Origin of the sequence: Candidatus Palauibacter scopulicola (genome assembly GCF_947581915.1) — a bacterium.
GTDB lineage: Bacteria > Gemmatimonadota > Gemmatimonadetes > Palauibacterales > Palauibacteraceae > Palauibacter > Palauibacter scopulicola.
Genome location: NZ_CANPWG010000047.1, coordinates 1 through 86,558, shown reverse-complemented (window position 1 = coordinate 86,558; position 86,558 = coordinate 1). Strand labels below are relative to the sequence as shown.

General features: G+C 68.9%; 77 protein-coding genes, 1 tRNA gene, 2 rRNA genes and 1 pseudogene. 52 read left to right on the top strand and 29 right to left on the bottom strand.

The window, feature by feature from the left end; genetic code table 11:
• The first annotated feature begins 184 nt into the window (after window positions 1-184).
• A complete protein-coding gene (locus RN743_RS09300; protein WP_310779316.1) occupies window positions 185-1,633 on the top strand; it encodes a carboxypeptidase-like regulatory domain-containing protein in 1,449 nt (482 codons plus the stop codon).
• A gap of 11 nt (window positions 1,634-1,644) precedes the next feature.
• Here the strand turns inward: RN743_RS09300 and RN743_RS09295 are convergent, their stop codons facing one another.
• Window positions 1,645-1,986 (bottom strand): SPW repeat protein, encoded by a 342-nt coding sequence (locus tag RN743_RS09295; protein ID WP_310779313.1) that lies wholly within the window; start codon window positions 1,984-1,986, stop codon window positions 1,645-1,647.
• Window positions 1,987-2,066: 80 nt separating this feature from the next.
• Window positions 2,067-4,415 carry a heavy metal translocating P-type ATPase gene (locus RN743_RS09290; protein ID WP_310779308.1) on the bottom strand — a complete coding sequence of 783 codons (2,349 nt, stop codon included), beginning with the start codon at window positions 4,413-4,415 and terminating at the stop codon, window positions 2,067-2,069.
• A gap of 123 nt (window positions 4,416-4,538) precedes the next feature.
• Here RN743_RS09290 and RN743_RS09285 point away from each other — a divergent pair, with 123 nt between their 5' ends.
• Complete coding sequence (locus RN743_RS09285; RefSeq protein ID WP_310779305.1) at window positions 4,539-5,207, top strand: hypothetical protein; 669 nt, start codon at window positions 4,539-4,541, stop codon at window positions 5,205-5,207.
• Between the two features lie 3 nt (window positions 5,208-5,210).
• Window positions 5,211-6,710 (top strand): sodium:solute symporter family protein, encoded by a 1,500-nt coding sequence (locus RN743_RS09280; protein WP_310779302.1) that lies wholly within the window; start codon window positions 5,211-5,213, stop codon window positions 6,708-6,710.
• A gap of 21 nt (window positions 6,711-6,731) precedes the next feature.
• Here RN743_RS09280 and RN743_RS09275 read toward each other — a convergent pair whose 3' ends face one another.
• The gene (locus tag RN743_RS09275; protein WP_310779299.1) at window positions 6,732-7,796 is read right to left on the bottom strand and encodes a potassium channel protein; all 1,065 of its coding nucleotides are present in this window, start codon (window positions 7,794-7,796) and stop codon (window positions 6,732-6,734) included.
• Window positions 7,793-9,403 carry a DbpA RNA binding domain-containing protein gene (locus tag RN743_RS09270; protein ID WP_310779296.1) on the bottom strand — a complete coding sequence of 537 codons (1,611 nt, stop codon included), beginning with the start codon at window positions 9,401-9,403 and terminating at the stop codon, window positions 7,793-7,795. Before RN743_RS09270 ends, RN743_RS09275 begins: the two co-directional genes overlap by 4 nt.
• 234 nt (window positions 9,404-9,637) lie before the next feature.
• Between RN743_RS09270 and RN743_RS09265 the strand changes: the two genes are divergently transcribed.
• Window positions 9,638-11,008 (top strand): sodium:alanine symporter family protein, encoded by a 1,371-nt coding sequence (locus RN743_RS09265; protein WP_310779292.1) that lies wholly within the window; start codon window positions 9,638-9,640, stop codon window positions 11,006-11,008.
• 24 nt (window positions 11,009-11,032) lie between these two features.
• Here RN743_RS09265 and serA read toward each other — a convergent pair whose 3' ends face one another.
• Window positions 11,033-12,643 carry a phosphoglycerate dehydrogenase gene (gene serA / locus RN743_RS09260; RefSeq protein ID WP_310779289.1) on the bottom strand — a complete coding sequence of 537 codons (1,611 nt, stop codon included), beginning with the start codon at window positions 12,641-12,643 and terminating at the stop codon, window positions 11,033-11,035.
• 27 nt (window positions 12,644-12,670) lie between these two features.
• Window positions 12,671-13,771: an alanine--glyoxylate aminotransferase family protein gene (locus tag RN743_RS09255; RefSeq protein WP_310779286.1), complete on the bottom strand. Its 1,101-nt coding sequence runs from the start codon at window positions 13,769-13,771 to the stop codon at window positions 12,671-12,673.
• Between the two features lie 122 nt (window positions 13,772-13,893).
• On the opposite strand from RN743_RS09255, the gene RN743_RS09250 reads away from it, so the two are divergent.
• A complete protein-coding gene (locus tag RN743_RS09250) occupies window positions 13,894-14,157 on the top strand; it encodes a hypothetical protein (protein WP_310779283.1) in 264 nt (87 codons plus the stop codon).
• Window positions 14,158-14,159: 2 nt separating this feature from the next.
• Window positions 14,160-14,435 (top strand): hypothetical protein, encoded by a 276-nt coding sequence (locus RN743_RS09245; protein WP_310779281.1) that lies wholly within the window; start codon window positions 14,160-14,162, stop codon window positions 14,433-14,435.
• A gap of 278 nt (window positions 14,436-14,713) precedes the next feature.
• On the opposite strand, the gene RN743_RS09240 is transcribed toward RN743_RS09245, so the two are convergent.
• The 6 genes from RN743_RS09240 to tdh all read right to left on the bottom strand — a co-directional run bounded on the left by RN743_RS09240 (window position 14,714) and on the right by tdh (window position 20,555).
• Window positions 14,714-15,631 (bottom strand): cobalamin-binding protein, encoded by a 918-nt coding sequence (locus RN743_RS09240; protein ID WP_310779280.1) that lies wholly within the window; start codon window positions 15,629-15,631, stop codon window positions 14,714-14,716.
• The gene (gene moeB / locus RN743_RS09235; protein ID WP_310779278.1) at window positions 15,631-16,818 is read right to left on the bottom strand and encodes a molybdopterin-synthase adenylyltransferase MoeB; all 1,188 of its coding nucleotides are present in this window, start codon (window positions 16,816-16,818) and stop codon (window positions 15,631-15,633) included. Before moeB ends, RN743_RS09240 begins: the two co-directional genes overlap by 1 nt.
• A 7-nt stretch (window positions 16,819-16,825) precedes the next feature.
• The gene (gene rpe, locus RN743_RS09230) at window positions 16,826-17,491 is read right to left on the bottom strand and encodes a ribulose-phosphate 3-epimerase (RefSeq protein ID WP_343219013.1); all 666 of its coding nucleotides are present in this window, start codon (window positions 17,489-17,491) and stop codon (window positions 16,826-16,828) included.
• A 96-nt stretch (window positions 17,492-17,587) separates the two neighbouring features.
• Window positions 17,588-18,814: a glycine C-acetyltransferase gene (locus RN743_RS09225; RefSeq protein ID WP_310779274.1), complete on the bottom strand. Its 1,227-nt coding sequence runs from the start codon at window positions 18,812-18,814 to the stop codon at window positions 17,588-17,590.
• 33 nt (window positions 18,815-18,847) lie between these two features.
• Window positions 18,848-19,510, bottom strand: coding sequence for a hypothetical protein (locus tag RN743_RS09220; RefSeq protein ID WP_310779271.1), 663 nt, complete (start codon window positions 19,508-19,510; stop codon window positions 18,848-18,850).
• A 13-nt stretch (window positions 19,511-19,523) separates the two neighbouring features.
• Window positions 19,524-20,555, bottom strand: coding sequence for an L-threonine 3-dehydrogenase (gene tdh / locus RN743_RS09215; protein ID WP_310779268.1), 1,032 nt, complete (start codon window positions 20,553-20,555; stop codon window positions 19,524-19,526).
• Between the two features lie 190 nt (window positions 20,556-20,745).
• Here tdh and RN743_RS09210 point away from each other — a divergent pair, with 190 nt between their 5' ends.
• The 24 genes from RN743_RS09210 to RN743_RS09095 all read left to right on the top strand — a co-directional run bounded on the left by RN743_RS09210 (window position 20,746) and on the right by RN743_RS09095 (window position 44,800).
• Window positions 20,746-21,426, top strand: a complete 681-nt coding sequence (locus RN743_RS09210; RefSeq protein WP_310779265.1) for an energy transducer TonB — start codon at window positions 20,746-20,748, stop codon at window positions 21,424-21,426.
• Between the two features lie 128 nt (window positions 21,427-21,554).
• Window positions 21,555-22,253 (top strand): helix-hairpin-helix domain-containing protein, encoded by a 699-nt coding sequence (locus tag RN743_RS09205; RefSeq protein ID WP_310779263.1) that lies wholly within the window; start codon window positions 21,555-21,557, stop codon window positions 22,251-22,253.
• Window positions 22,235-23,761, top strand: a complete 1,527-nt coding sequence (locus RN743_RS09200; protein ID WP_310779260.1) for an ATPase, T2SS/T4P/T4SS family — start codon at window positions 22,235-22,237, stop codon at window positions 23,759-23,761. The genes RN743_RS09205 and RN743_RS09200 overlap by 19 nt, the downstream gene beginning before the upstream one ends.
• A 25-nt stretch (window positions 23,762-23,786) precedes the next feature.
• On the top strand, window positions 23,787-24,860 hold the full coding sequence (locus tag RN743_RS09195; RefSeq protein WP_310779257.1) for a type IV pilus twitching motility protein PilT: 1,074 nt from the start codon (window positions 23,787-23,789) through the stop codon (window positions 24,858-24,860).
• 106 nt (window positions 24,861-24,966) lie between these two features.
• A complete protein-coding gene (locus tag RN743_RS09190) occupies window positions 24,967-26,064 on the top strand; it encodes a type II secretion system F family protein (protein WP_310779254.1) in 1,098 nt (365 codons plus the stop codon).
• 97 nt (window positions 26,065-26,161) lie between these two features.
• Window positions 26,162-26,596 (top strand): hypothetical protein, encoded by a 435-nt coding sequence (locus RN743_RS09185; protein ID WP_310779251.1) that lies wholly within the window; start codon window positions 26,162-26,164, stop codon window positions 26,594-26,596.
• Window positions 26,597-26,705: 109 nt separating this feature from the next.
• Window positions 26,706-27,131, top strand: coding sequence for a prepilin-type N-terminal cleavage/methylation domain-containing protein (locus RN743_RS09180; protein ID WP_310779248.1), 426 nt, complete (start codon window positions 26,706-26,708; stop codon window positions 27,129-27,131).
• Window positions 27,132-27,283: 152 nt separating this feature from the next.
• Window positions 27,284-27,688, top strand: a complete 405-nt coding sequence (locus RN743_RS09175) for a hypothetical protein (RefSeq protein WP_310779245.1) — start codon at window positions 27,284-27,286, stop codon at window positions 27,686-27,688.
• The gene (locus RN743_RS09170) at window positions 27,685-28,053 is read left to right on the top strand and encodes a prepilin-type N-terminal cleavage/methylation domain-containing protein (protein ID WP_310779242.1); all 369 of its coding nucleotides are present in this window, start codon (window positions 27,685-27,687) and stop codon (window positions 28,051-28,053) included. Before RN743_RS09175 ends, RN743_RS09170 begins: the two co-directional genes overlap by 4 nt.
• Window positions 28,050-28,874: a prepilin-type N-terminal cleavage/methylation domain-containing protein gene (locus RN743_RS09165; protein WP_310779239.1), complete on the top strand. Its 825-nt coding sequence runs from the start codon at window positions 28,050-28,052 to the stop codon at window positions 28,872-28,874. The genes RN743_RS09170 and RN743_RS09165 overlap by 4 nt, the downstream gene beginning before the upstream one ends.
• A 3-nt stretch (window positions 28,875-28,877) precedes the next feature.
• The gene (gene pilM / locus RN743_RS09160) at window positions 28,878-29,837 is read left to right on the top strand and encodes a type IV pilus assembly protein PilM (RefSeq protein ID WP_310779237.1); all 960 of its coding nucleotides are present in this window, start codon (window positions 28,878-28,880) and stop codon (window positions 29,835-29,837) included.
• A gap of 22 nt (window positions 29,838-29,859) precedes the next feature.
• Entirely contained in the window at window positions 29,860-30,480 is a 621-nt protein-coding gene (locus RN743_RS09155; RefSeq protein ID WP_310779234.1) for a PilN domain-containing protein, read from the top strand.
• A 2-nt stretch (window positions 30,481-30,482) separates the two neighbouring features.
• Entirely contained in the window at window positions 30,483-31,067 is a 585-nt protein-coding gene (gene pilO, locus RN743_RS09150) for a type 4a pilus biogenesis protein PilO (RefSeq protein ID WP_310779322.1), read from the top strand.
• On the top strand, window positions 31,064-31,468 hold the full coding sequence (locus RN743_RS09145) for a hypothetical protein (RefSeq protein WP_310779231.1): 405 nt from the start codon (window positions 31,064-31,066) through the stop codon (window positions 31,466-31,468). Before pilO ends, RN743_RS09145 begins: the two co-directional genes overlap by 4 nt.
• Window positions 31,465-33,228, top strand: coding sequence for a secretin N-terminal domain-containing protein (locus RN743_RS09140; RefSeq protein ID WP_310779228.1), 1,764 nt, complete (start codon window positions 31,465-31,467; stop codon window positions 33,226-33,228). The genes RN743_RS09145 and RN743_RS09140 overlap by 4 nt, the downstream gene beginning before the upstream one ends.
• A 117-nt stretch (window positions 33,229-33,345) precedes the next feature.
• Window positions 33,346-34,539 (top strand): chorismate synthase, encoded by a 1,194-nt coding sequence (aroC, locus tag RN743_RS09135; RefSeq protein WP_310779225.1) that lies wholly within the window; start codon window positions 33,346-33,348, stop codon window positions 34,537-34,539.
• Between the two features lies 1 nt (window position 34,540).
• Window positions 34,541-35,128, top strand: coding sequence for a shikimate kinase (locus tag RN743_RS09130; protein WP_310779222.1), 588 nt, complete (start codon window positions 34,541-34,543; stop codon window positions 35,126-35,128).
• Window positions 35,129-35,138: 10 nt separating this feature from the next.
• A complete protein-coding gene (topA, locus tag RN743_RS09125; protein WP_310779220.1) occupies window positions 35,139-37,694 on the top strand; it encodes a type I DNA topoisomerase in 2,556 nt (851 codons plus the stop codon).
• Window positions 37,691-38,635 carry a tyrosine recombinase XerC gene (locus RN743_RS09120; RefSeq protein WP_310779217.1) on the top strand — a complete coding sequence of 315 codons (945 nt, stop codon included), beginning with the start codon at window positions 37,691-37,693 and terminating at the stop codon, window positions 38,633-38,635. Before topA ends, RN743_RS09120 begins: the two co-directional genes overlap by 4 nt.
• Window positions 38,636-38,651: 16 nt before the next feature.
• Window positions 38,652-39,209, top strand: a complete 558-nt coding sequence (gene hslV / locus RN743_RS09115; protein ID WP_343219011.1) for an ATP-dependent protease subunit HslV — start codon at window positions 38,652-38,654, stop codon at window positions 39,207-39,209.
• A complete protein-coding gene (hslU, locus tag RN743_RS09110) occupies window positions 39,206-40,660 on the top strand; it encodes an ATP-dependent protease ATPase subunit HslU (protein WP_310779211.1) in 1,455 nt (484 codons plus the stop codon). Before hslV ends, hslU begins: the two co-directional genes overlap by 4 nt.
• A gap of 20 nt (window positions 40,661-40,680) precedes the next feature.
• A complete protein-coding gene (gene argF / locus RN743_RS09105) occupies window positions 40,681-41,598 on the top strand; it encodes an ornithine carbamoyltransferase (protein WP_310779208.1) in 918 nt (305 codons plus the stop codon).
• Window positions 41,595-43,181 carry a glycine cleavage system aminomethyltransferase GcvT gene (gcvT, locus tag RN743_RS09100; RefSeq protein ID WP_310779205.1) on the top strand — a complete coding sequence of 529 codons (1,587 nt, stop codon included), beginning with the start codon at window positions 41,595-41,597 and terminating at the stop codon, window positions 43,179-43,181. The genes argF and gcvT overlap by 4 nt, the downstream gene beginning before the upstream one ends.
• A complete protein-coding gene (locus RN743_RS09095) occupies window positions 43,181-44,800 on the top strand; it encodes a sigma-54 dependent transcriptional regulator (protein WP_310779202.1) in 1,620 nt (539 codons plus the stop codon). The genes gcvT and RN743_RS09095 overlap by 1 nt, the downstream gene beginning before the upstream one ends.
• Before the next feature lie 4 nt (window positions 44,801-44,804).
• Here RN743_RS09095 and RN743_RS09090 read toward each other — a convergent pair whose 3' ends face one another.
• The 11 genes from RN743_RS09090 to dnaK form a co-directional block, all read right to left on the bottom strand.
• A complete protein-coding gene (locus RN743_RS09090; RefSeq protein WP_310779199.1) occupies window positions 44,805-45,254 on the bottom strand; it encodes an SRPBCC domain-containing protein in 450 nt (149 codons plus the stop codon).
• 23 nt (window positions 45,255-45,277) lie between these two features.
• A complete protein-coding gene (locus tag RN743_RS09085; protein WP_310779196.1) occupies window positions 45,278-46,300 on the bottom strand; it encodes an SDR family NAD(P)-dependent oxidoreductase in 1,023 nt (340 codons plus the stop codon).
• Complete coding sequence (locus RN743_RS09080; protein WP_310779193.1) at window positions 46,297-47,550, bottom strand: sulfotransferase; 1,254 nt, start codon at window positions 47,548-47,550, stop codon at window positions 46,297-46,299. The genes RN743_RS09085 and RN743_RS09080 overlap by 4 nt, the downstream gene beginning before the upstream one ends.
• Window positions 47,551-47,571: 21 nt before the next feature.
• Entirely contained in the window at window positions 47,572-48,768 is a 1,197-nt protein-coding gene (locus tag RN743_RS09075; protein ID WP_310779190.1) for a DUF1214 domain-containing protein, read from the bottom strand.
• Window positions 48,769-48,849: 81 nt separating this feature from the next.
• Window positions 48,850-49,467, bottom strand: a complete 618-nt coding sequence (gene yihA, locus RN743_RS09070) for a ribosome biogenesis GTP-binding protein YihA/YsxC (protein WP_310779187.1) — start codon at window positions 49,465-49,467, stop codon at window positions 48,850-48,852.
• 7 nt (window positions 49,468-49,474) lie between these two features.
• The gene (clpX, locus tag RN743_RS09065; protein WP_310779184.1) at window positions 49,475-50,722 is read right to left on the bottom strand and encodes an ATP-dependent Clp protease ATP-binding subunit ClpX; all 1,248 of its coding nucleotides are present in this window, start codon (window positions 50,720-50,722) and stop codon (window positions 49,475-49,477) included.
• A gap of 36 nt (window positions 50,723-50,758) precedes the next feature.
• Window positions 50,759-51,394, bottom strand: a complete 636-nt coding sequence (locus tag RN743_RS09060; protein WP_343219010.1) for an ATP-dependent Clp protease proteolytic subunit — start codon at window positions 51,392-51,394, stop codon at window positions 50,759-50,761.
• A 30-nt stretch (window positions 51,395-51,424) separates the two neighbouring features.
• Entirely contained in the window at window positions 51,425-52,696 is a 1,272-nt protein-coding gene (gene tig / locus RN743_RS09055) for a trigger factor (RefSeq protein WP_310779181.1), read from the bottom strand.
• A 67-nt stretch (window positions 52,697-52,763) separates the two neighbouring features.
• A tRNA-Leu gene (locus RN743_RS09050) sits at window positions 52,764-52,846 on the bottom strand.
• Window positions 52,847-52,950: 104 nt separating this feature from the next.
• Window positions 52,951-54,564 carry a trypsin-like peptidase domain-containing protein gene (locus RN743_RS09045; RefSeq protein WP_310779178.1) on the bottom strand — a complete coding sequence of 538 codons (1,614 nt, stop codon included), beginning with the start codon at window positions 54,562-54,564 and terminating at the stop codon, window positions 52,951-52,953.
• 153 nt (window positions 54,565-54,717) lie between these two features.
• Window positions 54,718-56,664, bottom strand: coding sequence for a molecular chaperone DnaK (gene dnaK / locus RN743_RS09040; protein WP_310779175.1), 1,947 nt, complete (start codon window positions 56,662-56,664; stop codon window positions 54,718-54,720).
• Between the two features lie 301 nt (window positions 56,665-56,965).
• On the opposite strand from dnaK, the gene RN743_RS09035 reads away from it, so the two are divergent.
• The 6 genes from RN743_RS09035 (at window position 56,966) to RN743_RS09010 (ending at window position 64,434) form a co-directional block, all read left to right on the top strand.
• A complete protein-coding gene (locus RN743_RS09035; protein WP_310779172.1) occupies window positions 56,966-58,417 on the top strand; it encodes a nucleoside transporter C-terminal domain-containing protein in 1,452 nt (483 codons plus the stop codon).
• Window positions 58,414-59,259: a purine-nucleoside phosphorylase gene (locus RN743_RS09030; protein WP_310779169.1), complete on the top strand. Its 846-nt coding sequence runs from the start codon at window positions 58,414-58,416 to the stop codon at window positions 59,257-59,259. Before RN743_RS09035 ends, RN743_RS09030 begins: the two co-directional genes overlap by 4 nt.
• A 165-nt stretch (window positions 59,260-59,424) precedes the next feature.
• On the top strand, window positions 59,425-60,429 hold the full coding sequence (locus tag RN743_RS09025; RefSeq protein ID WP_310779166.1) for a hypothetical protein: 1,005 nt from the start codon (window positions 59,425-59,427) through the stop codon (window positions 60,427-60,429).
• A 501-nt stretch (window positions 60,430-60,930) separates the two neighbouring features.
• Entirely contained in the window at window positions 60,931-61,647 is a 717-nt protein-coding gene (locus tag RN743_RS09020) for a hypothetical protein (RefSeq protein WP_310779163.1), read from the top strand.
• A gap of 113 nt (window positions 61,648-61,760) precedes the next feature.
• Window positions 61,761-62,783, top strand: coding sequence for a hypothetical protein (locus RN743_RS09015; RefSeq protein WP_310779160.1), 1,023 nt, complete (start codon window positions 61,761-61,763; stop codon window positions 62,781-62,783).
• Window positions 62,784-63,333: 550 nt separating this feature from the next.
• Window positions 63,334-64,434: a hypothetical protein gene (locus tag RN743_RS09010; protein ID WP_310779158.1), complete on the top strand. Its 1,101-nt coding sequence runs from the start codon at window positions 63,334-63,336 to the stop codon at window positions 64,432-64,434.
• A gap of 24 nt (window positions 64,435-64,458) precedes the next feature.
• On the opposite strand, the gene RN743_RS09005 is transcribed toward RN743_RS09010, so the two are convergent.
• The 4 genes and pseudogenes from RN743_RS09005 to RN743_RS08990 all read right to left on the bottom strand — a co-directional run.
• On the bottom strand, window positions 64,459-64,644 hold the full coding sequence (locus RN743_RS09005; protein ID WP_310779155.1) for a hypothetical protein: 186 nt from the start codon (window positions 64,642-64,644) through the stop codon (window positions 64,459-64,461).
• A 125-nt stretch (window positions 64,645-64,769) separates the two neighbouring features.
• Window positions 64,770-65,105 carry a hypothetical protein gene (locus RN743_RS09000; RefSeq protein ID WP_310779152.1) on the bottom strand — a complete coding sequence of 112 codons (336 nt, stop codon included), beginning with the start codon at window positions 65,103-65,105 and terminating at the stop codon, window positions 64,770-64,772.
• A gap of 130 nt (window positions 65,106-65,235) precedes the next feature.
• A complete protein-coding gene (gene katG / locus RN743_RS08995) occupies window positions 65,236-67,359 on the bottom strand; it encodes a catalase/peroxidase HPI (protein ID WP_310779149.1) in 2,124 nt (707 codons plus the stop codon).
• 107 nt (window positions 67,360-67,466) lie between these two features.
• A pseudogene (locus tag RN743_RS08990) lies at window positions 67,467-67,793 on the bottom strand (HigA family addiction module antitoxin); the annotation flags it as partial.
• 294 nt (window positions 67,794-68,087) lie between these two features.
• Between RN743_RS08990 and deoC the strand changes: the two are divergent.
• Both deoC and RN743_RS08980 read left to right on the top strand, forming a co-directional pair.
• Window positions 68,088-69,038 (top strand): deoxyribose-phosphate aldolase, encoded by a 951-nt coding sequence (gene deoC / locus RN743_RS08985; RefSeq protein ID WP_310779145.1) that lies wholly within the window; start codon window positions 68,088-68,090, stop codon window positions 69,036-69,038.
• 34 nt (window positions 69,039-69,072) lie between these two features.
• Entirely contained in the window at window positions 69,073-71,502 is a 2,430-nt protein-coding gene (locus RN743_RS08980) for an aldehyde dehydrogenase family protein (RefSeq protein ID WP_310779142.1), read from the top strand.
• Window positions 71,503-71,529: 27 nt separating this feature from the next.
• On the opposite strand, the gene thiD is transcribed toward RN743_RS08980, so the two are convergent.
• On the bottom strand, window positions 71,530-72,348 hold the full coding sequence (gene thiD / locus RN743_RS08975; RefSeq protein ID WP_310779139.1) for a bifunctional hydroxymethylpyrimidine kinase/phosphomethylpyrimidine kinase: 819 nt from the start codon (window positions 72,346-72,348) through the stop codon (window positions 71,530-71,532).
• A gap of 106 nt (window positions 72,349-72,454) precedes the next feature.
• Between thiD and RN743_RS08970 the strand changes: the two genes are divergently transcribed.
• Both RN743_RS08970 and RN743_RS08965 read left to right on the top strand, forming a co-directional pair.
• A complete protein-coding gene (locus RN743_RS08970; RefSeq protein WP_310779136.1) occupies window positions 72,455-73,225 on the top strand; it encodes an RNA methyltransferase in 771 nt (256 codons plus the stop codon).
• Window positions 73,218-73,988 carry an A24 family peptidase gene (locus RN743_RS08965; RefSeq protein WP_310779133.1) on the top strand — a complete coding sequence of 257 codons (771 nt, stop codon included), beginning with the start codon at window positions 73,218-73,220 and terminating at the stop codon, window positions 73,986-73,988. The genes RN743_RS08970 and RN743_RS08965 overlap by 8 nt, the downstream gene beginning before the upstream one ends.
• Before the next feature lie 27 nt (window positions 73,989-74,015).
• Here the strand turns inward: RN743_RS08965 and RN743_RS08960 are convergent, their stop codons facing one another.
• Window positions 74,016-75,026 carry a MoxR family ATPase gene (locus RN743_RS08960; RefSeq protein ID WP_310779130.1) on the bottom strand — a complete coding sequence of 337 codons (1,011 nt, stop codon included), beginning with the start codon at window positions 75,024-75,026 and terminating at the stop codon, window positions 74,016-74,018.
• Between the two features lie 232 nt (window positions 75,027-75,258).
• On the opposite strand from RN743_RS08960, the gene RN743_RS08955 reads away from it, so the two are divergent.
• The 12 genes from RN743_RS08955 (at window position 75,259) to rrf (ending at window position 86,149) form a co-directional block, all read left to right on the top strand.
• Window positions 75,259-75,573 (top strand): AtpZ/AtpI family protein, encoded by a 315-nt coding sequence (locus tag RN743_RS08955; protein ID WP_310779127.1) that lies wholly within the window; start codon window positions 75,259-75,261, stop codon window positions 75,571-75,573.
• A 7-nt stretch (window positions 75,574-75,580) separates the two neighbouring features.
• A complete protein-coding gene (locus RN743_RS08950) occupies window positions 75,581-75,985 on the top strand; it encodes a hypothetical protein (protein WP_310779125.1) in 405 nt (134 codons plus the stop codon).
• Window positions 75,986-75,990: 5 nt separating this feature from the next.
• Window positions 75,991-76,980 (top strand): F0F1 ATP synthase subunit A, encoded by a 990-nt coding sequence (gene atpB / locus RN743_RS08945; protein WP_310779122.1) that lies wholly within the window; start codon window positions 75,991-75,993, stop codon window positions 76,978-76,980.
• A gap of 99 nt (window positions 76,981-77,079) precedes the next feature.
• On the top strand, window positions 77,080-77,343 hold the full coding sequence (locus tag RN743_RS08940) for an ATP synthase F0 subunit C (RefSeq protein WP_310779119.1): 264 nt from the start codon (window positions 77,080-77,082) through the stop codon (window positions 77,341-77,343).
• On the top strand, window positions 77,343-77,894 hold the full coding sequence (gene atpF / locus RN743_RS08935) for a F0F1 ATP synthase subunit B (RefSeq protein WP_310779117.1): 552 nt from the start codon (window positions 77,343-77,345) through the stop codon (window positions 77,892-77,894). The genes RN743_RS08940 and atpF overlap by 1 nt, the downstream gene beginning before the upstream one ends.
• A gap of 18 nt (window positions 77,895-77,912) precedes the next feature.
• On the top strand, window positions 77,913-78,446 hold the full coding sequence (atpH, locus tag RN743_RS08930) for an ATP synthase F1 subunit delta (RefSeq protein ID WP_310779114.1): 534 nt from the start codon (window positions 77,913-77,915) through the stop codon (window positions 78,444-78,446).
• Between the two features lie 48 nt (window positions 78,447-78,494).
• Entirely contained in the window at window positions 78,495-80,108 is a 1,614-nt protein-coding gene (gene atpA, locus RN743_RS08925; protein ID WP_310779111.1) for a F0F1 ATP synthase subunit alpha, read from the top strand.
• On the top strand, window positions 80,105-80,971 hold the full coding sequence (gene atpG / locus RN743_RS08920) for an ATP synthase F1 subunit gamma (protein WP_310779108.1): 867 nt from the start codon (window positions 80,105-80,107) through the stop codon (window positions 80,969-80,971). Before atpA ends, atpG begins: the two co-directional genes overlap by 4 nt.
• A 60-nt stretch (window positions 80,972-81,031) precedes the next feature.
• Complete coding sequence (gene atpD, locus RN743_RS08915; protein WP_310779105.1) at window positions 81,032-82,468, top strand: F0F1 ATP synthase subunit beta; 1,437 nt, start codon at window positions 81,032-81,034, stop codon at window positions 82,466-82,468.
• Window positions 82,465-82,752 (top strand): F0F1 ATP synthase subunit epsilon, encoded by a 288-nt coding sequence (locus RN743_RS08910; RefSeq protein WP_310779102.1) that lies wholly within the window; start codon window positions 82,465-82,467, stop codon window positions 82,750-82,752. Before atpD ends, RN743_RS08910 begins: the two co-directional genes overlap by 4 nt.
• Window positions 82,753-82,930: 178 nt before the next feature.
• Window positions 82,931-85,955: ribosomal RNA gene (locus RN743_RS08905) — 23S ribosomal RNA — on the top strand.
• A gap of 77 nt (window positions 85,956-86,032) precedes the next feature.
• Window positions 86,033-86,149 (top strand): 5S ribosomal RNA (gene rrf, locus RN743_RS08900).
• Window positions 86,150-86,558: the final 409 nt, after the last annotated feature.

Sequence of the window (86,558 nt, the reverse complement as noted above, 5' to 3'; positions counted from 1 at the left end):
GTGATACATCTAACAATACATCAACAACTTGCGAGTTTGCGGACGAGAACTAGCTAGGAGACGTTCCCGCGGGAACGTGAGGTCCGGCGGTGCTACTCGCACCCGCCGCCCGCAGGTGTCAGATTTCGATCCGGAGCAGGGGAGGAAGGGGAAGTTCGGGGCAACTCGAGAGGGAGGTTGAACGATGGGCGCCAGTGCGACAGGCATCGCGCGGTCGTGCGGGCGAGGCGTGACGCGGCGGTTGGCGTTCATGGCGTTCGCGCTGACCGCCGGGTGGCCGATGGCGGCCGCGGGGCAGGAAGCGGGCCGGGTGGCGGGCGTGGTCCGCGCCGAGGACACCGGCGTGCCCGTCGAGGGCGCCGCCGTTCGGCTGGCGGGAGGGGACGTCGCAGTGGCTGAAACCGTTACGGGCGCGAGCGGCGCCTTCTCCTTCGACGGCATCGCGCCGGGTGAGTATGTGCTCGGCGTGCGGCGCATCGGGTTCGCCGCGTACAGCGTGCCGCTGGAAGTGGGGCCTGACGAGCCGGCCCCGCTCGATGTGCGGCTATCGCTGGACCCGGTCGCGATGGAACCGCTGGAAGTGGATGTCGAGGGCCGGCCGCTCCGCTTGGTCGAGACGGGCTTCTACGATCGGCTGGAGGAGGGCTGGGGCACGTACTTCGAGCCGGAGTGGATCAGAACCCAAAGCGCGGGCTTCACCCGGTTGCCGCACTTCCTGTCAAACCTGCAGCAGCGTGCGCCCCTGTCCCGCTGTCCCACGGTGCAGGTCTGGTACGACCGGAAGTTCATCGGCGAAGTGTCTGGCTGGGGGACCAGCAAGCCGGCGTCGATCAATCCGGCCGGCACGTACCAGTCCCCTGTGGGGCCGGCCGCGTACCTGTTGGACGAACTGTCCGTGACGGATCTGGGTGCCGCCGAATTCTACCAGCCTTCGTCGCCGATCCCGCTCTTCGCGCTCAACGACATCACGATCTACTGCGGCGTCATCATCCTGTGGTCCAACTGGATGGCGCAGTTGGGGGGACACGTGCCGCAGATCGACGTAAGGCTCTGCGAGCCGGTCGGCGGTGTCGGTGCAGTGACGCTGGACGGGATCGTCGAGGACCGGCTCACCGAGGTGCGGCTGCCGGCGGCCCGCGTACGGGCGTCGTTCGCGCGGGCCGACCAGGCGGGGTCACTCCCCGAAACCGAAGTGCGGTCCGACTCGACCGGCCGCTTCCGGCTCTGCGATCTCCCGTCGGGCACTGATGTCACACTGGTGCCCTCGTACGGTCCCCAACCGGGCGAGGTCGCCACTCTCCGCGCCGAACCCGGCGCCGCGGCGCGCCTGGTCGTCCCCGTCACGATGCCGGGATCGGTCGCCGGGCGGGTCGTGAACGGGAACACGGGGCGGGGGTTCCCGGCCGTGCCCGTCATACTGGTCGGCACCGACATCCGAGTCGTGACCGATGCTGCCGGCCGCTTCGCGATGGAGGACCTGCCGCCCGGCTCGTACCAGGTGCGGGCCGACTGCGGCGGCTTCGGGTCGCCGACGCCGCGGGTCGTCGTCTCGGAGGCCGGGCAGGCCCGCGTCCTCCTCGTCCTCGAGCCCGAAGACCGCTCCGGCCGGGACTTACGCCGCTGCGACAACTGACACCGCCGGGGTCAGGCGGTGCTGGGGACCTCGTCGGAGTGTTCGATGCCCGCTCCGCCCATCGCGGTGCCCGTGCCTACGGTGATGACGCCGAAGATGAGGTCGTTGAACAGGGCCTGGGCGTTGGCGAGATATCCGTGGATGAAGGGCGACAGCATGCTGTAGGCGCCGAGGGCGATGAGTCCCCATCCGCTGATCCGGTTGATGCCGAGGTTGAAGGTGATGGTGACGACGAGGATGGAACCGCCGAGTACCACGCTGTGCCACCACAGGAAACCGAACGGGTATCCCCAGATGAACGGGGCGCCCAGGAACCAGAGTCCCAGCGCGAGACCGACCCAGCGTGACGCCATCGAACCTCTCTCGGAAGAAACCGGATGAACCGTCGAACCGGCGCCTATGATGCGCGCCGGAAGGGGCAAAGGCAACGTCGCTACAGGCGGGTGCGGCGGAGGCGGTTCGCGTTCGTGACGACGGAGATCGAACTCAGGGCCATGGCGGCCTCCGCGAGCACGGGGTGGAGAAGGCCGAGGAAGGCGACGGGGATCGCGACGACGTTGTAGACGTAGGCCCAGAAGAGGTTCTCGCGGATCTTGCGGAAGGTGGCGCGGGAGAGCTTCGTCGCGCGCAGCACGGAGCGCAGGTCGCCCTGCACGAGGGTGATGTCCGCGGCTTCGATCGCGATGTCGGTGCCGGTGCCCACGGCGATGCCGACGTCGGCCGCCTTGAGCGCCGGGGCGTCATTGATCCCGTCGCCGACGAAGGCCACGGTGCGCCCCTCGGCGCGGAGTTGCCGCACGGCCTCGACCTTGTCGGCGGGGAGCAGCCCGGCCCGGAAGTCGTCGATGCCGAGATGCTCGGCGACGGCGGCCGCCACGGCTTCATGATCGCCGGTGAGCATCACGGTCCGGAAGCCGCGGCGGCTCAGCTCGAGGAGGGTTTCCCGTGCGTCGTCCTTCACCGGGTCGGCGATCGCGATCGCGCCGAGCAGCCGCCCGCCGGCGGCCACCCAGGCGATCGTGCGCGCGGCGTCGCGGAAACGCCGCTCCACCTCGGCGATGTCCTCCTCCGCGATGCCCTCCTCGCGCAGCAGCCGCGCGCTCCCCACGGAGACACGCTGGCCATCGACCTCGCCCACGATGCCCATCCCGACCCGGGCCTCCACGCCGCTGGCACGGGAGAAGGGGATGCCGCGGCCGCGCGCCTCGTCGACGACGGCGCGGGCGAGCGGATGTTCCGAGGCGTCTTCCACTGCGGCGGCGAGCTCGAGCAGCCGGGCCTCGGCATCAGCCGCGCTCGCATCGGCCGGACTCCCGTCGTCGATCGCCGCGCGCGCCGGATCCACCGCCGGACCGGCGTGCACGAGAACGTCGACCACGCGGGGGGCGCCGCGGGTGAGGGTGCCGGTCTTGTCGAAGACGAGGGTGTCCGCCCGGTCCAGCGTCTGGACGGCGGCTCCGTCGCGGATGAGGACGCCGCGCGTGGCCCCGAGGCCGGTGCCCACCATGAGCGCCGTGGGGGTGGCGAGTCCGAGCGCGCAGGGGCAGGCGATGACGAGCACCGCGACCGCCGCGTAGAGCGCGAGCGAGAGGCGGCCCAACTCGGGGTTCACCCACGGGATGAATCCCGACGCCCAGCGCGCGGCGTCCGTGAAGATTCCGGGCACGACGAACCAGCCCGCGAAGGCCGCCAGCGCGACGACGAGGATGACGGGCACGAAGATGGCGGTCACCCGGTCCGCGAACTCCTGGATCGGGACCTTGCTCGCCTGCGCCTCCTCCACGAGGCGGATGACATTGGACAGGAAGGTGTCCTCGCCCACGCCCGTCGCCCGCACGCGCAGCGCCCCGGAGTGATTGACGGTCGAACCGAGGACGGAGGACCCCGGTTCCTTCTCGACCGGAATCGACTCTCCCGTCGCGAGCGACTCATCGACCGCGCTCCTCCCATCGAGGACGACGCCATCCGTGGGGATCTTCTCGCCCGGGCGGATGATCATCACGTCGCCCACCGCGACGTCGCGGGTCGGGATCTCGAGTTGGGCGCCCTCCCGCTCCACGCGGGCCATCGGCGCCTCGAGCGACAGCAGCGCCTGGATCGCCGACGAGGACCGCCCGCGCGCCTTTGCCTCCACGTAGCGGCCCGTGAGGTGGATGGCGGCGATCATCGCGCCCACCGGCGCGAAGTTCATGATCATCGGGGCGAACCCGAGCACGTGGAGGACCGCCCACGCCCCCGTGAGTACGGAGACGCCGGCCCCGAGCGCGATGAGGACATCCATGTTCGGCGTGCGGCCCCGCGCCGAACGCCACGCGCTGCGCAACGTCGGTCCCCCCGGCCCGGCGAGGACGGCGGCCCCGAGCAGCGTGACGCCCAGGTCGAAGACGAGGGGCGATGGCCAGCGCAGGCCCGCGAACATCTCCGGCAGCATCCACACCATGGCCGGGACGGTGAGCGCCCACGCGGTCCACATGGTTTTCCGCGCCTCGCGCGAGCGGGCTTCCGCCTCCGCGAGGCGCGAGCGCTCCGCCTCTCCGCGGTCCACGTCCGCGATGGGTTCGATCTCGTAGCCGGCCCCTTCGACGGCCGCGGCGAGTTCCTCGAAGCCCACGTCCCGGGTGAGCGTCAGCGTCGCGGATTCGGCGGGCAGGCTCACCGCAGCCTCCACGCCGTCGACCGCGTTGAGGCTCCTCTCAACGGAGCCGACGCAACCGGCACAGTGCATGCCGGAGATCCGATAGGTCCTCCGCTCAGGGGTCGGTGTGGCGGTCGATCCGTCCATCGTCATCCTTCCGCCGCTAACGGCGTGAGATCCCTTCCCCGGCGGTGGCGGCGTTTTGCCGGGGGCTGCTAGTGTACTGTCGCACAAACCCAGGAGTCACCGAGCTACACTAGACGCGGGGCCATGTTCAGAAAACTCAGGCAGATGGTCGACGAGGCGCTCGACCGGATGGAGGCGAAGCAGCCCGGGGCGTCCGAGGACGACATCGACCGCGTCATCCGCGCCATGCGCCAGGAACTCGTCGATACGCGGGCGCGGATCTCCGAACTCGAGGGGCTGCTGGAGTCGCAGGTGCGCCAGGCCGACAAGGAAGGGGAGGCGGCCCGCGTCGCCGAGCGGCGCGCGGCGAAGGCCGCGGAGATCGGGGATGCCGAGACGGTGGAGGTCGCGAACCGGTTCGCGGCGCGGCACCGCCAGCGGCTCGAGGTGCTCGTTCTCAAGGCCGAGGGGACGCAAGCCGAACTCCAGCAGCAGAAGGCCGAAGCGGCGCAGGGCGCGGAACAGTTGAAGAGCGCCATGGCGCGGCGGGATTCGCTCAGCGTGCAGCAACGGCGCGCGCAGGCGATCCAGCACTCCTCCGACCGGCTCGACTCGGTGGATGCGTTCGACCGCATGGCCGAGAAGATGGAGGGAAAGAGCGACCTCGACGACGCGCGCCGCCAGGTGGACGAGGCGCTCGATCCGATGGCCGGCGCGCCGCAGCGGGACTTCGTGGCCGAGCGCGAACTGCGGGAGGCGCGGGCGGACGCGATGCTCGAGGAGTTGAAGCGTCGCATGTCGAAAGGGGAGTAGCGGATGGACCTGCTGACGATCGCCGTCTTCGGCTACCCGCTCATCCTCATCGGGATCGGCGTGTGGCGCTCCCGGCAGATCAAGAGTCACGCGGACTTCATGGTGGCGGGCCGGAACGTGCCGGTGGCGCTCCTCGTGGGGACGCTCATCTGCACCTGGATCGGCTCGGGGTCGCTCTTCGGCGGGGCCGGGCTGGCCTACCGCACGGGGATCGCGGAGCTGTGGTTCTCCTTCGGCGCCTGGGTCGGGCTCCTCGTCGCCTTCTACCTGGCGCCCCGCGTGCGCTCGATCGCGAAGTACACCGTCCCGGACCTGCTCGAACAGCGCTACAACGCGGCGGCGCGTATCCTCGGCACGGTCGCGATCATCCTCGCCTACGTCACGATCGCCGCCTACCAGTTCCGGGGCGGCGGCTGGATCCTGAGCATCGTCACCGACGGCGCGATCTCGCCCACGACCGGGATGATCATCACCTGCGTCACGATCGTGGCGTTCACGGCGCTCGCCGGGATGGTGTCCATCGTCTCCGTCGATCTCCTGAACGGGATCATCATCACCCTCGGCATCGTCATCGGCCTCCCCTATCTCGTGTTCTCGAACGGCGGGGTCGGGGAGATCGCGGCCGCACTGCCGGAGCAGCATCTCACGATCCTCGGGGGACACAACGTGCTCTGGGTCATCGGCGTCGCGATGCCCACCTTCCTGCTCATCCTCGGCGAGAGCGGGATGTACCAGAAGTTCTTCTCGGCAAAGGACGCCGGGTCGGCCAAGAAGGCCGTGGTCGGCATGTTCCTCGGGGTCGTCTTCATCGAGACGACGCTGGCGCTGATCGCGATCGTGGGCCGGGCGGTCTTCCCGGAACTCGCGGACCCGGAGCAGGTGTCTCTGGTCGGCCGCGCCGCGTCGGAGACGATCATCCTTCACATCGCCGCCAACGGGCTGCCGATCGTCGGGGGCGCGATTCTCCTCGCCGCGGCGGTCGCGATCGTGCTCTCGACGGGCAACACCTTCCTGCTCGTGCCCTCGACGAACGTGAGCCGGGACCTCTACGAACGCTTCGTGGATCCGGACGCGAGCGAAGGGCGGAAGCTGGCGCTGCAGCGCCTGTGCGTCGTCCTGTTCGGCGGGCTGGGGCTCGTGCTGCTGACGCAGTTCGACACCGTGCTCGCGATGGCGCTCTACGCGTATTCCCTCGTCGGGGCGAGTCTCACGCCTGCGCTCCTCGCCGCCTTCCTGTGGCGCCGCGTGACGCCGCAGGGTGGCGTGGCGTGTATCGCGGGTGGACTCGGAAGCATCGTGGGGATCGCGCTCCTGTCGCGGTTCGGTGTGGACTTCACCGCCACGATCGGGGGGACCGCGTTCGACTTCGCTTCCAGCGACTACATCGTGATCCCCGGCGTCCTCATCTCGCTCGGACTCCTGATCGTCGTGAGCCTCCTCACGCCGCCCTCGCCCGAGGAGAAGTGGCGGCCCTTCTTCCAGGAGAATCCCGAGAAGCTCTGAGCGGCGGCTTTGCTTCGGAGGTCAGCTCAGGAAATCGCGCAGTTCGTCGAAGCTTGACGGAGGTCCGAGCACCACGAGATCGTCGCCGGCTCGCACCTTCACCTCCGGGCCCGGGTTGTAGACGAAGCCCTCGGCGTCGCCGCCCGCTCCGCTTCCGCGCCGGATCGCGACGACGAGCAGGCCCGTTCTGGCGTGGATCTCCGCCTCGGCCAGGGTGAGTCCGGCGACCTCGGACGACTCGCGCACGGACACCTGCTCCAGAAGGAGTCCCATGCCGCCGGCGTCGCCGGGGGTGTCGAAGTCGACGAAGAGCGTGAGGTCGGGTCGCAGGACGAGCGAGGCCATCTGGATGCCGCCGGTCGAGTTCGGGGTGACGACGCGGTCGGCGCCGGCTTTCCTGAGCTTGCTCACCGCGTCCTCGGAGCGCGCCCGCCCCACGATCGTGAGATCCGGGTTCAGTTCGCGCGCCGCCAGACACACGAACGCGTTGTCGGTGTCCGCGCTCAGCGAGGCGATGAGCCCGCGCGCCCGCTCGATCCCCGCCGCAACGAGGGCGTCGTCATCGGTCGCATCCCCCTCGATGACCAGCGCGTCGGCGTCGATCCGGCGTACCTCCTCGATCTGCGCGGGGTCGCGTTCGATCGCGACGTAGGGGGTCCCGCGCGTGACGAGCCGGTTCAGCGCGGCCAGGCCGGTGCGGCCCGCCCCGCACAGGATCACATGGTCCCTGCGGCGGTCGATCCTCTTCATCGTTCTTCGCCTCTTGAAGGACTGGGTCAGGTTCATCTCGAGGAGGGTGGCGGTGATGAGGGCGAACCAGATCGCGAGCGTGATGATGCCGCCCGCGATCATGAGACTCGCGAAGATGCGGCCGCCATCCGTGAGCGCCCGGATTTCGCCGTACCCGACCGCCGAGACCGTGATCACGGTCATGAAGAATGCGTCGGACAGGTCGTACTGGGGCATGAGGGCGAAGCCGGTCGTTCCGATGAGCGTGAGGCTCACGGTGAAGAGGACGGCCCCGAAGAGGCGGCCTTCGAACCGGCTGAAATCGAACAGGCGCCGCGTGAGGCCCCTCCGCCTCATCGCGCCCCGCGGTCCAGGCGGGCCACGACCTGGCGACCCTTGATCCGGCTGCCGTCGAGGCCGCGGACCACCGCATCGGCGGCCAGCGAGTCGATGTCGACGAGGGTGAAGTTCTGCCGGATGTCGATGCGCCCGATCTGTCCGCCCGCAACGGAGGTCTCGCCGGTGATCGCGCCGACGAGGTCGCCGGGACCCGCGCCGTCGCGCTTGCCGACGCCGACGAAGACCTTGGTCCACGTGGGGCGAGTCGCGCGCCGGGCGCTCCTGTCGGGCGGCGCGGTCGCGGCGTCGCCGGGCGGTGCGTCGGCGGGCGCGGCTTCGCGCGCCCCGGTGGCCGGCCGGTCCGCCGCGCGGAGGAGTCCGGCGAGAGCGGCGGCCACGCGCGCGGCGCCGTGCTCGCGGATGAGAGGGGCGAGGAGGAGCGCGCCGCTCGCGAGGTCCTGCTGCTCCAGCGCGTCGGCGACGCGGGCCCGGAAGGCGGCAACGTCGTCCATGAGCGCGGGGTCGGCGGACTCGGCCAGGGGGGCGACCCGCAGCCCGGCCCGCAACGCCGTCAGCTCGAGCTGCCGTTCGTGCAGCGAGTCGACGATGGCGAAGCAGCGCTCGGCGGCGGCCGCCGTGCGGGCGAGGGACTCCGGCGTCGGCGGCAGCTCGAACGCGACGGCATTGGCGGCGGGGTCGGCCTCGCCCCACGCCCCGACCCGCACCGCCGCGCCGCCGTCGGTCTCGGCCACGTCGCCGTCGGTTTCGGCCGCGCCGTCGTTGCTTTCGGCGGCGCCGTCATCCGTTTCGGCCGCGCCGGCTCCGTCGGACCCGGTGACGCGCAGCCCGGCCAGCGAGAGCGCGGCGCACACATCGGCGACGGCGTCGGGGGCCGTCTCGACGCTGACGGCGGCCGCCGCGCCGTCCCCAGTGAGGTCGCGGAGCAACTCGGCCAAGCGCGCCAACCGGCCCTCGCGCGTCGCCCGGCTCGCGACGGCGACCGGAGTGCCCGCCGCCCCGCCCGCCTCCGGCCTCCCGGCCCGCGGTTCGGCGAACAGTTCGTTCGGCCACCGGCGCGCGCGCGGCAGCCAGCGCTCGACCAGCTCGTCGAACGCCGCATCCCGGGCATGGGTCGTCGCGATCCGCCGAGCCCTGTCGCCCGAGGCCTGCACCACGGCCTCGACGGCGGCCCGCGCCGGCTCGAGCGCACGCACGTCATCGAGGACCAGGGTGCACAGCACCGCGGCCGGGATGTCGCCCCTGCGCACGCCCTCCAGCAGCACCGCCGGTGGCCCGACCAGGATCGGCGCCCGCGCCACCGCCCCGCCCGCGGCGCCCGGCACGACCACGACCTCGTGCCCGGCCGCCCGCGCGGCGGCGTGCATGCCCAGCGCGCAGCGCCGCGCGCGGTCAACGGTCGCGGTAAGCACGAACGCGCGCCCCCCCGCCTCGCCGGCGGCGAGGTCCCGCACGGCGGCGGCCGCGTAGAGCGGGGCGAGGCCCGCTCCCTCGGCGGCGATGAGCGCGAGGTGGCGCCCCCGCTCGATCGCGCCCGAGAGGGTCTCGAGCGCCTCCGCCTGCGGTGGGACCGTTCCCGCCGCGGGCTCCGACTGGTCATGGTTCAAGCGCGAAATCCCGGGAAACGAAGTGGACAAGGGGTCGTGCGCGGGCCTTCGCCCGGCGGCAGGAAGGTACGCAAGCCGTCCGTCCGTCCAAAGTGCGGGCCCACCGGCGGGAACCCCGCGCAGGTCCCGTTACGTTGACGGCGGCTCGGCCGCGCGTCTAACGTCACGGTCCGCCCGCCGTGGTTGCCCGGCGCGACCGTCCGGCGCGCTCTCCCCGATGACCTCCAGTACGAGGTGACAGCGATTTCCGCAGCTGACGCGGGGTTCTTCCACGGAATGCTGGAGGCGATTCAGGCCTGGGTGTGGGGCGTCCCCCTCATCATCCTCCTCCTCACCACCGGCCTCGTCTACACGCTGCTGCTGCGGGGCCTCCAGTTCCGCCGGCTGGGGCACGCGCTCTGGCTCGCGCTCGTCAAGCGCCGCGAACCGGGGGGCGAGGGCGACATCTCGCACTTCCAGGCGCTCATGACCGCCCTGGCCGCCACGGTCGGCACGGGGAACATCGTGGGCGTCGCGACGGCCATCGGCGCGGGCGGCCCGGGGGCGCTCTTCTGGATGTGGGTCACGGGACTCCTCGGGATGGCGACGAAGTACGCGGAAGCGGTGCTCGGCGTCCGCTTCCGGGAGACGGACGCCCGGGGGGAGAAGGCGGGCGGCCCCATGTACTACCTCGAGCACGGCCTCGGACGGGGCAGCATCGGCCGGGGCCTCGCGATCGCCTTCGCGCTCTTCGCGACCCTCGCGGCCTTCGGCATCGGCAACGGCGTCCAGTCGCAGGCCGTGGCGGACGCGATGAACGAGTCGTTTCACGTGCCGCACTGGGTCATGGGACTCGTCACGGCGTCGGCCGTCGGCCTCGTCATCGTCGGGGGGATCCGGTCCATCGGACGGGTGGCCAGCGTCATCGTGCCCGCGATGATCGTCCTCTACATGGGCGTCGCCGCGATCGTCCTCATATCCAACGCGGCACAGATCCCGGCGGCCTTCCGGCTCGTGTTCGAGCACGCGTTCGGGGGGCAGGCGGTGGCCGGCGGGGCGCTCGGCTACACCGTGCTCCAGGCGATGCGCTTCGGCGTCGCGCGCGGGATCTTCTCGAACGAATCCGGACTGGGCACGGGCGCGATCGCCGCCGCCGCGGCGCAGACGCGCGAGCCGGTGCGGCAGGCCCTCGTCTCCATGACGCAGACGTTCATCGACACCATCGTCGTCTGCACCCTGACGGGCCTCGCGATCCTGACCTCGGGTGCGTGGCAGTCGGGGGCCGAGGGCGCGAACATGACGCAACTCGCCTTCGACACGAGCCTGCTCGCGGGCGCCGGGGACATGGTCGTCGCGCTCGGCCTCGCGACCTTCGCCTTCAGCACGATGCTCGGGTGGTCCTACTACGGAGAGCGAAGCTTCGCCTACCTGTTCGGCGAACGCGTGATCCGTCCCTACCGGCTCGTGTTCGTGCTCGTAGTGGGTTTCGCCGCGGTCGTCGAACTGGATGTCGTGTGGCTCATCTCCGACATCCTCAACGGCCTCATGGCGGCCCCGAACCTGGTGGGACTCCTCCTCCTCTCCGGCGTCGTATGGCGGGAGACGCGGAGCTACTTCAGCCGCTAAGCGGCTTTTCCACGGTCTGCCAGGTCAGTCGAAGTGGATCTGGCGGACTTCGTCGATCCCGTCGAGTTCGCTCAGGCCGCGCAGCACTTCGGGAGGAACTTCTCCGTCGATCCGCACGACGCCGAGGGAGCGCCCCCCGCCGCGACGGCGCGCCAGGTGGTATTCGGCGATATTCGCGTTCGCTTCGCCGAGCACGGTGCCCACGGCGCCGATCACGCCCGGCCGGTCGCGATTGCGGATGAAGAGGCAGGTGCCGCGCGGCTGCGTGTCGACGCGAAACGTCCCCACGCGCACGATCCGCGGTTCCATCCGCGTACCCATCAGCGCCCCGCCCACGACCTCCGTCTCCCGCCGGCCGTACCGCACGCCGAGTTCGACGTAGTTCGTGTAGTCCCCCACGGCCTGCGTGCGGACGCGCACGATCTCCAGACCGCGCTCGCCCGCGATCGAAAGCGCGTTCACGACGTTGAGCGGCGGGTCGACCCGGCGTTCCAGAAACCCCACCGCCACGCTCGCCGCGAGGGGCCCGAGGACGCCATCGCGCGGCCCGCCGTAGCGGACCTCGATGCGACTCGGGGCCGCGTCGTCGAGTCCGGCCAGCAGGCGGCCCAGGCAGCGGCCCAGGTACATGATGGGTCCCGCTCCGTCACGGTCCTCGGCCTCGAACGGGGCGTTGAGCGCGGCGCTGAAGTCGTCCTCGATCAGCGCGTTGCGCACGGAGATGGCGATCTGCCGGGAGACCTGCCGCTGGGCTTCGAAGGTCGAAGCCCCGAGGTGGGGACTGAGCACGAGTTGCGGCAGGTCCCGCAGCGGACTGTCGGCGGGGAGCGGCTCCGTCTCGAACACATCGAGCCCGGCCGCGCCCAGATGGCCGCTCCGCAGCGCGTCGGCCAGCGCGGCCTCGTCGACGAGCCCGCCCCGCGCCGCGTTGATCAGGATCGTGCCCGGCCGCATGGCCGCAATCTCCCGGCGACCGATGAACCCGCGATTCTCGGCCGAGAGCGGGACGTGGACGGTGATCGCGTGGCACGCGGGCAGCAGCGATTCGAGGTCCGCGAGTTCGACCCCCAGGTCGCTCGCCCGCTCGGCGCTCACGAACGGATCGTGGGCGATCACGCGCATCCCGAACGCTCGCGCCCGCCACACGACTTCCGCCCCGATCCGACCGAGCCCGATCACTCCCAGCGTCTTGCCGCTGAGCTGGATGCCGCGCAGTTCCTTGCGCCTCCATTCCCCCGCGCGGATGCTCGCGTCCGCCTCCGGAATCCGGCGGGCCGCCGCCAGGAGAAGCGCGAACGCCAACTCGGCGGTCGACTGGGTATTCGCGGCCGGGGCGTTCAGCACCGCGATCCCGCGGCGGGTTGCGGCGGGGATGTCGATGTTGTCCACCCCGACGCCCGCGCGACCGATGACCCGGAGCGAATCGCCCGCCTCAATGAGCTCCGTATCCACCTTCGTGCGGCTGCGCACGATCAGTCCCGACGCGCCCGGCAGCGCGCCCAGCAGCGTTTCGCGGTCCCCCTCGCTGAGGTCTTCGACGGCGAGTCCCGGAGCGGCACGCAACGTCTCGAGCCCCTCCGGGCGAAGGGGGTCCGCGATGAGAAGGCGCTGGGTATCCCCGGCCGATTCGCTCACGGCGTCTCGCTCACTATTGGGGCTATATCACAGAACTTCGTCGAGGACGGCCAGGAGCGCCTCCAGCTCGTCGAGCGTGTGTTCGCCCATGTGTCCGATCCGGAACGACGGCTGTTTCAGGGGCCCGTAGCCCGCCGCCACCGTGTACCCGTGCGCCAGCGTACGGGAGACGACCTCGGGACCCGTCAGACCGTCCGGAAGCATGATGACCGTTACGCAGGGCGAACGGTAGCCTTCCGGCGCGAGCACGCGCCACGGCCGGCCCGTGCGCGCGGCCGTCCGGTCCACCCATTCGTACGTCCGGCGGGCCATCGCGGCGTGACGCTCCCAGCGCGCCTCCAGCCCTTCCTCCATCATCCGGTTCAACTGCCGATCGAGGGCGAAGAAGAGGGAGACCGCGGGCGTGTTCGGTGTCTGCCAGCGCTCGAGGTTCTTCTCGAACTTGAGGATGTCGAAGTAGAAGCCCCGGTGTTCGACCTCCCTCGCGCGGGCAAGCGCCCTCTTGGACGCGACGGCCAGCGCGAGGCCCGGGGGCAGCGCCACTGCCTTCTGCGACCCCGTGAGAACGAAGTCCAGTCCCCACTCGTCGGTTTCCACCGGCGCCCCGGCCAGGGATGAGACCGTATCGACGGCGATCAGCACGTCGTCGAACTCGTGGACGACGGCGGCGAGTTCCTGCAGGGGATTGAGGACGCCGGTCGAACTCTCCGAGTGGACGACCGTCACGAGGTCGTACCGGCCAGGCGCCGCGCCGAGCGCGTCGTGCAGCCGCTCCGGCAGGTTCGGCTCGCCCCACTCCGCCTCGAGCGCGTCCGCGGGGCGCCCCGTCGCTTCGGCGATCGCGTGGAACCGCTTGCTGAACGACCCGTTCGTGAGACAGAGGACGCGGCGGCGCGTGAGGTTCGTGATCGCCGCCTCCATCATGCCGGTGGCGGACGAGGTCGACAGATACACCGGGCGCGACGTCCGGAAGAGCCGCGACGCGGACGGCTGCATGGCTTCGACCAGGCCCGAGACCTCGGCGCTCCGGTGCCCGACGACGGGTCGCCGCATGGCGTCGAACAGATCCGGGGGGACTTCGGTCGGGCCGGGCAGAAAGAAGCGGCCGAACGAGATGGGCGGGTTCATGGCGGGAGATGGTATCGCTCCCGGAGGCCTGTCGCCAATCGTTCGCGCGAGGCTCGCGCCGCCCTCGGTTGACGCGCCGCCGGGGGGGCAAGATTATCCGGCCCGACCAGGGGGTTCTCCACATGCGATACGTCACGATCACCGACCTGTCCCCGGAAGATGTGCTCGACCGTGCGAAGCGCTTCTTCGGGGAGCACTCCAGGCTTGAGGTTCACGAGGAGACCGATGCATCCGTGACCTTCGCCGGAGAGATCGGCCTCGCCCGTTTCGCCGTCGACCGTGCGGGCGGCCACACGAACGTCCGCGTGGAGACGGATCGCGTCGTAGGCCTCGACGTGACCGACCTCGCGAAGCGTTTCCTCTACACCCTCCGCAACGTCCACTGAAAATGAACGCCATCACGGTTCGCCTCATCATGCCCGACCGCTGGCTTGAGCACGTGGCCGACCTGCCGGCCGACACGACCGTCGCCGACGCGAAGGCCTTCGGCATCCGCGCGATGCTCCAGCGTTCCTTGGACGACCCCGGCGACTTCTACACCGAGTTCGCCGAGCGCCGCATCCGCGATGAGACGCGCACCCTCGCCGATGTGGGCATCGGGTCGCGCGGCGTCCTCTCGATCCGCGCCTACGACCTCGGCCACTACCCCCCCTTCCGCGGCTAGCGTCGCGGCACCGGGCTAACAGCTGGCCCCACGTTCCGAGGTCATTCGCGCCCCTGAGCCACTTCCACCATCATGTAGCATGACTTCCATGCATGATTCTGCCGGCGAACCACAACTTTCGGACCCGGATCGCCACCCCGCGCTCGCGGCCGTCGGACTCTTCCGCGGTACGCCTCCGCGGGAGGGGGAGCCTGCCTCCGATGTGGCGCGCGCCCATGACGAGTTCCTCGCCGATGCAGAAATCGCCTCGTGGTCTTCCGATCAAAGCGATGCAGCCGTCAGGCGGGAGGACTCCACGCGGCGGCGACCGCCGGATCGGGGGCGGGGAGGCGGTCGGGGTGGAGCAGGCCGCCGAGGATCTCGACGCCGGTGACGAAGCGGGGGCCGGAGCGGTTGAAGTAGGAGGAGGCGTCAACGACCCAGGCGCGGCCCTCGCCGACCGCGCGCGGAGCGACGCGTGCCAGTTGCTTCGCATGGGCGTCGGCATCAGCCCGCGCTGCCTCCAGGCCGTAACCGCAGGGCATGAGGAGAACCGCGTCGGGATCGAGGTCTCCGATCTCCCCCCACGACACCTCGCGGGAAGGCTGCCCCGCTTCGCCCGCCAGGTTCCGGCCGCCTGCGAGTTCGACCATCTCGGGCACCCAGTGGCCGGGCGCGAACGGCGGATCGAACCACTCGATCCCGAGCACCCTCGGCGGGTCGGCGTCCACCACGGCCGCCTGCACCGCGTCGAGCCGCCTCCGGAGCGATCCCCCCGCGTCCCGGGCGACGTCCGGATCGCCCGCGGCGCGCGCCACCTGCGTGATCGAGGCGAGGATGTCCTCGATCGTATGGGCGTCGAGCGAGACGACCTCGGCCTCGATCCCGCGCCCCCCGAGCGCCTCCTGCACCTCGTCGGTCGGCACGGCGCACACGTCGCACACGGCTTGAGTGAGGATGACGTCTGGATCGAGCCCTTCGAGGACGGCCCCGTCGATCTCGTACACGCTGCCGTGTTCGACCATGGCCTGTCGCACGGCGGCGTCGATCTCCCCGCTCGTGAGGCCCTCCGGGTCGAAGCGGGGGCGGCTGACGCGGGGACGGTCGAGCAGGTGCGGCGGGTGGTCGCACTCGTGCGAGATGCCGACGAGGCTCTCGCCGAGGCCGAGTGCGTCGACGATCTCGGTGCCGGACGCGAGGAGCGAGACGATGCGCATCAGTATTGCGGCATCGCGGGATCAATCTCCTCGGCCCAGGCGAGGATCCCCCCCGCGAGGTTCACGGCGCGGTCGAAGCCCACCGCGCGCAGGTACTCGACGGCGCGGTCGCCGCGGGGGCCCGAGCGGCAGTGGATGATGAGGGGTTCCGACGCGTCCAGGCTCTCCACCGCCTCCGGGAGCGTGGCGAGCGGCACGAGCCGCGCCCCCGCCTCCTCCAGGTTGCAGATCGCCCACTCGTAGTCTTCGCGTACGTCGATGAGCTGGAAACGCTCGCCGGCGTCGACCCGGCGCTTCAGTTCGTGTACATCGATGTCGAAGTCGTCCATCGCACTCTCCGATTCCGCGGCGCCGTCCGCCCCGCCGTCCGCCGCCGCGTCCGCCGTCCCGCCGCAGAAGCGCTCGTAGTCGATGAGTTCCGTCACCGTCGGCTCGGGGCCGCAGACCACGCACTCGGGGTCGCGGGCGATGTCCAGCGAGCGGAACTCCATGCGGAGCGCGTCGATGAGGAGCAGGCGCCCGGCGAGCGTGTCGCCGATTCCCGCCAGCCACTTGATCGCCTCATTCGCCTGTATCGACCCCACGATGCCGGGCAGGACCCCGAGGACCCCGGCTTCCGCGCAATTCGGCACGAGATCCGGCGGCGGAGGATCCCGGAACAGGCAGCGATAGCACGGGCCATCCGGCGCCGCGAACACCGACGCCTGGCCCTCGAAGCGGAGGATGGCCCCGTACGCGAACGGTATCCCCAGCATCACGCAGGCATCGTTCACGAGGTACCGGGTCGGGAAGTTGTCGCTCCCGTCGATGACGAAATCCCATCCCTCGAGGATCTCGAACGCGTTCCCCGATTCCAGCCGCGTATCGAAGGTCTCGACGGCGATGTCCGGGTTCAGTCCCGCGAGCCGGGTCCGGGCGGAGGCGAGCTTCGGCGTCCCGACCGCATCCGTGTCGTAGAGCACCTGGCGCTGCAGGTTGGAAAGGTCCACGCGGTCGTGGTCCACGAGGCCGAGCCGCCCCACCCCCGCCGCGGCCAGGTACAGCGCGGCCGGCGATCCCAACCCGCCTGCGCCCACGATGAGCACGCTCGAAGCCAGCAGGCGCCGCTGTCCCTCCACCCCCACCTCCGGGATGCTGACGTGCCGTCCGTAGCGGACGAGTTCGTCGCGGGAGAGGCCGCCGTTCATCCCGTCCTCAGCCGTGGGGCGCGAGCGCGTCGCGCAGCGCCGCCATGTTCGCGGCGATGCCGGGCGCCCAGCGGAAGACCGAGGAACCGGCCACGAACACCGACGCCCCCGCCGCGGCGCACACGGGCGCGGACGCGGGATCGATCCCCCCGTCCACCTGGATGGCCGGCGGAGCCAGCCCGCGATCCGCGGCCATTCGAAGCACCGTGGAAATCTTCGGCACCGCCTCGGCGATGAACTTCTGTCCTCCAAACCCCGGGTTCACCGTCATCACGAGGACGAGGTCCACGTATCCCAGGACTTCCGACAGCGTCTCCGCGGGCGTGGCCGGGTTGAGCGCGACGCCGGCGTAGCAGCCAAGCTCCCGGATCCGGTGCAGGTCGCCGTGCAGGTGGGCCGACACCTCCTGGTGGACCGTGAGCATGTCGGCCCCGGCCGCCGCGAACGGCTCGAGGAACTCGCCCGGGTTGTCGATCATCAGGTGCACGTCGAGGAAGGAGTCGGACACGGCGCGCAACGACTCCAGCACCGGCAGCCCGATCGTGAGGTTGGGCACGAAGTGCCCGTCCATGACGTCGAGCTGGAACCACTCCACGCCCGCCGCCTCCGCCTCGGCCACCTCCGCCCCCAGCCGCGCGTAGTCGGCGGCGAGGATGGATGGGGCGATGACCATCCCCCCCGGCATGTCCCGATTCAGTCCGCGCTCAGTCAAGATCCCATGCTCCCTCGCGATCCCATGCTCCCCGCAGCCTCCGTGGCGCCAAGGGCGTCAGATCAGGTGGAGCCGCTCTCCCACCTTCTTCAGGGCGGCGAGGGCGGCGTCGATGTGTCCGCGCTCGTGCGCGGCGGACAGCTGACAGCGGATCCGGGCCTCCCCGCGCGGGACCACGGGATACCCGAACCCGATGACGAACACGCCCTCGCGCAGCAGTTCGCGGCTGAGCCGGATCGCGTCCGCCGTCTTTCCGATGATGACGGGGACGATGGGCGTGCCGCCGGGAATCGGCTTGTATCCGAGTTCGATCAATCCCTCGCGGTAATACTCCGTGTTGTCGCGGAGCCGGGCCACGAGTTCCGGATGCCCCTCCAGGTGCTCGATCGCGGCCATGGCCCCGGCCGCCGAATGGCAGGGCAGGGCGTTGGTGAACAACTGGGTGCGCGACGCCTGAACGAGATAGTCGATGACGGCTTCGGAACTGGCCGTGAAGCCGCCCGCCATGCCCCCGAGCGCCTTGCCGAGCGTCGACGTGACGATGTCGACCTCGCCGTGCATCCCGAAGTGCTCGGGCGTCCCCCGTCCCGTGTCGCCCAGCACCCCCGTCGAGTGCGAGTCGTCCACGGCCATGATCGCGTCGTAGCGGTCGCACAGTTCCCGGATCTCCGGGAGCGGCGCGATCTCCCCTTCCATCGAGAAGATGCCGTCGGTGATGACGAGCCGGTGGCGCGCGTCGCGGCTCGCCTCGAGGGCATCGCGCAGCGAGTCCATGTCCATATGGTCGTAGATGAAGCGGCGCGCCTTGCAGAGGCGGATCCCGTCGATGATGCAGGCGTGGTTGAGCCGGTCCGAGATCAGGGCGTCATCCGCGCCCAGGAGCGGCGCGAAGAGACCCTCGTTCGCGTTCCACGCGGAGGTGTAGGTGAGCGAGGCCGGCGTCTCGAGGAAGTCCGCGATCTTCGCCTCGAGTTCGCGGTGGATGTCGAACGTCCCGCAGATGAAGCGCACCGAGGACGTCCCCGCCCCGTACTCGTCCACCCCGTCCTTCACCGCCTGCATCACGGAGGGTTCGTCGCACAGGCCCAGGTAGTTGTTGGAGCACATGTTGATGGTCTCGCCCAGACCATCGATGTCCACGACCGGAGCCTGCCGCCCCATGATGTGCAGCAGTTCCTTGTGAACCCCGTTCTCCCTCATCTCTCCTAGTTCGGAGACGAGGCGGTGCTCGAGGCCCCGGTTCACGTTCGACGTCATCCCATCCCGCTCCTCATACAGTGTCATGATCGCGTCTTCCCGCCCTCGCGTCGCTCAGGCTCAGCGGTAGAGATCGCCGACCCGCTTGTCGGTGGCCCACGCGGTGTCCACACGGATTCTGGGGCGCGACCCCCAGTTGCCGCACGAGATGAAGCCTCGCAGCCGCCCGCGGACATGGAGGATGCGATCGGTCCCCGCCTCGCGAAGCTCGGGGCTGAGGCCGTCGAGCGCGAATACCCGCTGGCTCCCGATCCACCCCGGCCCGAACAGCCAGCACCCGGCCGCCTCGCGGATCGTCCCCTCGCCCCAGGTGCGGATGCCGGAGAATCCTCCGCTGTCCGTCGCGACGAGCGTGCCGAGATCGATGTCCGTCGCGGTGCGGATGCGGTAGCGCCCGGGCGTCTCGAGCGTGATGGGCCGCGCCTCATAGAAGCTGACGTGCTGGGGCGCGCACATGGTGCGGAAGGTGCTCCGCCGCGCCGCGAGGTCGATCGAGGAGTCGGTGACCGCGAGCGTAGCCGTGTCCAGCCGCCCGCACTGGTCCTCGGACACGGGCCCGCCGAACTCGAACGAGAACGGCGCGCCCACCTCGACCGTCTCGGGATACGCGACCCAGGTGACGAGCGCCTCGCTGGGGGCGCCTTCTCCGATCCGCCAGCACCCGGCCGCCAGCAGCGCGGCGGCGGCGAAGGCCGGGACGACGGGGGCGGCGGCGCGCGCCACGGGGGCCGAAGGGCTAGTCCAGCGTGAGGACGACCTTCGCCGCCTCGCCGGAATACATGGAGTCGAACCCCTCCTCGAAGCGGTCGAACGGGAGCCGGTGGGTGATCACGGGCTCGACATCGAGACGTCCCGATGCCAGGAAGTCCCGCATCTCGATCCACGTCCGGTACATGAGCCGCCCCACTACGCCGTACAGGTGGAGACCCTTGAAGATGACGTCGCGGGCGAGGTCGACCTCCACCGGATCCTTCGGCAACCCCAGCAGCCGGACGTGGCCGCCGTTGCGGCACATGCGGAAGGCGGAGCGCACGCCCTCGGGGTGTCCGCTCATCTCGCACACCACGTGCGCCCCGTAGCCGTGCGTGAGGTCGACGATCCGCGCCTCCACGTCGCCGTCCGCCGGGTCGAGGCAGTCGTGCGCGCCCATGCGCGCCGCGAGTTTCCGCCGCCCCTCGTGCGGCTCGACCGCGATGACCCTGGAGGCTCCCGCCGCGCGCGCGATCCCGACCGCGAACAGGCCGATCGGGCCGCAGCCGACCACGGCGACGACCCGCCCCGCCACGTCCGTGTGCAAAACCGTGTGGAAAGCGTTTCCGAGCGGGTCGAACACCGCCGCCAGGTCGTCGCCGATGGAGTCGGGGACGTGGATGATGTTCGCCGCGGGGATGGAGACGTACTCCGCGAACGCGCCGTCCCGGTCGATGCCGATGATCCGCGTGTCCCGGCACACGTGCGCCTGCTCGGTGCCGCAGTACTCGCAGTGTCCGCAGACCAGGTGCCCTTCCGCCGAGACGCGGTCGCCGACCTCGATGTTCCGGACCAGGCGGCCGGTCTCGACGACCTCTCCCATGAATTCGTGGCCGAGCGTGACGGGCGGATTCACGCGATGCCGCGACCAGCGGTCCCACTGGTGGATGTGCAGGTCCGTGCCGCAGATCCCTGCCCGCCGCACCTTGACCAGCACGTCGCGGGAGCGAATCTCGGGCACCGGCGCGTCGCACAGCTCGAGGCCGGGGGCCGGCCCGGGTTTGCGGATCGCTTTCATGGCGACGGAAGATGGCTCCTGGATGGAGACGTGTCGGGTGGCGCACAATGTGCCGGAGGGCCTGACCGGGCGGCAAGCGCCGGGAACCCGCGGGGGCGGCCTTCCGTACGATGCTTCAGCGGGGGACTGCTGACCGCCGCGTGACGCCGTCCCGACGGCCTCGCGACCATTCTGGAGTCGGATCGGACCTGTGCGCACGACGACAAGGAAACGGCCGGACTGGCGATACAGGGTCGCCTCATCGCGTTCCCGCGACCGGGAGCGGGCCGTGTGGTGGGGCGGGATGCTCGCCTCCACCCTCCTGCACGCGTTCCTGCTCCTCCTGTGGGTGCGCCCGGCGCCCGAGTTCGAGCCGGCGGCCCGGCCCGGGGTGGATCCCGATCTCCCCGCCGGCGGGGGCGGCCTGAGGGCGGTCAGGGTGTCCATGCCGCGCAGGATCGAGATCCCCCCTCCGCCGCGGCCCGTCCTCGCCGTCGACATGCCCGAGATCGAGGTCCGCGAGGCGGAGATCGACGTGGCCTCCGAGCTGCTCCCCGTCGGCGCGCCGGCGCCGGCGCCCGGGCTCGGGGCGGGGGTCGGGGCCGGGGACGAGGGGGCGGGCGGGGGCGAGGGCGACGGCTACGTGTCGCCCGTGCCGAGGTCCGTCGTGCCGCACTGGGATCCCCCGAGCGCCGTCCGCGGCATGGAGGTGACGGTGCGCGTCTTCGTCGACGCGACCGGGCGTCCCAGCCTGGTTGAACTCGATCCCCCGACCCCGGATGAGGACTTCAACCGCGACATCATGCGCCAGGTGCGGGCGTGGGAATACCGCCCCGCGCTGCGCCACGGGACCCCCGTCGACGGCTGGGCCGAGATCGTCTTCATCTTCTGACGCCTTCCGACGCCTTCCGACGTCCTCCGACGCCCTCCGACACGCCCGCGGATGACCGTTTGACGACGGGTTGATCCCCGCCCCGATCCTCGGGTGGACATCGGTTTTCATCGAGGGGGAGGTGCGGGGTGTGGGATCTGAATCGCGCGGAACGCAAGGCCATGGGCGCCGCGCTCGTGCTCGTGGGCGTGAGTCTCGTGACGCGCACCCTCCTCGCGCCTGACCCGGGCCGGCTTGAAGGTCTCGACACGATCGACCCCGCGACGGATCTGGCGGGCATCGAGGGCGAGGTCGTCGCCGCGCTGACCCGCGAGCAGCGGGCGCAGACCCCGCTCGCCGATGGGGAACAGATCGATGTGAACCGCGCCCCGGCCGACGAGTTGCGCCGGCTGCCCGGCGTCGGTCCGAGCTTGGCGGAAGCTCTCATCGAGGAGCGGCAACGCGCTCCGTTCCGCGAACCCGCCGATCTGGAACGGGTCGGTGGAGTGGGAGAGGTCACCGCGCGCCGCCTCGCGCCGCATATCCGTTTCGACCCCGGGGCGCCCCGCCCGGGCCCCGGCCCCGGGGCGCGCCGCCCGGCCCCCGCCCCCGCCGCGGCAATGGTGATGGGTTGTCCGCCCGGCGGCGCACGGATCGATCTCAATCGGGCCGACCGCGCGCAACTCGAGAGCCTGACCGGCATTGGCCCCGCTCTCGCGGCCCGCATCATCGATGACCGAAGCGAGAACGGGCGATTCGAGACGCCCGAGGCCGTGACCCGCGTCCGGGGCATCGGCGCACGCACGCTCGCCCGCTTCCGGGAACAGGTATGCGCGGGGGCGCGGTGACTCCCTCCCGGGCCGCGGACACCCCGGCCCCGAAGCGGAAGCGACCGGCGTCGGATCCGAAGGTCCTTCGTCTCATCCCGGCGGAGTTTGCAAGCCGGCATCTCGTGCTCCCGCTGCGGCGCACCGGCCGGACGCTCTCCGTCGCGATGGCGGACCCGTCCGATGCGGCGCTCATCGACGACCTGCAGTTCCTCACCCAGTTCGAGATCGACGCCGTTGGAGTGGGAGAACACACGCTCCGCCAACGGATCGACCGGAGTTATGAAGCTGCCACGACACGCGGGGGCGGGCGGGCGGAGGACGTGACCGTGGCACCGCCGGCCGACGCCGATTCGGCCGAAGCGAGCGAGGAACCGGCCGTGAGGCTCATCGACGACCTCCTCGCCGATGCGGTACGACGCGGCGCCTCGGACATTCACTTCGAGCCGTACGAGAGTGAACTGCGGGTCCGCTATCGCCTGGATGGGAGACTGCGTGAGATCCTGCGGCCGCCCTTCCAGCTGGCGGCGGCCCTGACGTCTCGCCTCAAGATCCTGGCGGACCTGAACATCGCGGAGCGCCGGATTCCCCAGGACGGCCGGATCCGGATGCCGGTCGCCGACCGGGTCATCGACTTCCGGGTTTCGACGCTTCCCACGCTGTTCGGCGAGAAGGTCGTCCTCCGAATCCTCGACAGGGAGCGGCAGGCCTTCGACCTCGAATCCTTCGGAATGGAGACGCGCGCGGAGCGGGAGTTGCTCGCGGCAATCGCTCAGACGTCCGGCATGGTTCTGGTCACCGGCCCCACCGGATCCGGCAAGACCACGACGCTCTACAGCGCACTCGCGAGACTCAACACGCCCGAGGCGAACATCATGACCGCCGAGGATCCGGTCGAGTACAGCATCGAAGGCATCAACCAGGTCCAGATCCGTCCGAAGATCGGTCTCACCTTCGCCACGACGCTTCGCGCCTTCCTGCGGCAGGACCCCAACATCCTCATGGTGGGCGAGATCCGCGACCGCGAGACGGGTGGCATCGCCGTGAAGGCGGCGCTCACCGGACATCTCGTGCTCTCCACGCTTCACACCAATGATGCCGCTTCGACCGCGACGCGACTCGTGGACATGGGGATCGAAGCGTTCAACGTGGCCGTTGCCGTCAAGGTCATCACCGCCCAGCGGCTCGTCCCCCGGATCTGTCCCGACTGCCGCGTCGAGGCGAGCTACGCCCCCGAGATTCTGCGTTCGGTCGGGTTGCAAGCGGGCGGACGCGGCCAGGACGCCTTCTACCGCGGCGCGGGCTGCGATTCGTGCGATGGGTCGGGGTATTCGGGCCGTCAGGGCCTGTATGAAGTCCTTCCGATGTCTCCCGCGATCCGCCGGCTCGTCCTGGCGGGGGCATCGTCGGAGGAGATCGAGCGCCGCGCCGCCAAGGAGGGGATGATCACCCTGCGTCAGGACGGGTTTGCCAAGGCAAGAAGGGGGATCGCGACGCTCGAAGACGTCCTCAGGGAGACGCCGGCGTAGGCCGGGCCCGATGGACGCACGTCTGGTGGCACTGCTGACCGAGATGGTCGAACGGGGAGCGTCCGACCTGCACCTTACGGTGGGCGAACGCCCGAAGCTGCGGATCGACGGCAACCTCACGGACAGTCGCGCGGCGGGCGCGCTGGATCCGGACGATACCGAAACTCTCGGTCGTTCGATGCTCTCGAAGGAACAGCGTGAGGGCTTCGCGTGCGAGCCCGACTTCGATTTCGGCTTCGCGATCCCGGGTCTCTCCCGCTTTCGCGCGAACCTGTTCCGGCAGCAAGGGAGCGTGGCCTGCGCCATCCGCCGCGTCCCGGTCGAAATCCCGAGCCTGCGCGAACTCGGCGTACCCTCGGTCGTCGGCCGGCTGGCGGACAAACCGCGCGGGCTCGTGCTGGTAACGGGGCCCACCGGCTCGGGGAAATCGACGACGCTGGCGGCGATGGTGGACCGCATCAACGCGGCCCGTGCGGGCCACATCGTGACGATCGAGGATCCGATCGAATTCGTACATCCGCACAAACGATGCATCGTGAACCAGCGCGAAATCGGGCAGGACACGCCCGACTTTGCCAGCGCCCTCCGCTACGCCCTGCGCCAGGACCCGGACGTGATTCTCATTGGCGAGTTGCGGGATCCGGAGACGATTCAAGCCGCGCTCACGGTCGCGGAAACCGGACACCTCGCCCTCGGCACGCTGCATACACGTTCGGCCGCGGAGTCCATCCACCGGATCATCGATGCCTTCCCTTCCCACCGGCAGGAGCAGGTGCGCGCGCAGTTCGCCCACGTCTTCGAGGGCGTCATCACCCAGACACTGCTTCGCCGCGCGCAGGGCGGCGGTCGGGTCGTCGCCTGCGAGATCCTGGTCGCGACGCCCGCGGTCCGGGCTTTGATCCGGGAGGCGAAGGTCCATCAGATCCACTCCGCGATGCAGGCCGCGCGCAGGTTCGGGATGCGGACGCTCAACGATGCGCTCCACCGGCTCCATGCCCGGGGCCAGGTGGATTTCGAGGAGTGCCTTCGGATCACCTCGGATCCCGCCGAGTTCCGTCGCATGACGAGTACGGCCATGCCGGACGGATCCGCGCGGTGAAGGGCATCGACCCACGGAGAGCGGGTGCGACCGGCCGCCGGCGATGGCGCGGGGTGGATGATGTGGGGGCTGGCGGTCGGTCCACCTCTCTCACGGTCGGGAGCCTGTGACGTCCGCGGCCGCGGACCTGATCCGGCGCGTGAAGCGCCGGATCGTCGCTCCGCCGGCACGGGTGAAGACGCGTGATCTCGTGCTCTTCACGCGGCAGTTCTCCGTGATGACCAGTGCCGGGTTGCCGCTCACCCGGACACTGGAGACCCTCGCGCTCCAGGCGGAGAACCCGGTGCTTCGGCAGGTGGCCCGCGACACGCTGCGAGATGTGGAGGCCGGAAACACGCTCGCCGGCGCGCTCGGCAGACACCCACGCGCTTTCACGCAGCTGTACGTGAACATGGTCCATGCGGGCGAATCCGGGAGCAGACTGGACGGGATTCTCGACCGCCTCGCCACCTTCCTCGAAAAGAGCGAACAGATCCGTCGAAAAGTGAAGGGCGCCATGTTATATCCGGCCGTCGTGCTCGCGGTGGCCATCTCGGTCATCGCGACGCTCCTTCTCTTCGTGATCCCGACGTTTGAGACCGTCTTCGCGAGCTTCGATGCGATGCTCCCCCTCCCGACACGCGCGGTCATCGGTCTTTCGGGGATCGTCCAGAACTGGTGGTGGGCACTGCTCGCCGCGGCGGGGGGCGCCGCCCTTATGCTGCGCCGCTGGATCGCCACGGACGCGGGCCGGCTTCACTTCGACCGTATGCTGCTGCAACTGCCGGTACTGGGCCCGCTGATTCAGAAGGCCGCGGTGTCCCGCGTCACGCGGACCCTGGGGACGTTGCTCTCGTCGGGCGTGCCGATTCTCGAGGGGCTCGAGATCACGGCGCGGACGGCGGGGAACCGCGTGATCGAAGACGCGATACAGGCAAGTCGGGTCGCGATCCGCCGTGGTGACTCCATCGCGCGGCCCCTGCGCGAGACCCGGGCCTTCCCACCCATGGTGGCCCGAATGATCCACGTCGGAGAAGAGACCGGCGATCTCGATGGGATGCTGTCCCGGATCGCCGATTTCTACGACGACGAAGTCGATGCCGGCGCCGAGAGTCTACTGAGGATACTGGAGCCCGCTCTGATCGTGATCCTTGGAGGTCTCGTCGGCGGGATGATCATCGCCATGTACCTCCCCATCTTCGAACTCATCAACGCGATCCAATAACGTCCCGTCGACCTCGTGAGACGCGGATCCCTGCGCTTGCGGGGCTTCCCCCCGTTCCTCTTCTTGCCGCATGTCCGCGAGCACAAACGAAGGAGACATGATCCGCCGCGGGTCGGCTCCCTGCGTGCGGGATCTCCTCCGCCAGTCGGTTGACGTGGCCTTCGAACGGTACGGATGCGTGGCGGCGGACCGACGGTCCGGCGACGACCGGTGGCTGCGCTTCGAGGCTCCGAACTGGACATTGCGCCTGCGAGCCAGGCCGGACCGGATCGGTGGTCCGGCACGGATCCGGTCGTGGACGGCCGCCTTCGCGGAGGGGTTCGCCACCGTGCCGGAGGCGTTGCAAGCCCTGGGGTTGCCGCCTCCCGAACCGTCGGCGGGGACGAAGGATGTTCGTCTGCCGCTGCGTGACGGCGCCGGGAGGGTGCATTCGCTGACCCTGTCGGTGCGGCATGGCCGAATCCGCGCCGCCACCGGCTTCGATGAACCGCCGGACTGGGACGTTGAGACTCCGTTGCTGGACGATGCCTAAGTATGGGGTAACCGTCCGCGGTCGCCGGCGCTCCGCCGGAGCCGCGGCCCGCGCAGCCCCACCGGGGGTGCTGCCGAGAATCCAACCTGGGGCGGAAGTGAGGAGAGGGATGAGAAGAGCGACGAGGAGTGGTACGGAGGGGTTCACGCTGATCGAACTGCTGATCGTGGTCGTCATCATCGGCATTCTCGCGGCCATCGCGATTCCACAGTTCACCAGCACGAAGGAGAAGGCGTTCGATGCCGCCGCGCAGAGCGACATTCGCAACATGATGACGGCTGAGGAGGCGCACTTTTTCAACAACCAGGCGTACGCGGCGGTCAGCGTGGCCGCCGGCGGAGGGGCGGACCTGGACGGCGACGGAACTCGCGACTTCCAGGCCAGCACGAACATCGCGCTGTCGGTGACCGCCTATACGGACGGCTACCAGATCACGGCGAAACACGCATCCTCGCCGAACACCTGGTGCGTCAATTCGTCGTCGGCGAACGCCGAGGGAGCCGTAGGACAGATCGTCGAGGACACCAGCTGCTAGCCGGACGCCGGCGGTTGATACGCCGTTGAAGCGGGGGACGATGCTTAGGGAGAGGATCGGAAACGCTCATTCGAGGAAGGGAGCACCCCGTGCAGCATGGCGAATCACCTGGACCCCCTGGATCGCGATCGGGGCGGAGCGGGTTCAGTCTGGTGGAGGTCGCGGTCGCGCTGGCGGTCGCCGGATTGGCCGCGACCTTCATCATCTCGCGCGAACCCCTCGATCGGTTCAGTCTGACGCGAGCCGCCCGGTTGGCGGAGTCGCAACTCACGCTGGCACGCCTCCACGCCGTAGCGACCCATGCACCGACCGCAGTGACTCTCGCGGAGACGCGGCTCGAAGTATCGGGGAGGGGAGGGTCGCTGCTGTCTCGCGTCGACCTCGGGGGGCGGGCTCTCGGCCGGCTCGACTCGGTGCGGCTGCAGCCCTCCACACTCCGCTTCAACGCCCGGGGACACGGATCTTCGGGTAGCGTCTACCTGTATCGCGGAGAGGGCGGCATTCGGCTCGTGTCGAACTTCGTGGGCCGGGTTCGCGCGGAGCCGTTTCAACATTGAAGACCGCGGGCTTCAGTCTGGTCGAGGTCCTGCTGGCCATCGTCGTGACGTCCGTCGGGGTTCTCGGAGCGGCGGGCGTTGTGCTCGGGATCGGTGCCCAGGCGCTCCGGGCGGCGCGGGGGACGGAGCGTACGCTCGCGGGGCGAAACGCCGTGGAGTCCCTCGTCCGGGCCGGACACGCCGTGGCGATCTCCCACACGAGCACCGTCGACATCGGCGGACGTCGATTCGACGTCTCGCACGACGTGACCGAACACCCGCCGCGGCTCAAGCATGCCCGCGTGACGGTGTCCCGGCCGCCGGCCCCGGCGGCGGAACTCGACATCGTCCTCGCGCGGCCCCGTCCGCTGCCTGCTGCGCCATGAGCGCCCCGCGCCGCCGCCAGGGAGGGTTCACGCTCGCCGAGATGCTCGTCGCGCTGACAGCCGCCGGCCTGCTCATCGCCTTGCTCATCGGCCTGCTGGGAAGCCAGAGCGCCTTCCACCTGCGCAACGAGGACACGATCCAGGCCTCGCAGATCACGCGCGCCCTGTCCGACGGGCCGGGGGCGGAGATTCGCGGCGCCGGGCCGGGCGACCTGCTCGTCGCGACGCACGACACGGTGTCCATCCGTGTCGACATGTTGAGGGCGGTCGTTTGCCGCAGCGGGAGCGGTTCGATCGATCTCTTCGTCTACGATTCCATCGCCGCGAACCCTCAGCCCCGGTGGCGTGGCACGGCGTTTTCCGGGCCGTACTCGGCGACCTGGGCCTACGCGGACGGACTCACGCTCGTCTCCGGCGTCTCGGCGGCGGCGGAGACCGCCTGCCGGGCGGCCGGAGCGGATCGTGCGAATCGGATGCCGACCCGATGGTTCCGCCGCGCGGGCGGCTGGGGCCGAGGCCTCGCCCCGATGCCCGTGCCCGGCTCACTCGCCCGCGTCTACGGACGGGTCACCTACGCCATCCATCCATCGGATTCCGAGCCGCGGACCGTGTCCATCCGGCGCAACGGCCAGGAGTTCGCGTCACCGCTCGAGCCCGGCGCGGCGTTTGAGTACCGGTTGTCGAGCGGCGCGATCCAGGCCGACGTAGCGCCCGGGGACCTTCCCCGAGTGCGCGAGGTCCGGCTGACCGGCACGGCCATCGGCCGAAACGGGCGCGCAGTGGGCCGGCAGGTCGTTTACGCGATTTCGCTCCGCAACTGAGACATGAGGCCATTCGGATTGCGGCGCCGGAAGACGACAGTCGGAGTCGATATCGGCAGTGGCTTCAGCAAAGCCGCGGTGCTCGAGCATGGCGAGAACGGGCCGCGCCTGAAAGCGCTTGCGACCGCCCGGAACGAGGCGGACGCCGTGCGCGGTGGGACGATCCGGGACCCGGAGCGCGTAGCCGACACGCTTTCCTCGATGTTCAGGCGGGAGCGAATCAAGCCCCGCGATGTCGTCATCGGCATCGGCGGGCGCGATGTCCTGAGCAAGGTGATCGAAATCGACCGGATGGATGAGGCGGAGGCCCGTGCCGTGATGCCGTGGGAAGCGGAGCAGCACGTCCCCTTCGACATGAAGAACGTGGAACTGGACTTCGCGATCATCGATCCGGACGGCGAAGGCTCCACGATGACCGTGTTGTTGGCGGCGGCGAAGCGAGACGTCGTCGAGACGCGGGTCGCACTCGCGCGGCGAGCGGACCTGAACCCCACCACGGTCGACGTAGAGGCCCTGGCCCTTCGCAACGCGTTCGAGGCGAACCATCCGAACGCCATGAAGGATGTGACCGTACTCGTCGACATCGGGGCCCATTCGACCACCATGCACCTGCTCCGGGACGGACTCCCCCTGCTGACGCGGGAACTGGCCATCGGCGCTCCGACCGCGGACGAACTGGACGAGTGTGCCCGCCGGATCGCGCGCGGCATTACCCGGACGGGGGCGTTCGTGGAGACGGGACCGGGGATCGCGGGCGTATACCTGTGCGGAGGAGGAGCCACGGCGGCCGGACTGATAGAGGTTCTCGCAGAGACGACCGGCGTTGAAACGCGCCTCGCGAGTGCGTTCGAGCGCATCGAGGTCGCGCCGGACGTCGCGGACCGGACAGATTTGGGCGCGGTGGCGCCGCTGCTCATGCTCTCGGTCGGACTGGCTCTCCGGTCCCCGGTCCGGGGCGGCTGAGCGCGAGTGCGCGGGTAAGGCCGTGATCGAGATCAACCTCCTGCCCGAGTCTCAGCGTGCGCGGCAAGGGCTCGCGACCGACGGGAACGCCGGAGCCGGTCTGCGCATCGACGTTTGGGGTGTCGCACTACTGATTTCGGCGCTGACGATCCCGCCCGGCACGGCCGCGTTGTGGTGGGTGCACCGGACCGAAGCCCTTGAACTCGGCGCGCGGCTCGACGCGGTTCTGGCGGACTCGGCGCGGCTCGCGGAACTGCGGGCCGCAAGCGACAGCCTGGCGGCCAGATCTCGGGAAATCCGTGAGCGCGTCGCCCTGGTTGAACAATTGGACCGAGACCGGTTCGCGTGGCCGCACCTGATGGACGAAATCAGCCGTGCGCTCCCGCCCCCGGCCTGGCTGACTTCTCTGCGTCAACTGTCGCCGCCGCCCGACCTCTCGGTCGAGCTCCACGGGGTTGCGGGCCATCCGCTCGCGATCACGGAGTTCGTCCGTGCCCTGGGGATGTCGGACCACATCACCGATGTGAAGATCGTCGGGAGCCAGCAGCAGAGGTCCGAGCCCGATCAGGTCTCCCGGCAGGCCTTCACTCTCGTTCTTCGGCTCGGCCATGCCCCCGCCGAGCGGCGGGTCGGGCCCACTTGACCGTGCTGTCCGGGGATTTCCGCGCCCGGTACCGGGTGCTCGGGCTCGTGCTCCTGCTGGGCCTCGGGACGGCCTTCCAGCTGCGCTTCTGGAACCCACGCAAGGTGGAACTGGCCGCGCTGGCTGAGCGGGTCGAGCGGGCCGAGCGCGCCAACGCGCTCGCCGGGCCGGGTGACGGCAGCCTCGCCGCGATGCGCGAGGATCTCGTGCTCGGTGAACGACAACTCGCCGAGTTGAAGCGGCTCGTCCCGCGAGAGGGTGACGTTGAGGCCATCTATGAAGCCATTGCGGCCGAGACAGAGTCGCTCGGTCTCGAACTCGTCCACGCCCTGCCCGCCGATCCCGTGGCCGACTCCACCGAGTACTTCCTGCGGCAACGGTGGGCGCTCCAGGTCGAGGGGGCGTACCACGATGTCGGGACGCTCCTGACGCGAATCGCCGGCTTCGCCCGTCTTGTACGGCCCGAGGTCGACGAAATCCTGCCCTCCCGGATCGCCGACTCCGGTCGGCAACTCGTTCACGCCCGCTTCAGCCTCGAGACCTTCGTGCTTCCACCCGAGGACTACGTTTCGCCGGAGGAAAGATGATTCGGCTGCTTTTCGCCGTCGTGCTTGCCGCGATGTTCCGGACCGGGCCATCGGAGGCCGCGGCACAGACACGGCCGCCGGTCTACGAGCGGGAGGTCTTCACCTACCCCGCCTTCGACCGACGCGACCCGTTCCAGCCGCTTCACCTCGACACGCGGACGGGGCCCCGTTTCGGCGACCTTACGCTGGTCGGCGTGCTGTACACCCCGCAACTCGGAAGCGTGGCGATTCTGACCGATCGCACGACCGGCCGGCGATACCGCGCCCGCGAACGCGACAACATCGGCGCGGCCCGCGTCGTACAAATCCGACCGGAGGAGGTGGATTTCGTGATCACGAGTTTCGGGGTCAGCCGTCGGGAGACGCTGCGCGTGCGCCGCGAACGGGGGACGGGAGCATGATCTCGCGGATCATTCTCCCCTTCGCCGCAGCGCTTGCGGCGGCGCCCGCAGCCGAAATGCGGGAAGTGAGGATCGCGTCCCAGGGGACGGAGACCGAGATCACGGTGGTCCTCGGCGAAACTGCCACGTACCGCCACATGGTGCTCACCCATCCTCCGCGGCTGCTCCTGGACATACAGGCGGGGAACGCGGGACTGGCGCAGCGCCGCTACGAGGGGATCAACCGCGGCGGAGTTCTCGGCATGCGTTCAACCCAGTTCCGGCCCGAGACGGTGCGGCTCGTATTCGACCTCGATCGGGAAATCGCCTACCGCGTCACTGCGGACTCCGGGGCGATTCGAGTGACCTTCCGGAACCCCGGGCCGCCTTTCGTGGCCTGGTCCACGACGGAGGTTCAGGACGCTTCCGTGGCGGACATGGGAGGACCTGCCGGGCCGCCGCCCGTCGTGCAGGCGACCGAGCCGCGCATCTCCGTGGTGTACGACAGCGCCAGCATGCTCGACGTACTCGCCGGTTTCTCCGAGTTTGCGGACATCTCCGTCGTCCCGAACGGGGATGTCGCCTCCGTCGTCGTCCGAGGCATCGACATCCGCGACCAGCCATGGGACGTGGCGCTCAACGCGATCCTGTCCGCCCAGAACCTCGGCTGGCACCGGACCGAGAGCGGGATCATCGTCGTGGACTGGCTGGAGAACCTCCAGGCGCGGGATCAACTGCTCAGCGAAACGCGCGTAATCCGGGTCAACTACGCGCGGGCGGATTCGGTGGCCGAGACGCTCCGGCACCTGGCCACGCCCAACCGCGGCCAGGTCGTGTCGTTCTCGGGCAGCAACACCGTCATTGTGACCGACGCACCGTCCGTCGTCGCGCGGATGGACACGATCGTCGCGGCGCTGGACCGGCGGCTCCCCCAGGTCGCGATCGAAGCGAAGATCGTGTTCGTCGATCGGACGGACGTACAGCAACTGGGAATCGTGTACGACCTCAAGGAGCGGAGCGGCGGCGCCGTGGAGCAGGGCCTCAACGACTTCATTGCGGTGCCCGACCCCAACGCGCCGCCCCAGCTCGTCGATGTGGACGGCGATGGCACCGTGGATCAGGGCTTCGTCCGGCGGACGAACGAAACGCTCGTGAGCCTGGGGGGTTCGGCGGTCGCGGCGCTGGCGAACGCGAATGATCGTCCGATCGGGCCCGCCCTCCAGATCCTGACGGCCGTGGCCTTCGGCGATTTCTCCCTCTTCTCGTTCCTCGAAGCGCTTGAGTCCCACCAGTTGTCGGACGTACAGGCGGCGCCGTCGATCCGGGTCGTGGACCACGCGCACGCGAGGATACAGGTGGGCGAACGCACCCCGATCCGGGTCCTGGAGCCGGGAGCCCAGACCGAGTCCGCGCGGGTCAACGTCGACTTCGAGGACACGGGGATCATTCTGGATGTCGTTCCGCACGTGACGAACAACAACCAGATCCGGCTGGAACTGATGGCCGAACGGTCCGGCCTGAAGCTCGGACTCTCGGATGTGGGCTTCGTGTTCGAGAAACAGATCGGTGAGACGACGCTGTTGCTCGATGACGGCGAGACGGCTGTGATCGGCGGACTCACGCTGAGCGAGGTGAGCCGGAGCCAAAGCGGGATTCCCGGGTTGATGAACCTTCCGCTGATCGGAAATCTGTTCCGGAGCACCAAGGAGAACGAGGTGAAGCAGGACCTCATCATCCTCGTCACACCTCACATCATCCACCGCCGCCCCGAGGGACGATAGGGGGACGGCAGGTTGCGGCTCCCGCCCTCGGCGCATCCTTTTCCCGCCGTTGGAAGGGCCGTTCGATGAGGAGCGATCCACACGATGTTCACGCAGAGTTCGCAGGATGAGGACTGAATGCTGAGGTGTCTGAGGCTGACCACGGCAGGCGAGACGCACGGCCCCGCCGTGGTCGCCGTGCTGGAGGGGATCCCCGCCGGGCTGGCGCTTGCGCCTGAGGATATCGCGCGGGAGCTGGCGCGCCGGCAGGGCGGGCACGGCCGTGGGGGCCGCATGAAGATCGAGAAGGATGTGGGCGAGATCTTCGGCGGCGTGCGCCTCGGCGAGACGCTCGGGGCTCCGGTCGCGGTCCGGATCCCCAACCGCGACTTCAGGAACTGGGGCGCGGCGATGGCGGTCGAAGCGCCGGAGGTGGACGACGACGAACGCCTGCGCCGGGTGTACCTGCCGCGGCCGGGGCACGCCGATCTCGCGGGGATGCTCAAGTACGGGCGGACGGACGCCCGCGACATCCTCGAGCGGGCGAGTGCGCGGGAGACCGCCGCCCGCGTCGCCGCCGGGGCCGTGGCCAAGCGGCTGCTGGGGGAGTTCGGCGTGCGCGTCGAGAGTCACGTGGTGTCGATCGGTCCGGTGGAAGCGTCGCGCGGGTTGCCGCTGCCGGAGGATCTGATCGCCGTGGCCGACGCGTCGGTCGTGCGCTGCATCGACCCCGATGCGACCATCGCCATGGTCGACGCGATCGACGCGGCCCGCCGTGCCGGCGATTCGCTGGGAGGCGTATTCGAGGTCGTCGCGCGCGGTGTGCCCGTGGGCCTCGGCAGCCACGTCACCTGGGAGACCCGCCTCGGCGGCCGGATCGGCGGAGCTATGATGTCGATCCACGCGATGAAGGGGGTCGAGATCGGGATGGGCTTCGAAGCCGCGCGTCACCGCGGGTCCGACGTCCACGACGAGATCGAACGGGATCCGGCGCTTCGCGGGAGCGGAGGCTACAGGCGGCGGCGGAACAACGCGGGAGGCCTGGAAGGCGGGATGACGACGGGAGGCGATATCGTCGCCCGTGTGGCGATGAAGCCGCTCAGTTCGCTGCGCCGCCCCCTGGACAGCGTGGACACACGGACCGGTGAGCCCGCCAAGGCGGTCCTCGAGCGCAGCGACGTGTGCGCGGTGCCGGCCGCCGGGATCGTGGGGGAGGCGATGATGGCGCTGGTGCTGGCGGACGCGTGGATCGAGAAGTTCGGCGGCGACAGCCTCGCGGAGATGCGCTCCAACGTGGTCAGTTACCTCGCCCGACTCGAGGACGCGGGGTGACGTGGCGGGCGTACCCGGAAAGATCTGGCTCGTCGGTCTCTCCGGATCGGGGAAGAGCACCATGGGCCCGATCCTCGCGCGGCGTCTGGGCTACCGGTTCGTCGACCTGGACCGCGAGATCGAGGCGCGAGCCGGCGAATCGATCTCGCGCGTATTCCGCCGCCGCGGGGAAGGCGAGTTCCGGCGGCTCGAGGCCGCCGCCGCCGCCCGCGTGGCCCGGGAAAAAGACGTGGTCGTCGCGACCGGGGGCGGGTGGATGGCGCGCCGGGACATCGACCGTTCCTCCGACGGCCGGGTACGCGTCTGGTTGCGCGTGCGCCCCGAGACCGCGATCCATCGCCTCTCCCAGGAGGGCGCCGAGGTCCGGCCTCTGCTGGCCGGGCCCGACCCCGAAGCCGCGCTCGCCGCGCTGCTCGCGGCGCGGGAGGCCGCCTACGCGGAGGCCGAGGTCGTACTGGAGACGGATGGCCGGGAACCGGAAGATGTCGTGGAGGTAGCGCTGAGGAGTCTGCGGCATTTCGCCGCCGGCCGGCAGGGAGGCAGGGAAGGACCGACGGAAGGACCAACGGAAGGACAACAGGAGAGTTGAGAGACAGCCCGTGAATCTCGTCATCGTGGAGTCGCCGGCGAAGGCCCGCACCCTGGAGTCGTATCTCGGGGCCGGATTCAGCGTGCAGGCATCCGTCGGACACGTCCGGGACCTCCCCAGAAGCGGCCTCGGCGTCGACGTCGATAAGGGGTTCGAGCCGGAGTACGTCACGATCGAGGGGAAGGAACCCGTCCTCCGCAAGCTGCGCGCGGCGGCGGCGAAGGCGGATTCCATCCTTCTCGCCACGGACCCCGACCGGGAGGGCGAGGCGATCGCCTATCACATCGTCGAGGCCCTGACCCAGCGGAAGCGGTCGCTCCGGGAGCGGTTCCACCGCATCACGTTCAACGAGATCACGAAGAGCGCCGTGCTCGAGGCGCTCAAGGAGCCGGGCGAGATCGACCTCCCCCGCATCGAGGCCCAGCAGGCGCGCAGGATTCTGGATCGTCTCGTCGGGTACAGGGTCTCCCCGCTCCTGTGGAAGAAGATCAAGCCGGGGCTCTCGGCGGGCCGCGTGCAGTCGGTCGCCGTACGCCTGCTCGTGGAGCGCGAACGGGAGCGGCGCGCCTTCCGGAGCGGCGCCTGGTGGCGCCTGCGCGCGCACCTCGCCGCGGACGGGGGAGTCTTCACGGCCGACCTCGCCGCCCTCGACGGGGTGGCGATCGCGACGGGCCGGGATTTCGACGAGCGCACCGGCGCCCTCAAGCCCGGCCGCAAGGTCGTCCTGCTGGACCGGGAACGCGCCGAGGCGCTCCGCGCGCGGTTGGCCGACGCCGCCTTCACGGTCGTCAGCCTGCGGGAGAAGCGGTCGAAGCGGAGCCCGTATCCTCCCTTCACGACGGCGACCCTCCAGCAGGAGGCCAACCGCAAGCTGAACCTCGGGGCCCGGGAGACGATGCGGACCGCCCAGGCGCTCTACGAGGCCGGCCGCATCACCTACATGAGGACCGATTCCGTCACACTCTCCGAAGCCGCGATCACGGCGATCCGGAGCCGCGTGGCGGCCCGATACGGGAAGGAGTACCTGAGCCCGGCCCCACGGCGCTACAAGACGAAGTCCCGCTCGGCGCAGGAGGCCCACGAGGCGATTCGTCCGGCCGGCACCGACATGCGGACCGCGGATGAACTCGGACTCACCGGCCGGCAGAAGGCGCTCTACGAGCTGATCTGGCGACGCGCGGTCGCGACGCAGATGGCCGATGCCCGGCTGCGGCACCTGACCGTGCAGGTGGATGCGGAGGAGGCGCGCTTCCGGGCCGCGGGGAAGGTCATCGAATTCCCCGGCTTCTTCCGCGCCTACGTCGAAGGCTCCGACGATCCGGACGCGGCGCTGGAGAACCAGGAGACGGTCCTCCCGGACTTGCGCGAGGGTCAGACGCTCGAGAAGCGCAAGCTGGAGAGCCGGAAGCACGAGACGAAGCCGCCCCCCCGCTTCACGGACGCGGCGCTCGTGAAGGAACTGGAGGCGGACGGCATCGGGCGTCCCTCCACGTACGCTGCCATTATCTCTACCGTCGTCGATCGAGGGTACGCCGTACGACAGAACAAGCAACTCGTCCCCACGTTCATCGCCTTCGCGGTAACCGGCCTCCTCGAGGATCACTTCCCGAACCTCGTCGACACCGGGTTCACCTCCGAGATGGAGGATGCGCTGGACGAGATCGCTCGCGGCAACGTGGACTGGCGCGCCTACCTCGGGGATTTCTACAGCGGCGGAGACGGTCTCGAAGCGCGACTCGTCGAGCGCGAAGCGGCCATCGACCCGCGCGAAGCCTCGACCGTGCGGCTCCAGGACCTCACTCCCCGCGTGCGGATCGGCCGCTACGGGCCCTTCCTCGAACTCGAGAAGAACGGCGACCGGCTCACCGCGTCCCTCCCCGACGACGTCGCCCCGGCCGACCTCAGCGAGGAGCAGGCGATCGACCTCCTGCGGAAGCGGGCGGAAGGTCCGGACCGTCTGGGGGAGGACCCCGATTCCGGGGAGGCCATCTACCTCATGGAGGGGCGCTTCGGCCCCTACGTCCAGCGGGGCGAGCGGGCGGACGGACAGAAGCCGAAACGCGCCTCCCTCCCGAAGAACATGCGGCCGGAGGATGTCTCGCTGGCGACGGCGCTCAAACTGCTCGCCATGCCCGCCCCGCTCGGCGCGCACCCGCAGAGCGGCGACCCGGTGAAGGTGGGCATCGGGCGCTACGGCCCGTACGTCGTCCACCAGTCGGACTACCGCTCGCTGACGGAGAGCGACGACCCGCTCGACATCACCTTCGAGCGCGCCATGGAGCTGCTCTCCGCGCCCAAGACGCGGGGCCGCCGGGCGAGCGCCACGCCGCTGCGGGAAGTCGGCGCGCACCCGGATGACGGCGAGCCGATCGCGATCTACAAGGGTCGCTACGGTCCCTACGTGAAACACGGCACGACGAACGCGTCGCTGCCCAGGGGGATGGAGCCCGACGAGGTCACGCTGGACGTGGCGCTGGACCTGCTGAAGAAGCGGAGGGAGCGCGACGCGACCCGAAAGGCGGGGGGGCGGCGCGGCGGCTCCCGCAAGAAGTCGTCGAGAAAATGACCGGGACGTCCGCGCCCGCCGACTCGGGGGCGCGAGCTCGACGTGCATGGGTCGACGACTTCCTTCGCTACGCCCGCTCCGAGCGCCGGCTGTCCCCCAACACCGTGTCCGCATACCGCCGCGACCTCGGCCAGTTCGAGGCCTTCGTGAGCGCGTACGAGGGGACGCACGACTGGGGCTGGGCGGACGTGCATCGCCTGTCCATCCGTTCCTTCATGGGACACCTGGAGTCGCGCGGGCTGAAGCGTTCCTCGATCGCCCGCAAGCTCGCCGCCGTGCGCGCCTTCTTCGCCTTCCTCCGGCGCACGGACCGGGTGGAAGCCAGCCCGGCCCGGCTCGTCCGCACCCCCCGCCGCGACCGGACGCTGCCCTCCTTCCTGAGCGAAGAGGACGCCCGCGAACTGCTCGATTCCGCGGGCGAGGCGGCGCGACGGGACGGGTCCGCGGTGGCGCTCCGGCGCTGGGCCCTCCTCGAGTTGCTGTACTCGTGCGGACTGCGCCTGGCGGAGGTGCAGGGCCTCGACGTGACCGCCGTGGACCGCCACACGGGGCAGGTCCGAGCGCTCGGGAAGGGCGGGAAGGAGCGGGTGGTCCCTCTCGGCCGCCGCGCCTCGGAAGCGCTCGGCGCCTATTTCGGGAAACGGGGGGAAAGCGCCTCCCGCGCCGCGTTCCTCTCCGTTCGCGGCACCCGCCTCTCGCGGCGGCAGATCCAGCGCGACGTGACGGCCCAGCTTGCGCGGGTCGCGGAGGGCGACCGTCTGACCACGCATTCGCTGCGCCACTCCTTCGCGACCCACCTTCTCGATCGCGGCGCGGACCTCGTCTCGGTGAAGGAGATGCTGGGACACGCGAGTCTGAGCACGACCCGGATCTACACGCACACATCCGTGGACCGCCTCAAGCGCGTACACTCCCGGGCCCACCCGCGCGGTGGAGAGTGAGAGGAGAGTGAAGAGCATGATACGAGCCACAACGATCCTCTGCGTTCGGGTCGGAGGGGAGGTCGCGATGGCGGGTGACGGCCAGGTGACGATGGGGGAGACCGTCGTCAAGGCGAAGGCGAGCAAGCTCCGCACCATGCGCGACGGTCGGATCCTGGCGGGCTTCGCCGGCGGCGTCGCCGATGCGCTCACCCTGTTCGAGAAGTTCGAGGCGCAACTCGAACGCTACCCGCGCCACCTCACACGCGCGGCGGTGGAACTCGCGAAGGAGTGGCGGAGCGACCGCTATCTTCGGCGGCTCGAGGCGCTGCTCGCCGTCGCCGACCGGGAGACGAGCCTGCTCATCGCCGGCACGGGAGAGGTCATCGAACCGGACGACGGCATTCTCGCGCTCGGTTCCGGGGGGCCGCACGCGCTCGCCGCCGCTCGGGCCCTCGCCCGCCGGACGGATCTGCCCGCCGCCGAGGTGGCCCGGCAGGCGCTCGAGATCGCGGCGGAGATCTGCGTGTACACGAACCGCGAGATCACGGTGCTCGAACTCGCGGACGCCGACGGCAACGGAAACGAGCCATGAAGACCGATATCAGCCCCGCCCCGGACCCCGGCGACCCCGGCATCGCGGCGGCGCTTACCCCGCGACAGATCGTCGAGGAACTCGACCAGTACATCATCGGACAGGACGAGGCGAAGAAGGCCGTCGCGATCGCGCTCCGCAACCGCTGGCGCCGGCAGAACGTCGACGAGGGGATGCGCGAGGAGATCCTCCCCAACAACATCATCCTCATCGGCCCGACCGGCGTGGGGAAGACCGAAATCGCCCGCCGCCTCTCGCGGCTCGCGGGGGCTCCGTTCATCAAGGTCGAGGCCTCGAAGTTCACCGAGGTGGGCTACGTCGGCCGCGATGTGGAATCGATGATCCGGGACTTGCTCGAGATCGCGATCAAGCTCGTTCGCGAAGAGCAGGAGGCCCGCCACGCGGAGATCGCTGACAGGCGGGTCGAAGAGCGCCTCCTCGACCTTCTCCTGCCTCCCGTCGCGGAGAGCGAGCCCGCGGCGGGTTCCGGCGGAGGCCCGCAGCGGCAGTTCGTCGTGTCGCTCGCGGGGCAGGCATCCGAGACCCACTCGGACGAGCCTTCCGAGCAGCGCAAGCAGCGCACTCGGGAGAAGCTCCGCGGGCTCCTGCGCGACGGCATGCTCGATGAGCGGGAGGTCGAAGTCGAGGTCAGCGAGAGCGCGGTCCCGATGCTTGATGTGGGGGGCGGCATGGAAAGCCTGGACTTCAACGTCGGCGAAGTCCTCAAGGGCGTTCTGCCGAAGAAGACCCGCCGCCGCCGCGTCTCGGTCGCGGACGCGCGCCGCATCCTCCGCTCCGAGGAGCTCGCGAACCTGGTGGACATGGAGGAGGTCACGGAGCAGGCGCTCCGCCGGACCGAGAGCATGGGGATCGTCTTCCTCGACGAGATCGACAAGGTCGCCGGAAAGCACGGCGGCTCCGGACCCGACGTATCGCGCGAGGGCGTGCAGCGCGACCTCCTGCCCATCGTCGAGGGGTCCACGGTCCAGACGCGGCACGGGATGGTCCGCACGGACCACATCCTGTTCATCGCCGCCGGGGCCTTCCACATCGCGAAGCCGTCGGATCTGATCCCCGAACTCCAGGGCCGGTTCCCGATCCGCGTGGAACTCGAGAGTCTGGACGCGGAGGCGTTCACGCGCATCCTGCAGGAACCTCGCTACGCCCTCCTCGCGCAGTACCAGGCACTCGTGGAGACCGAATCCGCCCGGCTCGAGTTCGAGGAGAGCGCGGTCCGCGAGATCGCCCGCATCGCGAGCCACGTGAACGAGCGGACGGAGAACATCGGCGCCCGGCGTCTCCATACGGTGCTCAGCACGCTCCTGGAGAAGATCCTCTTCGATCTGCCGGAGGCGCGGGCGAACGAGACGATCGCCATCGACGCGGACTTCGTGCGCGATCGCCTGTCGCGGATCGCGGACGACGAAGACCTGCGCCGCTATATCCTCTGAACCGAGGTACTCACGAAGCCATGGACCGGACCCGACACTTTCTCTCGATCGCCGACTGGTCGCCCGAGCGGTTGCGCGAGGCGCTCGACCTCGCCGACCGCCTCAAGGCCGACCCCGATGCGGCGGGCCGTCCCCTCGCCGGCAAGTCGCTCGCCATGATCTTCACCAAGAGTTCGACCCGCACCCGGGTGTCCTTCCAGGTGGGGATGCACCAACTCGGCGGGCAGGCGCTCTTCCTCTCCTCGCGCGACATCCAGATCGGGCGCGGGGAACCGCTCTCCGATACGGCCCTGGTCCTGTCGCGCTTCGTGCACGGGATCATGATCCGGACGTTCGCGCAGTCCGACGTCGAGGCGCTCGCCGAGCACGGTTCGATCCCCGTCATCAACGGACTCACGGATCTGCTGCACCCCTGCCAGGTCATGGCCGACCTGCAGACCGCGCGCGCCGAGTTCGGCCCCGACCTCTCGGGACGGACCGTCGCCTGGATCGGCGACGGCAACAACGTCGCGAACTCGTGGTTGAACGCCGCGGCGAAACTCGGCTTCCAGCTCCGTCTCGCCTGCCCCGAGGGTTACGATCCGGATCCCGCGATCCTCGCCGCCGCGGGACGCGCGACGCAGGTGGATCTCTTCCGGGCGCCCGCCGAGGCGGCGGAGGGAGCGCACGTCGTGACGACGGACGTGTGGGCCTCGATGGGACAGGAGGAAGAAGCCGCGGAACGCGCGCGGGCCTTCGAGGGATACCATGTGGACGCGGAGATCATGGCCCGCGCCGCCAACGATGCGATCTTCCTCCACTGCCTGCCCGCGCACCGCGGCGAGGAAGTCGCGGCCGAAGTCATCGACGGGCCCGCGTCGCGCGTGTGGGACGAGGCGGAGAACCGGCTCCACTCGCAGAAGGCGATCCTCACCATGCTCATGGGAGCGGCCTCGTGAAGGACCTGAAAGAAACCCCGCTGTTCGAGGAACACGTCCGGCTGGGCGGGAAGATCGTCCCCTTCGCCGGCTACGCGATGCCCGTCCAGTATCCGACCGGCATCAGGGCCGAACACCAGGCCGTGCGGGAGAAGGCGGGCCTGTTCGACGTCTCCCACATGGGAGAGTTCCGTGTCCGCGGCGGGGACGCGCAGGCGTTCGTGGCCTACGCGACCACGAACGACCCCTCGCGCCTGGAGCCGGGAGACGCCCAGTACAGCGCGATGTGCCACGAGACCGGCGGCGTCATCGACGACCTCATCGTCTACTGCATGGGCGAGGCGGATTACCGGCTCGTCGTGAACGCGGCCAACATGGCCAAGGACTGGACGCACCTGAGCGGGCTCGCGCGGGACTTTGACGTGGAGATGACGGACGAGAGCGACGGGATCGCCCTCCTCGCCCTCCAGGGTCCGCTGGCGGAAGTGATCCTGGCGCCGCTGACCGACCGGCCGCTGACGGAGATCGGGTACTATCGCTTCGTGCACGGAGACGTCGCGGGCGCGCCGTGCGTCATCAGTCGGACCGGATACACGGGGGAGATCGGGTTCGAACTCTACATGCCGAATGCGAGCGCGGTGCCGATGTGGCGGGCGCTGGTCGAGGCCGGCGCCGTCCCCACGGGCCTGGGAGCCCGCGACTCGCTCCGGCTCGAGATGGGCTACGCCCTGTACGGCAACGACGTGGACGACGAGACGACCGCGCTCGAGGCCGGGCTCGGGTGGCTCGTGAAGCACGCCAAGGGCGACTTCGTGGGCGCGGAAGCCCTCGCCGCCCAGCGCGCCGCCGGCCTCACCCGCAAGCTGCGCTTCCTGAGACTGCTCGAGCGGGGCTTCCCGCGGCCGGGCTACGACGTGCGATTCGACGGGGAGGCCGTCGCCGTCGTCCGCAGCGGCACCGTGAGTCCTTCCATGGGGCACGGGATCGCGACGGCCTACCTGCCGGTGGCCGCCGGGTTCGGCGCCGCGGTCGAAATCATGATCCGGGGGAAGGCGATCGCCGCCGAGGTCGTCCGCCCGCCCTTCTATCCGCGCGGCTCGCTGCACCGGATCGCGCCGCGGATCGCCGTCATCACGATCTCCGATGCCGTACACGCCGGGGAGCGGGCGGACGGTTCCGGGGATCTCATCGGGAAGTGGATCCGGGGGCGCGCCTACTCGCTGTCCGGGGCCGATGTCGTGCCCTGCGAGAGCGACGCGATCAGCTCCCGCCTCCGGCACTGGTGCGACGTACGTGGGGTCGATGTCGTACTCACGACCGGCGGCATCGGGCTCGCGGCGCGCGACGTGACGCCCGAGGCGATGCGCACCGTCCTTGAGCGCCACGCGCCGGGGATCGCCGAGATGCTGCGCCGCGCCGGCGCCGAGTCGACGCCGTACGCCGCGCTCGGCCGCGGGCTTGCGGGAATCCGCGGCGAGACGCTCATCATCAATCTGCCCGGAAGCCCGGGCGGCGTCTCCGACGGCCTCGCCGCACTCGAGTCCGTCATCGACCACGCGGTCGATCTGCTCCGCGGCGAGACCGTGAACGCCCCGGGCGGCTGATGGCGGGCGTCTTCGTTGACGGGCGCGCGGTGGAGGCCGCCATCGCCGTCCGGCAGGCCGCGCAGGCCGACGGGCACGAGGTCGAGTTCGTGGAGTCCGTGCGCGAACTCGAGGGACGGCTGGGCGGGGCGGCCGAGGTCGCGCTCATCCTCACGGGCCCTCCCGGCGAATCGCGCGCCGCCGCGATGCGCGGACTGTTCGAGGCGGAGATTCCGCGGCCTCCCGTGCTCGGACTCACGGAGGAGACCCACCCGGACGCGCGCCGGCGGCTGGCGCGGTCCTTCGATCTCGACGAGGCGCTCTCGCTTCCCGTCGACCCCGACGAGGTGCGGGTCGTCCTGCAGACGCACCTCGACCGCTACGACCTCCAGCGGCAGACGGGGATCATCGGGCGTACCGAGGCCGTGCGCGAGATCCTCGAGCGGGTGCACATGATCGCCCCCGTGATGAGCACCGTCCTCCTCACGGGCGAGAGCGGGACCGGAAAGGAACTCGTGGCTCGGGCCTTCCACCGGCTGTCGCCGAGGCGCGCCAGGGCCTTCATCGCGGTGAACTGCGCCGCCCTCCCCGAGTCGCTGCTCGAATCCGAACTGTTCGGACACGAGAAGGGTGCCTTCACCGGCGCGACCTCGCTGCGGCGGGGGATGTTCGAACTCGCCGATGGCGGCACGCTCCTCCTCGACGAGATCGCGGAGATGCCGCTCCCCACCCAGACGCGGCTTCTGAGGGTGCTCGAGAGCCGCCGCTTCATGAGGGTGGGCGGGGACCACGAGATCCAGGTCAGCGTCCGCGTCGTCGCCGCGACGAACCGCGACCTCAGACAGGCGGTCGAGACCGGGGAGTTCCGCCGCGACCTGTACTACCGCCTCAACGTCCTCAACGTCCACGTCCCCCCGCTCCGCGAGCGGCGCCGCGACATCCCCGTCCTCATCCGCCGCTTCATCTCGGAGTTCAGCCGTCAGCACGACCGTGAGTTCCGAGGACTCGCGCCCGAGGCGCTCCAGATCCTCCTCGACTACGACTGGCCGGGGAACGTTCGGGAACTCCGCAACCTGATCGAGTCCATGGTCGTGCTCGCGCCCGGGTCCGTGATCCGTCCCGAGGACATCCCCCCCGAGATCCGGTCGGGGGGCGTGAGCCTCGTGCCGTCCCCCGCACGCATCGCGCCTTCGGTCGACGCAGGCGCCGGACACCTCCCGAGTTCTCCGCAACTCGCGTTCGTCTTCCGCACCCTCGTCGACCTCAAGGTGGACATCGATGACCTCAAGCGGGAGTTCGAGGCCTACAGGTCGGGCGCTCGCCAACTCCCTGCGGCCCCCGCCCGGAGCGGGGTGGGGGAGGACGTCGAGGACGCGATCGAGATCGACATCACCGACGCGGTCGAGGCGATCGGTACGACCGGCGCCGAGACTATCTCATCGACGGAGGACGGTCCCACCCCCGAGGAACCGGACATGATCGCGATCCGGCCTGGGATGACGATGGAGGAGATCGAGCGCGCGGCGATCATCGCGGTGCTCCGCCAGGCCGGAGGCAACCGGCGCAGGGCCGCGGAGGCTCTCGGCATCGGCGAACGCACGATCTACCGCAAGATCCGGAAGTACGGCATCGAGCACTAGTGTGTCACTCCGCCGAACCCGTCTCCGCGCGGGCCTTCAGCCCTCGTGCGACGTCGTTGAACCCGCGGCGCACGAACCCGCCGAAGAGCAGCATCACGAGCGGGATGAGGAGGCCGGAGAAATCGTCCGACGTCCGGTAGCGGCACCGCCCCTCTCCGACGGCTTCCAGCCGCTGCTCCCGCAAGGCCGAGATCAGCAACCGGTGGCCCATCGCCGTGCTCCACGCGATGAGGTGCGGCGGCTCGACCGCCTCGATCCGTTCGACCTGCTTCAGCCTCCACGGGCCCATCCTCACGTACAACTCGACCGGCGAGCCGATCTCGAAGTCCGTGGCGACCGAGGGCGTGAACGGATTCCATTCGCCGTAGCGCTCGAAGTCGGTGAGGATGTCCCACGCCCGTTCGATCGGCGCGTCGATTTCCACGGATTCCGAACGCACATGTCCCCGGAACAAGGCGATGCCCCTCCGCTGCGGTTTCACTCCGGTTCACCCGTGGCGAACCCGGCCGCACGCTCTTCGCCGGGCCGCGGGTGTCGCGCCAGCAGCGCCTCGCTCTCCCGCCACAGGCGCGCTCCGGCGGAGGTGTCCATCGCCGGCGCGGACATCTCCTTCTCCCGCATCAGGTGCAGGTAGACCCCGCTCCGGCGACCCATGTCCTCCGCGCAGCACGCATGGGTCACGGGCGCCACCGCCCTGTCGGGCGCCGCGAAGAGCAGGCGTTTCGCGGGGTAGAGCAGGGGCTTCAGCCACCACGGCGCCTCCCGCATCAGGTCGGAGTCGACCGCCCCCGGACACAGCGAGTTCACGGCGACGCGCACCTCTCCATCCGGGTTCAGGCGGCGCGACAGTTCCTGCGCATAGGTGCACAGGTGCAGTTTGCTAAACGCATAGTACTTCAAGCCGTCCTGCAGGCCGTAGTCGGCAAACGCGCCGAAACTGGCGAAGTCGATCGAATCGGCGGCTCGATGCGTTTCGGACACGATGAAGACGATTCTGGGGGTCTCTCCACCGGGACCGCCCGGCCGAACGACGCCGTCCGCCAGGAGTCGGTCGATCAGTACGCGGTTGGCCAGGAAATGGACCGCGAACATCAACTCGTAGCCTTGGGCCGACCTCCGTGCCTTCGCCGGCATCACGCCGGCGTTGAGGACGAGGACGTCCACCGTGCGCCGCTTGCGCTTGAGCCGGTCGCAGAGCGCGTGCACGGAGTCGAGGTCCGCGAGATCGACGCGAAACATGTCGACCGCGTCGGAACCGGAGAGCCGCCGGACGTCCTCCCCGGCCTCGGGATGTCCGCCCCGGCAGGCCATGAGCACTTCGGCGCCGCGTTTCACCAGGTCGACAGCCACCGCCTTGCCGAGCCCCCGGTTGGCCCCTGTGACGAGGCACACCCTGCCGTCGAGGCGGACGCGCTCCGGAACGGGGCTCAGCGTGGGGCGTTGGAAGAAACGATCGACGACCCCGCTGGAAAATGCCCTCAGCTTCCGGTTGTATTTCACGTGACGACCTCGTGCGGTATCCGGTATTCGCGCCGGTAGGCAGCGGAGTGTCCGTCCATGGTCTCCTCGTCGAGGCCGAAGCTGGCCGACGAGTAGACGTGCCTCCCGAGGCTGTCCTTCCCGCTTCGCTCGGAAACGGCTCTCGCGGCGGCTGCGGCCTCCTCCGTGAAGTCGATCCCCGCGGCTCCGTAGATCCTGCGCAACTCGCCGAGCGGGTCCGCGACCAGGTCGTAGAACGATACATCGATGAACACGCCTGTGTCCGCGCCTCGCCGCACGGTCATGGAGCGCTCCATCATCCGGCGGATCTTCCTCATCCAGTGCGCCCCGATCTCCACCGGATCCACATGGTCGCTGAAGATGCCGCGCCCGTGCGCCACCATGCTGCAGAACGACGGCACCGACCTCTTCGGGTCGCGATGGGTCTGGATGACGCACACGTCGGGGAAGACATCGAGGACGACGTCGAGGTGTTCCATGTGATGCGGCGTCTTCAGCACCCAGCGATCGCCTGGCCGCTGCCAGTGCAGGATCTTCAGCACCGTGAGCATGTACTCGTAGCACTTGGTGTGGTCCCGGGTTTCGAGCCAGCGCGCATAGCTCGGCACGTGCATCGCCGCCTCCGGCGCCTGGCTCATGAACGAGAGATCGAGCAGAAGCACGTCCTCCTCCGGCGCGTCCCAGGCCATGGGGTGGACGGCGCGGAAATCGGGTGCCAGAAACCCGATCGCCCGCGCGGCGCGTTTCGCTTGGCGCATGCGTCGCCGCGGAGGCCCCGTCCCCTCGCCCTTGAGAGGTACGGGGCTGAGGACTTCCCATGCACTCAGGGCGCGAGTGCCCGGGTCCGCCGCAAGCAACCGGTGCAGCATCGTCGTCGCGGTACGCTGCAGGCCCGCGATGAGGAGGATTCGCCCCGGGTCCGCGTCGAGAATCTCCGGGTGTTCCCGAAGCACCCGCTCCGCGCGCAGCCGAATCGCGAGCGCCGATACGATCCGCGCGCGCTGAATCGCCGCGCCGAGCGGCGTCAGTCGAGCCTCCGCGTTGATGGAGTCCACGAGCACCTCGAGGGGCTCCAGGAACCACTCATCGCCGAAGTCGGAGAGTCCCGCCCGTCGCCTCGCGGCGGCGATCATGCGGCCGATGTCGAGGGCGCCGCCGAAGCCGAACCTCCGGGCCGCCCGCCCCACTCGGTTGGAGACGGACACGGAGAGGGGGCGGTACGGCCTGTCGTACTCCGTCGAGGTCCGCACCGGGCTGCCGTCCCGCCTCGTCTACGCCTCGCGAGGCGCGCGCAACTCCGACAGCTTCACGAGCCGGGTTCGCGGCTGCGGATGCTCCTTCGCCCTCACCCAGCGAAAACACATCGTCCCCGACGTATGCCCCGCCGTCTCCAGCCAGTTCGGGAGCCCGGGATCCTCGTGGCAGACGACGAGGCGTATGGAGCCGTCCTCCTCCTGGTGCGCGAGGTGCTTGTTCGTGTGGATCGCGTGGTAACGGTAGTCCAGCGACTCCATCCAGTAGTTGTTCAGTTGGAAGTTCCAGTGCTCGCACTCGGGCGGCATCGCTTCGATGACGAGCGCTTCGTCGTCGGCCACGGCCCAGTGACTGTGGTAGTAAACGATGTTCGGGTCGCCACCCGCCTGCAGCGACACGTCCGGATCGAACATGGGCAGCGTGTTCGAGTGTTTCCGAAAGCCCCGTGCCCAGTTCGCGAACAGCAGCGCCGCGCCCGCCACCAGCGTGCCGGCGGACTTCAGTCCCTCATCGAGTTGCTCCGGCGTGAGCGGGCGGGGTCGTTTCTCGTCCTCCGCGCACCCGATGCGCTCGATGCGGAGTTCGGCCGGCGCCTCGGTCTCCCGGTCGAGGAAGGTCTGGCGCACGATCAGCGTGCGGCTCTCCGCCGTCATCGGCAGCCAGTTCCCGTCGTGGCGCCGACTGCTGACCATGAGTTCGAAGGTCCCGTCCTCGCCGGTCTCGATCTCGCCGGCCTCGACATGGCCAGTGGGGGGCAGGCCCCCGCTCTGTCCGTAGTGGCCGGCCTGCGTGCCGAAACTCAGGTACTTCACCGTGTTGCGCCGCCCGGAGATCCGGTACTCGAAGTCGCCGTGGATCGCGGCCGTCTGGTAGTAGTTGTCCGGGTTGTCGCTCCCCAGCTTCACCGTCTCGTGGGCCACGCGGTGCAGCACCGGCGCCCGCGGATCGGCGTGCTCCACGAAGGCCATGAGCCCCCCGCGGACCAGGCGGCTGAGGTAGCGGTATCCCTCCGCCTGGTTGAACGGGTCGCGGGGCGCGCCGGGGAAGGTCAGCGCGGCCCCCGCCGCCTTCAGCGTGTCGCAGAATTCGTCCCACGCCTTGCCGCTGACCACGCGCTGCGCGGCGACGTCCGCGGGCGGCCGGCCCCGCAGCTTCCGCGCCGCGAGCGAGAGGCGCCGAAAGAGCCCGATCAGTCCGATGATGAGCCTTCTCATCGCGTCTCCTCTCCGCCCACCCCGTGGCCTCGAGGTGCGCCGTGCTTCGGACGACGGGTCGGACCGGCGAGTGTCGACGCGCTAGCCGGTCTCCGCCTCGGCAAGGAGGGCGGCGATGCTCTCCCGCAGCGTGTCGACGCCGGCGCCGGTGCGCGCGGACGTCTCGACCAGTTGATCCGCATCGAGTTCGAGCGCCCGGCGCAGCTTCTCCGTCGCCCGCCGTCGCCCGGACCGGTTCAGCTTGTCCGTCTTCGTGAGCGCGAAGAGCGTCGGCGTCCCCGTCGCCCCCAGGAAGTCGATCATCCGCTCGTCGTCGTCCGTGAGACCGCGGCGCGCGTCCACGAGCAGCACGAGTCCGAGCAGCTCGGGCGTCCGGCGCAGATACCTGTCGATCAACCGCCCCCACTTCTCGCGCACGGCCTTCGGCGCCTTCGCGAAACCGTAGCCCGGCAGGTCGACGAGCATGTACCGGTCGTCGACGAGGAAGAAGTTGATCTCGCGCGTGCGCCCGGGCTGCTTCGAGGTTCGCGCGAGGCTCTTCCGCCCCACGAGCCGGTTGAGCAGCGAGGATTTCCCGACGTTCGAGCGCCCGGCGATCGCGATCTGGGGGAGGTCGCGCGGCGGCTTCTGGCCGGCCGCGCCGACGGCGCCGACGAACTCGACCGTCCCGACGCGCGCGACCCTGTCAGCCGGCGGCACAGGCCCGCTACGCCTCCCTGCGCTTGGCCTCGGGCTCGAGGATGAGGAGCGGCTGGTTATTCTCCTCGACGGTCTCCCGCGTGACGACGACCTCGCGGATGTCCATGCGCCCCGGCAGGTCGAACATCACGTCGAGCATGATGGATTCCATCACGGCCCTCAGTCCGCGTGCGCCCGTCCCGCGGTCGATCGTCTTGCGCGCGATCGCGCGCAGCGCCTCCGGGTCGAGCGTGAGACCCACGCCCTCGAGTTCGAACATCTTCGTGTACTGCTTGAGCAGCGCGTTCTTGGGACGCTGCAGGATCTCCACCAGCGCATCCTCGTCGAGGTCGTGCAGCGCAACGAGCACCGGCAGCCGGCCGACGAGCTCGGGGATCAGCCCGTAGCGGAGCATGTCTTCGGGTTCGACGCAGGCGAGAAGGTTATCCTCATCGTTCGGCGCCACGCTCTCAGCGATGAAGTCATCGCGGAAGCCGATCTGCCGACGGCCCTGCCGTTCCTGGATGATCTCCTCGAGGCCGTCGAAGGCGCCACCGCAGACGAAGAGGATACTCCGCGTGTCGATCTGGATGTATTCCTGCTGCGGATGCTTGCGCCCGCCCTGCGGAGGCACGGACGCCACCGTCCCCTCGAGGATCTTCAGCAGCGCCTGCTGGACGCCCTCGCCGGAGACATCGCGCGTGATCGACGGATTGTCCGATTTGCGCGCGATCTTGTCGATTTCGTCGATGTAGACGATGCCGCGCTCGCACTCCGCCACGTTGTATTCGCCCGCCTGCAGGAGCCGGACGAGGATGTTCTCGACATCCTCCCCCACATACCCCGCCTCGGTGAGCGTCGTCGCGTCCGCGATCGTGAACGGGACCTGGAGAATCCGCGCCAGCGTCTGCGCGAGCAGCGTCTTGCCGACCCCCGTGGGACCGAGAAGCAGGATATTCGACTTCTCGATCTCGACGTCGTCGACGAGACTGCGGTGGTTGATCCGCTTGTAGTGATTGTAGACGGCGACCGAGAGCGTCTTCTTCGCGATCTCCTGCCCGATCACGTACTCGTCGAGCGTCGCCTTGATCTCGCACGGCGTCGGGATCTCCGTGAAGCGCCCGCCCTGTTCGCGTTCCTCTTCCTCGGCGAGGATCTCGTTACAGAGCGAGATGCACTCGTTGCAGATATAGACGTTGGGTCCGGAGATGAACTTCTGCACGGCGTCCTTGGACTTGCCGCAGAAGGAGCAGCGCAGGTGCTTGTCGCTCGGCATCGTCGCCTCCCCTCGGTCCCTCGGGTTGCCCCGGCGCTACTTGGCTACGGCAGGGCCGGGTCGGCCGTTCTTGCCGTTCCCTTCCGACTCGCGCGCGACGACCAGGTCGATGAGCCCGTAGTCCCGCGCTTCCTCGGGGGACATGAAGCGGTCGCGGTCGACATCCTCCGCGATCCGGTCGAGCTCCTGTCCGGTGTGTTCGGCGAGGATCCGGTTCAGCCGCTCCCGGGCGTTGAGGATTTCCTTCGCCTGGATCTCGATGTCCGCCGCCGTCCCGTACGAGCCGCCGGAAGGCTGGTGGATCATGATCCGCGCGTTCGGCAGCGAGCGCCGCCTGCCGGGCGTGCCGGCGGCGAGCAGGAACGCTCCCATCGACGCCGCCATCCCCATGCACATCGTCGCCACCGGGGCGTTCAGGAACTGCATCGTGTCGTAGATCGCGAGGCCGGCCTGGACACTCCCCCCCGGCGAGTTGATGTAGATGTGAATCTCGCGCTCCGGGTTGTCCGCCTCCAGGAAGAGCAACTGGGCGATCACCACGTTCGCCACATCGTCGTTGATCGGAGCCCCGAGGAAGACGATCCGGTCCATGAGGAGACGCGAGAAGATGTCGTACGTACGTTCCCCGCGGCTCGACCGTTCGATGACGTACGGTGCGAATATCGTGCTCAAATCAGTCCCTCACGTGGTTTGCGAAGCCCATCAGCTCACGTCCGAGCCGTCGATCAGAAACCGGAACGCCTTATCGATGGCGAAACGGCGGCGGAGGGGGTCGAGCTGTTTCTCCCTCGCGAGCTCGCGGCGCATCTCCACCAGGCTCTTGCCCCTCGCCTTCCCCAGTTCCGACAGGCGCTCGTCGAATTCCTCGCTCGACAGATCGAGTCCCTGATCCTCGATGAGTCGCTCGAGCACCAGATCCCGCTTGATCTGACGCTCCACCTGCGGGGTCACGGACTTGCGGGCCTCCTCGACCTGCGCGGGATCCGCTCCCTCGGGGGCGTCGATCACCCGGTCAAGATAACGCGACGTGAGACTCGGCGGCACCTCGAAGGCGTTGGCTTCGATCACCGCGTCGAGGAGCCGTTCTCCGACCTCCTCGTCCGCCTGGCGTTCGCCCCGCGCCAGGAGTTCCTTTTCGACCGCTTCACGAAGTTCCGCCAGCGTCCCGAAATTCCCGATCTCGCTCGCGAACTCGTCCGTAAGGTCCGGAAGCTCGCTGGCACGGACGTCGTCAAGGCGGATCTGCAGCGACCGGGTGGTACCCGCCAGTTCCTCGGCCCCGAAATCGTCCGGGTAGGAGACCGTGAACGTGCCTTCCTCGCCCGGCGCCAGCGCGAGGATCGCGTTTTCCACATCGGGAATCGCGTAGCCCGCGCCCAGTTCGAACCGATACGGCTTTTCCCCCGCTCCGTCGTCACCCTCGCGTTCCCTGATGGCCACGGCGACGACATCCCCGCTCCGCGGCGCCCGGTCCACGGGCTGGAGCACGGCGTTTTCCTTGCGGATGTTCTCGATGACCTCGTCGATGTCTGCGGCCTCGACGGCCACCTCGCGCCGCTTCACCCGGAACCCTCGGGTCCGCGCAAGCTCGAACGCCGGCATCACCTCCACGTCGATGCGGAACGAGAGCCGCTCCCCCGGCCGGTAGTCCAGTTCGCTTACGACGGGCTCCCCGATGGTGGAGAGGTCGTGCCGCCGCACGGCGTCCCGAAACGCCCGGTTGACGAGCGCATCGACCGTCCGTTCGTCGATGAGGGGACCGTAGCGTTCCTCGACGATCCGCACCGGGACCTTCCCCTTCCGGAACCCCTTGATGCGGGTCGTCTTCCGGAGCCTGGCGGCTTCCCGGCGCCGCGTCGCCGCCACCTGCGCGGGGTCCACGGACACATCGAGACGGCGCAGGTAGTCGTTCTCTCGCTTGATCGCGACGTCGAACGGATCCGTCGCGGCGGCTTGTGAATCGGCTCGGCTCAAGGTCGGTATGGCTCCCGCTCGTGTCTTCGTGTCTCCGCACGGGCTGCTGGCAGTCTACGGCACGAAGTGCGAAAGGGGGGATTCGAACCCCCACGGCCAAGGGCCACCAGCTCCTAAGGCTGGCGCGTCTGCCAATTCCGCCACTTTCGCGCGAACCCGCCAGGTCGAACGCAGCGCCGGGATCGGTCGGGAATGTCGGCGCCGGCCGGAACGGCGGCAAGCAGGAATCCCCGCCCCGCCCGGCGCCCCGCGAATCAACGTTCCGGGATCACGACGCTCCGGAAAGCGTTCTGCCGGCCCCCGTCGCGCGTGCGGAAGCTGAACTGAAGGCTCACGGCGTCGCCCGGCTCGAATCCGGCGATGATTCGCTCGTAGTCAGCCGCCGAGCGGACCTCCTCGCCGTTGATGTCGACGATGAGCGCGCCCTCGGGCCTGATGCCCGCCCGGCCCACCGCGCCCCGCGAATCGGCGTCGACGACGACGACGCCCGTGAACCCGGGGTCGATCCCGAAGCGCGCATGTTCGCGCGCTGCCAGACCCGCATCGTCCCGGACCTCGAGACCGAGGACGTCACCCGTCGGTTCGGGTGCCTCGGGCCGTAACGCGACGCGGGGAGGGGAGTCGTCCTCCGCCGGGATGAGACGGACGCGCGCCCGGTCGCGCTCCAGCGTGGAGCGGCGCACGACGTCCAGTTCCACCGTCTCCCCCGGCTCGAAAGCGCGGATCCGCCGCTGCAGTTCCGAAACGCCGGAAACGGGCTGCCCCGCCACGCCCACGATGACGTCGCCGCCCTCCAGTCCGGCCAGCAGCGCCGGGCTGTCTTCGAACGAGAAGGTCTGGATCTTGGCCCCCCCGACCCGATCGAGTCCGTAGAAGGCGGCGTCCGCTGCGTCGACATCGGTGATCGCCACGCCGATCAGGGCCCGCCGGACCTCTCCGAACTCGATCAGATCGTCCACGACTTCACGCGCGAGTTCGATCGGGACCGCGAAGCCGTACCCCTGGTAGTTTCCGGTCGTCGAGAGGATCGCGGTGTTGATCCCGATCACCTCTCCGGCGGCATTCACGAGCGGACCGCCCGAGTTGCCCCGGTTGATGACCGCGTCCGTCTGGATGAAGTCCTCGATCGCGAGCGGGTTGCGGTTCCGGAGGATGGAGATGTTGCGCCCCTTGGCGGAGACGATCCCCGCCGTCACGGATGAGAGCAGCGGCCCCGGCGCCGTCCGGAAGCCGGGACTCCCGATGGCGAGCACCCACTCGCCTACGGCCGTCCCGTCGCTGGAGCCGATGGGAAGCACGGCGATGTCGTCCGCATCGAGCCTGAGCAGCGCCACGTCGGTCTGCGGATCGCGCCCTACCAGCTCCACGTTGTCGAAGACCCGTCCGTCGTGCAGTTCGACGTCGATGCGCTCCGCGCCCGCGACCACGTGGTTGTTCGTCACCACGTAGCCGGCCTCCGAGACGATGAAGCCGGATCCGCTCCACTCGACGGTCTGTGGCTGCCGCTCCTCCTCGCGGTTCCGGGCGGAATCGGGCGGGAACTCGAACCCGGGCGGAAACTCGAACCCCGGCGGCGGCTCGAAGCCCGGCGGCAGCGGGGAAGCGTTCGGGAATGAAGTCTCCCGCTCCGCCGTCAGGTAGATCGTCACGACCGCGGGAGCCACGCGCTCCGTCACGTCGGCGAAGCCGTTCGCCATCGTCATCCCGGCGCCGACGGGGGCCCCGATCACCCATCCCGGATCCCGGTTGCCGTCCGCGGCGATCGAAACCGGGGTCAGGTCCAGAACCGAAGCCAGCCCCACGCCGAACGCGAACGCGATCGCCGTCGCGATCAGCAGATTCAGTCGAGTACGCAGCGAGTCGCTCATCCCTCTATCTCCCTCTCCCGGCCGTATCGTCCAGCGACCGAAGTACGAATATAGCAATCATCCCCGAACGCCGAACCATGGGATGAACGCGCGCGACCCGGGGTTGCCCACGAGCAGGCCCCGGGTCGCGCCTCGCCAGACCGGGTCGGAGGGCTACTTGTCGTCGGACTCCTCGACGATCTCGTAGTCCGCCTCGACGACCTCCTCTTCACCGGCGTCCTCCTCCTCCACCTCGAATCCGGCCTCTCCGTCGCCGTCGCCCGGCATGTCGCCCGGCGAGGCGTCGGCCCCCATCCCGGCCGCGGCGTACATCTTCTGCGCCGCCGCGCCGACCGCTTCCTGGATGGCCGTGGTCGCCGCGGCCACCTCCTCGGTGTCGTCCTGCTTGAGCGCCGCCCGCCCCCGCTCCAGCGTCTCCTTGATCACGGACCGGTCCGCGTCGTCGAGCGACTCCTTCCAGTCTTCGAGGTTCTTCTCGGTCTGGTACACGAGGGAGTCGAGCCGGTTGCGGGCCTCGACGGTCTCGCGCCGTTCCTGGTCCTCCGCCGCATGCGATTCCGCGTCCCTCACCATGCTCTCGATCTCGGCGTCGGAGAGCCCCGAAGACGCCTCGATGCGGATCTTCTGCTCCTTGCCCGTCGCCTTGTCCTGCGCGCTCACGTGCAGGATGCCGTTCGCGTCGATGTCGAAGGTGACCTCGACCTGAGGCACGCCGCGCGGCGCGGGCGGGATGCCGGTGAGCTGGAAGCGGCCGATCGTCTTGTTGCCGCTCGCCATCTTCCGCTCGCCCTGGAGCACGTGGATGTCGACCGTGTTCTGGTTGTCCTCCGCGGTCGAGAAGATCTCCGACTTCTTCGTGGGGATCGTCGTGTTGCGCTCGATGAGCGACGTCATGACCCCGCCCAGCGTCTCGATCCCCAGCGAGAGCGGCGTGACGTCGAGCAGGAGCACGTCCTTCACGTCACCGCCGAGCACGCCGCCCTGGATCGCGGCCCCGATGCCCACGACCTCGTCCGGGTTCACGCCCCTGTGCGGGTCCTGACCGAAGAATTCCTTCACGACTTCCTGGATCTTGGGGATCCGGGTCGAGCCGCCGACGAGGATGACCTCGTCGATCTCATCGACGGAGAGTCCGGCATCCGCCAGCGCCTTCTCCATCGGCGGAATCGTGCGCTGGATCAGGTCGTCCACGAGCTGCTCGAACTTCGCCCGCGAGAGGGCGAGGTTGAGGTGCTTCGGCCCCGACGCGTCGGCCGTGATGAAGGGGAGGTTGATGTCCGTCTGCATCGTCGAGCTGAGCTCGATCTTCGCCTTCTCCGCCGCCTCCTTGAGACGCTGCAGCGCCATCGGATCCGCCGACAGGTCGATCCCCTGGTCCTTCTTGAACTCTTCCACGAGCCAGTTGATGAGGCGCTGGTCGAAGTCGTCTCCGCCGAGGTGCGTGTCGCCGTTCGTGGCCTTCACCTCGAACACGCCGTCTCCGAGCTCGAGCACGGAGATGTCGTAGGTGCCGCCGCCGAGGTCGAACACCGCGATCTTCTCGTCCGACTTCTTGTCGAGGCCGTAGGCGAGCGCCGCGGCCGTCGGCTCGTTGATGATCCGGCGGACTGTGAGGCCGGCCACGCGGCCCGCGTCCTTCGTCGCCTGGCGCTGCGCGTCGTTGAAGTAGGCCGGGACCGTGATCACCGCCTCCGTCACCTCCTGGCCGAGGTAGTCCTCGGCCGTCTGCTTCATCTTCTGCAGCACCATGGCCGAGAGTTCGGGCGGCGTGAAGGTCTTGTCCGCGTGCGCGATCCTGACCTGGACGCGGTCCTGGTTGTCACCCTGGATGTCGTAGGTGACGAGCTTCATCTCCTCGCCCACCTCGGACCGCTTGCGGCCCATGAAGCGCTTGATCGAGGCGACGGTGTTGAGGGGATTGGTGACGGCCTGCCGCTTGGCGACCTGTCCGACGAGCCGCTCCCCCTCCTTCGTGAAGGCGACCACCGAGGGCGTGGTGCGCGCCCCCTCCGCGCTCGGGATGACGACGGGGTCTCCACCTTCCATTACCGCGACGACCGAGTTCGTCGTCCCGAGATCGATTCCGATGATCTTGCCCATTGGTTTTCCTTGGCTTGTGCTTGTCTGCTGTTTCCGCTGGTTCCGTCCCAGGCCGAATCGCACGGGGCGGCGCCCTGCTTCCGGCGCGCGCGCCGCGAACGCAGGAATACGTTGCAATCGCCGTGCCGCCCCGCGGACCGCCCGTGCGCCGCCTTTTCCGACAAAATGGCACCAGGGAGAGCCGCGCTCCGGCGCGGAGTGCCAAAGTGGCATGAAACGGAGCGGGGTTGTGGCGCGGAAGACGGGACGGGGTATGTTCCCCCGGCTCCCGTCGCCCCGAACCCCCAGCCGGAGTGCGCCGATGTCCCAGCGTCGCGACCCTTCCCGCTCCGCAGCCGCGGCGCCTTCGGCGATGCCGCGGGAGGGGTGGCTGCTCCTCACCGTCGTCACCGTGCTGGCTGTCGGCTTGGCCGCGGGCGCGGCGCCGCTGGCGGCGCAGGGACTCGAGGGGGTCGGCGGCGCGATCGACGAACCGTTCTTCTCCCGCCTGGCGCGGGGTCTGCTCGGGATCGCCTTCCTCCTCACGACCGTGTGGCTCTGCTCGGCGCACCGGAAGTCGATCTCGTGGCCGCTCGTCGCGAAGGGGCTCGGGCTTCAGATCGCCTTCGCCCTCCTCGTTCTCAAGACGGGGGTCGGCCACACCTTCTTCAGCGCGGTCAACGACATCTTCGTTGCCCTCATCGGATACACGAACGCCGGCTCCCGCTTCGTGTTCGGGTCGCTCGTGGACTACGCGACTCCGGTCGAAGGGGGGGCGGGCGGGGTCGTGAACATCGGCGCGAATTTCGCCTTCAGCGTCCTGCCGACGATCATCTTCTTCTCCTCTCTCATGGCCCTCGCCTATCACCTGGGGTTCATGCAGCGCGTGGTGCGGGGCGTCGCGTGGGCGATGCAGCGCACCCTCGGGACGAGCGGGGCGGAGACGACCTCGGCCGCCGGCAACATCTTCGTCGGCCAGACGGAGGCGCCGCTCCTCATCCGGCCCTTCGTGGACCGGATGACGCTGTCCGAACTCAACACCGTGATGACGGGGGGCTTCGCGACCGTGGCCGGCGGCGCGCTGGCGGCGTACGTGGCGATCCTCGTGGGGGTGTTCCCGGGGATCGCGGGCCACCTCCTGGCGGCGAGCATCATGGCGGCGCCGGCGGGGATCGTGGTGAGCAAGATGCTGATGCCCGAGACGGAAGAACCCGAGACGCGCGGCACGCTGGACATCGACCCGCCGCAGGCGCACGCGAACGTGATCGACGCGGCGGCCGGAGGGGCCGGGGACGGGCTGAAGCTGGCCCTCAACGTGGGCGCCATGCTCCTCGCCTTCCTCGCCATCATCGCCCTGGGGAACGGCATCATCGGCTGGGTGACGGGGCTGTTCGGCGTCGAGGGAATCACGCTCGAGCGGATCTTCGGCTGGGTCTTCGCCCCCGTGGCCTGGCTCATCGGAGTTCCATGGGCGGACGCGGTCGACGTCGGGACGCTGTTCGGCGTGAAGATGGTCGCGAACGAGTTTCTCGCCTTCACGAACCTCGGGGCCGGGCTCGCCGGCGACCTTCAGCTCTCCAACAAGTCGCTCATCATGTGCACCTACGCGCTGACGGGATTTGCGAACTTCAGCTCGATCGCGATCCAGATCGGGGGCATCGGGGGGATCGCCCCCGGCCGGCGGGAGGACCTGTCGAAGCTCGGCCTCCGGGCGATGCTCGGGGGGACGGTCGCGACCTGGATGACCGCGACGCTGGCCGGAGTCCTCGCGTGACCCGCGCCGCCGACATGGAGGCCGGCGTCGAAGCGGCGGCCGCCGCGCTGAGGGCCCGCATCGGGGAGCGGCTGGGCGGCGATGCGCCGCACGTCGCGATCACCATGGGTTCGGGACTCGGCGGCCTCGGGGAAGAGATCGAGGATCCGGTGCGGGTGCCCTACGAGGATCTTCCCGGCTGGCCTCGCCCCACGGTCATCGGGCACGCGGGCCACGCATTGATCGGGACGCTCGGCGGTCGGCCCGTCCTGGGCCTCAGCGGACGCGTCCACCTCTACGAGGGCGGCCCGCCGGAGCGCGTCGTCTTCTACGTGCGCGTCGCGGCGGCGCTGGGCATCCCGGTCCTCTTCCTCTCGAACGCGGCCGGGGCGATCCGGGAGGGCTGGCACCCCGGCGAACTCATGCTGATCGCCGACCACCTCAACCTGACCGGCACGAGCCCCCTCATCGGCCCTGTCGTAGGAGAGGAGAACCGCTTCCCCGACCTGACGTTTGCCTATGACCCGGAACTACGGGCGATCGCGCGCGACACCGCGTCCGAACTCGGCCACACGCTGCACGAGGGCATCTACGCGGCGATGCACGGGCCCGCGTTCGAGACCCCGGCCGAGATCCGCATGCTGCGGGCGCTCGGCGCCGACGCCGTCGGCATGTCCACGGTGCCCGAGGTCATCGCGGCCCGCGCCCTCGGCATCCGCTGCGTCGCCATCTCCTGCCTCACGAACTACGCCGCCGGAGTCCTCGACGAACCGCTGAACCACGAGGAAGTGCTCGAGACCACGAAGCTCGCCCAGGCCGACTTCCAGCGCCTCGTCGCCGAGTCGATCCGCCGCTTCCCGTAGCATGATCTCGGTCAGCCCTGGCCCACCCCCCTGGGCTGTGACGTCGCTGTTGGCCGCGGTGATCGCCGGGTGTGACCGGCCGGAGTCCACGGGGTGCGAAGTCGCGGGCACCGAGGGTTCCGCAGTGCGCAACACGAGTGTCGGGGATTGGCCCGCGGAACTCTCGTGGCGCGAAGTGTGGCGCGCCGGAGGCGCCGAAGAGGGGAGGAACTGGTCTTTCCGGCGGACGTCGCCGTAGGTCCCGACGGATCGGTGGCCATCGCGGACTGGGGTCTCGCCGAAGTCATCCTGCTGGACCCTGATGGGGAGTGGCTGGGTCCGGTCATGACACGCGGCGAAGGCCCCGGCGAGGTCCAGGCGCCGGCCGCGCTGACCTGGGTGGATGCGAACACTCTTCTCGTCCTCGACTTCGGGACATTTCGGCTGACCACGCTGGATCTCCCCTCTCGCGCGGCCAGCGCCACGGCGGTCGATCCGGCGTTCATGTCACCCGTATTCGCGTCCGGCGAGGTCACCTTCGTGGCGCTCCAACCGGATCGCACGGTGTGGCTGGAGTTCCCCGGCCGCATCGAGGACGGTTGGGAGGAGCGGTCGTTCGTCCGCTGGTCTCCCGGAACTCCGGTGAACGATACGGTCGCGCGGTCCCGGGCCAGAGCGTTGGAGCGCACGACGTTGGCCGCATGGCCGCGGCCGCTGGTGGGCGTCGGCGCGGAGACCCGGGTCGTCTCCGATCCCGGCGGGCGCTACGAACTGACGGTTTCCGACCATGATGGCACGACGCTCGTTCGGTTCTGCCATCCGGGCGAAGCGCTCCCGCTCTCGCCTGCCGAGCGCGGGGAGGGCGCCGAAGGGCGGATGCCCGACGCATGGCGGTCCGCCCTCCGCGAACTGGGAGATCCACCGAAACCGGCGATCATCTCCCGAATCGTCGTGGACGCGGACGGCCGGATCTGGGTTCAGCGCGACCGCCCCCTACCCGGTACCGCCGGCCCGCACGGAACCCCGGGAGCCCTGCACGACGTGTTCCTCCCCTCCGGACGCTTCCTCGGCTCGATCCGCCTCCCGGGAGATCATCGACTCCTGGAGGCGCGAGGCCACAGGGTATGGACGCTCCACACCGGCAGCCTCGACGAATCCTCCATCGCGGCCCTTGAGATCGAAGGACTCTGAACTCCCGCGCTCCGGCTGCGCGCCCCGCCAGTTCTACCAGCCTCCCTCCCTCCCCATATGCCCGTCCGGGCGCGTTGTGGTTGACTCTCTTGCTCCCCTTCGCCATCGTGTGCTCCCCTCGCCTCCTTGTGTGGCTGCGCACTAACATTTGATGAAATGGAAATATGATTATAGGGTTGTACAACTTCAATCCGACATTTACGTACAATGTCGGTGGCATTTACATATTCGCGAAACAGTCTTATTCCGGGACGTGGCATGCAGTGTCCATTGGCCAAAGAAAACCGCACATCCCTTGAACGCGCTTTGAAGCAACACTCCTTTGTGGTCGCCAGGTGTCGCCGTTTGGCGACCCACCAGTCAGTAGAAGTAGAGCGAAATACACCGAGGACGCGGGCCCGGCCGCGTTCCCGCTCGAAAGAGGCCGACATGACCCTTGTAGTCGCGGACACACCCCACACAGCCCGAGCGGTATGCCGAGCCGTAGGCCCAGGCGCCCGAGTGGCGCACTCCGCCGAAGCGCTCGCCGCTCTCGACGGGGCGGTCGAGCCGGTGGTGGTCGCTTGCCAGGGGCGGATCCGGCCCGAGCAGATCGACTTGTTGACGAGCCTGGAGCGCGAGCGGCCGTGGGTGCCGGTGGTTCTCGTGGCGGACCCCGATCACGAGTTGACCAGACAACTGCTCCGCGTGCGCACGGCGGCGGTGGTCTGGTTCACCGAACTGGACACGCACCTTCGACGCCGTCTCGATGCCGTGCGCGCGACTTGGGGCTTGTGGGGTCTGGCGGGTGTGTTCGAGCGCTCATCGCTGCCCCCGGCGCTCCGGAAGGCGCTCGTGCATGCGGTCCAGCGGGCCGCCGACCGACCGGTCCGCAACGTCCGAGAGTTGGCCGGGGGCGTGGGCTGCGCGCCCGTCACGCTGTTCAGGCAGTTCGGAGCGCGAGCGAACGACGCGACGACCCTGAGCGCGTTCATCGCCGGCCTCTCGGTCCTGAGGATGTATGAGCTTCGCCGGTCGGGTCTGAACTGGAAACTTGTGGTGGGCCACGTGCGACTTGGCCGGGCCACCATAACCCGGAGAATAAAGGCTTGGCCGGGCTGCCTGCCGGGGGAGCACGAGCGGTTGCCGCCGGACCGGCTCTTCGGGGCGTTCACGGCAGAGCACGTCCGGCCGATCCTTCAGGCCGCGTCGGACGAGGTGTCCACTCTCGATCAATAGTACACGGTTTGAGTCAAGGCGATACGGTTTTCGTTCTGGTTGCACGTGTTGCGCAGCGTTAGCATCGATGGCGGAGTCGTCGATGTTCGGGTTCCCCGGATCGGGAAAGAGACATGCGCAGGGCCCGGATCCAAAATCTGTTCACGTGGTCTGTCCTCACATGCGCCTTCGCGCCCGGATGCGGTGGCGTCGAGGGTGCCCAGGACGAGATCCCCGAAGATCGGCAGAGCAGGGAGGGAAGCCTCGTACCCACAGGGCAGGAGGCTCCGGGCATCGAGTTCATCGAGCGAACCACCATTGCTCTCCCCGGAGACCGCCTGCTCAGCGGCGCGGCGCTCTCGCCTTCGGGCGACCTCGTCGTCGCTTGGTTCGCCGGAACTCCCGGGGTCCGCGTGTACCGCGGATCCGGTTCGAGGGACATCCTCGCCACGGAGGTCGGGCACGTGATCGGCGTTCAGTTTCTGAACGAGAGGGATCTGGAAATCGTTGACGCCGCGAGCGGCGACGTGGTGACGGCCGACACCGCGGGCATCGCGCATTCCCGGCACAGCCTGCCGGGTTTGCGGCAGGCTGCTGCTGCGGCGCGGACGCCAACCGGGTGGATCGTAGCGATTCCCGGTTCCGATTCGACGCCGTCGCACGTGCGGTTGCCGAACGGGACCGCTACGTGGGCGCCGGACTCGACCTACACGAGAACCCTTGGGCTGGCGGGGGACGGGCGAGAAGTTCTCGTGTGGCAGAGCTTCAGCCCCCTTCGCGTGTGGCGTATCGGACACGCTACTGATTGGGTGCCTGCGGAACTCGAACGGGTCAATCCGGATTGGTTCCCCGATGATGTGGCCCGATCATTGCGGCTGGACTCCGGCATCTGGAGTTCGACATCGGTCGTCGGCGTCGGGCCCGAATACGTCCAAACGCTGGCGCACCGCGGGACCGACGAACGGCTCCTGCTCCGGTTCGACTCACATGGTCGATTCTTGAGGTACACCAGGGTCGAGGCGCCCTTCGGGTTTGTCGCCAGCGCCGCGGAGGCACGTGCCGTACTCGCAATACGAACGCTGAACGCAAGCGAACTCGTGAAGTACTCCTGGGAGAGTGTCCCAGACCCAACTCAAGAGGAAGGAAGAAAACGATGAAACGCACACGGATCTTCATGCTGGGCTTCGGTCTTGCCCTCTTCGCCGGGGCGATGTCCGCCGAACCCGCGGTCGCACAGTGCTGGGACTGTCAGTTCGGCAATTTTCCCGGTAGCGAGTGCGCCAACTGCGTGGCTGGCCAATTCGGAATCGGTGCCGAGGACTGTGCCACGCCAGAGTGCACCGACTGCGTTCTGGGAGGTAGGCTCTGTATGGTCTTCACGATGCTCGATGGCCGCGCGGCGCCCGCGGACCAGTCCGATGCGCTGCCGTCCGTGGCCTCGATCGACCTCCACGCATTCACGGCACCGTACGGATCGTCCCATTCTATCGTGACCCCCCGGCGTACCAGTGAGGCTCATAGCCGATCATGCGATGGAAGCATCGTCTCAAGACGGTACACACCCATCCAAGTGAGCGCGCTGCGAAGCGAGACGGCGCAACTTCGGCTGTAGGGAAAGAACGTATGCTTCGGATGTGGGGAGGAGTCATCAACTCTGCGGCGCAAAGGGTCGTGCTCGCGTGTGGAGTCCTTCTGGGGTCTGGCCCGGTGCTGGGCCAGACGCCGGAATGGTCCCTCCAGCGGGGCGTCGCGATCGGGAGCGTAGACGACCCCGTTTATGGCCTGTCAGCGGTGCGCGACATGCTAGCGGATGCCGACCACGTTTACGTCCTGCTCGGTCAGGAGGGGAGAGTCAGGGTCTTCGCGCGAGCCGGGGAGTTCGTTCGTGATCTCGGCGGTCGAGGTGAGGGTCCGGGGGAGTTGATGACTCCGTCGTCGATGGGCTGGCACGGGTCACGGTTGTGGGTTGCCGACGTCGGATTGCGGAGGTTCACGCTCTTCGATGTGGCGACCGGCGAAGCCGAAACAATCCCCTATGGCGTGGACGCTCCGCTGGCCTATCACTTCTTGAGCGTGGTGCCCAGAGCCATCCTCGCCAACGGCAGGCTGGTCGGATCCCCTACTTGCTCGGGGATGAGAGTCGCCGCGCGAGGTGGGATTCTGCACCTGCCGCAGCTCGTTTCCGACACCACGGGCACGCTGCGCGACACGCTGGCTCTGCTCACCGTCGCGGGCGGACCTGTCGAAATCAGGGACGGACTCGCGCCCGACGCGAGAATGTACCTGACGCATTCGCTGCCGGACGACGATCTCATGGCCTTCGCGCCCGATGGTTCCAGCGCCGTGCAGGTCAAGCGCACGAGCTGGGAGGGTTCGGGGCCCGCAGAGTTCGAGGTGGCGAAGATCGGCGCGCTGGGTGACACGTTGTTCCGACGTCGTATCGGCTATGAGCCCCGTCCCGTTCCTCAGAGGTTCTTCGTTGATGAGGTCAGTCGGAGGTTGGATCGACCAAACGTTGTCAACCGCCGAGCCCATGCTAGGGCCCTGCGCGAGTTCTACGAGCAACGCCGGTATTTTCCGCCGATTACGACCATTCGCGTGGCGAACGACGGTGCGACGTGGTTGGCCGGGCCGGACGAAGACGGCGTGCGCGAGTGGCTCGTGCTGGATGCCTCCGGGGCGAGTATTGGCCGGGTGCGGCTTCCCACAACATCGCTGGTGTCTGCGGCCAACCGAACCGAGGTCTGGGTCGTGGAGCAGGATGCGCTCGACATCCCGTACGTGGTGCGCTACGAAATCGTACCGTAGCGCACCACGGCGGTCAGGCTGCGGTCAGATGAGGTCGTAGCGGTCGAGGGTCATCACCTTGTTCCAGGCGGCGACGAACTCGTGGACGAAGGCTTCCTGCCCGTCGTCGCACCCGTAGACTTCCGCGAGAGCCCGGAGTTCGGAGTTCGAGCCGAACACCAGGTCCGCCTCGGTGGCGGTCCACCGATGCGTCGCCGTTTCCTGCCTCACGAACTACGCCGCGGGGATCCTCGACGAACCACTGAACCTTCCATCCGCCGGTTCCCGTAGCATGGCGGCCCGTTTCGTCGCCCTGCCCTGTGCGGCCGGATCGCAATCGCATGGGCGAGTCTCGGTCAGCCCTGGCCCACCCCCCTGCCGCCGCCGGTGTCCGGGAAGGGAATGCCGAACGCATGGCCCTCCAACCGGGCCACGGACGTGCTCGTCTTCGCCAGTTCGGCCCGGAGCGCACCGATCTCGCTCCCGAGCTTGTCCCGCACGTCCTTGATCTCCCCCCGGAGTTCGGCGCGCGTGTCGCGGATCTCGCGCCGCACGTCCCCGATCTCGCTCCGAAGTTCGTCCCCCAGCCTGTCGACCCGGCCGCCGAGCTTGCGGTTGCCCAGTTCGAGCTTCACGCCGACGCCGATGATGGCCAGGACCAACGTGATGAGTCCGATCACATCAAACCCCATCGCCCGAGAATCCCCCGCTGAAGGTTCACCATGACGCTTTGCCGAAGCGCCCGTCCGCACATGTCGAACCTCCGGATGCCCATCAATGTGGCCTCAACCGGCCCCCAGCCTCAAGCCGGCCAGGCTGCGGTCAGGTGAGGTCGTAGCGGTCGAGGTTCATCACCTTGTTCCAGGCGGCGACAAAGTCGCGCACGAAGGTCTCCTGCCCGTCGTCGCACCCGTAGACTTCCGCCAGAGCTCTGAGTTCGGAGTTCGAGCCGAACACCAGGTCCGCCTCGGTGGCGGTCCACCGGACGTCGCCGGTCGCGTCGCGGCCCTCGAAGGCGCCGTCGGAGGACGCCCGCCACTCCGTGCTCATGTCGAGCAGGTTCACGAAGAAGTCGTTGGTCAGCGTCCCCGGCCGGTCCGTGAACACGCCGTGGGCGGCCCCCCCGGTGTTCGCGTTCAGGACGCGCATGCCGCCGACCAGCGCCGTCATCTCGGGCGCGGTCAGCCCGAGCAGGCAGGCCTTCTCCACGAGCTGCTCGGCCTCTGACGCTCCGTTTCCGTCCCCGGCGTAGTTGCGGAACCCGTCCGCGGCGGGTTCGAGCACGGCGAACGACTCCGCGTCCGTCCACTCCTCCGACGCGTCCGTACGCCCCGGTGCGAACGGCACCTGCACGTCGTGCCCGGCATCGCGCGCGGCCTGCTCGACGCCCGCACACCCCGCCAGCACGATGAGGTCGGCGAGGGAGACCCGCTTCCCTCCGGTCTGCGCCCCATTGAACTCCGCCCGGATCGCTTCCAGCGTCTGCAGCGCTCCCGCGAGCGCGGTCGGGTCGTTCGCCTCCCAGTCCTTCTGCGGCGCGAGGCGGATGCGGGCGCCGTTCGCCCCGCCCCGCTTGTCGGTGCCGCGGAACGAGGCCGCCGACGCCCACGCCGTCGCAACCAGCCGCGACACCGACAGGCCCGAGGCGAGGACCCTGGCCTTGAGGTCCGCGACGTCCCGCTCATCGATCAGCTCGTGGTCCACGTCGGGCACGGGATCCTGCCACAGCTGCGGCTCGGCGGGGACCAGCGGTCCGAGGTACCGGCTGCGCGGACCCATGTCGCGGTGGAGCAGCTTGAACCAGGCCCTGGCGAAGGCGTCGGCGAGGTCCGCCGGGTTCTCGAGGAAGCGCTTCGAGATCGGCGCGTAGGCGGGATCCTCGCGCAGCGAAAGGTCCGTCGTGAGCATCATCGGGGCGTGCTTCTTCGAGGGGTCGTGCGCATCCGGCACGGTGGCCACCTCGGAGGCGTTGACCGGCGTGTACTGCGACTTCCCGGCGGGGCTCTTCGTCAGCTCCCACTCGTGGTCGTGCAGGTTCTCCATGAAGTTGTTGTCCCACTGCGTGGGCTCGGTCGTCCAGGCGCCCTCCAGGCCGCTGGTGATCGTGTCGCCGGCCTTGCCGCTGCCGTGGCTGCTGTGCCAGCCAAAGCCCTGCGCCTCGAGGCCGGCGGCCTCCGGCTCGGCGCCGACGTGGGACTCGGGACCCGCGCCATGCGCCTTGCCGAAGGTGTGGCCGCCGGCGATGAGCGCGACCGTCTCCTCGTCGTTCATCGCCATGCGGGCGAACGTCGTGCGGATGAACTTCGCCGCCGCCGCGGGGTCCGGGTTCCCGCCCGGCCCCTCCGGGTTCACGTAGATGAGCCCCATGTGGTCGGCGCCGAGCCCCTCCTCGAGTTCGCCGTCCGCGTCGTGGCGTTCGTCCCCGAGCCACTCCGTCTCCGCTCCCCAGTCGGTCTCGTCGGCCTCCCACACGTCCGGGCGGCCGAAGGCGAACCCGAACGTCCGGAACCCCATCGACTCCAGGGCGCAGTTGCCCGCGAAGATGATGAGGTCGGCCCACGACAGGTTGCGGCCGTACTTCTGCTTGACCGGCCACAGCAGCCGGCGGGCCTTGTCCAGGTTCCCGTTGTCGGGCCAGCTGTTCAGCGGCGCGAAGCGCTGGTAGCCGGAGCCGCCGCCCCCGCGGCCGTCCGTGATGCGGTACGTGCCCGCCGCGTGCCACGTCATGCGGATGAAGAGCGGCCCGTAGTGGCCGTAGTCCGCCGGCCACCACTCCTGCGAGGTCGTCATCACCTCCTCGATGTCCCGCTTCAACTCCTCGACGTCGACGTTCGCGAAGGCCGCCGCGTAGTCGAAATCTCCGCCCATCGGGTCCGACGCGGGCGAGTTCTGCCGAAGAGCCTTCAGGCTCAGCTGATTCGGCCACCAGGTTTCATTCGTCGTCATGGGATCTCTCCAAAAAGGTCAGCGTCAGGTCGTAGTTCGTCACGGTAGCGGGCCGCAGGCTGCGGAATAAGGCGGCGTCCGGCGGCGGGCAAGAGCCGAGCCTCCCCTCAGACGGTCGGCGCAACGTAGCGCTCGACATCGATCTGGTCCTCCCGTGCCCGTGCCCGGGCCACGTCGAAGGCGGCCTGCAGTCGAATCCAGGTCCCCGTCGTGGAGCCGAAGGCCTTCGCGAGCCGCACCGCCATGTCCGTCGAGATGCGCGCGCGACCGTTCACGAGGTTGGAGAGCGCCTGCCGACTCACGCCGAGCACTCGCGCGCCCTCCGTCACGGTGAGACCGAGGGGTTCGAGGCAGGATACGCGAACCACCTTGCCCGGGTGGGGCGGGTTCTTCATCGGCATCGTGGTTCTCCGTTCATCAGTGGGCGCAGAGCAGGGGCGATCAGGCTGCGGTCGTCGCGTTCGTAGAAGCGCTTCAGGCCGCGATGCCGGAAGTTCCGGATCATCGACCGTAGTGTAAAGCGTCTAGTGACACTGGGCAATCCATCCCCGAGGTACATTCGCATGGGCTCGGCGTCCGAACGATATTCTACCGATGGATATCTTCCAGCGATCATCGGCACCCGTGGACGAATCATGACGAGAGCGACGAGACGCGGGCTCCCACCCCGGGGGGCCACTTCATCTCCCCGTCGGGTTCGCGCCGACGCGAAGGCCGGTGTCGTCCCCATGCGCGCGCGCAACGCCGGGGTGCCGCTCGACCTCGATCTGATTCGGGGGCAGGCGGCGAACCGCAGCGCGATCGAGCGCCGGGCCGCGACGCTCGGGAAGCGCCGCAGCATCAAGCAGGAGTGGCAGACCGCCTGGCTCCTCCGCGCCGTGACGATGATCGACCTCACGACGCTAGCCGGCGACGACACCCCGGGACGGGTGGCTCGCCTCGCCGCCAAGGCGCGCCAGCCGGTGCGCCCCGACCTCCTCCGCGCGCTGGGGGCGGAAGATCTCGGCCTGCGCGTGGCCTCCGTCTGCGTGTATCCGACGATGGTCCCGGCCGTCGTCGAAGCGCTCGCCGGCGACGACATCCCGGTGTGCGCGGTCGCCGCCGGCTTCCCCGCCGGACTCACGCCGTTCGCGCAGCGGGTCGACGAGATCCACGAGGCGGTCGAGGCCGGGGCGCGCGAGATCGACATCGTCATCACCCGCCGCCACGCGCTCACCGGCGATTGGGAGGCGCTGTACGACGAGATCCGCGCCTTCCGCCAAGCCTGCGGCGAGGCCCACCTGAAGACGATCATGGCCACGGGGGAACTCGGGAGCCTGCGCAACGTCGCCCGCGCGAGCTGGACCTGCATGATGGCCGGAGCCGACTTCATCAAGACCTCGACCGGCAAGGAGAAGGTCAACGCCACGCTCCCCGTCGGACTCGTGATGGCGCGCGCGATCCGCGCCTACCGGCGACTCTCCGGCTTCCAGGTAGGTCTGAAGCCGGCCGGTGGAGTGGGGAAGGCGAAGCAGGCGCTGGAGTGGCTGATTCTCGTGAAGGAAGAACTGGGCGGGGCATGGCTCGACCGGTCGCTGTTCCGCTTCGGCGCGAGTTCGCTGCTCGCGGACATCGAACGCCAGTTGGAGCACCGGGCGACGGGGCGGTATTCCGCGTACCACCGGCACCCTCTGGGATGAGGGTCGGGATGAGGCTGAGAGGGGGTTGAGGGAGATGCCGAAGATTGCGGAACTGTTCGAGACGATGGAGTACGGTCCCGCCCCGGAGGTCGCGGACGAGGCGCGGGCGTGGATCGCCGCACGGGGTCCCCGCTTCGGGCACTACATCGGCGGCGCCTGGTGCGAACCGGCGGCCGGCGAGTTCTTCGCGACCCTCGATCCGAGCAACGAGGCGGAACTGGGCGAGATCGCGCAGGGCGGCCCCGGCGATGTGGACCGCGCGGTGGCGGCGGCACGGGCGGCCCAGGCCCCTTGGCGGGACCTCGGTGGACACGGCCGGGCGCGCTACCTGTACGCGATCGCCCGTCACCTGCAGAAGCACTCCCGGCTCTTCGCCACGCTCGAGACGCTCGACAACGGCAAGCCCATCCGCGAATCGCGCGACATCGACATTCCGCTCGTCGCGCGGCACTTCTATCACCACGCGGGCTGGGCCCAGCTCATGGACACCGAACTCGCGGACTGCGAGCCGCTCGGCGTCGCGGGCCAGATCATCCCCTGGAACTTCCCGCTGCTCATGCTCGCGTGGAAGGTCGCGCCCGCCCTCGCCACCGGGAACACCGTCGTCCTCAAGCCCGCCGAGTTCACGTCGCTGACCGCGCTCCGCTTCGCGGAACTCTGCCGCGAGATCGACCTGCCGCCGGGCGTCGTCAACATCGTGACCGGCGACGGCCGCACGGGCGCCGCCATCGTCGAACATCCGGACGTGGACAAGATCGCCTTCACCGGCTCGACGGAGGTCGGCCGCCTCATCCGCGAGGCGACGGCGGGGACCGGCAAGAAGATCTCGCTGGAACTCGGCGGGAAGTCGCCCTTCCTCGTCTTCGACGACGCGGACCTCGACAGCGTGGTCGAGGGCGTGGTCGACGCGATCTGGTTCAACCAGGGCCAGGTGTGCTGCGCCGGCTCGCGGATCCTCGCCCACGAAGGGATCGCCGACGCGCTCGCCGACCGCCTGCGCGCCCGCATGGAGACGCTCCGCATGGGGGCTCCGCTCGACAAGGGCGTCGACATCGGCGCCATCATCGCGCCGGTCCAGTTGAAGAAGATCGAGTCGCTGGTCGAGGAGGGCCGCGAGGAGGGCGCCGCGATCTGGCAGCCGTCCTGGAGCGTCCCGCGGGACGGCTGGTTCTACCCGCCCACCCTGTGCACCGACGTGTCGCCGGCCGCGCGGATCGCCCAGGTCGAGATCTTCGGCCCCGTCGTGGTTCAGATGACGTTTCGCACCCCCGCCGAGGCGGTCGCGCTCGCCAACAACACGCGCTACGGCCTCGCGGCGAGCGTCTGGACGGAGAACGTCAACCTCGCCCTCGACATCGCCTCGCAGATCAAGGCCGGGACGGTGTGGATCAACTGCACGAACGTATTCGACGCCGCGTCCGGGTTCGGCGGCTACCGCGAGAGCGGCTTCGGCCGCGAGGGCGGCCGTGAAGGCCTCCGGGAGTACGTCCGCCAGCGCCCCGAGCCCGTGGAGTCGGCCCCCCTGAAGGACTCGGAGACGGCGGAACAAGACGGGCGGCACGACGCGCGGCACGACGGGCGGGAAGGTGCCGGAGAGAAGACCCTCGCCCCCGCGCCGCTACCCGCGGTCGACCGGACGGCCAAGCTCTACATCGGTGGCCGGCAGGCCCGGCCGGATGGCGGCTACAGCCTCGAAGTCCTGGATTACCGGGGCCGCGCGGTGGGGGACGTGGCTCGCGGCAACCGGAAGGACGCGCGCAACGCGGTGGAGGCGGCGCTCGCCGCGGATTGGGCGCGCACGACGGCCCACCTGCGGGCACAGATCCTGTACTACGTGGGCGAGAATCTCGACGCCCGCCGGGGAGCCTTCGAGGACCGCTTGCGCGCCCTCACCGGCTGTGGCGCGGAAGCGGCCGGCCGCGAGGTGGAGACGTCCGTACGGCGCCTCTTCACGTGGGCGGCGTGGGCCGACAAGTGGGATGGAGCCGTCCACCGCACCCCCTTCCGCAACGTCACCCTCGCCATGCCCGAACCGCTCGGCGCAATGGCGGTGGTCTGCCCGCCGGAACCCGCTCTGCTCGGCTTCATCTCCAGCGTTTTCCCGGCCGTTGCGCTCGGGAACGCCGTCGTTGCCGTCGCTTCGGAGCGCTGGCCGCTCCTCGCCACCGACTTCCAACAGGTGCTCGAGACCTCGGATGTGCCGGCGGGGGTTATCAACATCCTCACAGGCATCGAGGAGGAACTGCGGCCCACCCTCGCCGGCCACGACGCGGTGGACGGGATGTGGTACTTCGGGACGGACGCAGGGGCCGCCGACGTGGAGCGCCGCTCCGCCTCCAACCTGAAGCGCACGTGGACGCAGGCCGCTGGCGCGCGGGACTGGTTCGGTTCCGGCGGCGAGGGGCGCGAGTTCCTCCGCCACGCCTCCCAGATCAAGAACATCTGGGTTCCCTACGGCGAATAGCCTTCCGTCGCGGAGGCGGTCTCGCCCTCAGTCGCGCGAGCGCCCTCCGGGATCGGCCCAGTGGTCCAGGGGACCGCGGCCGGAGCCGAGGCCCGGCGCCGCCGCGATGGCGGCGTGGGTGAAGGCGAGCCCCCGTTCGATCGCCGGCTCGAGGGCGAGCCCCGAGGCCAGCCCCGCCGCGATCGCGGCCGAGAGCGTGCAGCCCGTCCCGTGGGTCTCCGTCGTCCGGATGCGGGGCGTCCGCCACACCCGCTCGCGGCTTCCGTCCCGGAACAGGTCCACGACTTCCTCGCCGTCCAGGTGTCCGCCCTTGACGAGCACGGCCCCGGCACCACGCGCGAGGATCGCCTGCGCCGCCCCGGACATGTCGTCTTCGGTACGCACGGGCCGTCCGGCGAGGATCTCCGCCTCGGGCAGGTTCGGCGTGACCAGGGCCGCGAGCGGCAGGAGTTCCTCGAGGATCGCGGCTACGGCAGCCGGGTCGAGCAGCGGGTCGCCGCTCGTCGCCACCATCACCGGGTCGATCACGAGCGGCGCGTCGAAGCCCTGCAGCCCCGCGACGACCGCCCGCACGATGTCCTCGTCGGCGAGCATCCCGGTCTTCGCGGCTGCCGGCGGCAGGTCCGCCCGCACCGATTCGATCTGGCGCCGCACGATCGACGGGTCGAGCGCCTGCACCGCCTGGACCCCAAGGGTGTTCTGCGCGGTCACGGCGGTGATCGCGCTCGTACCGAACACGCCGAACGCGTGAAAGGTCTTGAGGTCGGCCTGGATGCCGGCTCCGCCCCCCGAATCGCTCCCCGCGATCGTGAGGGCGGTCGCCCGCGCCGCTTTCTTCCGGTTCACGCTCCACTCCGTTCAGGTACGCGCAGGGTCCGCACACGCGGCCCGGCTCGCCGCCGCTCCGCGCGCCGCGATGACAGCGCGTTGAGCCGCCGCGTAAACTAAGGGCATGCCGACGCGCGCGGAGATCAAGGCCTGGCGGTCGCTGCACCGCGGAAAGGGACGCCGGGAAACCGGGCGTTTTCTGGCCGAGGGGCGGCGGCTCGTCGGCGAGATGCTGGAGTGGCCGGGCCGCACGGTCGCCGTGCTGCACGCCGACGCGGCGGAGGACGAGCCGGCACTGCAGACGCTGCTCGCACGCGCGGCGGCACGGGGCGTTCGCACGGAGGCGGTGCCCGAAGCGATCGTCCGGACCCTGGCGGATGCCGCCACGCCGCAGCCCGTACTTGCGATCGGCGAGGTGCCGGCGTACGGCTGGGCCGACGTGGACGACGGCATGATCGTGATGCTCGACGGCGTGCAGGATCCGGGCAACGTCGGTGTCCTCGTGCGCACCGCCCTCGCGCTCGGAGCGGCCGCCGTGATCGGCGTCGGCGAGACCGCGGATCCCTGGGGGCCGAAGGCGCTGCGGGCCTCGGCGGGCGCGTCGTTCCGCGGCCCCGTCTTCCGCACGGACACCGGGGATGCCCTGGAGCGGCTCGCCGGGCGGGGGATCCCGCTATGGGCCGCGGCGGCCGATGCCCCGCCGCTTGAAGCGTCGCCGTCCGGACCGGTCGCGCTCGCCCTGGGCAGCGAGGCCCACGGCGTCTCCGCCCCCCTCCTCGCCGCCGCCGCCCGCGCCGTCTCCGTGCCGCTCGCCCGCGGCGTGGAGTCGCTGAACGTCGCGTCGGCCGGCGCGATACTGCTCGACCGGATGCGGACGGGGCGCCCGCTTGGCTGACCCCGCGATCATCGGGGCCGCCGCGCTGCTCGGCGCCGCCCTGGGCTCCTTCCTCAACGTGTGCGTCGCCCGGATGCCCGCCGGAGAAAGTGTCCTGCGCCCGCGCAGCCGCTGCCCGGCGTGCCGCGCGACCATCCGCTGGCGCGACAACCTCCCCGTCCTCTCATGGATCTTCCTGCGGGCGAAGTGCCGCGACTGCGGCGGCCGCATCTCTGCGCGCTACCCCGCGATCGAACTGGCAACGGCCTTCGCCTGGGGCGGCATGGCCTGGCTGTACGGCACCTCCGCCACCGCCCTGACGGGAGCGGTCCTGTTCACGCTCCTCCTCGCGATCGCGGTCATCGACGCCCGCCACTACATCATCCCCGATGCCCTCTCCCTCGGCGGGTGCGCCGCGGGCCTCGCACTCTCGGCCCTCCCCGGGTCGACACGACCGCTCGCGGCGATCGCCGGCGCGGTTCTTGGGTTCGGACTCCTCTACGTGGTGGGGTGGCTGGGCGAGAAGGCCTTCCGGAAGCCGGCGCTCGGCGGCGGCGACGTGAAGATGATGGCGATGGTCGGCGCGTTCCTCGGTCCCGGCGGTGCCCTCCTCACGATCTTCCTCGGAGCGCTCGCCGGGTCCCTCGTCTACGGTCCCATCTCGCTCCGAACGGGGAAGCCCGTGCCCTTCGGGACCTTCCTCGCGTTCGGCGCGACCGTCGCCCTCCTGTTCGGCGACGCGCTGCTCGACCGGTATCTGGAGTTGGCCGCGACCGGCGCCTGACCGTCGCTACCGCGTTTCGTCCAGGTTCTACCAGCCGCGGCTGTGCTCGATCAACTCCGCGACGATGTCGTCCGCGGTCTTCCCTTCGGCCTCCGCCTCGAACCCCGGGACGACGCGGTGCCGGAGCACGGCGGGCGCGACCGCGCGTACGTCGTCGAGATTGGGGGCGGGACGGCCATCGAGCGCCGCCCGCGCCTTCGCCGCCAGCACCGTGTGCTGCGAGGCCCGCGGTCCGGCGCCCCAGCTCACCATGCGGCGCACGAACTCCGGCGAGGAGGCCTCGCGCGGCCGCGTCGCCCGCGCCAGCCGCACCGCGTAGCCGACCACCGACTCCGAAGCCGGCACCCGCTGCACGAGCGCCTGGTATTCGAGCAGCTGGCCCGCGGTCACGACGGGGTTCACCTGGGCGGGCGGCCCACTCGACGCCATGTCCGCGATGACCGACTCCTCCTCCGCTGTCGGATACCCGATCCGAAGCTCGAACATGAAGCGGTCGAGCTGTGCTTCGGGAAGCGGATACGTCCCTTCCTGCTCGATCGGGTTCTGCGTCGCGAGGACGAAGAACGGGCGGCCGAGCGGGAACGTCTCGCTGCCGACGGTGACCTCCCCCTCCTGCATCGCCTGCAGAAGGGCGGCCTGCGTCTTGGGGGGCGTCCGGTTGATCTCGTCCGCCAGGATCACATCCGCGAAGATCGGCCCCCGGACGAAGGCGAAACGGCGCTCCCCCGTGCGCTGGTCGTCCTGGAGAACCTCCGTCCCGGTGATGTCCGAGGGCATCAGGTCCGGGGTGAACTGGATCCGGCTGAATTCCAGGTGCAGGGTTTCGGCGAGCGTCGAGACGAGCAGCGTCTTGGCCAGACCGGGGACGCCGACGAGCAGCGCGTGTCCATCGGCGAGCAGCGTGATGAGCAGCTTCTCGACGATCTCCCGCTGCCCGATGATCCGCTTCCCGACCTCCTCCTCGATCAGGCGCCGGGCGTGACCCAACTCCTCGAGCAGCCGAACGTCATCCGTTTCGACCTTTCGACCGGCTTCCAAGACTCAATCGGCTCCAGGGGTGAGGGGGGCCGCGGGAATGCGAGACCCGGGCATCGGCGAGGCCATTTCGGAGTTGACAAGAGGCCTTCAATATGGTGGCAGCAACCTAGGCCTTCAGCGCCCAGCGTCAAGCGAAACCGGCATTGCGAAATTTTTCACAAGCGAACAGATTGGGCTTGGGAAATTTTTCACAAGCGGTCGGCGCGGGGCTCCCGGATGGAGGTGTCTCCCCATGCCGAATCCGCATCCCGGTTCGACGAAGCGGCCTGAACTCGAGAAACCCGAGGGGCATGCCGGCCGCCTGCAGGCAAAGGCGGCGGGCACGGAACTCGCGAGTCTCGGCATCGCGATGGGTCTTGCGATCACGCTCCTCGCGGTCGGCGGCAACTGGCTCGACGACCGTCTCGGGACAGCACCGCTCTTCGTCCTCCTCGGCGTGTTCGTGGGGTTCGCGGGGGGTTGCTACAGCATGTACGGTCGGCTGGCGGCACGGCGCGAAAGCTCCTCGGCCGATGAGACCGACCGGGAGACGGACCGCGGGAGGTGAGCGGGAAGTGAAAGGCGTTCCCATCGGCTGGACGCGGCGTACCCCGACGTATGCGCTGGCCACTTTGGGGCTGGCGGGGGTGGCGGCGGCGTGGCTGGGCGATGGCGAGCGGATATGGGGGATCGCCGCGGCCTGGCTGATTCAGGTGGTCGCGGTCTGGCCGCTCAGCCGGGCGCTCCTGGCGGGACGGCGGGCGATCCGGCCGTGGCTGGCCGGGATCGGTCTGCGCATGGGAGGGCTGGTCGTGACGGGCGTACTCGCATGGACGGGATCGGCGACGCCCGACCTGCCCATCGCATACGGACTCGCCATGCTGGTGCTGTTGTGGACGGAAGCCTTGTGGCTGTGGCTCGCGCTCACGCGCGCGAACACCAATGAAGACCAACTCGACACGGAACGCACGACCGGATGAACCGGGTGCTCGATAGATCGATGGCCTCCCTTCGGAGTTTGACGGAGCGGGTGCAGGAGCACGCCGCCCCCGCGGCCGCGGCTGCCCAGGAACACCACGGCGACGCCCACGCGGCGGACGGGCACGCCGAGGAGTGGGGCACCGAAGTCATGATGCACCACGTCGTGGACTCGAACATCTGGGAGTTCGGACCCTTCGGCGAGATCCCTCTCCCGCAGTTGCCGGCCTTCAATATCGGCGGCCTCGAGATCGACCTGTCGATCACGAAGCACGTGCTGTTCCTGATGTTCGCGGCCATCCTCACGATCGTGACGATGTTCATCGCCGCGCGCTCGACCGAGCGGCTGGAGAAGGGCGAGAAGGCGCCGAGAGGGATCCTCAACGGGATCGAAGCCTTCTACCTGTACCTGAGAGATGACATCGTGATGGCCAACATCGGCCGTGGGGGAGAGAGGTTCGTCCCCCTCGTCATCACCTTCTTCTTCTTCATCCTCTACGCGAACCTGCTCGGCCTCATCCCCTTCGGCGCGACGGCGACGGGGAACATCATGGTCACGGCCGCGCTCGCGATCATCGCGCTCGTCGTGATCGAGACCGCGGGGTTCATCGCCCTCGGCCCGCTGGGCTACGCGAAGACCGTGTTCTTCCTCCCGCCCGGGCTTCCCGGGCCGCTGAAGCCGGTCACGCTGCTCATCATGGCCCCGGTCGAACTGATCGCGAAGTTCTCGAAGATCATGGCGCTCGCGATCCGGCTCTTCGCCAACATGACGGCGGGACACTTCGTCATCCTCGCCTTCATGGGTCTCATCCTCACCTACGGCTCGATGGTCGGTCAGGGATTGTTCGGGACGACAGTCGGCGCCGTGACGATTCTGGGGTCCATGGGCCTCGCGCTGTTCGTGATGATGCTGGAGATCTTCATCGCGCTCCTTCAGGCGTACATCTTCGCGATGCTGGTCTCGGTGTTCATCGGGTTGATTCGCCACGCGCACTGACCCGGAGGGGTCCGCGGGCAACTTCCGCGCCGGGGAGGCGCGGACGGAACGGGGGGTGTCGTTCGAACCCCCGACAGAGAAAGGAAACTGGAGCATACGATGCTGAACATGTTGACGCTGCTGCAGGGCATGTCGACGGGAGACGGCCTCGCGGTCGGTCTCGCCATCGTCGGGGGCGGACTCTCGGTGCTCGGAGCCGGTATCGGAATCGGTCTCATCGGCGGGCGCATGACGGAAGCGATGGCCCGCCAGCCCGAGGAGGCGCAGACCATCCAGACCGGCGCGATCGTGCTCGCCGTGTTCATCGAGGGTGTGGCGCTGTTCGGACTCGTGATCGCCGGCTTCATCCGCGGCGGCCTCTGATGCGTCTCGCCGGTCTCGGCGCGCTCTGGGCTTTCGCGGCGCCGGCGAAGCTGGCCGCCCAGGCGGAGACGGGGATCTTCTCGCTCAATCTGGGGCTCGTGGTGTGGACCTGGATTCTGTTCGTGGTCACGCTCCTCGTCCTGGCGAAATGGGTCTTCCCGCTCATCGCGGGCGGACTCGAGCAGAGGCACGCGAAGATCCAGGGCGCGATCGACGATGCCCTTTCCGCGCGCGATGAGGCGAAGGGGTTGCTCTCGCAGCAGGAGGCCTCGCTCGAAGCGGCCCGCAGCGAAGCTCGCGAGATGCTCGAGAACGCCCGCCAGCACGCCGACGGCCTCCGCAAGGAGATGCTGGAGGAGGCGCGGGCGCAGCAGGCGCAGATGCTCGATGACGCGCGCCGCGAGATCGGACACGAGCGGGACCTGCTGCGCGAGGAGATCCGGCGGGATGCCGTGGACCTCGCGCTGGCGGCCTCCGAGCGGCTGATCCGGGCGCGGCTGGACGCCGAGGAGAATCGGCGTCTCGTCCACGAGTTCGTGTCGGACGTCTAGCGGACCGGTGACGAACTCATGAGCGCGTCGGCGGTGGCCCGCAACTACGCGACGACCCTGTTCGAACTCGCGGCGCGGGACGGGAGCGAGGCCGAGTACGGGCGGCTGATCGAGGAGGTCGGCGACCTGTACGCGGACGTCCCGGACTTCCAGCGTTTCCTGGAAGTGCCGGCCGTGTCGCTGTTCGAGAAGAAGGAGGCGATCCAGGCGGCCCTTTCCGGGCGGGCCCCGGATCTTTTCGTACGCTTTCTGCTCGTCATCCTGGATCGCCACCGGCAGCGGGCCCTTCCGGGCATCGGGCGCGCCTACCGCGATCTTCTCGACGAGAAGGCGGGACGGGTCCGCGCCACCGTGACGCTGCCCTTCGCGGCGGATGACCGCGTCCGGAACGAAGTCGTTTCGGCGCTGGAGCGGCGCTTCGAGCGGGAGGTCGTCCCCGAGTTCCACGAGGACCCGAAGATTCTCGGCGGCGTGATCATCCGCGTCGGCGACGAGTTGCTGGACGCCTCGCTGCGGCGGCAGCTCGAGCAGATGCGGCGCGAACTGTACTGAGCCGCCGGTAACGAACAGCCGGTAACGAAAAACAGAGAAGAGAAGACGATGACAGGTTTCGACAGCTCCCTTCGAGCGAGCGAGATCAAGAAGGCCCTGCTCGAGCAGATCGACCGCTACGAGGAGGAGCTCCGGGTCGAGGAGGTGGGCGAGGTCCTCGAGGTGAAGGATGGCGTGGCCCGCATCTGGGGCCTCTCGACGTGCGTCGCCAACGAGATGCTCGAGATCACGTCCCGCGACACCGGGGTCTCCGTGATCGGTCTCGCCTCGAACCTCGAGGAAGACAACATCGGCGCCGTGATCCTCGGCGACTATCTGGCCCTCAAGGAGGGAGATCCGGTGCGCCGCACCGGTCGCGTCCTCTCCGTGCCCGTCGGCCCGGAGATTCTGGGCCGCGTCGTGGACACGCTGGGGCAGCCGCGCGATGGCCGCGGGCCGATCGAGACCGTGACCTACATGAAGGTCGACCGGAAGGCGCCCGGCATCGTGTACCGCCAGCCGGTGAACGAGCCATTGCAGACGGGCCTCAAGGCGATCGACTCCATGATTCCGATCGGCCGCGGCCAGCGCGAGCTGATCATCGGGGACCGGGGCACGGGCAAGACGGCCGTGGCGATCGACGCGATCATCAACCAGAAGGGCGAGGACGTCATCTGCGTCTACTGCGCGATCGGGCAGAAGGGTTCGACGGTCGCCGGCATCGTCGAAAAGCTTCGCGAGGAGGGTGCGCTCGACTACACCGTCGTCGTGGCCGCGAACGCGTCGGAGCCCGCGCCGATGCAGTTCATGGCCCCCTACGCCGCGTGCGCGATCGGCGAGTACTTCATGTACGAGGAAGGGAAGGCCGTCCTCGTCATCTACGACGACCTCACGAAGCAGGCGGATGCCTACCGCGAGGCGTCGCTCATCCTGCGGCGCCCCCCGGGCCGCGAGGCGTACCCCGGCGACGTCTTCTACCTGCACAGCCGCCTGCTCGAGCGGGCGGCCAAGATCAGCAACGATCCGGAAGCGATCGCCGGCCACCCGGACATCAGGAAGCCCGGCGGTTCGCTGACCGCGCTCCCGATCATCCAGACGGCGGCCGGCGACGTGTCCGCCTACATCCCGACGAACGTGATCTCGATCACGGACGGCCAGATCTTCCTCGAGACCGACCTCTTCTACTCGGGCGTGCGGCCGGCCGTGAACGTGGGGATCTCGGTCTCGCGCGTGGGCGGAAACGCGCAGATCAAGGCGATGAAGAAGGTCGCCGGACGCCTGCGGCTGGACCTGGCGCAGTTCCGCGAGATCGAGGCCTTCGCGCAGTTCGGCACCGAGCTGGACGCCGCGACGCAGCGGCAGCTGGACCGGGGCCGGCGCACCGTCGAGATCCTGAAGCAGGGCCAGTACGAGCCGATGCCGGTCGAGGAGCAGGTCATGGTGATCTTCGCGGCCACGCAGGGGTTCCTCGACGACATGGATGTGTCGAGGATTCGTGGCTGGGAGGTCGGATTCCTCGAGTACATGGGCACGAATCATCCGGAGGTCGGCGAGGCGATCCGTGACGAAAGGGTGATGTCCGACGAGACGGAGGCGGCGCTCCGCCAGGCGATCGAGTCCTACTCGGACACGTTCGTGCACGACGGCGCCTCCCGAGAGGACGCTGCGGAAGCCGCGGCATGAGCAAGTCGAGGGACATCTATCGGCGGATGAAGTCCGTCGACAGCACGAAGAAGATCACGCGCACCATGGAGATGGTCGCGACCGCCAAGCTCGCGCAGGCGCAGGGGCGGGTGATCCGCGCACGTCCCTACTCGGCCGAACTGATGGACATGATCGCCCGGCTCGCCACGCCGGACCTGGCGGAATCGCAGCCCCTGCTGCGCCAGCCCGCGCGCATCGAGCGGGCCGCGCTCGTGCTCCTGACGAGCAATCGCGGGCTGTGCGGCGCCTTCAACGCGAACCTCATCCGGACCGCGCAGGCGCAGCTCCGCGAGCTGGAGGCGGCGGGGGCCGAGGTGGAGTTCCACGTCTACGGCAACAAGGGGATCTCCTATTTCCGCTTTCGGGGCGTCGGGATGGCGCTCACCCGCAACGACCTGGGGGATCCTCCGGCGGTGGACGACGCGCGGAGTCTGATCGGGGAACTCGCCGCCCGCTTCGTGGCCGGCGAACTCGACGCGGTGCGGCTCGTCTTCGCGGAATTCCGGAACATGGTCAGCACGCCGCCGGCCGTCCGTCAGGTCCTGCCCGTCGGCGTGGGCGAGGCGCGCAAGGGTCCGCAGCCCTTCTACATCCTGGACCCGTCGGAGGAGGGCATCCTCGACCATCTCCTGCCGCTCTACGTGACGAACTCGACGTACAGCGCCCTCCTGGAGACGGCGGCGGCGGAGCAGGCGGCCCGTCGGACGGCGATGAAGTCGGCGACGGACAACGCCAACGACTTCCTCGATAACCTGCGGCGGACGTACAACCGCGCCCGCCAGGCCGAGATCACGAATCAGATCGCGGAGATCATCGGCGGCGCGGACGCGTTGGACGGATAGCGGACGAACAGCGACGGGGCGGCGGCGCCCCCGAGAACCGATAAGCCATGAGGCTGACATATGTCTGAAGGATCGACCGAACGAGGCACAGGCAAGGTCGTGCAGGTCATCGGGCCCACGATCGACGCGGAGTTCGAGCCCGAGCACCTGCCGGAGATCTACAACGCGCTCTCCCTGTCCTGGGAGGATGATGACGGGACCGTGCACGATCTCGTGTGCGAGGTGGCGCAGCACATCGGCCGCAACCAGGTGCGCGCCGTCGCCATGGACGCGACGGACGGCGTGACGCGCGGGATGGAAGTCGTGGACACGGGACACCCCATCTCGGCGCCCGTCGGCGAGGCGTCGCTGGGCCGCATCCTCAACGTCCTCGGCGAGCCCGTCGACGAGATGGGGCCGGTCGAGGCGACGGAGCGCTGGCCCATCCACCGCAAGGCGCCCAGCCTCCAGAACCTCGAGCCGAAGACGGAGATCTTCGTCACCGGGATCAAGGTCGTCGACCTCATCGCCCCCTACGTGAAGGGCGGCAAGACGGGACTCTTCGGCGGGGCCGGCGTCGGCAAGACCGTCATCATCATGGAGCTCATCAACAACATCGCGCAGGAGCACGGCGGCCGCTCCGTCTTCTGCGGCGTGGGCGAGCGCACCCGGGAGGGGAACGACCTCTGGCTCGAGATGAAGGAGTCCGGCGTTATTGACTCGACGGCCCTCATCTACGGACAGATGAACGAGCCGCCGGGCGCGCGCCTGCGCGTGGGGCTCACCGGCCTCACCGTCGCGGAGTACTTCCGCGACGTGGAGGGGCTCGACGTGCTCCTCTTCATCGACAACATCTTCCGCTTCAGCCAGGCCGGCTCCGAGGTGTCCGCGCTGCTCGGCCGCATGCCGAGCGCGGTGGGCTACCAGCCGACGCTCGCCACCGAGATGGGCAACCTCCAGGAGCGGATCACCTCGACCACCCGCGGTTCGATCACCTCGGTGCAGGCGATCTACGTGCCGGCGGACGACCTCACGGATCCGGCGCCGGCCGCGGCCTTCACGCACCTCGACTCCCAGACCGTCCTCTCGCGCCAGATCGCCGAACTCGGCATCTACCCGGCCGTGGACCCGCTCGACTCCAGCAGCCGCATCCTCAGCGAGCAGTTCCTGGGCGAGCGGCACTACCGCGTGGCCACGGCGGTGCAGCGCACGCTGCAGCGCTACAAGGACCTGCAGGACATCATCGCGATCCTCGGGATGGATGAACTCTCCGAGGAGGACAAGGTCATCGTGAACCGGGCCCGGCGGATCCAGAAGTTCCTGTCGCAGCCCTTCCACGTGGCCGAGCAGTTCACGGGCATCCCGGGCCGCTACGTCCCGCTGGAGACGACGATCGAGTCGTTCGAGCGCGTCGTCGAGGGGGAGTTCGACCACCTGCCGGAACAGGCGTTTTACATGGTCGGCGGCATCGAGGAGGCGATCGAGCAGGCGAGGAAGCTGGAGGCGGAGGCCGCATGACGGCGACGCCGTCCGCCGACCGGCGACTGCGCGTCACGGTGATCTCCCCGTCGGCCGCCGCCTTCTCCGGCGCCGCGACCTCGGTCATCGCCCCGGCGCACGACGGCGAACTGGGGATTCTGTACGGCCACGCCCCGATGGTCGTCCTGCTGGGCGAGGGCCTGCTTCGCATCCGCACGGACGACGGCCCGCGCCGGTTCCGCGTTGCGCGGGGCTTCCTGCAGGTCTTGGACAACACCGTCGCCGTCCTCGCGGAAGAGGTGGAGCCGACGGCGGAAGGCTGATCTCCTGGGGGTCCCCGGGGGGGGTGCTTGACGCCCCTCCGAACCAGGCCTATTTTACCCGTCTTCCCTGCGGGCGCCTTGGGGCGTCTTGCGGGTCCGCTTTTTTGACAATCTGGTAGCGAGTGAGAGTGCTGGGCGCCGAGTGCGTCTGAGGTGCTTGATGCCGTCAACGAAGATGGATCAAGCGATCAAGGGCACAGGGTGGATGTCTAGGCACGGACTGGCGATGAAGGACGTGGCAAGCTGCGATAAGCCAGGGGTAGCTGCAAGCAAGCGTTAATCCCTGGATTTCCGAATGGGGAAACCCGGCCGGGGTGATGCCCGGTCATCCCTTCGCTGAATACATAGGCGTTGGGAAGCGAACCGAGGGAACTGAAACATCTAAGTACCTCGAGGAAGAGAAAACAACCGTGATTCCCTCAGTAGCGGCGAGCGAACGGGGAAGAGCCCAAACCATGGAGGTGTCAAGGCGGCAGCCGTTGCTTCCATGGGGTAGGAGGGTGGTTCGTGAGAGTCTGCCGGCTCTCGGAGCGTCGCACGACGGTGAGTCGAATCCGTCTGGAAAGCCAAGCCATAGAGGGTGACAGCCCCGTAGGCGAAGCCGACGTCGCGATCTCTGGACCATTCCTGAGTAGGTCGGGACACGTGAAATCCCGATTGAATCCGGCAGGACCACCTGCCAAGGCTAAATACACGTCCGTGACCGATAGCGAACGAGTACCGTGAGGGAAAGATGAAAAGTACGCCGGGAGGCGGGTGAAACAGATCCTGAAACCGTGTGCCTACAAGCGGTGGGAGCTCGACCCTCTCTTCGTGAGAGATGTCGGGTGACCGCGTGCCTTTTGCATTATGATCCGGCGAGTTGTTCCTCAGTAGCGAGGTTAAGCCGTTCAGCGGCGGAGCCGAAGCGAAAGCGAGTCTTAACTGGGCGTATAGTTGCTGGGGACAGACCCGAAACCAGAGTGATCTATCCATGGCCAGGTTGAAGCGAGGGTAATGCTTCGTGGAGGACCGAACCGTTGTGGGTTGAAAACTGCTCGGATGAGCTGTGGATAGGGGTGAAAGGCCAATCAAACCTGGAGATAGCTGGTTCTCCCCGAAAGATATTTAGGTATCGCCTCTGAGTGTAGACTGCGGGAGGTAGAGCACTGGAAGGGCTAGGGCCCTAAACCGGGTACCAACCCCTACTAAACTCCGAATGCCCGTTAGTTGGTCTCAGGGAGGAAGTGCACGTGCGATAATGTTCGTGCGCGAGAGGGAAAGAGCCCAGACCTTCAGCTAAGGTCCCCAAGTGCTAGCTAAGTGACAAAGGTGGTGGATTTGCGGAGACAACTGGGAGGTTGGCTTAGAAGCAGCCATCCTTGAAAGAGTGCGTAATAGCTCACCAGTCAAGCGGATCTGCGCCGATAATGGTCGGGACTCAAGTTAGCCACCGAAGCTAAGGCTGCGCGCATCCGCGCGCGGGGTAGGGGAGCGTTGCCTGAGCAGTGAAGCGGGGCCGGAAGGCTACCCGTGGAGCGCAGGCAAGTGAGAATGCCGGAATGAGTACGCGAGAAACAAGGTGAGAACCCTTGTCGCCGTAAGCCCAAGGTTTCCTGAGCCATGCCAATCAGCTCAGGGTTAGTCGGCCCCTAAGGTGAGGCCGAAAGGCGTAGCCGATGGAAAACGGGTCAACATTCCCGTACCACACGATACTGCGCTTGAGTCTGCGGAGGGACGCAGAGGTGAAAGGTCCGTCGTTTCAATGGACATGAACGATGTAAGGAGGTAGGCGTTTCCGGGTAGGCAAATCCGCCCGGTGAAGCCGAGATCCGATGCCGAAGAAGTCTTAGGACTTCGCTAAGGGACCGTAATCGTACTGCCAAGAAAAGCTTCGTGGACGAGGAGTACGTGTGACCGTACCGCAAACCGACACAGGTGGGCGAGGCGAGTAGCCTCAGGCGCTCGAGTGAGTCTTGGTTAAGGAACTCGGCAAAATGTCCCCGTAACTTCGGGAGAAGGGGAGCCGGCGGTAGGTGACCCTGCCTCGCGCAGGAGAGCCGAAACCGGCCGCAGAGAATCGGCCCAAGCGACTGTTTAGTAAAAACACAGGTGTCTGCAAAGTCGTCAAGACGACGTATAGGCACTGACGCCTGCCCGGTGCCGGAAGGTTAAATGGAAGGGTTAGCTTCGGCGAAGCTCTGAAATGAAGCCCCGGTAAACGGCGGCCGTAACTATAACGGTCCTAAGGTAGCGAAATTCCTTGTCGGGTAAGTTCCGACCTGCACGAATGGCGTAACGACTTGGGCACTGTCTCAACCAAGAGCTCGGCGAAATTGGAGTCTCGGTGAGGATACCGAGTACCCGCGGCAGGACAAAAAGACCCCGTGCACCTTTACTACAACCTGATATTGGGTTCGGGCACCGTCTGTGTAGGATAGGTGGGAGGCATTGAAGCAGGGCCGCCAGGTTCTGTGGAGCCATTGGTGAAATACCACCCTTGCGATGTCTGGATTCTAACCTGGGACCGTGAAACCGGTTTGGGGACAGTGTCAGGCGGGTAGTTTGACTGGGGCGGTCGCCTCCCAAAAGGTAACGGAGGCGCGCAAAGGTTCCCTCAGCGCGGTCGGCAATCGCGCGAAGAGTGCAAAGGCATAAGGGAGCTTGACTGCGAGACCGACGGGTCGAGCAGGAACGAAAGTTGGCCTTAGTGATCCGGCGGTTCCGAATGGAAGGGCCGTCGCTCAACGGATAAAAGGTACGCCGGGGATAACAGGCTTATCGCCCCCGATAGTTCACATAGACGGGGCGGTTTGGCACCTCGATGTCGGCTCATCGCATCCTGGGGCCGGAGAAGGTCCCAAGGGTCGGGCTGTTCGCCCGTTAAAGCGGTACGCGAGCTGGGTTTAGAACGTCGTGAGACAGTTCGGTCTGTATCCGCCGTGGGCGTTGGAGATTTGAGAAGAGCCGCTCCTAGTACGAGAGGACCGGAGTGGAGTGACCGCTGGTGTACCTGTTGTCCCGCCAGGGGCATCGCAGGGTAGCTATGTCGCGAAGGGATAACCGCTGAAAGCATCTAAGTGGGAAGCCTACTTCAAGATGAGATCTCCCGCACCGCAAGGTGCCTGAAGGACCGCAGGAGACGACTGCGTTGATAGGCGGCAGGTGTAAGGCGTGCGAGCGTCTCAGCCGAGCCGTACTAATCGTCCGTGAGGCTTGATCCATATCTTCATATGAGGTCGATAAGCGCTTCAGCGCGCTCGATCGCCCTGCACTCGACTCGTGAGCCGGATCCCGGATTGCCGGCGGCTTTAGCGAGGGGGAAACACCTGGTCCCATCCCGAACCCAGCAGTTAAGCCCCTCAGCGCCGATGGTACTTGGGCGGGGACGCCCTGGGAGAGTAGGTCGCTGCCGGCGACTTTACCGGAAACGCCTCGTGTCCGTTGCGGATGCGAGGCGTTTTCTGCATCGGGGCAGGAGTGGGAGAGGGGAGCGTGGACGGTGGCTGGCTGGTGAACGCCGCGGCCATGCCGAACGGGCGGGGTGCATGATCGTCGCGGGGCCGCGGCTGCGTAGGTCGGCGGGTGGTAGGGCGTTCAAGGCTGGCGCCACCGCCCACGCTCCCCTCTCCCAGCAGTCGCCGCTGCGATGGGATGGCAGCTGGCCGTGCGGGCTAGCGCCGACACCCTCCTCCTCTGCCTGCGATACGCATCAGTTCTTGCACGACCGCCACCGGGGCGGCAGCGGACATGACGGCAGAGAGGACGGCGAGGCCGGCGCCGGTCTCGAGGACCTCGGGGGCGTTTTGCAGGGTGATGCCGCCGAT

What these genes read in the sequence shown, in the direction of transcription:
- RN743_RS09300 (WP_310779316.1), top strand. Translation starts at nt 185, where the DNA reads ATGGGCGCCAGTGCGACAGGCATCGCGCGGTCGTGCGGGCGAGGCGTG.
- RN743_RS09295 (WP_310779313.1), bottom strand. Translation starts at nt 1,986, where the DNA reads ATGGCGTCACGCTGGGTCGGTCTCGCGCTGGGACTCTGGTTCCTGGGC.
- RN743_RS09290 (WP_310779308.1), bottom strand. Translation starts at nt 4,415, where the DNA reads ATGGACGGATCGACCGCCACACCGACCCCTGAGCGGAGGACCTATCGG.
- RN743_RS09285 (WP_310779305.1), top strand. Translation starts at nt 4,539, where the DNA reads ATGTTCAGAAAACTCAGGCAGATGGTCGACGAGGCGCTCGACCGGATG.
- RN743_RS09280 (WP_310779302.1), top strand. Translation starts at nt 5,211, where the DNA reads ATGGACCTGCTGACGATCGCCGTCTTCGGCTACCCGCTCATCCTCATC.
- RN743_RS09275 (WP_310779299.1), bottom strand. Translation starts at nt 7,796, where the DNA reads ATGAGGCGGAGGGGCCTCACGCGGCGCCTGTTCGATTTCAGCCGGTTC.
- RN743_RS09255 (WP_310779286.1), bottom strand. Translation starts at nt 13,771, where the DNA reads ATGAACCCGCCCATCTCGTTCGGCCGCTTCTTTCTGCCCGGCCCGACC.
- RN743_RS09250 (WP_310779283.1), top strand. Translation starts at nt 13,894, where the DNA reads ATGCGATACGTCACGATCACCGACCTGTCCCCGGAAGATGTGCTCGAC.
- RN743_RS09245 (WP_310779281.1), top strand. Translation starts at nt 14,160, where the DNA reads ATGAACGCCATCACGGTTCGCCTCATCATGCCCGACCGCTGGCTTGAG.
- RN743_RS09240 (WP_310779280.1), bottom strand. Translation starts at nt 15,631, where the DNA reads ATGCGCATCGTCTCGCTCCTCGCGTCCGGCACCGAGATCGTCGACGCA.
- moeB (WP_310779278.1), bottom strand. Translation starts at nt 16,818, where the DNA reads ATGAACGGCGGCCTCTCCCGCGACGAACTCGTCCGCTACGGACGGCAC.
- rpe (WP_343219013.1), bottom strand. Translation starts at nt 17,491, where the DNA reads ATGGTCATCGCCCCATCCATCCTCGCCGCCGACTACGCGCGGCTGGGG.
- RN743_RS09225 (WP_310779274.1), bottom strand. Translation starts at nt 18,814, where the DNA reads ATGACACTGTATGAGGAGCGGGATGGGATGACGTCGAACGTGAACCGG.
- tdh (WP_310779268.1), bottom strand. Translation starts at nt 20,555, where the DNA reads ATGAAAGCGATCCGCAAACCCGGGCCGGCCCCCGGCCTCGAGCTGTGC.
- RN743_RS09200 (WP_310779260.1), top strand. Translation starts at nt 22,235, where the DNA reads ATGCGCGGGGGCGCGGTGACTCCCTCCCGGGCCGCGGACACCCCGGCC.
- RN743_RS09185 (WP_310779251.1), top strand. Translation starts at nt 26,162, where the DNA reads ATGATCCGCCGCGGGTCGGCTCCCTGCGTGCGGGATCTCCTCCGCCAG.
- RN743_RS09180 (WP_310779248.1), top strand. Translation starts at nt 26,706, where the DNA reads ATGAGAAGAGCGACGAGGAGTGGTACGGAGGGGTTCACGCTGATCGAA.
- RN743_RS09165 (WP_310779239.1), top strand. Translation starts at nt 28,050, where the DNA reads ATGAGCGCCCCGCGCCGCCGCCAGGGAGGGTTCACGCTCGCCGAGATG.
- pilM (WP_310779237.1), top strand. Translation starts at nt 28,878, where the DNA reads ATGAGGCCATTCGGATTGCGGCGCCGGAAGACGACAGTCGGAGTCGAT.
- RN743_RS09145 (WP_310779231.1), top strand. Translation starts at nt 31,064, where the DNA reads ATGATTCGGCTGCTTTTCGCCGTCGTGCTTGCCGCGATGTTCCGGACC.
- RN743_RS09140 (WP_310779228.1), top strand. Translation starts at nt 31,465, where the DNA reads ATGATCTCGCGGATCATTCTCCCCTTCGCCGCAGCGCTTGCGGCGGCG.
- aroC (WP_310779225.1), top strand. Translation starts at nt 33,346, where the DNA reads ATGCTGAGGTGTCTGAGGCTGACCACGGCAGGCGAGACGCACGGCCCC.
- RN743_RS09120 (WP_310779217.1), top strand. Translation starts at nt 37,691, where the DNA reads ATGACCGGGACGTCCGCGCCCGCCGACTCGGGGGCGCGAGCTCGACGT.
- hslV (WP_343219011.1), top strand. Translation starts at nt 38,652, where the DNA reads ATGATACGAGCCACAACGATCCTCTGCGTTCGGGTCGGAGGGGAGGTC.
- hslU (WP_310779211.1), top strand. Translation starts at nt 39,206, where the DNA reads ATGAAGACCGATATCAGCCCCGCCCCGGACCCCGGCGACCCCGGCATC.
- argF (WP_310779208.1), top strand. Translation starts at nt 40,681, where the DNA reads ATGGACCGGACCCGACACTTTCTCTCGATCGCCGACTGGTCGCCCGAG.
- RN743_RS09095 (WP_310779202.1), top strand. Translation starts at nt 43,181, where the DNA reads ATGGCGGGCGTCTTCGTTGACGGGCGCGCGGTGGAGGCCGCCATCGCC.
- RN743_RS09075 (WP_310779190.1), bottom strand. Translation starts at nt 48,768, where the DNA reads ATGAGAAGGCTCATCATCGGACTGATCGGGCTCTTTCGGCGCCTCTCG.
- clpX (WP_310779184.1), bottom strand. Translation starts at nt 50,722, where the DNA reads ATGCCGAGCGACAAGCACCTGCGCTGCTCCTTCTGCGGCAAGTCCAAG.
- RN743_RS09045 (WP_310779178.1), bottom strand. Translation starts at nt 54,564, where the DNA reads ATGAGCGACTCGCTGCGTACTCGACTGAATCTGCTGATCGCGACGGCG.
- dnaK (WP_310779175.1), bottom strand. Translation starts at nt 56,664, where the DNA reads ATGGGCAAGATCATCGGAATCGATCTCGGGACGACGAACTCGGTCGTC.
- RN743_RS09035 (WP_310779172.1), top strand. Translation starts at nt 56,966, where the DNA reads ATGTCCCAGCGTCGCGACCCTTCCCGCTCCGCAGCCGCGGCGCCTTCG.
- RN743_RS09015 (WP_310779160.1), top strand. Translation starts at nt 61,761, where the DNA reads ATGCGCAGGGCCCGGATCCAAAATCTGTTCACGTGGTCTGTCCTCACA.
- RN743_RS09000 (WP_310779152.1), bottom strand. Translation starts at nt 65,105, where the DNA reads ATGGGGTTTGATGTGATCGGACTCATCACGTTGGTCCTGGCCATCATC.
- katG (WP_310779149.1), bottom strand. Translation starts at nt 67,359, where the DNA reads ATGACGACGAATGAAACCTGGTGGCCGAATCAGCTGAGCCTGAAGGCT.
- deoC (WP_310779145.1), top strand. Translation starts at nt 68,088, where the DNA reads ATGCGCGCGCGCAACGCCGGGGTGCCGCTCGACCTCGATCTGATTCGG.
- RN743_RS08980 (WP_310779142.1), top strand. Translation starts at nt 69,073, where the DNA reads ATGCCGAAGATTGCGGAACTGTTCGAGACGATGGAGTACGGTCCCGCC.
- RN743_RS08970 (WP_310779136.1), top strand. Translation starts at nt 72,455, where the DNA reads ATGCCGACGCGCGCGGAGATCAAGGCCTGGCGGTCGCTGCACCGCGGA.
- RN743_RS08955 (WP_310779127.1), top strand. Translation starts at nt 75,259, where the DNA reads ATGCCGAATCCGCATCCCGGTTCGACGAAGCGGCCTGAACTCGAGAAA.
- RN743_RS08940 (WP_310779119.1), top strand. Translation starts at nt 77,080, where the DNA reads ATGCTGAACATGTTGACGCTGCTGCAGGGCATGTCGACGGGAGACGGC.
- atpF (WP_310779117.1), top strand. Translation starts at nt 77,343, where the DNA reads ATGCGTCTCGCCGGTCTCGGCGCGCTCTGGGCTTTCGCGGCGCCGGCG.
- atpH (WP_310779114.1), top strand. Translation starts at nt 77,913, where the DNA reads ATGAGCGCGTCGGCGGTGGCCCGCAACTACGCGACGACCCTGTTCGAA.
- atpA (WP_310779111.1), top strand. Translation starts at nt 78,495, where the DNA reads ATGACAGGTTTCGACAGCTCCCTTCGAGCGAGCGAGATCAAGAAGGCC.
- atpG (WP_310779108.1), top strand. Translation starts at nt 80,105, where the DNA reads ATGAGCAAGTCGAGGGACATCTATCGGCGGATGAAGTCCGTCGACAGC.
- atpD (WP_310779105.1), top strand. Translation starts at nt 81,032, where the DNA reads ATGTCTGAAGGATCGACCGAACGAGGCACAGGCAAGGTCGTGCAGGTC.
- RN743_RS08910 (WP_310779102.1), top strand. Translation starts at nt 82,465, where the DNA reads ATGACGGCGACGCCGTCCGCCGACCGGCGACTGCGCGTCACGGTGATC.